The 113339-nt window shown below is 54.9% G+C and carries 117 protein-coding genes, 1 tRNA gene, 1 pseudogene and 1 riboswitch (2 of these 120 running past the window's edge); of the genes and pseudogenes, 71 read left to right on the forward strand and 48 right to left on the reverse strand.

What is annotated here, in order from left to right:
• The 6 genes from DUD43_RS08500 to DUD43_RS08525 form a co-directional block, all read left to right on the forward strand.
• Window positions 1-1024, forward strand: the 3' portion of a protein-coding gene (locus tag DUD43_RS08500) for a CoA transferase (RefSeq protein WP_228125942.1). The gene continues 788 nt to the left of window position 1, outside the view; the window shows 1024 of its 1812 coding nt (coding positions 789-1812); its start codon lies beyond the left edge, outside the window; the stop codon is at window positions 1022-1024.
• Window positions 1021-2682 carry an AMP-binding protein gene (locus DUD43_RS08505; protein WP_153229936.1) on the forward strand — a complete coding sequence of 554 codons (1662 nt, stop codon included), beginning with the start codon at window positions 1021-1023 and terminating at the stop codon, window positions 2680-2682. The genes DUD43_RS08500 and DUD43_RS08505 overlap by 4 nt, the downstream gene beginning before the upstream one ends.
• On the forward strand, window positions 2679-3872 hold the full coding sequence (locus tag DUD43_RS08510) for an acyl-CoA dehydrogenase family protein (RefSeq protein ID WP_153229937.1): 1194 nt from the start codon (window positions 2679-2681) through the stop codon (window positions 3870-3872). The genes DUD43_RS08505 and DUD43_RS08510 overlap by 4 nt, the downstream gene beginning before the upstream one ends.
• A complete protein-coding gene (locus tag DUD43_RS08515) occupies window positions 3869-5059 on the forward strand; it encodes a CynX/NimT family MFS transporter (RefSeq protein ID WP_228125943.1) in 1191 nt (396 codons plus the stop codon). Before DUD43_RS08510 ends, DUD43_RS08515 begins: the two co-directional genes overlap by 4 nt.
• Before the next feature lie 4 nt (window positions 5060-5063).
• On the forward strand, window positions 5064-6104 hold the full coding sequence (locus DUD43_RS08520; protein WP_153229938.1) for a glucuronyl hydrolase: 1041 nt from the start codon (window positions 5064-5066) through the stop codon (window positions 6102-6104).
• Window positions 6105-6269: 165 nt separating this feature from the next.
• Window positions 6270-6704, forward strand: a complete 435-nt coding sequence (locus tag DUD43_RS08525; RefSeq protein ID WP_153229939.1) for a GNAT family N-acetyltransferase — start codon at window positions 6270-6272, stop codon at window positions 6702-6704.
• Between the two features lie 107 nt (window positions 6705-6811).
• Here DUD43_RS08525 and DUD43_RS08530 read toward each other — a convergent pair whose 3' ends face one another.
• Together DUD43_RS08530 and DUD43_RS08535 are read right to left on the reverse strand one after the other, a co-directional pair.
• Window positions 6812-7186: a DsrE family protein gene (locus DUD43_RS08530; RefSeq protein ID WP_042480014.1), complete on the reverse strand. Its 375-nt coding sequence runs from the start codon at window positions 7184-7186 to the stop codon at window positions 6812-6814.
• A gap of 22 nt (window positions 7187-7208) precedes the next feature.
• Window positions 7209-7553: a carboxymuconolactone decarboxylase family protein gene (locus tag DUD43_RS08535; protein WP_153229940.1), complete on the reverse strand. Its 345-nt coding sequence runs from the start codon at window positions 7551-7553 to the stop codon at window positions 7209-7211.
• A 120-nt stretch (window positions 7554-7673) separates the two neighbouring features.
• Here DUD43_RS08535 and DUD43_RS08540 point away from each other — a divergent pair, with 120 nt between their 5' ends.
• From DUD43_RS08540 to DUD43_RS08555, 4 genes are all read left to right on the forward strand, one after another.
• On the forward strand, window positions 7674-7985 hold the full coding sequence (locus DUD43_RS08540) for an ArsR/SmtB family transcription factor (RefSeq protein WP_153229941.1): 312 nt from the start codon (window positions 7674-7676) through the stop codon (window positions 7983-7985).
• Window positions 7986-8073: 88 nt separating this feature from the next.
• Complete coding sequence (locus DUD43_RS08545; RefSeq protein WP_153229942.1) at window positions 8074-8271, forward strand: DUF2892 domain-containing protein; 198 nt, start codon at window positions 8074-8076, stop codon at window positions 8269-8271.
• A 197-nt stretch (window positions 8272-8468) separates the two neighbouring features.
• Window positions 8469-9017, forward strand: a complete 549-nt coding sequence (locus tag DUD43_RS08550; RefSeq protein WP_009454582.1) for a zeta toxin family protein — start codon at window positions 8469-8471, stop codon at window positions 9015-9017.
• Window positions 9010-9198, forward strand: coding sequence for a hypothetical protein (locus tag DUD43_RS08555; protein ID WP_153229943.1), 189 nt, complete (start codon window positions 9010-9012; stop codon window positions 9196-9198). Before DUD43_RS08550 ends, DUD43_RS08555 begins: the two co-directional genes overlap by 8 nt.
• Window positions 9199-9418: 220 nt before the next feature.
• On the opposite strand, the gene DUD43_RS08560 is transcribed toward DUD43_RS08555, so the two are convergent.
• Window positions 9419-10255 carry an AraC family transcriptional regulator gene (locus tag DUD43_RS08560; RefSeq protein ID WP_153229944.1) on the reverse strand — a complete coding sequence of 279 codons (837 nt, stop codon included), beginning with the start codon at window positions 10253-10255 and terminating at the stop codon, window positions 9419-9421.
• A gap of 285 nt (window positions 10256-10540) precedes the next feature.
• Between DUD43_RS08560 and DUD43_RS08565 the strand changes: the two genes are divergently transcribed.
• A complete protein-coding gene (locus DUD43_RS08565; protein ID WP_153229945.1) occupies window positions 10541-12211 on the forward strand; it encodes a 2-isopropylmalate synthase in 1671 nt (556 codons plus the stop codon).
• A 194-nt stretch (window positions 12212-12405) separates the two neighbouring features.
• Here DUD43_RS08565 and DUD43_RS08570 read toward each other — a convergent pair whose 3' ends face one another.
• The 3 genes from DUD43_RS08570 to DUD43_RS08580 all read right to left on the reverse strand — a co-directional run bounded on the left by DUD43_RS08570 (window position 12406) and on the right by DUD43_RS08580 (window position 14766).
• Window positions 12406-12876 (reverse strand): MarR family winged helix-turn-helix transcriptional regulator, encoded by a 471-nt coding sequence (locus DUD43_RS08570; protein WP_153229946.1) that lies wholly within the window; start codon window positions 12874-12876, stop codon window positions 12406-12408.
• Window positions 12877-12909: 33 nt separating this feature from the next.
• Window positions 12910-13785: an alpha/beta fold hydrolase gene (locus DUD43_RS08575; protein WP_153229947.1), complete on the reverse strand. Its 876-nt coding sequence runs from the start codon at window positions 13783-13785 to the stop codon at window positions 12910-12912.
• A 108-nt stretch (window positions 13786-13893) separates the two neighbouring features.
• Window positions 13894-14766, reverse strand: a complete 873-nt coding sequence (locus tag DUD43_RS08580) for a LysR family transcriptional regulator (RefSeq protein ID WP_153229948.1) — start codon at window positions 14764-14766, stop codon at window positions 13894-13896.
• Between the two features lie 143 nt (window positions 14767-14909).
• On the opposite strand from DUD43_RS08580, the gene DUD43_RS08585 reads away from it, so the two are divergent.
• The 12 genes from DUD43_RS08585 (at window position 14910) to DUD43_RS08640 (ending at window position 27304) form a co-directional block, all read left to right on the forward strand.
• Complete coding sequence (locus DUD43_RS08585; RefSeq protein WP_194273507.1) at window positions 14910-16085, forward strand: muconate/chloromuconate family cycloisomerase; 1176 nt, start codon at window positions 14910-14912, stop codon at window positions 16083-16085.
• A 68-nt stretch (window positions 16086-16153) separates the two neighbouring features.
• The gene (catA, locus tag DUD43_RS08590; RefSeq protein WP_009454566.1) at window positions 16154-17089 is read left to right on the forward strand and encodes a catechol 1,2-dioxygenase; all 936 of its coding nucleotides are present in this window, start codon (window positions 16154-16156) and stop codon (window positions 17087-17089) included.
• 125 nt (window positions 17090-17214) lie between these two features.
• On the forward strand, window positions 17215-17910 hold the full coding sequence (locus tag DUD43_RS08595) for a 3-oxoacid CoA-transferase subunit A (RefSeq protein WP_009454565.1): 696 nt from the start codon (window positions 17215-17217) through the stop codon (window positions 17908-17910).
• A gap of 26 nt (window positions 17911-17936) precedes the next feature.
• Window positions 17937-18605 carry a 3-oxoacid CoA-transferase subunit B gene (locus DUD43_RS08600; RefSeq protein ID WP_026482745.1) on the forward strand — a complete coding sequence of 223 codons (669 nt, stop codon included), beginning with the start codon at window positions 17937-17939 and terminating at the stop codon, window positions 18603-18605.
• Window positions 18602-19405: a 3-oxoadipate enol-lactonase gene (gene pcaD / locus DUD43_RS08605; protein ID WP_153229950.1), complete on the forward strand. Its 804-nt coding sequence runs from the start codon at window positions 18602-18604 to the stop codon at window positions 19403-19405. Before DUD43_RS08600 ends, pcaD begins: the two co-directional genes overlap by 4 nt.
• Window positions 19406-19438: 33 nt before the next feature.
• Window positions 19439-19714: a muconolactone Delta-isomerase gene (gene catC, locus DUD43_RS08610; RefSeq protein ID WP_153229951.1), complete on the forward strand. Its 276-nt coding sequence runs from the start codon at window positions 19439-19441 to the stop codon at window positions 19712-19714.
• A 190-nt stretch (window positions 19715-19904) separates the two neighbouring features.
• Window positions 19905-21068 carry a benzoate/H(+) symporter BenE family transporter gene (locus DUD43_RS08615; protein ID WP_153229952.1) on the forward strand — a complete coding sequence of 388 codons (1164 nt, stop codon included), beginning with the start codon at window positions 19905-19907 and terminating at the stop codon, window positions 21066-21068.
• A gap of 16 nt (window positions 21069-21084) precedes the next feature.
• A complete protein-coding gene (locus DUD43_RS08620; protein WP_153229953.1) occupies window positions 21085-22347 on the forward strand; it encodes a GTPase in 1263 nt (420 codons plus the stop codon).
• The gene (locus DUD43_RS08625) at window positions 22347-23888 is read left to right on the forward strand and encodes a GTPase (RefSeq protein WP_153229954.1); all 1542 of its coding nucleotides are present in this window, start codon (window positions 22347-22349) and stop codon (window positions 23886-23888) included. The genes DUD43_RS08620 and DUD43_RS08625 overlap by 1 nt, the downstream gene beginning before the upstream one ends.
• A 366-nt stretch (window positions 23889-24254) precedes the next feature.
• Window positions 24255-25097, forward strand: coding sequence for a ZIP family metal transporter (locus DUD43_RS08630; RefSeq protein WP_416202948.1), 843 nt, complete (start codon window positions 24255-24257; stop codon window positions 25095-25097).
• Between the two features lie 289 nt (window positions 25098-25386).
• On the forward strand, window positions 25387-26001 hold the full coding sequence (locus DUD43_RS08635; RefSeq protein ID WP_153229956.1) for an ABC transporter ATP-binding protein: 615 nt from the start codon (window positions 25387-25389) through the stop codon (window positions 25999-26001).
• 193 nt (window positions 26002-26194) lie between these two features.
• Complete coding sequence (locus DUD43_RS08640; protein ID WP_153229957.1) at window positions 26195-27304, forward strand: class II histone deacetylase; 1110 nt, start codon at window positions 26195-26197, stop codon at window positions 27302-27304.
• A gap of 46 nt (window positions 27305-27350) precedes the next feature.
• Here DUD43_RS08640 and DUD43_RS08645 read toward each other — a convergent pair whose 3' ends face one another.
• The 7 genes from DUD43_RS08645 to DUD43_RS08675 form a co-directional block, all read right to left on the reverse strand.
• Complete coding sequence (locus tag DUD43_RS08645; protein WP_153229958.1) at window positions 27351-28286, reverse strand: helix-turn-helix domain-containing protein; 936 nt, start codon at window positions 28284-28286, stop codon at window positions 27351-27353.
• A gap of 249 nt (window positions 28287-28535) precedes the next feature.
• Complete coding sequence (locus DUD43_RS08650; RefSeq protein WP_153229959.1) at window positions 28536-29147, reverse strand: superoxide dismutase; 612 nt, start codon at window positions 29145-29147, stop codon at window positions 28536-28538.
• 54 nt (window positions 29148-29201) lie between these two features.
• Entirely contained in the window at window positions 29202-29681 is a 480-nt protein-coding gene (locus DUD43_RS08655; RefSeq protein WP_042480069.1) for a hypothetical protein, read from the reverse strand.
• Window positions 29682-29984: 303 nt separating this feature from the next.
• Window positions 29985-31418, reverse strand: a complete 1434-nt coding sequence (locus DUD43_RS08660) for a hypothetical protein (protein ID WP_153229960.1) — start codon at window positions 31416-31418, stop codon at window positions 29985-29987.
• Window positions 31419-31663: 245 nt separating this feature from the next.
• Window positions 31664-33586 (reverse strand): PIG-L family deacetylase, encoded by a 1923-nt coding sequence (locus DUD43_RS08665; RefSeq protein WP_153229961.1) that lies wholly within the window; start codon window positions 33584-33586, stop codon window positions 31664-31666.
• 167 nt (window positions 33587-33753) lie between these two features.
• Window positions 33754-34917, reverse strand: coding sequence for an NnrS family protein (locus DUD43_RS08670; RefSeq protein ID WP_153229962.1), 1164 nt, complete (start codon window positions 34915-34917; stop codon window positions 33754-33756).
• Between the two features lie 79 nt (window positions 34918-34996).
• Window positions 34997-35476: a MarR family winged helix-turn-helix transcriptional regulator gene (locus DUD43_RS08675; protein ID WP_153229963.1), complete on the reverse strand. Its 480-nt coding sequence runs from the start codon at window positions 35474-35476 to the stop codon at window positions 34997-34999.
• A 413-nt stretch (window positions 35477-35889) separates the two neighbouring features.
• On the opposite strand from DUD43_RS08675, the gene DUD43_RS08680 reads away from it, so the two are divergent.
• Complete coding sequence (locus DUD43_RS08680; protein ID WP_153229964.1) at window positions 35890-37029, forward strand: FAD-dependent monooxygenase; 1140 nt, start codon at window positions 35890-35892, stop codon at window positions 37027-37029.
• 267 nt (window positions 37030-37296) lie between these two features.
• Window positions 37297-38613 carry an MFS transporter gene (locus DUD43_RS08685; RefSeq protein WP_153229965.1) on the forward strand — a complete coding sequence of 439 codons (1317 nt, stop codon included), beginning with the start codon at window positions 37297-37299 and terminating at the stop codon, window positions 38611-38613.
• A 143-nt stretch (window positions 38614-38756) separates the two neighbouring features.
• On the opposite strand, the gene DUD43_RS08690 is transcribed toward DUD43_RS08685, so the two are convergent.
• Complete coding sequence (locus tag DUD43_RS08690; protein ID WP_153229966.1) at window positions 38757-39026, reverse strand: hypothetical protein; 270 nt, start codon at window positions 39024-39026, stop codon at window positions 38757-38759.
• The gene (locus DUD43_RS08695) at window positions 39023-39826 is read right to left on the reverse strand and encodes a YggS family pyridoxal phosphate-dependent enzyme (protein WP_153229967.1); all 804 of its coding nucleotides are present in this window, start codon (window positions 39824-39826) and stop codon (window positions 39023-39025) included. The genes DUD43_RS08690 and DUD43_RS08695 overlap by 4 nt, the downstream gene beginning before the upstream one ends.
• A 77-nt stretch (window positions 39827-39903) precedes the next feature.
• On the opposite strand from DUD43_RS08695, the gene DUD43_RS08700 reads away from it, so the two are divergent.
• The gene (locus DUD43_RS08700; RefSeq protein ID WP_153229968.1) at window positions 39904-41211 is read left to right on the forward strand and encodes an aminotransferase class I/II-fold pyridoxal phosphate-dependent enzyme; all 1308 of its coding nucleotides are present in this window, start codon (window positions 39904-39906) and stop codon (window positions 41209-41211) included.
• A 101-nt stretch (window positions 41212-41312) separates the two neighbouring features.
• Here the strand turns inward: DUD43_RS08700 and DUD43_RS08705 are convergent, their stop codons facing one another.
• Window positions 41313-42182 (reverse strand): DMT family transporter, encoded by an 870-nt coding sequence (locus DUD43_RS08705; RefSeq protein WP_153229969.1) that lies wholly within the window; start codon window positions 42180-42182, stop codon window positions 41313-41315.
• Window positions 42183-42267: 85 nt separating this feature from the next.
• Between DUD43_RS08705 and DUD43_RS08710 the strand changes: the two genes are divergently transcribed.
• From DUD43_RS08710 to DUD43_RS19220, 3 genes and pseudogenes are all read left to right on the forward strand, one after another.
• Window positions 42268-42777, forward strand: coding sequence for a MarR family winged helix-turn-helix transcriptional regulator (locus DUD43_RS08710; RefSeq protein ID WP_153229970.1), 510 nt, complete (start codon window positions 42268-42270; stop codon window positions 42775-42777).
• Window positions 42778-42816: 39 nt separating this feature from the next.
• On the forward strand, window positions 42817-44484 hold the full coding sequence (locus DUD43_RS08715; RefSeq protein WP_153229971.1) for a VRR-NUC domain-containing protein: 1668 nt from the start codon (window positions 42817-42819) through the stop codon (window positions 44482-44484).
• Between the two features lie 797 nt (window positions 44485-45281).
• A pseudogene (locus tag DUD43_RS19220) lies at window positions 45282-46658 on the forward strand (ATP-dependent DNA helicase); the annotation flags it as partial.
• Here DUD43_RS19220 and DUD43_RS08725 read toward each other — a convergent pair.
• The 11 genes from DUD43_RS08725 to DUD43_RS08775 all read right to left on the reverse strand — a co-directional run bounded on the left by DUD43_RS08725 (window position 46603) and on the right by DUD43_RS08775 (window position 62284).
• Window positions 46603-47964 carry a D-amino acid dehydrogenase gene (locus DUD43_RS08725; protein ID WP_153229972.1) on the reverse strand — a complete coding sequence of 454 codons (1362 nt, stop codon included), beginning with the start codon at window positions 47962-47964 and terminating at the stop codon, window positions 46603-46605. The pseudogene DUD43_RS19220 and the gene DUD43_RS08725 sit on opposite strands and share 56 nt — an antisense overlap.
• Before the next feature lie 133 nt (window positions 47965-48097).
• Window positions 48098-48185: riboswitch (glycine riboswitch) on the reverse strand.
• A 92-nt stretch (window positions 48186-48277) separates the two neighbouring features.
• On the reverse strand, window positions 48278-49348 hold the full coding sequence (locus DUD43_RS08730) for an ABC transporter ATP-binding protein (RefSeq protein WP_153229973.1): 1071 nt from the start codon (window positions 49346-49348) through the stop codon (window positions 48278-48280).
• Window positions 49345-51111 carry an ABC transporter permease gene (locus tag DUD43_RS08735; protein ID WP_035267900.1) on the reverse strand — a complete coding sequence of 589 codons (1767 nt, stop codon included), beginning with the start codon at window positions 51109-51111 and terminating at the stop codon, window positions 49345-49347. Before DUD43_RS08735 ends, DUD43_RS08730 begins: the two co-directional genes overlap by 4 nt.
• A gap of 71 nt (window positions 51112-51182) precedes the next feature.
• Window positions 51183-52268, reverse strand: a complete 1086-nt coding sequence (locus DUD43_RS08740) for an ABC transporter substrate-binding protein (protein ID WP_080747931.1) — start codon at window positions 52266-52268, stop codon at window positions 51183-51185.
• A 94-nt stretch (window positions 52269-52362) separates the two neighbouring features.
• A complete protein-coding gene (locus DUD43_RS08745) occupies window positions 52363-54900 on the reverse strand; it encodes an extracellular solute-binding protein (protein ID WP_153229974.1) in 2538 nt (845 codons plus the stop codon).
• Window positions 54900-55574: a response regulator transcription factor gene (locus DUD43_RS08750; RefSeq protein WP_035267896.1), complete on the reverse strand. Its 675-nt coding sequence runs from the start codon at window positions 55572-55574 to the stop codon at window positions 54900-54902. The genes DUD43_RS08745 and DUD43_RS08750 overlap by 1 nt, the downstream gene beginning before the upstream one ends.
• Before the next feature lie 83 nt (window positions 55575-55657).
• Window positions 55658-57367, reverse strand: coding sequence for an L-aspartate oxidase (gene nadB / locus DUD43_RS08755; protein ID WP_153229975.1), 1710 nt, complete (start codon window positions 57365-57367; stop codon window positions 55658-55660).
• Window positions 57367-58500 (reverse strand): quinolinate synthase NadA, encoded by a 1134-nt coding sequence (gene nadA / locus DUD43_RS08760; protein WP_153229976.1) that lies wholly within the window; start codon window positions 58498-58500, stop codon window positions 57367-57369. Before nadA ends, nadB begins: the two co-directional genes overlap by 1 nt.
• Window positions 58501-58709: 209 nt before the next feature.
• A complete protein-coding gene (locus DUD43_RS08765) occupies window positions 58710-59756 on the reverse strand; it encodes an NADP(H)-dependent aldo-keto reductase (RefSeq protein ID WP_153229977.1) in 1047 nt (348 codons plus the stop codon).
• A gap of 82 nt (window positions 59757-59838) precedes the next feature.
• Entirely contained in the window at window positions 59839-61464 is a 1626-nt protein-coding gene (locus tag DUD43_RS08770; RefSeq protein WP_228125944.1) for an amidohydrolase, read from the reverse strand.
• 403 nt (window positions 61465-61867) lie between these two features.
• Complete coding sequence (locus DUD43_RS08775) at window positions 61868-62284, reverse strand: YkgJ family cysteine cluster protein (RefSeq protein WP_035267876.1); 417 nt, start codon at window positions 62282-62284, stop codon at window positions 61868-61870.
• Window positions 62285-62743: 459 nt separating this feature from the next.
• Here DUD43_RS08775 and DUD43_RS08780 point away from each other — a divergent pair.
• Window positions 62744-62820: transfer RNA gene (locus DUD43_RS08780), tRNA-Val, on the forward strand.
• A gap of 160 nt (window positions 62821-62980) precedes the next feature.
• Here the strand turns inward: DUD43_RS08780 and DUD43_RS08785 are convergent.
• The 3 genes from DUD43_RS08785 to DUD43_RS08795 are packed head-to-tail and all read right to left on the reverse strand — an operon-like array spanning window position 62981 to window position 64912.
• A complete protein-coding gene (locus DUD43_RS08785; RefSeq protein ID WP_153229978.1) occupies window positions 62981-64201 on the reverse strand; it encodes a tyrosine-type recombinase/integrase in 1221 nt (406 codons plus the stop codon).
• Between the two features lie 16 nt (window positions 64202-64217).
• Window positions 64218-64442, reverse strand: a complete 225-nt coding sequence (locus DUD43_RS08790) for a helix-turn-helix transcriptional regulator (protein WP_153229979.1) — start codon at window positions 64440-64442, stop codon at window positions 64218-64220.
• On the reverse strand, window positions 64439-64912 hold the full coding sequence (locus tag DUD43_RS08795; protein WP_153229980.1) for a class I SAM-dependent methyltransferase: 474 nt from the start codon (window positions 64910-64912) through the stop codon (window positions 64439-64441). Before DUD43_RS08795 ends, DUD43_RS08790 begins: the two co-directional genes overlap by 4 nt.
• Window positions 64913-64929: 17 nt before the next feature.
• On the opposite strand from DUD43_RS08795, the gene DUD43_RS08800 reads away from it, so the two are divergent.
• The gene (locus DUD43_RS08800) at window positions 64930-66402 is read left to right on the forward strand and encodes an HNH endonuclease (RefSeq protein ID WP_153229981.1); all 1473 of its coding nucleotides are present in this window, start codon (window positions 64930-64932) and stop codon (window positions 66400-66402) included.
• A 230-nt stretch (window positions 66403-66632) separates the two neighbouring features.
• On the forward strand, window positions 66633-67385 hold the full coding sequence (locus tag DUD43_RS08805; RefSeq protein ID WP_153229982.1) for a hypothetical protein: 753 nt from the start codon (window positions 66633-66635) through the stop codon (window positions 67383-67385).
• Here DUD43_RS08805 and DUD43_RS08810 read toward each other — a convergent pair.
• The gene (locus DUD43_RS08810; protein WP_153229983.1) at window positions 67375-68277 is read right to left on the reverse strand and encodes a recombination-associated protein RdgC; all 903 of its coding nucleotides are present in this window, start codon (window positions 68275-68277) and stop codon (window positions 67375-67377) included. The two genes, DUD43_RS08805 and DUD43_RS08810, sit on opposite strands and share 11 nt — an antisense overlap.
• 78 nt (window positions 68278-68355) lie before the next feature.
• Here DUD43_RS08810 and DUD43_RS08815 point away from each other — a divergent pair, with 78 nt between their 5' ends.
• Window positions 68356-68682 (forward strand): hypothetical protein, encoded by a 327-nt coding sequence (locus tag DUD43_RS08815; protein ID WP_153229984.1) that lies wholly within the window; start codon window positions 68356-68358, stop codon window positions 68680-68682.
• Between the two features lie 90 nt (window positions 68683-68772).
• Here DUD43_RS08815 and ssb read toward each other — a convergent pair whose 3' ends face one another.
• The 7 genes from ssb to DUD43_RS08850 all read right to left on the reverse strand — a co-directional run bounded on the left by ssb (window position 68773) and on the right by DUD43_RS08850 (window position 73426).
• The gene (gene ssb, locus DUD43_RS08820; protein WP_153229985.1) at window positions 68773-69249 is read right to left on the reverse strand and encodes a single-stranded DNA-binding protein; all 477 of its coding nucleotides are present in this window, start codon (window positions 69247-69249) and stop codon (window positions 68773-68775) included.
• On the reverse strand, window positions 69250-69885 hold the full coding sequence (locus DUD43_RS08825) for a lambda exonuclease family protein (RefSeq protein ID WP_153229986.1): 636 nt from the start codon (window positions 69883-69885) through the stop codon (window positions 69250-69252). It lies immediately after the preceding gene.
• Window positions 69885-70622 (reverse strand): ERF family protein, encoded by a 738-nt coding sequence (locus DUD43_RS08830; protein WP_153229987.1) that lies wholly within the window; start codon window positions 70620-70622, stop codon window positions 69885-69887. Before DUD43_RS08830 ends, DUD43_RS08825 begins: the two co-directional genes overlap by 1 nt.
• A 7-nt stretch (window positions 70623-70629) precedes the next feature.
• Entirely contained in the window at window positions 70630-71697 is a 1068-nt protein-coding gene (locus DUD43_RS08835; RefSeq protein WP_153229988.1) for a hypothetical protein, read from the reverse strand.
• Window positions 71698-71975: 278 nt separating this feature from the next.
• Window positions 71976-72335, reverse strand: coding sequence for a hypothetical protein (locus tag DUD43_RS08840; protein WP_153229989.1), 360 nt, complete (start codon window positions 72333-72335; stop codon window positions 71976-71978).
• Window positions 72336-72571: 236 nt separating this feature from the next.
• Window positions 72572-72886, reverse strand: coding sequence for a hypothetical protein (locus tag DUD43_RS08845; protein ID WP_153229990.1), 315 nt, complete (start codon window positions 72884-72886; stop codon window positions 72572-72574).
• A 381-nt stretch (window positions 72887-73267) separates the two neighbouring features.
• Window positions 73268-73426, reverse strand: a complete 159-nt coding sequence (locus tag DUD43_RS08850; RefSeq protein WP_153229991.1) for a hypothetical protein — start codon at window positions 73424-73426, stop codon at window positions 73268-73270.
• A 349-nt stretch (window positions 73427-73775) separates the two neighbouring features.
• On the opposite strand from DUD43_RS08850, the gene DUD43_RS08855 reads away from it, so the two are divergent.
• Window positions 73776-74873: a hypothetical protein gene (locus DUD43_RS08855; protein WP_153229992.1), complete on the forward strand. Its 1098-nt coding sequence runs from the start codon at window positions 73776-73778 to the stop codon at window positions 74871-74873.
• 153 nt (window positions 74874-75026) lie between these two features.
• Window positions 75027-75425, forward strand: coding sequence for a hypothetical protein (locus DUD43_RS08860; protein WP_153229993.1), 399 nt, complete (start codon window positions 75027-75029; stop codon window positions 75423-75425).
• Between the two features lie 78 nt (window positions 75426-75503).
• On the opposite strand, the gene DUD43_RS08865 is transcribed toward DUD43_RS08860, so the two are convergent.
• From DUD43_RS08865 to DUD43_RS19110, 5 genes are all read right to left on the reverse strand, one after another.
• Window positions 75504-76541 (reverse strand): hypothetical protein, encoded by a 1038-nt coding sequence (locus DUD43_RS08865; protein WP_153229994.1) that lies wholly within the window; start codon window positions 76539-76541, stop codon window positions 75504-75506.
• 78 nt (window positions 76542-76619) lie between these two features.
• Entirely contained in the window at window positions 76620-77780 is a 1161-nt protein-coding gene (locus DUD43_RS08870) for a type I restriction endonuclease (RefSeq protein ID WP_153229995.1), read from the reverse strand.
• A 145-nt stretch (window positions 77781-77925) separates the two neighbouring features.
• Complete coding sequence (locus DUD43_RS08875) at window positions 77926-78420, reverse strand: hypothetical protein (protein WP_153229996.1); 495 nt, start codon at window positions 78418-78420, stop codon at window positions 77926-77928.
• A gap of 324 nt (window positions 78421-78744) precedes the next feature.
• Window positions 78745-79251, reverse strand: coding sequence for a hypothetical protein (locus tag DUD43_RS08880; RefSeq protein ID WP_153229997.1), 507 nt, complete (start codon window positions 79249-79251; stop codon window positions 78745-78747).
• A gap of 65 nt (window positions 79252-79316) precedes the next feature.
• The gene (locus DUD43_RS19110; protein ID WP_194273529.1) at window positions 79317-79460 is read right to left on the reverse strand and encodes a hypothetical protein; all 144 of its coding nucleotides are present in this window, start codon (window positions 79458-79460) and stop codon (window positions 79317-79319) included.
• A 54-nt stretch (window positions 79461-79514) separates the two neighbouring features.
• Here DUD43_RS19110 and DUD43_RS08885 point away from each other — a divergent pair, with 54 nt between their 5' ends.
• From DUD43_RS08885 to DUD43_RS08920, 8 genes are all read left to right on the forward strand, one after another.
• Complete coding sequence (locus DUD43_RS08885; RefSeq protein WP_153229998.1) at window positions 79515-79826, forward strand: CII family transcriptional regulator; 312 nt, start codon at window positions 79515-79517, stop codon at window positions 79824-79826.
• Between the two features lies 1 nt (window position 79827).
• Window positions 79828-80259: a hypothetical protein gene (locus tag DUD43_RS08890; protein WP_153229999.1), complete on the forward strand. Its 432-nt coding sequence runs from the start codon at window positions 79828-79830 to the stop codon at window positions 80257-80259.
• 124 nt (window positions 80260-80383) lie between these two features.
• Window positions 80384-80839: a Ref family recombination enhancement nuclease gene (locus tag DUD43_RS08895; protein ID WP_228125945.1), complete on the forward strand. Its 456-nt coding sequence runs from the start codon at window positions 80384-80386 to the stop codon at window positions 80837-80839.
• Between the two features lie 53 nt (window positions 80840-80892).
• Window positions 80893-81621 carry a hypothetical protein gene (locus tag DUD43_RS08900; RefSeq protein WP_153230000.1) on the forward strand — a complete coding sequence of 243 codons (729 nt, stop codon included), beginning with the start codon at window positions 80893-80895 and terminating at the stop codon, window positions 81619-81621.
• The gene (locus DUD43_RS08905; RefSeq protein ID WP_153230001.1) at window positions 81605-82315 is read left to right on the forward strand and encodes a replication protein P; all 711 of its coding nucleotides are present in this window, start codon (window positions 81605-81607) and stop codon (window positions 82313-82315) included. Before DUD43_RS08900 ends, DUD43_RS08905 begins: the two co-directional genes overlap by 17 nt.
• Window positions 82312-82647, forward strand: a complete 336-nt coding sequence (locus DUD43_RS08910; protein WP_153230002.1) for a DUF1064 domain-containing protein — start codon at window positions 82312-82314, stop codon at window positions 82645-82647. Before DUD43_RS08905 ends, DUD43_RS08910 begins: the two co-directional genes overlap by 4 nt.
• Before the next feature lie 236 nt (window positions 82648-82883).
• Window positions 82884-83156 (forward strand): hypothetical protein, encoded by a 273-nt coding sequence (locus DUD43_RS08915; RefSeq protein ID WP_228125946.1) that lies wholly within the window; start codon window positions 82884-82886, stop codon window positions 83154-83156.
• Window positions 83153-83461, forward strand: a complete 309-nt coding sequence (locus tag DUD43_RS08920; protein WP_109089687.1) for a hypothetical protein — start codon at window positions 83153-83155, stop codon at window positions 83459-83461. The genes DUD43_RS08915 and DUD43_RS08920 overlap by 4 nt, the downstream gene beginning before the upstream one ends.
• A gap of 736 nt (window positions 83462-84197) precedes the next feature.
• On the opposite strand, the gene DUD43_RS08925 is transcribed toward DUD43_RS08920, so the two are convergent.
• Window positions 84198-85004 carry an HNH endonuclease gene (locus DUD43_RS08925; RefSeq protein WP_125304140.1) on the reverse strand — a complete coding sequence of 269 codons (807 nt, stop codon included), beginning with the start codon at window positions 85002-85004 and terminating at the stop codon, window positions 84198-84200.
• A gap of 98 nt (window positions 85005-85102) precedes the next feature.
• Between DUD43_RS08925 and DUD43_RS08930 the strand changes: the two genes are divergently transcribed.
• The 26 genes from DUD43_RS08930 (at window position 85103) to DUD43_RS09055 (ending at window position 109361) form a co-directional block, all read left to right on the forward strand.
• Complete coding sequence (locus tag DUD43_RS08930) at window positions 85103-85711, forward strand: terminase small subunit (RefSeq protein ID WP_153230004.1); 609 nt, start codon at window positions 85103-85105, stop codon at window positions 85709-85711.
• The gene (locus tag DUD43_RS08935) at window positions 85698-87173 is read left to right on the forward strand and encodes a DNA-packaging protein (protein WP_153230005.1); all 1476 of its coding nucleotides are present in this window, start codon (window positions 85698-85700) and stop codon (window positions 87171-87173) included. Before DUD43_RS08930 ends, DUD43_RS08935 begins: the two co-directional genes overlap by 14 nt.
• A gap of 4 nt (window positions 87174-87177) precedes the next feature.
• A complete protein-coding gene (locus tag DUD43_RS08940) occupies window positions 87178-88602 on the forward strand; it encodes a DUF4055 domain-containing protein (RefSeq protein ID WP_153230006.1) in 1425 nt (474 codons plus the stop codon).
• A gap of 12 nt (window positions 88603-88614) precedes the next feature.
• Window positions 88615-89361, forward strand: coding sequence for a hypothetical protein (locus DUD43_RS08945; RefSeq protein ID WP_153230007.1), 747 nt, complete (start codon window positions 88615-88617; stop codon window positions 89359-89361).
• A gap of 96 nt (window positions 89362-89457) precedes the next feature.
• Window positions 89458-90432 (forward strand): major capsid protein, encoded by a 975-nt coding sequence (locus tag DUD43_RS08950; RefSeq protein ID WP_153230008.1) that lies wholly within the window; start codon window positions 89458-89460, stop codon window positions 90430-90432.
• A 44-nt stretch (window positions 90433-90476) separates the two neighbouring features.
• Window positions 90477-90830, forward strand: coding sequence for a hypothetical protein (locus DUD43_RS08955; protein ID WP_153230009.1), 354 nt, complete (start codon window positions 90477-90479; stop codon window positions 90828-90830).
• A 9-nt stretch (window positions 90831-90839) separates the two neighbouring features.
• Window positions 90840-91352 carry a DnaT-like ssDNA-binding protein gene (locus tag DUD43_RS08960; RefSeq protein WP_153230010.1) on the forward strand — a complete coding sequence of 171 codons (513 nt, stop codon included), beginning with the start codon at window positions 90840-90842 and terminating at the stop codon, window positions 91350-91352.
• 1 nt (window position 91353) lies between these two features.
• Window positions 91354-91746: a hypothetical protein gene (locus tag DUD43_RS08965; protein WP_153230011.1), complete on the forward strand. Its 393-nt coding sequence runs from the start codon at window positions 91354-91356 to the stop codon at window positions 91744-91746.
• Between the two features lies 1 nt (window position 91747).
• Complete coding sequence (locus DUD43_RS08970; RefSeq protein ID WP_153230012.1) at window positions 91748-92803, forward strand: hypothetical protein; 1056 nt, start codon at window positions 91748-91750, stop codon at window positions 92801-92803.
• Window positions 92803-93246 carry a hypothetical protein gene (locus DUD43_RS08975; protein ID WP_153230013.1) on the forward strand — a complete coding sequence of 148 codons (444 nt, stop codon included), beginning with the start codon at window positions 92803-92805 and terminating at the stop codon, window positions 93244-93246. Before DUD43_RS08970 ends, DUD43_RS08975 begins: the two co-directional genes overlap by 1 nt.
• Window positions 93243-93668 (forward strand): DUF4128 domain-containing protein, encoded by a 426-nt coding sequence (locus DUD43_RS08980; protein ID WP_194273468.1) that lies wholly within the window; start codon window positions 93243-93245, stop codon window positions 93666-93668. Before DUD43_RS08975 ends, DUD43_RS08980 begins: the two co-directional genes overlap by 4 nt.
• Window positions 93669-94200: 532 nt before the next feature.
• Complete coding sequence (locus DUD43_RS08985) at window positions 94201-95274, forward strand: nucleoid-associated protein (RefSeq protein WP_153230015.1); 1074 nt, start codon at window positions 94201-94203, stop codon at window positions 95272-95274.
• Entirely contained in the window at window positions 95274-96254 is a 981-nt protein-coding gene (locus DUD43_RS08990; RefSeq protein ID WP_153230016.1) for a GTP pyrophosphokinase, read from the forward strand. The genes DUD43_RS08985 and DUD43_RS08990 overlap by 1 nt, the downstream gene beginning before the upstream one ends.
• 2 nt (window positions 96255-96256) lie before the next feature.
• Window positions 96257-96676: a hypothetical protein gene (locus DUD43_RS08995; protein WP_153230017.1), complete on the forward strand. Its 420-nt coding sequence runs from the start codon at window positions 96257-96259 to the stop codon at window positions 96674-96676.
• A gap of 145 nt (window positions 96677-96821) precedes the next feature.
• A complete protein-coding gene (locus tag DUD43_RS09000) occupies window positions 96822-97544 on the forward strand; it encodes a hypothetical protein (RefSeq protein WP_153230018.1) in 723 nt (240 codons plus the stop codon).
• A gap of 83 nt (window positions 97545-97627) precedes the next feature.
• On the forward strand, window positions 97628-98044 hold the full coding sequence (locus DUD43_RS09005; RefSeq protein WP_153230019.1) for a hypothetical protein: 417 nt from the start codon (window positions 97628-97630) through the stop codon (window positions 98042-98044).
• Window positions 98045-98431: 387 nt separating this feature from the next.
• Window positions 98432-99271: a helix-hairpin-helix domain-containing protein gene (locus DUD43_RS09010; RefSeq protein ID WP_153230020.1), complete on the forward strand. Its 840-nt coding sequence runs from the start codon at window positions 98432-98434 to the stop codon at window positions 99269-99271.
• Window positions 99272-99282: 11 nt separating this feature from the next.
• Window positions 99283-99639, forward strand: a complete 357-nt coding sequence (locus DUD43_RS09015; RefSeq protein ID WP_194273469.1) for a hypothetical protein — start codon at window positions 99283-99285, stop codon at window positions 99637-99639.
• Window positions 99640-99701: 62 nt separating this feature from the next.
• Window positions 99702-101354, forward strand: a complete 1653-nt coding sequence (locus tag DUD43_RS09020) for a tape measure protein (RefSeq protein WP_153230022.1) — start codon at window positions 99702-99704, stop codon at window positions 101352-101354.
• 49 nt (window positions 101355-101403) lie between these two features.
• Complete coding sequence (locus tag DUD43_RS09025) at window positions 101404-102654, forward strand: phage tail tape measure C-terminal domain-containing protein (protein WP_194273470.1); 1251 nt, start codon at window positions 101404-101406, stop codon at window positions 102652-102654.
• A complete protein-coding gene (locus tag DUD43_RS09030) occupies window positions 102651-103118 on the forward strand; it encodes a hypothetical protein (RefSeq protein ID WP_153230024.1) in 468 nt (155 codons plus the stop codon). The genes DUD43_RS09025 and DUD43_RS09030 overlap by 4 nt, the downstream gene beginning before the upstream one ends.
• Window positions 103115-103597 carry a DUF1833 family protein gene (locus tag DUD43_RS09035; RefSeq protein WP_153230025.1) on the forward strand — a complete coding sequence of 161 codons (483 nt, stop codon included), beginning with the start codon at window positions 103115-103117 and terminating at the stop codon, window positions 103595-103597. The genes DUD43_RS09030 and DUD43_RS09035 overlap by 4 nt, the downstream gene beginning before the upstream one ends.
• A complete protein-coding gene (locus DUD43_RS09040; protein WP_153230026.1) occupies window positions 103594-103995 on the forward strand; it encodes a hypothetical protein in 402 nt (133 codons plus the stop codon). Before DUD43_RS09035 ends, DUD43_RS09040 begins: the two co-directional genes overlap by 4 nt.
• A 24-nt stretch (window positions 103996-104019) precedes the next feature.
• Complete coding sequence (locus DUD43_RS09045; RefSeq protein WP_153230027.1) at window positions 104020-104616, forward strand: hypothetical protein; 597 nt, start codon at window positions 104020-104022, stop codon at window positions 104614-104616.
• A gap of 21 nt (window positions 104617-104637) precedes the next feature.
• Window positions 104638-107361, forward strand: a complete 2724-nt coding sequence (locus DUD43_RS09050) for a host specificity factor TipJ family phage tail protein (protein WP_153230028.1) — start codon at window positions 104638-104640, stop codon at window positions 107359-107361.
• A gap of 56 nt (window positions 107362-107417) precedes the next feature.
• Complete coding sequence (locus DUD43_RS09055; RefSeq protein ID WP_153230029.1) at window positions 107418-109361, forward strand: SGNH/GDSL hydrolase family protein; 1944 nt, start codon at window positions 107418-107420, stop codon at window positions 109359-109361.
• Window positions 109362-109406: 45 nt separating this feature from the next.
• Here DUD43_RS09055 and DUD43_RS09060 read toward each other — a convergent pair whose 3' ends face one another.
• Window positions 109407-109613: a hypothetical protein gene (locus DUD43_RS09060; protein ID WP_137431017.1), complete on the reverse strand. Its 207-nt coding sequence runs from the start codon at window positions 109611-109613 to the stop codon at window positions 109407-109409.
• A 238-nt stretch (window positions 109614-109851) separates the two neighbouring features.
• On the opposite strand from DUD43_RS09060, the gene DUD43_RS09065 reads away from it, so the two are divergent.
• Together DUD43_RS09065 and DUD43_RS09070 are read left to right on the forward strand one after the other, a co-directional pair.
• A complete protein-coding gene (locus DUD43_RS09065; protein ID WP_031232186.1) occupies window positions 109852-110247 on the forward strand; it encodes a hypothetical protein in 396 nt (131 codons plus the stop codon).
• Window positions 110244-110819 carry a lysozyme gene (locus tag DUD43_RS09070; RefSeq protein WP_153230030.1) on the forward strand — a complete coding sequence of 192 codons (576 nt, stop codon included), beginning with the start codon at window positions 110244-110246 and terminating at the stop codon, window positions 110817-110819. The genes DUD43_RS09065 and DUD43_RS09070 overlap by 4 nt, the downstream gene beginning before the upstream one ends.
• Before the next feature lie 498 nt (window positions 110820-111317).
• On the opposite strand, the gene DUD43_RS09075 is transcribed toward DUD43_RS09070, so the two are convergent.
• From DUD43_RS09075 to DUD43_RS09090, 3 genes are all read right to left on the reverse strand, one after another.
• Entirely contained in the window at window positions 111318-111833 is a 516-nt protein-coding gene (locus DUD43_RS09075; protein ID WP_153230031.1) for a hypothetical protein, read from the reverse strand.
• 96 nt (window positions 111834-111929) lie between these two features.
• On the reverse strand, window positions 111930-112436 hold the full coding sequence (locus DUD43_RS09080) for a hypothetical protein (RefSeq protein WP_153230032.1): 507 nt from the start codon (window positions 112434-112436) through the stop codon (window positions 111930-111932).
• 636 nt (window positions 112437-113072) lie between these two features.
• On the reverse strand, window positions 113073-113339 hold the 3' portion of the coding sequence (locus DUD43_RS09090; protein WP_153230034.1) for a hypothetical protein. Its footprint extends 330 nt past the window's final position; 267 of the gene's 597 nt are visible here — the last part of the coding sequence; its start codon lies beyond the right edge, outside the window; its stop codon occupies window positions 113073-113075.

Genomic DNA, 113339 nt, shown 5'->3' on the forward strand with positions numbered 1-113339 from the left:
CGATAGTGATTACGCAGCCTTGGCCGGTCTGTGGCAGCACCAGACTCATGCTGCGCCCGGTTCATTGCGTGCTTTGCCGTCCAACGCCGATTTGCCCCTGCGCGGTTTGCGGGTGGTGGAATCCTGCCGCCGGATTCAAGGGCCTATTGCCGGTCATTTGCTGGCGCTGCTGGGGGCGGAGGTGATTCGTCTGGAACCGCCAGGTGGTGATCCCTTGCGTGCCATGCCGCCGTGCGTGGATGGCTGCTCGGTGCGCTTTGATGCGCTCAATCAATTCAAGACGGTGCAGGAAGTGGACATCAAATCGGCTCAAGGCCGCCAGGCCATTTACGAGCTGGTGAGCGAGTCCGATGTGTTCCTGCATAACTGGGCACCGGGCAAGGCGGCCGAGCTGCAACTGGATGCCCAGGATCTGCACGCGGTGCGCCCGGATCTGGTCTACGCCTATGCGGGCGGTTGGGGCCAGGAGCAAGTGGATGCACCGGGGACGGACTTCACGGTGCAAGCCTGGTCGGGCATTGCTCACACCATTTCTCAAACCTCGGATGCACGAGGTGGGTCTTTGTTTACGGTGCTGGATGTGCTGGGCGGGGTGATGGCCGCGCTGGGTATCAGTGCCGCCTTGCTGCGCCGGGGCCTGAGCGGGTCGGGCTTGCGGGTAGACAGCTCCTTGCTGGCCACGGCCGATCATCTGGCCCAGGCCGTTTCTCCCATCAGTAAAACCGGCGTGTCGGCGGTGTTCCAGACGGGCGAGGGCTTCATGGTCATCGACTGTCTGGATCAAACGCATCTGCATGCCCTGGCCGGGTGGCTGAATGTGTCGCCCGATGCCGTCTGGACGGTCTTGCCGGATCGTCTTCTGTCCCAGTCTGCCCTGAGCCTGGAAGCGCAACTGGATGTGCTGGGCATACCGGCCCGCCGTGTCCACAGCAATCTGGCGCAACTGCGTGCTGATCCACGCCTGGCGTCCCATTTCCATGACAAGGGCTATTCGTCTGTTAATTCTCCCTGGAGGTTTTTATGAATCACGCTGGCATCATCGATCTGGTCCCTGCGTCATTGCGCCAACGCTGGATAGAGGACGGTACCTACCCGAACAAGCCGGTCTTTACGCTGTTCGCGGAAAAAGCCCAGGCTCATCCGGACAAGCTGGCGGTGCTCTCGCCCGAAGGCAATATCAGCTATAGCGCCTTGATGGACGCGGCTCTGCGTCTGGCAGGCAGCTTGCGTCGTGCAGGGATTATGGCGGGCGACGTGGTGGCGTATCAGCTCAGCAACCATTGGGTGTGCTGCGCCATTGATCTGGCCGCCGCTGCTTTGGGGGCGATTGTCGCGCCTTTCCCACCCGGACGGGGCAAGCTGGATATTCAGTCGCTGGTGCGTCGTTGCGATGCACGGGCGGTGATTGTGCCGCATGAATATGCAGGCATTGATTTGTGCGAAGTGATCGAGTCCTTGCGGCCTACGCTGTTGTCCTTGCGTGTCCTGATTGTGCAAGGCCCATCGCGTCCGGGCTGGATGACCTTGGATTCCCTGTTCGAGGGCGAGCCTTTGGCCTTGTCAGAATTGCCGGTGGTGTCCCCCAATTCGCCCGTGCGTTTGCTGGTGTCCTCGGGCACCGAGTCCGAGCCCAAGCTGGTGGCTTATTCGCATAATGCGTTGGTGGGTGGGCGTGGCCGATTCCTGCAACGCATTTCTCCCAATGATGTGGAGTTCCGGGGCATGTATCTGGTGCCGCTGGGCTCTTCGTTTGGCTCTACAGCTACCTTTGGCGTGCTGTGCTGGTTGGGTGGTTCTTTGGTGGTCTTGCCCAAGTTTGATGTGCCTAGTGCGATTGCCGCCATCAATGCCTTTAAACCCAGCTTCATTCTGGGCGTGCCCACCATGTTCCAGCGTATTGCGGCAGCACCTGAACTGGAGAAGGCCGATAAAGCCAGCTTGCGCGGCTTGATTGTGGGCGGTTCAGTCATTGACGAAGCCACGGTACGCCGTTGCGTGGAAGCGTTTGATTGCGGCTTCATCAGTCTGTACGGCTCGGCCGATGGGGTGAACTGCCACAACACGCTGGATGATCCTATCGAAGTGGTCTTGAGCAGTGTGGGGACTCCCAATCCGCAAGTGTGCGAGATTCGCCTGATTGACGATGAGGGTGCCGAAGTGCCACAAGGTGAAGTGGGTGAAATCACCGCACGTGGTCCCTTGAGCCCCATGCAATATGTGAACGCCCCGGAACTGGATGCCCAGTATCGGGACGAGCAGGGTTGGGTGAAAACGGGCGATCTGGGTTACATCAATGCCCAAGGGCAATTGGTGCTGGCGGGTCGCAAGAAAGACATCATTATTCGTGGTGGTGCGAACATCAGCCCGGTGCAAATTGAAGGCCTGGTCATGGCTCACCCGGATGTGGTTACCGTGGCGTGCGTGCCGGTCCCCGATGCGGATCTGGGTCAGCGTATTTGCTTGTGCGTGACGGTGCGTGAAGGCGTGCCGCGTTTCTCCCTGAAAGAGATCACCGACTTCTTGCGTGAGCAGGGTCTGGAAGTGAACAAGTTGCCCGAGTATCTGCGCTTTTACCGCAGCTTGCCGCTGACACCTGCGGGCAAGATCGACAAGCGCGCCTTGACTGCCGATGCGGCTGCATTGGGTTCCGGGGCCAAGACCGCAGCGGGGATAGCAGCATGAGCCACCTTGCCATTTCCAGCGCGGCCTTGAGCCGCAAGCTGCGGCAGTTTGTGGATACCGAGATCATCCCCAACGAGGGCATTCTGGCCCAGGGAGATAATCTGGCCCGCGAGCTGACTCTGGATCTGACACGTCGGGCTCAACAGGCGGGTTTGTTCGGCAGTTTCTACCCCATGCATCGCGGCGGTCGGATCGCCAGTTTGGTCGAATACTTGCCTGTGGCTGAACAAGAAGGGCGCTCCGAATATGGCCCCGGCATTTTCGGGGCAGATGCCACGCTGGATGCGTATATGTTGAGCCATCACGGCTCGGCCAGCGTCAAACAGCGCTTTCTGACGCCCTTGCTCAAGGGCGATGCGGTGTCCAGCTACGCCATGTCCGAGCCGGACAGCATTGGTTCGATTCCGGCCACCATGCAATGTCAGGCTCGTCTGAAAGACGGGCAATGGCATGTGAATGGCCGCAAGTGGTTTATTTGCCGGGCGCAACTGGCCAGCTTCGCGACTGTGGTGGCGCGCAGCGCGGACGGTCCCGTGAATGAGTCCTTGTCCATGGTGATCGTGCCCACGGATGCGGCGGGCTTTAAAGTCGTGCGTCCCTTGCCTTTGCTGGGACGTTATCAGGGGCAGAACGAGCTGCTGTTCAACAATGTGACCGTGCCGGAGGACTATGTACTGGGCAGCGCCGGGCAGGGCATTGCCTTGATGCAAAAGCGCCTGGCCCTGGGCCGTATTCTGCGATCCGTGCAATGGCTGGGCTTGGCGCAACGCAGCTTTGAAATCATGTGCGAGCGCATTCATTCAGAGCGCGGAGAACTGGCCCGTCTGGCAGACAAGCAACTGGTTCGGGCGCGGGTCTATCAGGTGTATCGCGCCATTACCTCGGCTCGGTGCTTGCTGCGTGAAGCCGCCGTCAAGTTCGATGCGGGCTTGCCCAATTCCGTGGAGGTGAATGTGGCCAAGCTGGCGGCGTCGGATGCGGTCAGCGAGGCGGCAGATTCCGCTATCCAGATCATGGGGGCGGAAGGGCTGGCGGATTGGAGTCCCTTGTCTGGCATCTACCGGGCAGCACGTACCACGCATATTCTGGATGGGGCGGACGATGCCTTGATCAGCACGGTCGGCAAGCACTTGCTGCAAGCCCACTACGCCATTCAGGATACGGCAGACATGAACAAGGCAGTCGCATGATGCTATCGACACGGGCAAGTCGTTCCCCCTGGGTGCTGGCCAGTTTGATGACTCTGGCGATGGGCATGCCCATGATGGTGTTTTATGCCATCGGCGTCCTGGGCCCGCAAATCATTCAGGATCTGGGTATCTCGCGCGAGCAACTGGGGTGGTTGACCACCAGCACCTTTGGTCTGGCTGCCTTGCTCTCGCCGTGGGCGGGGGCCTTGGTGCAGCGCATGGGCAATCGGCAAGGCTTGTTTTTGCTGTTCTTGCTGGTAGCCATGTCCTTTAGTTTGATCGCGGTGTTGCCGGGTTTCTGGGGTGTGCTGACGGCTCTGCTCTTGTGCGGCTTGGCGCAGTCCTTGGCGAACCCGGTGACCAATCAGGCCATTGCCCAGTTGGTACCGGCAGAGCGTAAGGCCGGGTTGGTCGGTATCAAGCAGTCCGGCGTGCAGGCTTCGGCCTTGCTGGCCGGTCTGGTCCTGCCCACCCTGGCCTACAAGCTGGGGTGGCGGGGAGCGTTTGTGGTATGGGTGCCCGCCATGCTGTGCCTGTCCTACTTTGCCTTGCAGCTTTTGCCGGCCAGAGCCAGCACCGCAGCTGGCAGCATGTCCTGGCGCTTGCCCTGGCCCAGCCAACAGCTTTGGCTGTTGATGGCCATTCAGCTATGCGCGGGTCTGGTGCTGTCGTCCTTCATCACTTTTCTGGGCGTTTTTGCGCAGCAACTGGGCGTGTCGCCGTACTGGGTAGGGATGCTGATCAGTGGCTTTGGGGTGATGGGGATTGTGTCCCGAGTGCTCTTGACGCCTATCGCTGCCCGCTTTGGTGATGAAACCTTGTTGCTGGGCATCCTGTTTGTCATCCCGATTGTGGCCTTGTTGTTGATGATGATGGCCGCGCCGGACAGGCTCTGGCCCTTGGGAGCCGGGGTGCTGGCCATCGGCCTGACCCTGGTTGCGACCAATGCAATTGCCATGAGCATGTTGCTGCGAGATGCCCGCTTTGGCGCACCGGCTCGTACGGCAGGGCTGTTGTCCGTAGGGTTCTTTGGCGGCTTTGCCTTTGGCCCGCCACTGTTTGGTGTGCTGCTGCGTTCGCCCGAAGGCTTTGCCGCTGCCTGGCCTTTCCTGATGGGCATTCTGGTGTGCGCCAGCTTGTTGTGCCTGATTCTGTACCAGGTTCGTCGTATGGTGAAAGGGGAATGATGGGATGTCTGTAGATGTATTGGGATCAGCCAGCATAGAGTCCATTTTTGCGAATATGGACCAGGTTGCCGAGCAATGTGGGGAGCAGTTTCCCTTGTTCAGACAGTCCTCGTCCGAGCAATGGACCTTGTCGCGACGTGGCTCCTGGTTGGGAGGGTTCTGGGCTGGGTTGTGGTGGCGACGCGCTTTGATCAGCGGTCAGGAGCAGGATAAGGAGCAGGCGCTGAACTGGAGCCAGAAGCTGCAAGTCTGGCTGGAAGAGCCCAGCATCAATCGCAGCTTTGTGTTCTGGTATGGCTCCGGTCTGGGCAGCATCTGGCATGGGGATAGGGAGGCTGAAGCCAATGTCGATCAGGCGGCACAAGCTCTGCTGAACAGCTTTGATGCCTCCAGCGGCTTCTGGCCCTTGGGTTCCGGAATGGGGGGCGGGGAAGCGGGCAATCACATTTTGAATGTGGATGCTCTGGCTCCCACGCTCTTGGTGCTGGATGCGCAGGGCGGGCCGGTGGCGCGTCAGTTTGGGCAATGGCATGTGGATGCCTGCCTGCGTTACTTGCAAAAGCGTAGCGGAGCCTGGCGGGATACGGTCTTGCTACGCGGGAACGATGTACTGGCCGAGCAGGGCGCTGAAACCTGGCAACGAGGGCAGGCCTGGGCCATGTTGGGCATGGCAACCGCAACGCGCTTGTATGACAGAAAGTCTTATGCTCAAGCAGCCCTGAATGCCTGCCGATATTGGCACGAGCGTTGGGGGAAGTTTGCGCATGGTTTTTTGACGCAGGATTCCCCACTGAGCCCGGTAGACCGTTCCGCCTGGGCGATTGCTTCTTTGGCCATGTATGAGCTGTGGCAAATTCTGCCGGAACAGCAATGGCTGCACGAGCAATCGCGCTTGTATCTGGATGCTTTGCTGACTCCCGAGTTAAGTGAAACAGGGCGTTTTGTGGGACATCTTTATAAAGTTGCGCCGGGGCAGTCTGAATTGGTGGAATCGGCCTGCGCCAGTTTTTTTTTGCTGGAGGCCTTGCTGGCGCATTCGGCTTGAAGAGCGACCATAAACAGCTTGCCTGCTCCCTCGTGAGTGCTCAAGGGGGCGGCACTGTCGGTATGATGTGCGCTTGAGTGTTCTTGATAGCCTTTCCTTACAGGAAAGCATCAAGCACAAGGAGCGGGTTTTCATCCTATGGCAGCCGTAAAAGAACAAACTCCCATGCAGATCCGATCCGCCGTTCAGGCAGATTATGAAGGCTTGCTGGCCCTGGATACGGTAGCGTCGCAGGATCCTGAACGCGCCTTGCAGATTCAGGATTGGATTCAGCAATCGCAGTGCTATGTGGCTGAACGGGAAGGCGTCTTGCTGGGCTATGGCGTCTTGAATTACCACTTCTTTGGCCACGGCTTTGTCGAGATGTTGATGGTGGGCGAATCCGGTCGAGGGCAGGGCATTGGTTCGGCTTTGCTGCGATATTTCCGGCAGATTAGCCGGACAGAAAAGCTGTTTTCTTCTACCAACCAATCCAATCAGGCCATGCATGGCTTGTTTCAGAAACTGGGCTTTCAGCGTAGCGGTGTGATTGAAAATCTGGATGAAGGTGACCCGGAGATTGTGTACGTTTCTTTGGCTAACACCGGGCCAGAAGCGTAGGGGCCAAGGCAAACTTGCTGCATTGAATGCCAGTATCTTGTTTTGAAAAAAGCAGGCCAAAACACAGAAATGGTTTTGGCCTGCTTTGCATTTGACAATGCAGCGTATCAGGAAATCTGCAAAGACCCGGTCGCACCCATCAACAGGTCGATCACATCCGGTGCGGTAATGATCTCAAAGCGCGGGTCCATTTGCTCGGCGCTCAGGCCGTTGTGCAGCATGCAGGACTTGCAGACGGCCACGCGTCCACCTTGCTCCAGATACTTCTTCAACAGATCTGCGGCCGGTTCAAAGGGTGCGCCAATACTGATAGGCTCGGCGGCACCGGGTACACCCAGCGCGACTCCTTCAGCCATCAGAATCAGGCAGGCGCTATGTCCTTTCTGAACTGCATTGACCGCCATGGTCAGGGCCACGGTTACCTTGTCGGGATTGCCCTGTGCATGAAACAGCGTGGATACGAAAGCAGCGGGTTTAGGCATCACAGTTCTCCTTGGTTCCGGTTCAAGACTTGAATTCGTTGAATGCTGCAACGGCATTGGCGGCGTACATCACGGACGGGCCACCGCCCATATAAATTGCCACGCCCAAGGCTTCGTGCACTTCTTCCAGGCTGGCTCCCATCTGCGCCAGGGCCTTGCTATGAAAGCCTATGCAGCCCTCGCAATGGGTGGCTACACCAATCGCCAAAGCCATCAGTTCTTTGGTTTTGGCATCAATGGCACCGCCAGTCATGGCGGCCTTGCCCAGATCTCCAAATCCTTTCATCACATCAGGTTGGGTCTGACGTAGCTGCGCCAGATTGCTGGAAATGCCTTGGGTCAGTTGCTTGTAGCTGGTTTCACTCATGCGTAACTCCTGTCGTATTTAACAAAAGCAAAGGAATGCTGAAATTGTTGACTGCATTAATTAAGTATATGCTAAATTAAGATTTATCTAAATTAATAAACAAGAAAAGCTGGATAAACCATGATCCAAAGCAAATCCGACATCGAGCTCTTGCAAGAGAGCGCTGATCAGGCCGCAGCCTTGTTGCAAGCGGTGGGTAACCCCAAGCGCCTGGTGATCTTGTGCCTCTTGATTGAGCAGGGCGAAATGAGTGTAGGAGCGCTGAACGAAATGGTGGCGCTAAGCCCCTCGGCCCTGTCGCAGCATTTGGCGCGTATGCGCCAGGAAGGCCTGGTCAGCTACCGGCGCGAAGCGCAGACCTTGTATTACCGCATTGAAGACCCGAACGTTGCCAAGTTGATTGGCACCTTGAAAGATATTTTCTGTCCCTGAGCCTGAAGGCCGCAGGGAGCAGGGCGCATCGCCTTCCAGCCATCGCCCGACCCGTTTTTCCCTTGCTTCTTTGTTGAAAGGATTGGCCATGAAAAGCAATGTAGGTGGTTTGGATCGTATTGCTCGTATCGTTGTGGGTGTGGTGCTGATTGCGTTGGCAGCCACGCAGGTCATAGGCTGGTGGGGCTGGCTGGGCCTGATTCCCCTGATCACGGGCCTGGTCGGTTTCTGCCCGCTTTACCCCATGCTGGGTCTGAGCTCTTGCCCGTTGAAAAAACGTCAGTAAAGCAGTCTTGATAGCCCAATAGCGGGACATTCCCGCCCGCTCCTTGAGAAAGTTCATCCTGCTCAAGGAGCCTTTTTATTGCCTGAAAATCTGCTTTGCCCAGCGGATGCGTGGCGGCCAAAGCAAGGCGCTTGGCTGGCCTTTTCGCCAATGTATGATACAAATCTGTTCAATGTGGACATTGTTTAGGTGTATTTATGTCTGGCAACAACGCTGACACGGGCAAGAGCAAAAAGATTCTGATCATTGCTGGCCCGAACGGGGCAGGCAAGACGACATTTGCGCGCTCTTTTCTGCCGGCCGAGGCGGAAGTGCTGCGTTTTATCAATGCAGATCTGATTGCAGCGGGCCTGTCGCCTTTTGCGCCAGAAAGCGCGGCTATCAAAGCCGGTCGTTTGATGCTGGATGAGTTGAAAGAAGCGGTTCGCCTGGGCGAGAGCTTCGCGCTGGAAACGACCTTGTCTGGCCAGGGCTATGTGCGCCATATCGAAAAATGGCAGGCGCAGGGTTATCGAGTCAGCTTGTATTTTTTAAGTTTGCCCGACGCGGATATGGCGATCGCGCGGGTGGCAGAACGGGTACGTCAGGGTGGTCATAACATCCCCGAACCCGTCATTCGTCGCCGCTTTGCGGCTGGCATGAAGAACTTCCTGCATCATTATCGGGATACCGTGGATGATTGGGTTTTGTACGATAACGCAGGCAGTGTGCCAGTCCTGTTGGAGTGGGGAGAGAAAGATGAATAAAGAAGATATTTCCAAAGCAAAGAACCCGGACTTGCGGGCCTCCCTGGTTGCCCTGGAGCGCGCCGCGCAGTCAGCACGTTTTGTGGCCATGCAAACCAATACCTCGGTGGTGTTGGTGGAGAACGGCAAGATGATCAAGATCTCGGCAGAGCAATTGCGGCAGGAAGTCTGCAAGAGCTGATGATGCTTGGCTGCTACGCTGTTCTGGCCTGCTCATACGGTACTTTTATTTCCGCTGAGCGGCTGATGTCTTGAAGTGCTCAAGGGGGCGATGGGTCTTGTAGAGCGGCCTTGGGTGGTCGCATGAATATCCATATAGAGTATTCAATCAAGCAGGAAGCAGGCTGGCGGACTGAGTTGCTACTACAGTCTGCCAGGCCCTCTGGCCATAGCGATCGGCTTCAAACCATGCCCGCATCCTGCCCTGTATCAGGATACTGGCTCAAGGTCGCCAAAAACTCCGAAGGCGGATAGGCAAAGGTCTTCTTAAAGGCCACTGAATATGCGCTCAGGCTTTCATAGCCGCTTTCCAGCGCCGCCTGCGTGATGGATTTGCCTTGCAGCAGAAACTGGATCGAGGCCATCAGCCGCATCTGCTGCCGCCATTTCCCCAGATTCATCCCCGTGCTTTTCAGAAAACGCCGATGCAGGGTTTTCGGCGTCAAGGCGTATTGCTGCGCCACCTCATCCATCGTTTTTTGCTGTGCGGGCGAGCGCACCAGATCTTCGCAAATCCGCCGCATCAATTCATCTTCTGGCCAAGGCAAATGAAAAGGCAGGGGATGGAGCACGCGCAGCTCTTCGATCAATAGCTGGCCCAGCAGTGCGTCTCGTAAAGGTGGGTTTTCTTGCGGAATCACCTGCACCAGCGCGGCAATCAGTTCACGTACCAGTGGCGTGACATGGATCACGCAATCATGGTCAGGCAACTGCGCGGCCAGAATTTCATCAATAAACAAACCATGCACATTCACTGCGGTGGTGGCATTGAGCTGATGCGGCACACCGGGCCGCAGCCAGACGGCCGTAGTAGGTGGCACCAGCCACTGACCGGTATCGGCCTGCACCAGCAGCACTCCTTCAGTGGCATACAAAAGATGCCCACGGTGGTGGCTATGGCGGGGCACTTCATGCCCGGCGGGGTAATGCTCGATCACCCCGCTGACCAGCAAGGGCGAGGTATCGGAGTGCGACAAGTCTAGCGCTCGCCCACCGCGCTCAGGGGATGCGTAGCCCATGTTCAGGAATGTCCAAAAAGATAAAACAAATGACTATTTTTTGATAGAAGGCCAAGTGCCTTGCAGTCTAAAGTGCTTTTATCGTCTTCATCAAGCATTTTGGGATTGAACCTGCTGTGACTCATTTGCACGTGCTATCGCTAGGCCTACTAGCCCTGACATCCGGTCGGGGTCCGTACGCCTGTGTGTGCGAATGGTCCTATCCTGGTTTCCCCAGACCCCGACTGTAGCCAGCTCCTTGGAGTAGGGAAGCCAGGTATGTCATTCCCTATATTCGAGGTTCTCATGCTGACTGATCCTTCCCACAAATACCGTCCCTTTCCTGTCGTCAACTTGCCTGATCGCCAGTGGCCACAACGTACCCTGAACAAGGCGCCCGTGTGGTTGTCTACCGATTTGCGAGACGGCAACCAGGCCCTGTTCGAGCCCATGAATCGCGACCGCAAATTGCGCCTGTTTCAGGAGCTGGTCCGCATTGGTTTCAAGGAAATCGAGGTGGGTTTTCCGTCTGCCTCGCAAACAGATTTTGATATCGTCCGCCAGCTGATTGACGAGGGCATGATCCCGAACGACGTCACGCCCATGGTCATCACCCAGCTGCGAGAGGATCTGATTGAAACCACGGTACGCAGCGTAGCGGGGGCGCGTCGTGTGATTGTGCATTTCTACAATGCCATCGCACCTGCATTTCGTGAAATTGTCTTTGGTATGGAAGTGCCGCAAATCATTGAAATGGTGCGGCACCATGTGGAACTGTTCAAGCGCCTGACCGCCCAGCACCCGGAAACGGAGTGGGTGTTGCAGTACTCGCCTGAAACCTTTTGCATGGCGGAACTGGATGTGTCGCTGGCTGTCTGCAATGCGGCCATTGATGCCTGGGATGCAGGTTCAGCTCGGCCCATGATCATCAATCTGCCCACCACGGTGGAAGTGACGACCGCGAACGTCTTTGCCGATCAGATTGAATGGATGGATCGCCATCTGGATAGACGCGAACATATCGTCCTGTCGGTACACCCGCATAACGACCGTGGCACAGGCGTTGCTTGCGCCGAACAAGCCATGCTGGCTGGAGCACAACGTGTCGAGGGCTGCTTATTCGGCAATGGCGAGCGCAGTGGCAATCTGGATGTGGTGACCTTGGCTCTGAATCTGTATACCCAGGGTATTTCTCCGAACCTGGATTTCTCCGACATTTCAGCAGTAGCCCGTATCGCGGAAGAGGCGACTTCCTTGCCGATCCACCCGCGTCATCCCTATGTGGGCGATCTGGTCTTTACCGCTTTTTCCGGTTCCCATCAGGACGCGATTGCCAAGGGCTTCGCGGTGCAGAAAGAAGACGCCCCGTGGCGTGTGCCGTATCTGCCGGTTGATCCCAAGGATTTGGGCCGTACTTACGACAGTATCGTGCGTGTTAACAGCCAGTCCGGCAAAGGCGGCATCGCTTTTCTGCTGCAACGCGATTACGGCATTGTGATGCCTCGACGTATGCAAGTGGAGTTCAGTGCCATTGTTCAGCAGATAGCCGATTCCAGCGAAACGGAGTTGAACAGTCAGCAGATCTGGGAGCTGTTTGAAACCACCTATCTGCAAGCCAATCAGCGCCAAGGCAACACAAGCTACCGTACGCATCGTCTGTTCGATGAGGTGCAAGGGCAGCAGGGCATAGAGCTGCAATGCGTCAATGCCAATGGCCAGACTGAAATCTATACCGGAACAGGCAATGGCCCGATTGCGGCGACGGTGGCAGCCTTGAATCTGCCTTTGCGTATCGACAGCTACGAGGAACGTAGCCTGGGTTCTGGTGCAGACGCCTGCGCAATGGCGATTGTGGAAGCGGTCATGCCGGGTGTGCCTGGATCGAAATTTGGCGTGGGCAAGCACGCGAATATCATTACGGCCAGTGTGATGGCGGTGATGAATGCGGCGGCGCGTTTCGAGGAGGTGGAGGCATAAGCAACTATCAAGCTGCGGTGGGCCGCGCTAGCTTCTGTGTGTAATACAACGGCGCGGACCACCTTTGACGGGTAAGTGGCTCTGAGTCAGGGGCGACTCTGCTTGAAGAATGCTTCACATAGCGAGCGGATAAAACCGCATTCACGTCCCTGGCTTACGAAAAACGGACACGCTTTACATTCAAGTAAATGCGATCAAGCAGGCAGTTCGTCTTTTTGATCAACATTCTTGTCTGTGGGCAGGTCTAGATTCACCACCTGGCTTAACCAGCGTGCCACCACCTTCAGTTCATTCTCCGTAAAGCCGTCGGATAGTTGCTGATTCAAGTCCTGCAACGTTGATTTGGCCTTGATGCTGGCTTCCTCACCAGCCGGAGTCAGCGTCAGGCAAATCTTGCGCGTATCCACATCATCCGTCAGGCGTTGAATCAGGCCTGCTGCCTGCATGCGCTTGGATAGCCCGGTAATCGCAGCCGGAGCCACTTGCAAGGCACTGGCCGCTTCCCCCACCGTGACAGAGCCTTGAGAGCGAATCAAGAACAACATGCCAACCTGAGCCGCGCTGATATCTGTCCAGGCCGAAGGCTGCTTCTGAATCCAGCGCTGCAAAGCCTTGTGGGCGTGGTTCAACAAAAAGACAAAACGTGGCTGTGATTTCTGGCTCATTTTGGCGACGGCTGGAGGGGTTTGGGTTAGGCCTTACGGGTTTGATGCGGGGCCGGATTCGCTTTGTGCGATCAGCCAGTCAATCACTATAGGCCAAAGTGCCTCGGCATTGCGTTTACGAAAGAAGCCCATGTGCCCAATATGCGCCAAACCCAGTTTTTTATGCTCCAGTTGCAGCCTTTCTATAGGGGCCTTGCTCAGTGGTTCCAGCAGCCGGGAAATAGCCCGCGGATTGGCCCAGGGATCATCATCAAAACCCAGAACCAGCAAGGGAATACCGACCTGGCCAGCGCGTTTTTTTGCATCCAGCTGCGGGTCGTCATAAAAGTAATGGGGCTTTTTTGTCCAGCGGCTCCATTGCTGCATGACGCCACGCGGAAGGTCCTCGCCAAAGCCCAAACGCCGAGTCGGCATATAACCGCAAAGACCGCAAAGCACGGGAGTAAACACTCGCATGATCAAGCCCACCCGAAAGCGCTCCATGGGCTTTTCGATCAAAGCGGTGATCCCCGCATGAGATGCAATCATGACGGCCGCTTTCACGGAACGCGTCGCGGGAGAGATAGCAATCGCATGCCCACCAACGCTATGGCCAATGGCCAAAATGGGCAGACCTTCAAAATGATGGGTAAGCCAATCCGTGACGTAAACCGCATCTTCCAGCATCCAGTCGGACATGGAGACATCGCATTGCCGAATGTCCTTCTGACGAGATTGGCCTATGCCCCGGTAGTCGTAGCTCAGAACAATGAAACCCAGGCTGTTCAGGTGCTCTGCAAAAGGACGATAGAAGTCCTGCGGAACGGCTGTGGCGGGGTGGATGATGATGCTCGCTTTGGCATCAGCAGCAGGCCATAAGGTTGCACTGATCGGGTCCTTGCCAGCCTGCTGAATCGTCACCTGTTGCATGCTTGTCTCTGATTTTAGTTAATGTGTTAACGATATTAGAGTGGCTTCAGAAGTGAGTCAATCCTGTCTCAAAGAGGGAAGGGGATGGCCAGTGGCGGCACCCAGGACTTACATCTCTGCGACCAAGCCCTTGATCGCCTCTATATACCAGGCCTGATCATTAATCCTGTGCGTCAAAATAATCGGTGAAGTCGCCTGTGGCTCTTCTATCAAGCGATAGTGCAGATCGTTGCGCAGGCGCGCCGAGGTAGGGATCAGGCACAATCCGGAATCGGCCGCCACCAGGCCCAAGGCCGCTTGAATTTCCCCGGCCTCATAGACTTCTGCCGGGCGCACGCTGTGATCGTGCAGCAGATGCAGAACGTGGTCTGCAAAGCTGGGTCGGGGCTCTTTGGGATACACAATCAGTTTTTGCCCCTGTACCTTTTTCAAGCTTATAGGTTCATCCGAATCTGCTAAATCCGAGCTGGGTGGAAGTGCCAAAGCCAGCTGTTCTTCCCGCAGCACTGTTCTTTGCACCGACGCATCATTCAGCCGTATCCGCCCAAAGCCCACATCAATCCGTCCCGACTTCAAGGCCTCCAACTGCTGCATGGAGGTCAGTTCCACCGTTTGCATATCCACTTCCGGATACTGATGTCTTAGCTTGCGCATCAAGGCGGGCAGGCCGCCATACAGAGTAGAAGCCACAAAGCCTATCGACAGGGTTTGTCGTTGATGTAGCCCGATCTGCCGTGTCGTATGCACCAGCTGATCCACCCGGCTCAATATCTGCAAGGCCTGCTCATAAAACACCCGTCCGGCTTCCGTCAGCCTCAAGGGGCGGTTATTGCGTAGCAGCAGTGTGACGCCCAGCTCCTCTTCCAGCAATTGGATCTGTCGGCTAAGCGGGGGCTGGGCCATATGCAGGCGTTCGGATGCCCGCGTGAAGTTGCGGGTTTCGGCAACGGCCACAAAATATTTGAGCTGACGTAGATCCATAAGGGAAAACCATACCTAGTCTGAATTGATGGTGTTTAGTTTCTTGATTTTTAATATTTATATCAGAAACTATACTCTTAAGGTATAGAACTAGACCTATTTAGTCTTGGAAATAACAGGCCTGATTCGTGTTCAATCAAGCCATGGAACACACGCGATCTTCTCAACTTTTAGCAGCTCCGGCCCTGATCGAACGGGTGGAGACTTTGCTGCTGGATCTGCCTACGATCCGTCCTCATCAATTGGCGATGACGACCATGCAAGGCCAGACTCTGATGCTGGTGCGCTTGTACTGTTCGGACGGTACGGTGGGTGTCGGCGAGGGCACGACCATTGGTGGTCTGGCCTACGGCGCCGAGTCGCCCGAAGGCATGAAGCTGGCCATCGACACCTATTTCACTCCCTTGCTGCTGGGCGCCAATGCCAATGCTGTGCCTGCCATCATGGCCCGCTTGAACACGGCGATTCAGGATAACCGTTTTGCCAAGAGTGCGGTGGAAACGGCGCTGTTTGATGCCTTGGGCAAGCGCACGGGTCTGCCGGTTTCGCACCTGCTGGGTGGTCGCATGCGCGACAGCCTGCCGGTGGCCTGGACACTGGCCTCGGGTGACACCGCCAAGGATATTGATGAAGCCGAGCGCATGCTGGCGCAGGCTCGTCACCGTATTTTCAAACTGAAGATTGGTCGCCGCCCGGTAAAGGACGATGTGGCACACGTGGCGGCCATCAAGAAGGCCTTGGGCGACCGCGCCGAAGTGCGTGTGGACGTGAACATGGCCTGGAGCCCCTTGCAGGCTCAGCATGGTCTGGCGGGTCTGGTGGATGCAGGTTGCTCCCTGGTAGAGCAGCCGGTACGACGCGCCGATGCGCTGGCTGACCTGAAAGGTCGCTTCCCGATTGCCCTGATGGCTGATGAATCCCTGACAGGTCCGGCCTCTGCCTTTGCGCTGGCCCGTGACTGTGCTGCCGATGTGTTCGCCATCAAGATTGAACAGTCCGGTGGTTTGCGTGCGGGCTTGCAAGTGGCCGCCGTGGCCGAAGCGGCCGGAATTGAGTTGTATGGCGGCACCATGCTGGAAGGCGCGATCGGTACGATTGCCGCTGCCCATGTGTTTGCCACGGTGAACCAGTTGCAGTGGGGCACCGAACTGTTCGGGCCCTTGCTCTTGACCGAGGAAATCCTGGCAGAGCCGTTGAATTACAGCAATTTTGAATTACAGATACCTCAAGGGCCGGGTTTGGGTATCGTACTGGACGAGGATCGTGTCCAGTATTTCCGCCGCGACAGGACACAAATCAGTGTTGGCTCGGCTGCCTAGGCGCAATAAGAAGCCAGTCGTAGCGGCTTTGCTTGGAACACTTTTTTCAGGATATTAGGAGACACAGAATGAGCGTTAAGATTTTTGATACCCCCGATGTACAAGACTTCCTGCGTTTGGCTTCCGGCCTGGATCAGCCTGGTGGCAATCCACGCGTCAAGCAGATCATGTACCGCATCATCAGCGATCTGTTCAAGACCATTGAAGATCTGGAAATCACCAACGATGAGTACTGGGCAGCCGTGGCTTACCTGAACCGTCTGGGTACGGCCAGCGAAGCCGGTTTGCTTTCTCCCGGTCTGGGCTTTGACCGTTTCCTGGACATGCGCATGGACGCCATGGACAAGGAACTGGGTCTGGACAACGGGACTCCACGTACCATTGAAGGTCCTTTGTACGTATCGGGCGCTCCTGTTGCGCAAGGTTTTGTTCGCCTGGATGATGGTTCCGATACCGCTGGCGAAACCCTGATCATGCACGGTGTCGTGGCTGGTGCGGACGGCAAGCCTATCGCGGGTGCTCAGGTTGAAGTCTGGCACGCCAATACCAAAGGCTTTTATTCGCACTTTGACCCCACCGGCGAGCAACAGCCCTTCAATATGCGCCGCACCATCATTACCGATGAGAACGGTCGCTACAAGTTCCAGAGCATTGTGCCCAAGGGCTACGGCTGTCCTCCGGATGGTCCTACCCAAGGCCTGCTGAACGAGCTGGGTCGCCACGGTAACCGTCCTGCGCACATTCACTTCTTTGTGACGGCTCCCGGCCACCGCAAACTGACCACGCAGATCAATATCGACGGCGATCCGCTGGTGTACGACGACTTCGCCTACGCCACTCGCGACGGTCTGGTGCCACCACTGACCGAGCATACCGATCCTGCCCGTATCGCTGCTGAAAACCTGGATGGTCCTTTTGCAGAGATCGTGTTTGATATTTCCTTGACCCCCTTGGTCGATGGCAAGGACAACCAGATCGTGAATCGTCCACGTCTGGCTGCCTAAGTCCTGATTCAGTCCAGCGCCTGTGTTTGCCTAGTCAAACCAGGCCCTGGGCTGACTTGTTTTTGCTGTGCCTGACGTAAGGGCCAAGCCCATCCGTAGCGTCAGTGCTTTATACGGAGAACGGAGTGATCGATAAACAGGTAAGCAGTGTTGCACAGGCTTTGCATGATGTGCAGGACGGCGCCACGATTCTGGTCGGTGGTTTTGGAACGGCTGGCATACCCACGGAGTTGATCGACGGTCTGATCGAGCAAGGCGCTCGTGACCTGACCATCGTCAACAACAACGCGGGTAATGGCGATGTGGGGCTGGCGGCTTTGCTTAAAACGGGCCGGGTACGCAAGATTATTTGCAGCTTCCCCCGTCAGGCTGATTCCTGGGTATTTGATGACTTGTATCGCAGCGGCAAGATCGAGCTGGAGTTGGTGCCACAAGGCAATCTGGCCGAACGATTGCGCGCCGCCGGTGCGGGTATCGGTGGCTTTTTCTGCCCCACAGGCTATGGCACAGAACTGGCCAAGGGCAAGGAAACACGTTTGATCAATGGTCGCTGGCATGTCTATGAAGAGCCCATTCATGGAGATGTCGCCCTGATCAAGGCCGAGCGGGGGGACCGTTGGGGGAATTTGACCTACCGCATGGCGGCGCGCAACTTTGGTCCGGTCATGGCGACCGCGGCTCGCACCACCATTGCCAGTGTGTTTGAACTGGCGGAACTGGGTCAACTGGACCCTGAAACCATTGTGACGCCCGGCATTCACGTGCGCCGCGTCGTGGTGGTGCCACGCAGTCGCACAGAAGCAGGTGGGTTCAAGGCATGAACGGACAGAGCATGAAGGGGGACAGCATGACGCTCAATTATCAGCGCCGCAGTAAAGACGAATTGGCGCAGCGCGTCGCCCAGGATATCCATGACGGCGCCTATGTGAATCTGGGTATTGGCATGCCAACCCTGGTGGCCAACCATTTGCCCGCCGGTGTGGAAGTGGTGCTGCACAGCGAGAACGGTATTCTGGGCATGGGCCCGGCACCGGCAGCTGGGCAGGAAGATTACGATTTGATCAATGCAGGCAAGCAGGCGGTGACGCTGCTGCCCGGTGGTGCGTTTTTCCATCATGCCGACAGCTTTGGCATGATGCGTGGCGGCCATCTGGATATTTGTGTGCTGGGCGCTTTTCAGGTGTCGGCTACCGGGGATCTGGCCAACTGGAGCACGGGTGAGCCCGGCGCGATTCCGGCGGTAGGCGGTGCCATGGATCTGGCCATTGGCGCGAAACAGACCTGGGTCATGATGGATGTGCTGACCAAGCAAGGCGTCAGCAAGCTGGTTGAACAATGCAGCTACCCCTTGACCGGCCTGGCTTGCGTCAAGCGTGTGTATACCGATTTGGCGACCCTGGCTTGCACACCAGACGGTTTGCAGCTGATTGATCTGGTGCCCGGTTTGACCCATGAGGCACTGGAAGAAATGATTGGTTTGCCCATTGCCGCTGCCAAGCAGGGAGAGGGCCAATGACGGTCAGCCCCAGCGCCTTGAATACCGAACGGGGCATGTTCCGCGTCAGCGTGGAAGGTGATCCGCTGGCCCCGGCCCTGATTCTGAGCAACTCCCTGGGCACCACACAAGAGATGTGGGACCCGCAGGTGGAAGGCTTCGCCCAGTCCTATCGTCTGATTCGTTATGACACCCGTGGTCATGGCGGCAGCCCGGTCACTCCCGGCCCATACCGCTTCAAGGATTTGGGGCGTGATGTGCTGGCGATTCTGGATGCGCTGGATATTGAACGCGCTGCGTTTTGTGGCCTGTCCATGGGCGGCCACACTGGCTTGTGGTTGGGGGTGAATGCACCGGAGCGTTTGAACGCGCTGATCGTGTGCAATAGCGCGGCCAAGATTGGTACTGCCCAAGCCTGGCAGGAACGGGCCGACGCTTTGCGTCAAGGCGGTGCCGCCCAGATGCGTACCCTGGCGGACTCGGCGCCTTCGCGCTGGTTTGGTGAAGCCTTTATCCAGCAATCGCCCGAACTGGTCAAAGCCATGCAGGATAGTCTGGCCAAGCTGGACCCACTGGGTTACGCCGCCTGCTGCGATGCCTTGGCCGAGTCGGATTTGCGTGATCAGATCAGCCGTATTGCGGCACCAACCCTGCTGGTCGCTGGCGAGTGGGACCCGGTTACGACAGTTGCCGATGCTCAGGCCATGCAAGCCAGTATTCCTGGCTCCAAAGTGGCCGTCGTACCAGCCTCGCACCTGTCCAATCTGGAAGCGCCCGAAGCCTTCGAGCGCGCCGTACTGAATTTTTTAGCCCAGGCCTGAGTGCCCGAGCGCTTGTTTTTAGAAAGGAACACCATGCTTTATCTGGTTCACATGATTGTTGATATCCCTGATTCCCTGCCAGCCGAAGAGGCTGCCCGTATCAAGGCCGAAGAAAAAGCCTACTCGCAGGACCTGCAGCGTTCGGGCAAGTGGCCGCATATCTGGCGCGTGGTGGGTCAGTACGCCAACTACAGCGTGTTCGATGTAGAGAGCAATGAAGAGCTGCACAATATGCTCAGCGCCTTGCCCTTGTTCCCTTACATGCAGATTTCCGTGACTCCCTTGGCGACGCACCCTTCGGCCATTTAAGTTACACAGCAATAAGAAGGGCCCCCACGCCGCGCCTTCGGCTTGCTGCCCCCCGAGGGGGCGCTTTTTACCGGGGGTGCCGAGCCTTGGGACGGCCCGGCAGTAAAAAAAACTCAGGCTGCGATCCCAGCGCAGTCTGAGCACCGAGTAAAGTTGAGAATTCAAACAACAAGACTGGGGAGACAAAACGATGGGATTGAAAAGTGGATCGGCGTCGGTCTGGGTGGCCGGATTTTTGTCGGTGTTGATTGCCTATGCCGGGCCTTTGCTGATCTTTATTCAGGCTGCACAAGTAGGCCGAATTGCCGATGCGGAGCTGATCTCCTGGATCTGGGCGATTTCCATAGGCGCGGGTTTGAGCGGTTTGCTCCTGAGTGCGTATCTGAAACTGCCCATTATTACGGCCTGGTCCGCGCCAGGCACGGCCTTGCTGCTGACCCTGTTTCCAGGCATCACCATGCCTGAAGTGGTGGGGGCGTATCTTAGCGCCGCCTTGATTATCGTCGTCATTGGTCTGACAGGCGGTTTTGAAAAGATTCTTTCCTTCATCCCCAAAGGCATTGCCGGGGGCATGATGGCCGGTATTTTGCTCCAGTTCGGTATGGCGGCGTTCAAGTCCAGCAGCGACATGCCTGCCATCGTACTGGTGATGTTGGCGGTGTATTTGCTGGGCAAGCGTTTCTTGCCGCGTTATGCGATTGTGCTGGTGGCCTTGTCCGGATTTGTGATGGCCATGGCTAGCGGCCAAGTGCATATGGAAGCGTTCCAGCTGGAGCTGGCCCGCCCGGTGTGGGTGACTCCGGAATTCAATATCGCCACCTTGTTGAGCCTGACTTTACCCTTGGTGCTGGTCAGTTTGACGGGGCAGTATCTGCCCGGCATGGCGGTCTTGCAGTTGGCGGGTTACCCCACGCCGTCGCGCCCCGTGCTGGCTGGCACCGGCCTGGCCTCGATGCTGGTGGCCTGTTTTGGTGGCATCACCATTGTGCTGTCTTCCATTACTGCCGCCTTGTGCACGGGCAAGGATGCTCATCCTGACCCGGACAAGCGTTATGTGGCCGGTATTGCCAATGGCGTGTTTTATCTTTTGGGCGGCACTTTTGCTGGCTCGATTGTGTATTTGTTCACCGCTTTGCCCGCCTCCTTGATTGCAGCCCTGGCGGGTCTGGCTTTGATAGGGGCCATTGTGGCCAATGTGCGGGTGATGGTCAGTGAAAGCGGCTATATCGAGCCGTCTGTCATCACATTTCTAACTACCGCATCAGGTATGAGCCTGTTTGGACTGGGCGCCGCATTTTGGGGCGTGGTGTTTGGCTTGGTGGCTTATCGCCTGCTTGGGTCCAAACATAAGTGAAAAAAAGGAAGAGACTATGAATCAGTTGGCACTATCTCTTGATCAAGTATTGGAGCCTGTGTTGGCCGTGTTGCCACAGCGCCGCTGGGATCTGGATCGTTTGCGCGTTCTCTTGCAATTGAACGTGCCGCCAACGGTGACCGTAGTCGGTAAATACAATCACGGTAAAAGTCGTCTGCTCAATGAGTTGATGGGCAGTGATGTGTTCAATGTGGCTGACCGCCGTGAAACCGTCGCGCTGGCCGAGCACGTGCATGAAGGTGTGCGCTGGCTGGATGCGCCGGGCCTGTATGCAGACGTGGCCTTGCAGGATGATGCCCTGGCACGTGAAGCCATGGGTTTGCAGGCGGATATTCGCCTGTTCGTCCACGCTGCCAAAGAAGGTGAGCTGGACGCCTTGGAAAGCAATTTGCTGCAAGAGCTGGCCGCAGATCATCAGCGCTCGCAGCGTCAGAATCTGATGGTCATCAGCCAGATCGACCAGTTGACCGATGACGAGCAGCAAGAGAAAGTGCTGGGCGCCATTCAGCAGCAGTGTGCCGGTGTGACACTGCACCCGGTGTCCAGCACCCGCTATCGCCAGGGCCGTGAAGGTGGCAAGCAGCTCATGCTGGAGAAAAGCGGAATTCCAGCTTTGCAGGCTTCTTTGGAGGCCGCCTTGAAGCGTGTGCCGCAAGCCCGCGAGTTCGAACGTGAAGCCTTGCTGACCGAGCTGACGCAAGAACTGAATGCCTTGCAACAAACGCAAGAGCAAAGTCTGCACAGCCTGCAGCAGACGCAAAAGCAGCAGCACATTGATTTTGTGGAAGGTCTGCGCAAGATTCTGGAAGGTATCGAGAAGGATCTGGAGCCGGTGGTCAATGCCCCTGGTGTGGATCATTCCCTGGTGCCGGATACCTTCGAGTTTGGTTTCAAGATGACAGCAGGCAAGCAAGAGCGGGCCCGTTTGCAGATTGCCTATTCGCGTGCGTGTATTGCGATCAATGGTCACTTGGTGGAGTACGGTGCCGTAGGTTTGCCAGCGGCTCAACGTACTTCGGTGCGCAGCATGGATACCGTCATGATTGCGGTGATGGGTGTGTCGGTGAAGTACCGTGCCGATCTGCGCCGCATCTTCTGCGAACAGGCCGGACGCGACAAGCTGGTTCAGGACTTCACCCATTATTTTGAAGTCTCGGATGGCCGTGTGGCTTTGGAAAAGCAGATCGAAACGACTGAAAACCAGCTTGAACAAACGCGCCAGGCGTTGGAAGGTCTGTCCACATTGGAGCATGCGTAATGTCGGTGGAAAGCACGTTTATCAAGGCAGTTGCGGAGCTTAATCCTGCCAGTCAGGATATGCAGCCCGCTATTGCCAGGATGGAGCAGTGGCTGGCGGATTTGGGCCAGACGACGGTGGCGCAAGCCTTGTCCGGCACGGCTTTGGTCGAGCAGGGGGCGTTGGCGCAAACTGCTCAACAAGTGAATCAGCAGTTGCAGGCACAAAGAGAAGCCTGGGCGGCTTCCTGGTCTGCATTGGCACCGGCACAGGAATTGGCGGATCGTTTCCGCGATCGCATCATGCTGCTGGTATTTGGCTCCTTTAATGCCGGTAAAAGCTCCTTGTGCAATTTCCTGGCGGACCGTTTTCGTCGTCAGGGCCATAGCGTGGATTTCTTCCGTCTTGCCGATGGGCAGATGCAGCCCATGCCTGAGGGTTTTCAGGAGGGCGCAACGGAAACCACCGTTGCCTTGCAAGGCGTGTGTCTGGGCGAGAAGCTGGTCTTGCTGGATACCCCCGGTTTGCACTCGGCCAATGCTCATAATGCTGCATTGACGCAGCAGTTTCTGGAAAGCACGGATGCGCTCTTGTGGCTGAGCAGTTCCAGCGCACCGGGGCAGGTTCAGGAGCTGGGCGATTTGCTGGTGGAATTGCGCCGCAACAAGCCCTTGCTGCCGGTGATTACCCGCAGCGATCGTATCGAGGAAGATGAGATCGACGACGAGATCGTCAAAGTGCTTTGCAACAAGACGGCCGATAACCGCCAGTTGCAGGAAGAGGACCTGATGACGCGGGCAGCGCAGGCGCTGAACCATTGGGGGCTGAGCAGTGATTTGCTCAAACCGGCCTTGTCCCTGTCCGTGCATATGGCGCGCAGTCAACAGGATGAAGAGCAGGGCTTGGAGCAAGCGGGTTTCGAGCGCTTGTATCTGGCGGTGCAAAACTTGCTGAAGCCTGCCTTGGCGTACAAGCAGCGCAAACCTGCCGAGCTGCAATTGCACCATATTGAAGAGGCAATCCTGAGTCCTTTGACGCAAACGCTGGAGCAGGCCGCTGCTCAATTGCGTCAGCGTATTGAAGAACAAACAGTAGTCTTGCAAGGAGCCGTCCAGGCTCTGACCGAAGGCACCTGGCGGCGAGTCGTGCCCCAATTGCCCGAGGTGCTGGAAAAACATGCTGCCCAGCAAGATGTTGCCGCTGTGCGTACCGAGCTTGGCCAGAACATAGGCAAGGTATTTGCAGAGCTCAACCAGACGGTTCTGGCGAATTTTCAGCTGACTCAGCCAGACTTGCCGACACTGAATCTGCCTGCTCATATTGGCTATGAAGTGTTCCAGGAGCAGGGGGAAGGGCAAGCGCCGCTGATTGACTACAACCGCCTGTACATGAGCTTGAATGATGTGGTGATGAATAGCGCCCAGGAGCTGGCGGAACAGGTGGTGGAGCAGGCTGAACAAAGCCTGGAACAGCTCAAGCAGGAGCTGGTTGAATTGGAAAATGCCGTGGCTGATCAGGCCCAGGCTTTGGAGGCGATCAAGCACCAATTGCACGCTGCGTGAGGCAGTATTAATTCGGTTTTGCATTGCCATGCAAAACACAGAAAACTGGCTGGAGAGCGATCAAACCCCACGCTGATTTCATGGATTGTGGCTTATTTGTTGAAATGCTAATGAGAATTGTTAGCATTTCGATATTTATGTTTTAAATCGAAGATGAAGTCGCTATGATGGTTTGTACAGCATCCATGCCTTTGCAAAGAGCCGTTTTACGGCTCTTTGCGTCTGTACTAGGCAAACCTGGATTGCGTAATTTTCTGGGGGCGCATGGCTATGAAACCGAAAACAAGCCACTACTTTTTACCCAATAAGGGAACCTCGCCTAACTGGTGCCAACACCTGCGCCTGTGGGTTGGACTCATCATCTCCATGGGCGGCGTCTGGGCGCTCTGTCATCAGTTCTGGCTGTATGCACAAGATCACCCGGTGGTCCTGCAGGCCCTGGTAGGCGGCTCCATCGCTGCACTGGCCACGGCACTGGGGACTGTGCCTGTCATGTTTTCTCAAACCATGTCGCAGCGTACGCAAGATACGCTGTATGGCTTTGGGGCAGGGGTGATGCTGGCTGCTTGTGCTTTCTCGCTGGTGCTGCCGGGTCTGGAAGCGGCACAGAGCCAGCAAGTGTTTGGCGGTGGTGCCTGGGGTGCGGGTTCCGCTGTGGGCCTGTCCATCTTGTTGGGTGCCGCAGCCTTGATGCTGCTTGATCGCATCCTGCCACACGAGCACTTCATCAAGGGGCGCGAAGGTCCCGGTAGCGCCTCGTCTACCAAGCTGCGCCGCACCTGGCTGTTTGTGATCGCCATTACGCTGCACAACTTCCCGGAAGGCTTGGCCATTGGCGTGGGCTATGTGGGTAATGAAGGTGTGCGCGCCAATGCGCTGGCCACGGGTATTGCCATTCAGGACGTGCCTGAAGGTTTGGTGGTGGCGCTGGCCTTGCTGGCCGCGGGTTATAGCCGTACTTTCTCGGTGGTTTTGGGTATGGCCAGTGGCCTGGTGGAGCCGGTTGGGGCCGTGCTGGGTGCGGTGGCTGTCAGCAGCTCGCTGGTGCTTCTGCCTTTTGGTCTGGGCTTTGCAGCGGGTGCCATGTTGTTTGTGATCAGCCACGAGATCATTCCCGAATCGCACCGGCAAGGACATGAAACCTTTGCGACTGGCGGTTTGATGATCGGCTTTGTCCTGATGATGCTGCTGGATACAGCCTTAGGATAAGCAGGTCCGCACAAAAAATAGCCTGAACAAGCTTGTCTTGTTTCAGGCTATTTTTTTGGCTGTGGCTGTAGATCTGCACATGAGTGCCTGGCAAGATTGTTCCCGACAAGGTTTTTGCTTTATTTCTGCTGAACCCTGTATGGTCACGACGCAGCAAGCAGCCCAAACGTCAGCCCATAAAGACCTATACTAAGGCCCCTGTTCGGGGCAGTCCCGTACTTGTTTTTCATCCCGCCTCGTCAGAGCATCTTGTGTCTGTCCGGGCGCCTCTTTGGCAGTGATTTCCAGCATGCTACGCATAGATAATCTCAGTAAAAACTATGGCGATTACCCCGTTTTCAAGGGGCTGACTCATACATTTCAGCCTGGCTGCGTGGCTCTCTGTGAAGAAGACAGTACCGGCAAATCCACCTTGCTGAATATCATTGCTGGCTTGCTCGAACCGGATACCGGAGAAGTGTGGATAGACGGGCATTCGCTGATGAAAGCCGCCCGACAAGCCCGCGCCCGTATGGCTTATGTGCCGGACAACTGCATGCTGTTTCCGTCCCAGACAGGCCGAGAACTGCTGGAGCAAATCGCCGCAGAAAAGAACACCCATGTGGATGACAATGCGCTGGATCTGGCCTACCGATTAGGGCTGGAACCACATTTGGATAAACGCTTTGAGCAGATGTCCACAGGCACGCGCCGCAAGGTATTTCTGACGGCGGCGGCCTTGGGAGACCCGGCTGTAGTCATTGCCGATGGCCCTAGCAACGGTCTGGATGCGCAGGCTCGTGCTGCTTTGGCTGAACAGTTCGAGATCTGGTCACAAGACCGTGTCGTGCTGTTCGCCAGCTACGATGCCGAGCTGGTTGAGGCTTGTGGAGCCACAGTAATCAAGGTAGCCGAGCTGGTTTAGACCTTGCCCGCCATTTACAAGTAAATCGGCCCGAATAAAGAGGTAGAGAGCGCTTTGGCAAACAAGCGTCCTCTGCCTCTTTTGCCGTGGGTGTTTCCTGACCCGTCTATAAATTCGGCAATCCTACGGATTCTTTCCGCCGTTCAGATCCCTACTATGGTTCTGCCAAACAAACCAAAAGAAAGGAGACGACATGGCAACAGGATATATTTGGAACACACTTTACGGCTGGGTAGATACAGGGACAGGCAGTCTTGCCTCTGCGAATCTGGGCGCGCGTTTGCAGCCGATTGGTCATCACTTGGCCCACCCGGATACCAAGCGCCGCTTTCACGAGCTGGTCTGCGCGTCCGGGCAAATTGATCATCTGACCAGCATCCAGGCCAAGCCTGCGCGCGACAAGGATATTTTGCGCGTTCATACTGCAGAGCATCTGGAAAACATGAAGCGTGTCAGTGCCTTGCCAACCGGTGGCGATACGGGCGATGGCATTACCACCATGGGTAATGGCGGGCTTGAAATTGCCATGCTGTCCGCGGGTGGTGCCATTGAGATGGTCAAGAAAGTAGTCAGCCGTGAAGTCAGCAATGGCTATGCGCTGGTGAATCCACCCGGCCACCATGCACCCCGTGCCGGTGCGATGGGCTTTTGCATTTTCAATAACACCTCAGTAGCTGCGGCATATGCCCGCGAGGAACTGGGTCTGGACCGTGTCGCCATTGTGGATTGGGACGTGCACCACGGTAATGGCACGCAAGATATCTGGTGGAATGATCCTTCGGTTCTGACCATTTCCCTGCACCAGCATCTGTGCTTTCCCGCCAATAGCGGCTTCACGACGGAGCGCGGCGAGGGCGAAGGCCTGGGCTACAACCTGAACGTCCCCTTGCCTCCTGGTGGCGGGAATGCAGCCTACCTTTATGCCATGGAAAAAGTGGTGTTGCCTGCTCTGCGCGCCTACAAACCGCAGCTGATTATTGTGGGCTCGGGTTTTGATGCCAGCATGATGGACCCACTGGCGCGCATGATGGTGACAGCGTCCGGCTTCCGTCAGATGGCCCGTCAAATCATCGACTGCGCCGAGGAAGTTTGCGAAGGCCGTATCGCTTTTGTGCAGGAAGGAGGATACAGCCCGCATTACTTGCCATTCTGCGGTCAGGCCGTTATTGAGGAGCTGACTGGCGTACGCACGCTGGCTGATCCTTACGCGGAATTCCTGGGTGGGATGGGCGGCGATACGCTGCTGGATGCGGAACGTGCTTGCGTGGATGAAGCGGCAAACTTGCTAAGCGGTCTGCGTTAACTCGCCTTTATCCGCATGGCTTGAACGGCACCCCGGACTTTGTCGTTTAGTGGCAGAGTCCGGGCACCGCCGCCAGAATAGCGCCATGCATATCCGGCACATACCAATGATTCAGAGCCGCTTTGACAGCGGCTTCTGTTCGTCTGGTAATGCCCAGTTTGCGCAGCAAGGAGGTGACATGAGAATGCACGGTGCGCTCGCTTAAAAACAGGCTGGCTGCAATTTCCCGGTCGGTATAGCCCGTCACCAACCAGCCCAGCACCTGCATTTCCTTGGCGCTGAGCGCAGCAGGCAAGGGGGCGGGCACCAGTCGCACCAAGACATCCCCCTTGGGAAAGCGCTGCGCTTGCAGTCGATAGCTTCGTTTGCCTTCCAACCAGAACGCTTGCAAGGTTGAAGTTTCCTGGCCCATGAAGGACAGAGCTTTAGCTAAAGCAGGGCTGAACTGGGAAGCGTCAGAGAGCATGTCCTCACGCATGATCAGCCCGCCTGCCTGTGGCACCAGATGCAAGACAAGGCCGTTTTGCGAAACCATGTTCTGCATGGCATCTTCCAGCAAGATTTTTGCGCCCAGCGCCAGCGTACGGACATGGCGATTGAAGCTTCCTGGCTGTTGGGACGAGAAGTGAATCATCCCCAAATATGAATCCCCGCGTTGTAGTTCTACCGTCATTCCATCCTGAAACCCGCCACGCAGCAGGGCATCGGTATAGATGGCGGTACTGCGAAAAGGAGGGTCCATGGTGTCCGAACATTCGGAAATGGAGGGTGGCAGCAAATCGTGGGGAGAGGCCTGGGCCGTAAAGCCTGGTGCGTAGATCTGTGGAAAGCCCGTTCCCAAGGCAGAGGCACAGTTCAGGTTATAGCCTTCGCAATGCAATTCCAGATGCGTACGGCTTTGCGGTGCACAACCCAGAAGCTGCACTGCATCGAAGTGAAACAGGGAACGTAGGGATTGAATACGATCGCAGAGACTCAACATGATGGGGCCTAAGGACGAGTGTGGTAAGGGCGCTAACAATCAACATAGCGTTTGGTGATTGTTAACGCAATTGGGCCAAACCCAGGCTTGGAAGCGGGACTGAGTATGGATGTCTCCCCAAAGCAAAAACCCTCCAGAAGTGGAGGGTTGCTTGGAAAGGGCGACAAGCCAAAGCGTTTGACGCCACCTATTTCCGGGCAGGGAGATAGGGTTACGGCAGGTTGTAAAACGACAGGCTGTAAAAGCGCCTTATTTAACGGCTTCCAGATATCTTCTCAGCACTTCAGGCCAATTGATCACATTGAAGAAAGCTGCAATATATTCAGGCCGACGGTTCTGATACTTCAGGTAGTAGGCGTGTTCCCACACGTCCAGGCCCAGAATGGGCGTGTTGCCGTGCATCAGCGGGCTGTCCTGATTGCCGCTGCTCTCCACCACCAGTTTCTTTTCCGGGGTGACACTCAGCCAGGCCCAGCCACTGCCAAAACGCGAGATCGCCGCTTTGGTAAAGGCATCCTTGAATTTCTCGAAGCCGCTCAGATCCCGGTCTATGGCATGGGCCAGATCTTTGGGAATGGTGGTATCGGCATCGGGCGTCATGACGGTCCAGAACAAGCTGTGGTTGGCATGACCGCCGCCATTGTTGCGCACGACATTACGCAGGGATTCAGGCAAGGTATCCAGCCCGGCTACCAGCTCATCAATAGGCGGGTAGGGCAAGTTGGCCGCTTCCAGTGCCGCATTCAGATTATTGATATAGGTCTGATGATGTTTGCTGTAGTGAATCTCCATGGTCTGGGTGTCGATATGGGGCTCCAGAGCATGGTAGGCATAAGGCAGGGCAGGTAAGGTGTAAGACAAAACGCACTCCTCGATAAACCCCAGGCCGGTTGCGCCTGGGGGACAGAATGAAACTTAATGAGAAAAAGAGCGTTCCTGCGGGCTGACCGCCCCTAAGAACAGGGCAGAGCAGGTAGGGACATGATGGGGGTAGCGACGCGCATAGCGGGCCAGCTCGGCATAAGTGCGTCGGCTGTGCTGCCAGGCGGCCATGCGCCAGTCGTCGGCCAGGTGCGTATTGGCTGCCGCGCAGCACAGGGTTTCATGCGCCGTACACAGGTGCAGACCCTGTTCGTCGCTTTGACCCAGCTGCTCGCAGGCATCGGCCAGATTCAAATGAGCAATAACCCAGGCGGCAATGGTGGCGTCGGCCCCTTCACAAGAGCCAAACAGCAGCGGTTTTACATAAGCGCGGGCCTGTTGGTAGTGCGCGATGGCATCGGTGTAATTGTGGGATTGAAAGGCCTGGTTTCCCTGTGTGATCAAACTGCGCCAGGAGGCCAGTTCGTCGCGTTGGGTGAGAGCGTGTTGGGGCTGTTGTGCGAGTGTCTGCATGCATTGCTCCTGATAAAAGGTAGCGCATCAATAATGAAATTAATGATAATGATTTGCATTTATATTATCAAGGTAATCCAAAAAGCAAATCGTAAGCAGATCAAACGCCAGGCAAAAAAGGAGAGAGGGTACTTTTCAAAGCCAGTGTCGATGCGGCTTTGCGGGCAGGGAGAGCGTACTTAGGTGTATACCCTGAAGGGTGAAAACTCTTGCTCCAGATCAAGGCCAGGCTGGCCTTCGGGCAAGAAAAAAGGCTGAAAGCCCGGGAGCTTTCAGCCTTGATATCAGCTTGCCTGAATTGTCTTAGCGACGTTTCACCGACAGCTCATATTCCATGTCGCGGTCATAGCTGCCCAGGGACATGGCTTGTATTTCGTACTCGCCCACTTCCAGCTGAACTTCCAGACGAGCATTCAGATCGCCACCGCTATCGTCGTCTTCAGCCACTGTCTGGCCATTTTTACGCAAGGTCAGGTAGGTGTCGAAGGTAGGGGAGGTCATATCGATGACATAGCTGCCTGCCTGACGCACGGACAATTGGTAGCTGTCGCTGGTAATGCCTTGCAGCATCAAAGCCTGACGAGGCTCGCCCACGCGGATCACGCCACCGCCGGCATTTTCAGGAACGCCATCTTCGGAGGCCGACAGCACAAACAGGCCAGCCTGGTTGGAGCCGGAGATCTTGACCTTGTGTTCGCCAGCAGCCAGGACACCGCGTACGCGTTGTTGGCCGGCTTCATCGCCATACTGATTGGCGCTGGTGGAGTCCACTTCCAGTGTGGCCTGGAAGCCTTGGGCGTCCATTTGTACCGTCACCAGTTTGGGCTCAGCCAAGGTGAAGCTGTAGGTTTGGGTTTCGCCGGTAAACAAGCCGGTTTTGCCATCGCCGTCCAGTGTCAGGGTATCGCCATTCTTCAGTTCGATTTCGCCGGACATTTCTTCAGGCTTGATCTCCAGCGAGAAGCCGCCCTGGAAGTTTTGTGCGCCCATGGCCGAGCTAGCCTGAACAATGTATTCACCGGCTTTCAGGTACACCTGCAAGCGTGCATCGGTGCCGCCACCGCTGTCATCGTCCGAGGCCAGTTCCATGCCGCGACGATCCATCAGCTTCAGATAGGCGTCCATACTGTTTTGCTCGGCCTTCATGGCCAGGCTGTACAAGCCGTCCTTGTCGATATTCAAGCGGTAGCGCTTCTGGCCGCCCAGTGCCCAGTCATGAATGGTCTGGTCTTGAGTCAAAGGCTCGCCGGTGTAGGCTTTCAGAGTGTCGACGACAACCTGGAACGGACCGTAGGCGCTGGTGTTGAAACCGCTGACAACCACTTGGTAGGTGTCGTTGAAATCAGCCTTGAAGCCCAGTGTGGTGGCCTGGCCTTTGGTCTCGCTCTCGGGGCAGTCCTCGCAGCGCTGAGTACGTGTTACCAGCTCGCCGTTGCGCAGCACGCTGATTTGCGGGCGCAGGGGGCCGCTCACGCTGATCTTGATGATCTGGCCGGCTTCAGCCTTTACATCAAACAGGCTGCTGCGTACGCCATCGCTCAGGTTCAAAAAGCTCTTGCTGGTCAATTCGCCAGAGACGGATTGGCCCAATACCAGGGTTTGAGCAGCACCGATGCTGCTGGGGGCGCTGCTGATCGGGCTGCTTGCCGGTACGGGTACGTTTTTGGCGTAATAAATCGCGCCACCGGCGCCGATGACGACGCCCAACAGGGCTGCAAATAAGGTAGTTGGCTTCATGATCTCTGAAGAGTAGCTAAAAGAGTAAGGCACCGATAAGCCGGCGGCCGTTAGCGGGCGATTGTACTGGAGCTGAGAGAGCCAGCGCACGCTGTTGCAACAAGATACTACGGTATGGGTCTTGATTCCGGGTTTAGGGCCGGGGCGTGGATCAATAACTGGATTCGCTTCTTGGCCCGGCTTTGCTCTGGAAGCCCGGCTCGTGCTTGCGTACTTTGTTACGTTTTAAAGGGCTAATTCGGGCCTCAAGGCTGCACATAGGGTTGGGTGATGAAGGCGGGGGCTTCGCTAAAGGACTGTCCTCCTCCAGGGGGCGGGGCCTGCGTCAAGGCTACCTGCACCCACTTGCCATGACGGCGCTCCAGCAGTCGATAGCGCTGCAGGGGGCCGACGGGACGGCTGGCCAGATACAGCGTGCCGTTCAGTCTGTACAGAACGGGTTGCGAGGCGGATTGCTTGTCCACTTCCAGTTCCTGCCCCTGATCTAGCAGCACAATCGCGCCACCCGGACTCTTTTGAATCGCGACGACGACTTGCTCTTTTTCGCCCAGGCTCAGTGCGGGAGTGCCTACGTAGTTCAAACCCAGGTCTTGCGGGCGGGACCAGCTTTGCGCGTTGCCCTGGGTCAGGCGTTGCAAGTGCTGGCTTTGCCGATCGCGCATATACAGCTCTATATGGCCTTGGGCATTCAGGATGGACGCCAGTCCGCCGCTGATGGGGGGTACAGGAATCGTTTTCCAGGCCTGCCATTTCGAGTCGCTTTGCTGATAGGTCTGGAATAGCTGGCCTTGTAGATTGCTGGCGAAGACATGGGCGCGTCCCTGCGTATCCAGGCTAAGGGTCGCGGGGTAGGTGGCTTGCTCCAGTACTGGCAGAGCTTTCCAGGCACTCCAGCCGTAATCAGGCTGGCGGGCGGCGCTCCAGTAAAAACGACCATCGGTGCCCATGGCCAGAGCCTGGCTGTCGCGGCGGCTGACCACGGGGGTGTGCAGCACGCGCGGGCCGGGTATTTTTTGCCAGGCCAGCCAGTCGTCCTCATCCGGGGAGCGGCTGAACCAGACTTGTCCGGTTGCATCGCGTGCAAACAGGCCGGGGCTGCCGTCTGCGTACTGGAAGGCGCTCAAGGTATCCGCCGTGCGTCCGCCCAGAGTGGTCCAGCGCTGCGCCTGTACATCCCATTGATTGATGGCGTCGTTCTGTTCGCCCGAGGCGAAAAAGCTGAGCCTGCCTTCGCTGTCACTCAAGAGGCTGGCGGGATAGTCTGCGCGGCTGGTGTAGTAACTGCGTTGTACCCAGGCGGCGGCAGGGCCGGCCGGTTCCTGACACACTGCGGGGCCTTTGCAGGCATGTTGATCGTGCCAGGCATAGCGCCGGAAAATCTCGGTTTTGCTGTGGATTTCATTCAAGGTCAGATTGCGGGCCTGCTCTTGAATGGGGTAGTCCACATAGCCAATTTGCGCGTAATTGCCGGGGGCGGCCAGCATGGCTTCCCGAACCAGGCGGGCGCTGGCGATATGGTCCGGGTGCCCGTGTCCGGTGCAACGCCAGCACAGCTGGGTATAAGGCACGGGATTGGTGTCGTCCAGATAGCGAACGCTGGTGGGCCGATACAGGCGTATCAGGGCGGCCAGTGTTTGAACCAGTTGCTCGCGGTTCAGCGTCTGTTGTGGGCTATCCAGTGTTTGTACGGTTTGGCCCGGCACGGATTCTGCACGGCTCAAGGGCGTCAGGCTTCCCCAGCCGGGGCCCAGCCACGGGTCTTGCAGACGCAAATGACTAAGCTGAATGCCGGGTCTGGCTCGCAAGGTAAATTGCGTGATCGAGGCACTGCCCACCATCAAGCGGGTTTGCTGCCATTCATTGACCAGCCCCGCCATATAAGCATAGGCGGCGCGCACCCCTTGTTCGCGGCTGTACATATATTCCAGCCCGCCTTTGCGTTCGCTGGCGGTTAGATACAGAACCTGCATGCAGGCACCGGCCTGGATATTGCTGGACAGGTCCGGGTTCATGAACAGCAGGTCGTCATCCATATGGCCTACAACGACCAGATCCCGGCTGCCATGGCAGGCATCAGCGGCCTGGGCAGAAAGCGGCAAGAGTACAGCACACAGTCCGCCAAGCAGAATGCGTTTCAGGAAGGGGCCAGCCGACAAGGCAAGAGACATGGGGATGAGAGCGCGGAATAAACAAGGATCAGAACGATCCGTCCTGCGTTGCTTGCAGAGGGTGCAAGCAACGTGCCTGCTTAGTATAAGCAGGCACTGTCAGGCAGAAAATAAAGATAAACGGCGCCAGGGACTTTGTTTTTTAAAGTGTGGCGCCGACGCTGCGATCAGTTCAGTCGGGGGCGAATCAACATGGGGGCAAACTGATGCAGGTAATTGAGCATGGCCAGAATCCAGCACAGGCCCGCGGCATGCAGCAAAGGCAGGCTCCAGCTGCTGGGGACCAGGGCCAGCAAACGCAAGACACAGGCGGCAATCAGGAAACCGTAACCCAGCACCACTTTGGGTGTGGCACGCAAGGGGCGGCCCAAATGACCCAGAGCGGTACGGGTCAGCATGCCGATAATCATTACGCTAAAACCGGCCAGACCCACAATATGCACCGGCCAGGCAGCGCGCAGAATCCAGCCTGCCTCATAGGCCGCCGCGCTGAGCAGACCCAGTGCCAGACCGGCATAGCCCAGGTACAGAATCCATAGCAGCGGCGTATTGCGGCTGGCCCAGGGCTTCCAGCGCAGCCACTGGAAGCAGGCGATCAAGCCCAAAGCGGCCAGAACAATGGCCAAAGGCAAACGCCAGGGGCTAAGCGACAAGGCAATGGCAATGGCACTTAAACCCATTTGCCAATGGCCGCTGCGAGTTTGCGCAGGCAGGCTCAGGCCCGGCAAGGCACGCATGGCAAAGAAGGGGATGATGCGACGGGCAATCAGCAAGGTGATCAAGCCCATGGTCCAGAAGCCGCTGTAGAAGTAGGGCATGGGATCTTGCCCTTGCATCAGGCTGTACATGAACAGGGCATGGCTAAGGCCCAGGGCCAGCATCGCAAGGGGAATGCCGTAATTGCGCTTGTTGCGGGCGATCAGAATGACACGGGCCAGTTCAGCCGCGGCAATGGCAAAGAAGAGGGCATCGAGCAGCAATGCCGCCATCAGGCCATTGGGAAGCAGCAGGCTGAAGCGCGCCAGAATCCAGATCAGACACAAGGCGCCCAACGAGGGGCCGCGCAGAGTGGGCTGTCCCGTCCAGGTAGCGCTGGCGGTCAGCAAAAAGCCCACGGCAATCGTGCCGATAAAGGCCCAGAGCATTTCATGGGCATGCCAATACAGGGAAGGGATGGCCGCATTGGCCAGCCAGCCGGGCGTATAGAGCCAGAGCGCAATGCTGGCAGCGCCCCAAAGCGTGGCTAAAAGATAAAGGGGACGAAATCCCAGTTCCAGGAATGCGCGCCATTCTGGGCGGGTAGAGGCGGGGGAGGCAGTCAAAGGAGTCATGGCAGATCAGTTATAAGATGTATTTTAAATATATCTTAAAGGCCGAATAAAACATAGTCTCTTCAAGTGATGTTCGGCCTTATTCTTTGTCGTTCATATCCAGGGTGCTGTCTATCATTTTGCGTAGCAGATAGACGATGGCCACGCGTTCTGCGGGGTTCAGATTGCCCATGGTCAGTTCGCTGATGGTATGGGCACGGGGAATGACGCGATCGAGCAGGTCCAGTCCTTCCTGGGTCAGCTCCACAATGACCTTGCGTCTGTCGTCCTTGTCCGGTGCCAGTTCAATCAGATCGCGCGATTTCAGGCGCTGAATAATGCCCCGTATGGTGGCCTGGTCGACCGCCGTGGCCTCGACCAGCTCGGTTTGCGAGCTGGGGCCGTGGTCGCGCAGCGCACAGAGAGTCACGAACTGAATAGCGGTTAGCTGGGTGTCGCCCACGTAATGCTGAAAGATGGCCGTATGTCGTTGGCCCGCCTTGCGCAGCAGGTGGCCGATTTGTTCGGTGACATCGTAGGACAAGGTTTGAGGCTCAGAAACGGGGGAGGTAGGCTGCATAGTCTTTCTGTCTTGTTGTGGAATGGGCAGGCCAGTTGCGTAACAACTGGGCAAGTATACCTGTCCAGGGGCCTGTCCACGCCTGATCCAGATCAGTTCTTTCGTATTTAAAGCATCTGCTGTTTCAGGGTGTGCACCGCAATAAATGAGTCTACACACTGTTAAATCTGAAAATTAAATAAATTTGATGCCTGGATATTCAAGGCTTGGTTTTGTTTTGATTTTTTCTTTTAACTTATTGATATTGCTGTTTTAAAACCTTGTTAAAAGCTGCTTTTCTAGTCATTTAAATTAGCTTTAGGTAGGTATAAACCCTAGCTCAATCACCTGTTTTCATGCTTAAACTTAGTGTGTACACTACTAAAAAACATGTGGTGAGCACTTTTAATGAGTGCCGTGATTTGGAGCTAACGATGGAAAAAACAGTCAAGATTGCGATTGTAGGGGCCGGTCTTGGCGGAGCCGCTGCGGCGACTCTGTTGCAGCAAGCTGGCTTTGAGGTAGAAGTATTTGAACAGGCGCCAGAATTCTCGCGTTTGGGTGCCGGTATCCACGTGGGCCCCAACGTGATGAAGATTTTCCGCCGCATGGGTCTGGAAAAAGCACTGGACGATATGGGTTCGCACCCTGATTTCTGGTTCAGCCGTGATGGCGAAACGGGCGACTACCTGTCCCGTATCCCTCTGGGTGAATTTGCCAAGAAAGAATACGGTGCGTCGTACATCACTGTGCACCGTGGCGATATGCACGCCTTGCAAATCGACAGCATCAAGCCGGGTACCGTGCACTTTGGCAAGCGTTTGCAAAACCTGGTGGAACGCGAAGAGGGCGTGCTGCTGGAATTTGCGGATGGCACCAGCGTGACCGCTGACATTGTGATTGGTGCCGATGGCATTCACTCCAAAATCCGCGAAACCCTGCTGGGCGTAGAAGACCCGATTTACAGCGGCTGGGTGGCACACCGTGCCCTGATCCGTGGCGAAAATCTGGCCCGCTTTGCCGACGAGTTCGAGGACTGTGTGAAATGGTGGACAGACGACCGTCACATGATGGTGTACTACACCACCGGCAAGCGCGATGAATACTACTTTGTGACTGGTGTGCCACATCCCGCCTGGGATTTCCAGGGTGCGTACGTAGACAGCTCGCAAGAAGAGATGCTGGCCGCATTTGAAGGCTATCATTCCACGGTTCAGAACCTGATCAAATCCACCGAAAGCATTACCAAGTGGCCCTTGCGCAACCGTAATCCACTGCCTTTGTGGAGTCGTGGTCGTCTGGTCATGTTGGGCGATGCATGTCACCCCATGAAGCCACACATGGCTCAAGGTGCTTGCATGGCCATTGAAGATGCCGCCATGTTGACTCGCTGCTTGCAAGAGACTGGCTTGTCGGATTTCCGTACCGCCTTCGACCTGTACGAAAGCAACCGCAAAGAGCGCGCGACTCGTGTTCAGTCCGTGTCCAACGCCAATACCTTCTTGCGCACGCAAGAAGATCCGGCCTGGGTTTACGGCTACGACCTGTACGGTCAGGACCTGAAGTCCAGCTAAGCAGTGCACTGCGCTGAACCCGGGAGCGATCCGGGCTCGGCGCATCACTCTGATCGGGTCCCGCTGTGCCTGACCTCTCTATAGATAGAGCAGGGCATGTGCAGTCGGGAGTCACCGCTGATACATCATTCTTCATCTGTAAACGGTCTGCAGCCCAATGGGGGGAATGCGGACGCGTTCAGGGCCCTGCTGTGTTCTGTCAGGCGCTGTTATCAGGCAGTTTTCTGGTTCACCAGGCATACCAATAATTATCTGGAGATATACAAGGTGCATTCATCCATCCAAAGTCCCACGGCTGTGCCTGCAGGTCGGGACGGAAACGGAGATCTCTACAAGAAGATCGTCTGGCGTCTGATCCCATTTCTGTGCTTTTGTTATTTGGCTGCTTATCTGGACCGCATCAACGTAGGTTTCGCCAAGCTGCAAATGCTCGATCATTTGCAGTGGAGTGAAACGGCGTACGGCCTGGGTGCGGGCCTGTTCTTTCTGGGCTACATCCTGTTTGAAGTACCCAGCAACCTGATTCTGGAACGTGTGGGCGCCAAGCTGTGGATTGCCCGCATCATGATTACCTGGGGTTTGCTCTCCGGCCTGACCATGTTCGTCACCACACCGACGCAGTTCTACATTCTGCGTTTTGTCCTGGGTGCAGCAGAAGCCGGTTTCCTGCCAGGTGTGTTGTACTACCTGACCCTGTGGTTCCCCACTTACCGACGCGGCAAGATCATCGCCTTGTTCATGATTGGTTTGCCTTTGTCCAGCGTGATTGGTGGTCCTTTGTCCGGCTGGATTATCGGTCACTTTGATCACATGAACGGCTGGCGCGGTTGGCAGTGGCTGTTCTTCCTGGAGGCGGTTCCTAGTGTCTTGCTCGGTATCCTGACCTTCTGGGCCTTGCCAAACAACTATCAGTCCGCGAAGTGGCTGAGCAATGAAGAAAAGTCCCTTCTGGCCGCTGACCTGGCTGCCGACGATGCCGAAGGCAAGGGCGTCAAGCACAGCTTTAAAGATGGCTTCTTCAATCTGAAAGTATGGATGCTGGGCGGGATCGACTTCTCCATTCTGTTGGGTACGTACTCTATCAGCTTCTGGATGCCGTCCTTTATCCGTGCGGCGGGTGTGCAGGATCCTTTCCAGATTGGTTTGATGACGGCTATTCCATCGCTGGCCGGTGTGGTGGGCATGTTGATGATTGGTGCCAGCTCGGACCGTTGCCGTGAACGTCGTTGGCACCTGATCGTGCCGCTGACCATCGGTGCAATTGCCCTGGTTGCCAGTACCTTTGTGGCGCATCACGCCTGGTTGACTGTTCTGGCCTTTACCGTGGCTTCGGCCGTGATTATGGGTGCGGTACCTGTGTTCTTCAGCTTGCCAGCAACCTTCCTGAAAGGTACGGCTGCAGCAACCGGTTTTGCTCTGGCTTGCTCGCTGGCCAATATTGCCGGTCTGGTCAGCAACTCCCTGATTGGTTGGGTGACCGACCTGACAGGTTCGGGCAGCGCCGCTCTGTGGCTGTTTGCTGGTAGTCTGATGGTGAGCTGCTTGTTGGCTTTCGCCTTGCCAGCCAAACAGGTGAACCGCTAAGTTGCCGTTTGCTCCTGTCGTCTGAAACACAAAAAACATACCCGGTTAACAGCCGGGTATGTTTTTTTTATGGTTGCGGCGTCTTGGGTACGCCGCTTTGCCGAACCACGGTGTTAGGCTTGTGACCTGAACACCAATCAGGTTCAGGCAGTAACTTTGCTGCCCTGTTGCAACCAGGCTTGCAAATCCACGGTTTCGTACAGAACCTGTGCGCTGAGCACGCGCAAACCGTGCGGGCCGCTATCCAGAATGCGGTGTTCGCCTTTGGCTTGTTGCAGTTCCAGTTCGCTGTCAGGCAGCGTCATCAGGTGGCGGGCTACGGTAATCAGCTGCTCGGGTGGACAGCAGGGGCTGGACTCAAAGTGTCCGACTTCTTTACCGTTTTGGCGGATGATCAGGCGTAGTGGATTCATGATGTTGTTGCCGTATCGGAGACGGGCCAGTAAAAGTTGTTGGGCGTGGCGCGTGCACCAAAAATGGCTTGTCCAACGCGCACAATCGTGGAGCCTTCGGAAATAGCGACTTCATAGTCACCCGACATACCCATGGACAACTCACGGATGTTTTCAGCGTGGGGAATGTCGTTGCGCAACTGATCACGCAAATTGCGCAGCAGGGCAAAACAAGGCCGTACCCGTTCCGGGTCAGCGTCCATCAAGGCCAGGGTCATCAGACCTTTGACTTTCAAGGCAGAGAACTGTGGTAATTCGCGCACAAAAGCGTGCACTTCTTCAGGTGGCAAACCGAACTTGCTGTCCTCGCTGGAGGTGTTCACCTGCACGAAAACGTCCAGACTGCGGCCTTCAATTTGCAGGCGGCGGTCCAGTGCTTCAGCGGTCTTGAGCTTGTCCAGCGCATGAAATTCAGAGGCAAAGCGTGCAACGGACTTGGCTTTATTGCTTTGCAGGTGTCCAATAACAGCCCATTCCAAATCCGGCAGTTCTTCGCGCAGGGCTTCGTACTTGCCTTCGGCCTCTTGCACCTTGTTCTCGCCCAGCAAGCGGCAACCGGCCTGGTAAGCCAGGCGGATGCGGTCAATCCCGAAGGTTTTGCTGACGGTGAGCAAACGTACATCACCAGCGGCACGCCCGTAGCGCACGCAGGCAGCATCAATTCTTTGTTGTACCAGGGCAATGCGTTCCCGAAATGCCTCTACACTGGTGGAGGTGGGATAATGCTCGGTGTGAAGTAGATCAGGGGCGGATTCGGACATGGCGCACCAGTAAGGAAGAAAAAAAAGATAAACTCGACCCTGCGGGTCGCGCATAAACTATTATGTCATAGGTCAAAATGAATATCCAGGGAAGCAATGCGAAGGAACTTTTCGATGATATCCGACAGCAAGTGGCACTGGGGCGAATTGCTCCGGGCCAGATTTTGCCGCCGGTACGCGAATTGGCTCAAACACTGGGCTTGAACCGGAATACGGTTGCCCTGGCATACAAGCGCCTGGTCTCCGCCGGGGTGGCCGATGCACAAGGCCGTCGCGGGACACGGATTCGTGAAGCAATCCGGGAGCTGGCGCGGGAAGGGCATGGTGCCAGCTCGGCCTTGCAGGATCTGGCCAGCGGTAATCCGGCGCTGGGCTATTTGCCGGCTCCTACTCAATTGACAGCCGGGGTGCGTGGCCAAACCCAGGCTTTGTATGGTGCCGACCCCTTGGTGCCTGAATTGCGTGCCGTATGTCAGCAGGTGTTCCATAAAGACACGCCCTCAGAAACCGATTACCACGTCAGCTACGGTGCGGTCGATGCGATCGAGCGTTTGCTGCAAGCCTTTTTGCTGGCGGGCGATAAGGTCGGGATTGAAGACCCAGGTTACCTGAATAGCATTAATTCCGTGCACACGCTGGGCTACAAGCCAGTAGGCATTGCGGTTGATAGCGAAGGGATTGTGCCGGCCTCGCTGGAAGCGGCTTTGGAAGATGGTCTGCGCGCCCTGATTCTGACTCCACGTGCGCATAACCCTACGGGATGTTCCCTAAGCCGTGCCCGCGCCAAGCAGATCGAGCAAATCCTGAAGCAGTATCCCGAATTGCTGTTGATGATTGACGATCACTTCTGGATGCTGGCCAGCAGTCCTTACCGAAACGTGATTCCTGCCGATCATTTGCGTTGGGCCTTGATCCGTTCGGTGTCCAAAGGCTTGGGCCCGGATTTGCGTGTTGCCCTGGTGGCTTCAGACCTGCAAACCAGCGAACGCTTGTCGCAGCGTCTGGCTTCGGGAGCTCAATGGGTCAGCCATCTGTTGCAGCAAATGGTGGTGCACGGGCTGACGGATGCCGACATCAAGGCGCAGACTCGTGTTGCACAAGCTGCTTATGTACAGGCTCGTGCCGATCTGATGCAAGCCCTGAAAAAGCAGAGCATTCCTTTTTGGGATAGCGAGGAAGGCTTCAATCTGTGGATTCCGCTGGATCGGGAAGCCGAGCCGGTATTGGCAGGATTGGCTGCACGTGGCTGGCTGGTTCGATCCGGACAAGTCTTTGGGGTGAGCAATCCCGCTCAAGGCTTGCGTGTCAGCTTTGCGAATCTGGATGCCAAAGACGCCCAGCGCTTTGCAACCGATTTGGCTCAAGTTCTGCAAGAACGCTATTAGTCACTATCTTGCTGCTTCTAGCGGAGTAGCAAGATAGTGAACTCTCTTATGCGCCCATCCAGATTGTTAAAAGGGGCGCTATTTTTATGGGCGCAAGGTTCTTATTTGGCGGGGCGATTGCTGATCCACTGCACTGCCAGCACACTACCCATCACCAAAATGATGCCCAGCAGGCTGGAGCCTGTCATGGCTTGCCCCAAAATCAGCCAACCCAGAATCACGGCGGTCAAAGGGCTAAGCAGACCCAGCGAGGACACGGCCACAGACGGCAGAACAGCAATCCCGCGGAACCACAGGGTATAGGCCAGCAGTGCACCGACCAGACACAGGTAAAGATAGCCGCCGATTTGCACGCCGCTCAAGGAACTGTCCAACGGCGGGTCCAGCCACAAGGCCAGAGGGGCCAGCATCAGGCCACCCAGCATCAATTGCCAGGCCGTAAAGGCCAGAATCGGCATGCCGCTACGCCAGCGATGTGACAAGTACGTGCCCATAGCCATGCACAACGCCCCGACAATCGCCGCGACCATGCCCCAGGTATCCCATTGGCTCTCTGGTGATAACAGCAAAATGCCCATGCCGACAATGCCGATCATGCAAGCGACTAAAGCCATGGTGACCGGGCGTTTGCCTTCCAAAGCCCAGGCCAGGGCAATCACCACCAAGGGTTGAGCTGCACCTACAACAGCCGCCAAGCCACCTGGCAGGCGGTAGGCGGCCACGAATAGCAGCGCCTGAAAGGCACCGATATTCAAGGCTGCCAGAATTAGGGTACGACCCCAGTCGCCTCGGGCAGGCATGCGTCGGCTCCACAAGAGCAGCATCACCCCAGCGGGAAAACAGCGCAAAAAGGCCGCGATAAAAGGGCGGTCGGGCGGCAGGATTTCTGTGGTCACAATGTAGGTGGAACCCCAGATGGCGGGGCCCAGGGCGGTCAAGGCCGTCACCAGCCAAAGAGAAAGTCGGTTCATGATGAAAGTATCTTGATATCGAGATAAATGCCAGTGTAGGGTTGAATTATCTTAATATCAAGATAAATATCGAAATCGAGAAATCATGAGCGAAAAACACGACGCGGTAGACCTGATCATCAATCAGTGGCGCGAACAACGGCCAGACTTGCAGAACCTGGACGCCATGGCCTTGCTGGGCCGCATGACGCGCTGCTTCCAGCTGGTCCAAAAGCAAATGAGCGAGAACTTCAGGCGTCATGGCCTGCAGTTGGGCGAGTTTGATGTGCTGGCCAGCCTGCGCCGTTCCGGCCCGCCGTACACCTTGGCACCCACCGCTTTGTTTTCCACCTTGATGGTCAGCTCCGGCACCATGACGCATCGTTTACAGGGTCTGGAAAAGCAGGGCTTGATCGAGCGCATTGCCGACCCGGAAGATGCCCGCCGTATTCTGGTGCGCTTGAGTCCTGCAGGTTTGGCCTGTGTGGATGCGGTTGTGGTGGACCATTTGGCCAATGAAGAAAATTTGCTGGAAGGTCTGGATGCCACGCAGCGGCAAAGTCTGGATACCTTGTTGCGCGACTGGATGCGCTTGTTGGAGTCGCGCCCGGCTTGAAGGAATGCTAAAGTAGCTGGATATATACACAGCCTACTTATGACTCCGCCAGAGCTTCCTCCTTTTTACTATCTGCATAATTTCCATCAGGTTTTGCAGTGGGTACAGCACGCCAGTTCCGACCTGCTGGAGCCTGAACACGTCCAGTGCGGCCATCGTTTTGTGCATGCGTCCCAGCCTGCGCAAGCCCTGTTGGTGCGTTTGCTGATGCGTAAAGGCCCGGTGTTCCGTATCGACAAGCTGCGTTATGCCGAGATCGACAACCTGGATGCGGCAGTGCAAGAACTGGCGGCTTGTGAACTGATAGAAACGGATCCCGAGCTGGATCTGGAAACCTTGTTTGCCGTCCATACAGTACCCGAGCTGCGCCGCTTGTTCAGTGATCTGCCAGCCACCGGGCGCAAGTCGGACTATCTGGAATGGATTGGGCAGGCTCATGGCGAACAGGCTCGGCCTTTTACGCAGTGGTGTGCCGATCCACTCCTGCAAGCCCCCACACTGCGTCTTTCACCGCAGGTCATGCATTGGGCGCAGCGTTTGCAATTGCTGTTTTTTGGCAATCATTACCAGGACTGGTCCGAGTTCGTACTGAGCGATCTGGGCTTGTATCGCTACGAAACCGTGGTTCTGGATCAGGCCAGCCGGGCGTTTCGCCACAATGAGGACGTGCGCCTGTATGAAACCTTGTCCGAACTACGTGACGCACAGGACGAAGCTGATCCAGAGCTGTGGGCCCAGCGCTTTGCCGCCGTTCAGGCGGTTGAGACGGACAGCGACTGGCTGCAACGACGCAAGGCAAAGACCCTGTTTCAACTAGGCCAGCAAGCCGAACGCCAACACTGGTGGCCCTTGGCCGAGCAAGCTTACTTGCAGACAAGCTGGCCCGGAGCCCGTTACCGTCAATTGCGTGTGCTGGAGCGTCAGGACAAGCATCAAGGAGCCTGGCCCCTGTTCTGTCAGGCCTGGGACCAGCCCGAAAATGAAAGCGAAACCCAGAAGTTGCTGCGTATGCTGCCCCGCATGCGTCGCAAGCTGGCGGTAGAGGCACCGCCCAGTTCGCCGTCCAATAAACCGGCAAGCCGCACACAACGTAGTGATCTGGTTTTGTTTGATGATGGCAATCGGGTCGAGTCGCAGGTATTGGCTCATTGGGACAGCCCCTTGGCTCCGGTGTTTTACGTAGAAAACGCCTTGTTCCCGGCCTTATTGGGCTTGTTGAGCTGGGATGCTATTTTCGCTCCCTTGCCCGGCGCATTTTTCCACCCTTATCAAGCCTGTCCGGCTGACTGGGGGAACCCGGACTTTGTCTCACGCAGGCAGAGCTTGTTTGATCAGTCTTTAAGCGTGCTGGACGGCGCAGACTATAAAACCGTGATCTGGCAGCGCTGGCAGGAAAAGCGTGGCATACAGTGCCCCTTGCTGATCTGGCCTGCCTTGGATGAATCCTTGATCGAGCAGGCCTTGCATTGCATCCCCGCCCAGCACTTACAACTGGTGTTCAAGCGTATCTTGCAGGATTGGCGGGACAACCGTTCGGGATTGCCGGATTTGGTGCGCTTCATGCCTGCCCAGCAAAGCTATGAATTGATTGAAGTAAAAGGCCCCGGAGACCGCTTGCAGGACAATCAGCGGCGTTGGTTAAGTTATTTCGAGCAGCACGCCATCCCTGCGCGTGTCTGCTATGTAACCCGGCCTGAATCCCCATGAAAGCCTGGACGGTAGGCGTACGCGCTTTATGTGAATTTACCGCCCGCAGCGGGGATCTGGACCTGCGTTTTACGCCTGCGGCTACGGCGCAGGAAGGTATCCTGGGCCACCAGCAGTTAAAGCTGCGTCGCCCCGAACACTATGAAGCCGAAGTACCACTGTCGCATGAGATGGAAGGGCTATTGGTGCGTGGCCGGGCCGATGGATTTGATCCCGTCGGCAATTGCCTGGAAGAGCTGAAAACCTATCGGGGTGCTTTTGATGCCATCCCCGAGCACCATAGACGCCTGCATCAGGCGCAAGCCAAAGTCTACGCTGCCATCTTGTGCCAGGAGCGCGATTTGCCGGGGATGACAGTCAGCGTGGTGTATTACCACGTGGACAAGCACAAAGAGACCAGCATCTCCGAGTATCTGGAGCGCGCGGATCTATGGGCCTTTTTTGAGCAGCAATGCCGCGCTTATGTAGCGTGGGGGCGGCAGGAGCAAAAGCACAGGCTGGCACGCGATCAGGCTTGTACAGCCCTGCAGTTTCCCTATGAGCAGTTTCGTGCGGGTCAGCGGCAACTGGCCGTAGCCGCGTTCCGGGCACAGCGTGATGCACAGTGTCTGTTAGCCCAGGCGCCCACGGGTATAGGCAAAACCTTGGCAGTCGTATTCCCCGGCCTGAAAGCCATGCCCGAGGCTGGTCTGGACAAGCTGTTTTATCTGACGGCTAAAAACTCGGGTCGGCAAATGGCGCTGGACGCCTTGCAGCGCTTAAGCCCGGAAGGTGAGGGCGCGTGGCGGGTGCTGGAAATGGTGGCGCGCGACAAGCAGTGCCCCAATCCGGATAAAGCCTGCCATGGTCAATCCTGTCCGCTGGCCGAAGGTTTTTACGATCGTCTTCCCGCTGCCCGTCAGCAGGCTCTGGAGCAGCCCATGCTGACTAGCCAGCGCTTGCAACAAGTGGCCAGCGAACACCAGGTCTGCCCCTATTACTTGAGCCAGGAAATGCTGCGCTGGGCAGACGCCATTGTGGGCGATTACAACTACTTTTTCGACACGCATGCGGTGCTGTATAGCCAGACCCTGGTCCAGCAATGGCGCAGCGCTGTTCTGGTGGACGAGGCTCACAATCTGGTAGAACGCGCCCGTTCCATGTATTCCGCTTCCTTCTCGCAAGTGCAGCTACGCATGGCGCGTAAAGCCGCGCCTTCAGCTTTGAAGCGTCATTTCGCTCCCTTGACTCGCTTGATGGATGACTTGATACCCGAAGAAGGTGGCGATCAATGGGGGCTGGAAAAAATCCCGGAGGACTTGCTGGAGCAGTGCGAATACCTGGCCGCGCGTTTAGGGGCTTATGTGGCTGAGAACCCCATGCCGCAAGACAGTCCCTTGCTGCAGTTTTATTTTGAGTTGCTGTACTTTGTGGACCTAGCCGGACAGTTCGGCTCGCATTCCTTGTTTGATATTTTGGCGCAGCGTGATGGCGTACTGCTGAACTTGCGCAATATCGTGCCTGCTCCATTTCTGGCCGAACGCTATGGCGATGCGCACGGTGTGGTGCTGTTCTCCGGCACCATGAACCCCTCACAGTTTTATCGTGATGTCTTGGGTTTGCCGCCAGGCACGGCTGAGTTGAATGTGGCATCTCCTTATCGGGCCGAGCAGTTGCGGGTACGCCAATATGCCGGTTTGTCCACGCGCTATGCCGACCGGGCCCAGAGCCTGAGCGGGGTCTGCGATATTGTCGGGCAGGCCTATCAGGAGCAGCCGGGCAACTATCTCTTGTTCTTGAGCAGCTTTGATTATCTTGAGCAGGTCAGCCAGGCTTTGCAGGAGCGCTGGCCGGATATGCCGCTTTGGCATCAGCAACCGGGCATGAGCGATCTGCAAAGAACGCAGTTTCTGGACCGCTTTACGCTGGACGGGAAGGGAGTGGGTTTGGCAGTACTGGGTGGGGCGTTTTCAGAAGGGGTGGATTTACCCGGTAAACGCTTGATCGGTGCTTTTATTGCCACCTTGGGTTTGCCGCAATTCAACCCGGCCAATGAGTCTGTGCGGCAAGTCATGGCCCGGCTCTTTGGGGAGCGGCGGGCCTATGACTATACCTATCTGTATCCGGGGCTACGCAAGATTACACAGGCCGCGGGTCGTGTGATTCGCGATGAACAGGATCAAGGTTTTGTGTATCTGCTGGACGAGCGCTATGGGCAGCGGCGGGTGCAGCAGCTGCTGCCGGACTGGTGGCAAATTGAGCAGGTGCGGACTGACGCTCGTTCTGAGCAATTACCTCGGTAATGATTTGCGCGGTGGCGGCTGACAGTGTCCAGCCCAGATGACCGTGGCCGGTGTTGTAGTAGACGCCAGGGCGGCTGCCTGCTTTTACGCGCGGCATCATGTCCGGCATCATGGGACGCAAACCTGCCCACGGTACGACACGGTCAGTAGCCGCATCGTGGAAGTTGCGACGGGTCCAGTTGGTCAGCGGGGCGATACGGTCGGCGCGAATGTCCTTGTTGGCGCCGTTGTATTCTGCTGTGCCGGCCACACGCAGGCGGTCTTTGCCCAGGCGGCTGGTCACAATCTTGGCTTCTTCATCCAGCAGGCTGACCCAGGGGGCGGCATGTTGGGCTTCGGGCGTATCCAGATACACCGAGATCGAATAGCCTTTGACGGGGTAGATATTGATGTAGTCACCCAGCATATGAGCCAAGTGACGGCTGCCCACGCCAGCGCACACCACCAAGGAATCGACAGACAGCGTATGAGTGTGGGCCTCAGCGCCTTCACCGGTACGCAGCTGGATACGGTGTGGAGGGCCGCAATCAATACCCAGAACTTCCGTATCTTGCAGGAACTTCACGCCGCGTTTGGCGCATGCATCGGCCAGACCGCGTGTGTATTTGTGAATATCGCCCGTGGCGTCCGAAGGTGTAAAGAAACCGCCGTAGTAAGTGCCTTGCAAGGCAGGTTCGATCTGGTGGATTTCTTCGTTGGTAACGGTACGGCGCTCCAGACCACCTTTTTGCAGCAGCTGGCTGACTTTCTTGCCAGACTCAAAGCCGCCGGGGGTGTGGTAGATGTGCAGAATGCCGCGCTGCTCCAGGTCGAAATCAATGTTTTCGTCCTTGGCCCATTGGTACAGATTCTCGCGGGCGGTAATGGCCAGCTTGACGGTGTCTATGGTGTTGCGCTCGTAACCGGAAATCGCGCCCACAAATTGCGCCATCCAGCTGTATTTGTGCCAGCTTGGCTTGGGGTTGAACAGCAGTGGGGCGTCCTTGCGCATCATCCACTTCAAGCCCTTCAAAATGGTGCTGCGGCTGTTCCAGACTTCGGCATTGCACGCGGACAACTGCCCGCCGTTGGCGAAGGAGGTTTCCATCGCGGGGTAGCGCAGGCGGTCGATAACGGTAACTTGATAGCCTTTCAGGCTGAGGGCGTAGGCGGTGGTGATTCCGGAAATACCGGCGCCAATGACGGCAATATGCGACATAACAGGCTCCTGACAGGTGAATTACCACCGAATAGTGGCAATACCCCATCTGTCCTGTGACCTGAGAGTTTATCCAACCGATGTTTCAGGCTGGGCTCCTTCGGTGGGCGTCATGCGCCGCTCTCCAGAGTGTCGGGCTGGTACGATCCTTTTGCCTGAGAGATTCCGGGGTGGTTGCTCCGTCGGCGCCTGACTGAACAGGTCTCTTTCATACCGCCTGTAGTGACGCGACTACATTAGCTGTGCTTACAAAAGTATGCAATCAGGGTAAACCGGGAGCTGCTGGGGGCAACTCCCGGTTTGAGGCTGTGGATCAGGAGGGGTAAATCCACAGCTTGGAGGGTGGCAATTGCAGGTGATGCACGCCACTGGGCAGGGGCTCGGGGCCGAAAGCACGCAAGGTGCCGGCAGACGGGTCTGCCATGCGGAATACGTGTTCCCACTTGTCGCCCAGGTACATGCTGGTGGACAGCTGCAACTGCAGCGTATCGGGGCCGGGCTGCGCATTCAGTTGCACTTGCTCGACTCGAATCACGGCGGTGGCTTGCTGCCCGGCGTTCAGGGGAGCGGCGGCATGGCCCCACAAGTCCCAGCCGGGCCCGCTCAGGCGAATTTGCTGATCACGCTGTTCCGTCACCTTGCCTTGCAGACGGTTGTTTGAACCCATGAACTCTGCGGTGTACAGGGTCTTGGGATTGCTGTAGACCTCTTGCGGAGTGCCTTGCTGCTCGATTTCGCCACCGTTCAGCAACAGGATCCGGTCTGAAATCGCCATGGCTTCCGCCTGGTCATGGGTCACCATCAAAGCGGACAGGCCCATCTCCACAATCAGCTCGCGCAGGAACACGCGGGCTTCTTCACGCAGCTTGGCATCCAGGTTGGAGAGCGGCTCGTCCAGCAAAATCACAGGCGGGTTATAGACCAGGGCACGTGCAATGGCGACACGTTGCTGTTGCCCGCCAGAAAGCTGGCTGGGGTAGCGCTCGCCCAGACCCTTCAAGCCCAGTTGGTTCAGAATGGCATCCACTTTCTGGCGGCTTTCCGCTTTGGGTGTTTTGCGCAGCGTCAGTGGGTAAGCCACGTTGTCCTGCACCGTCATGTGCGGCCACAAGGCGTAGGACTGGAACACCAGACCCAGATTGCGGGCTTCGGCGGGCAGGTCGATACGCTTTTGCGAGTCGTACAGCACGTCATCATTGATGGCGATACGGCCCTGGGACGGCTGCTCCAGCCCGGCAACAGCGCGCAGCAAGGTGGTTTTACCACTGCCCGAGGCACCCAGCAGGGACACCACTTCGCCTTTGTTCAGGCTCATGGAGACGCCTTTCAGGACGGGGTTGCGGTCGTAGGCCAGGTGGATATTTTCTACAGTCAGCTCGGTCATCGTAGTTTCACTCCGAAGCGCAATGCGATGGTCAGGCCAATGACCACCAACACGATATTGATAAAGGACAGGGCAGCCACAATGTCGATCGCACCCGTGGCCCACAGGGACACCAGCATGGAACCAATGGTTTCCGTACCGGGTGTCAGCAAGTACACGCCGGTGGAGTATTCCCGCTCGAAAATCAGGAACATCAGCAACCAGGAGCCAATCAGGCCGAATTTCGCCAAGGGCAGGGTGATCTGGCGTGTGACCTGACCGGGACGGGCACCCGTACTGCGGGCCGCTTCCTCCAGTTCAGGACCTACTTGCAGCAAGGTGGAAGAGATCAGGCGCAAGCCATACGCCATCCAGACCACGCTGTAGGCCAGCCACACACTGAAGATGGTGCTACGCAGGGCACGCATGGGACCGACGACCGAACCTCGCAGCCATTCCGCCATGGGCAGTACTGACAGCCAGCCGTTTTCCAGGGACTGGTCCAGCCACATGGGCACGAACAGGAACATCCACAAGAACGCCAGACCAGCCAGCAGACCGGGCACCGCGCGCGGAACCAGCACGCTGTAGTCCAGGAAGCGGGTGATGCCGTCTGGCTTGCGGTGCATGGCCAGACCGATAAAGGTGTAGCAGATCACCGCCAGGGCACCACCAAATACACCAATTGCGATCGAGTTCAAAATGGCGCGCAGCAGGTTGGCTTGGCCAAAGACTTGTCGGAACGCATCCAGAGACAGCACGTCCATCAGCGACACGCCAATGCCCCAGTTGGACACAAACGCACGCAGCACCACGCCAACAACCGGCACGATCACGGTAAAGAACAGCCACAGCGCAACCAGTGTGGCAGCCGCCCAGCGCCAGCGGCCCAGTGGCAGCGAGCGAGCTTGGGAAGCCTTGCCCTTGACGGTCACAAAGCGGTTGGCGGTACGCATCAGACGGCGTTGCAGCATCACCAGAGGAATGGTCATGGCGATCAGAATCACGGCAACCGCAGCCATCAGGTGATAGGAGGGGATGCCCAGCTTGTTGGTCAGTTTGTACAGGTAGGTGGCCAGGACCAGATGGCCTTCGGGGTCACCCAGCACCAGCACCAGACCAAACACTTCCAGACCCAGGAAAAACAGCAGCACGCAGGCATACAGAATGGCCGGGCGAACCATGGGCAGGCTGACCGAGCGCATTACTTGCCAGGGGCTGGCACCGGCGCTACGGGCGGCTTCTTCCACATCCGAACCCATGCTGCGCAGAGCGGAGGAAATGTACAGGTAAGCGTGTGGAACGTGTGTCAGACCGGCAATGATGACAATGCTGGTGAAGGAATAAATGTTCCAGGGCACAAAACCGATCAGGTCCAGCGTCCAGGTGGAGAAGAACCCGACAGGCCCGGCGGCAACAATGTAGCCAAAGCCCAGCACCATGGGGGAGACAAAAATGGGGACCAGAATCAGCGGTTCAATCCAGGTACGGCCAGGCAAATCGGTACGCACCATCAGGAAGGCAAGAATGCCACCCAGGGGAATCGAGATACCGGCCAGTCCAAAGGCCATGATGAAACCGCTACCCAGGGCTTTGTAAAAGTCCGGGTCGTCGAAAATAAAACGGAAGGCATCCAGCCCCAGAGACTTGTCAGCCGCGAAAAAAGGGGCGGATAGCAGGCTTTGGATGATGATCAGGCTAAGCGGCACATAAATGGCCAGTGCCGTTATCAGAACAACGACATGGCGCGGCCAGGCCTGCCACCGAAGGCGTAAGGCTTGCATGATAAGGATTCCAGGCGGAAAAGAGGCGGGGTGGTGGCAGGGGCCACCACCCGATTCAAAGACGAGGCGTCTTACTTATTGGCGGCAGCGCGCCATTGCTTGATGAAGTCCAGACGTTCCTTTTGTTTCAGGAAGTCCAGCAGGGACGAATCTACTGGGATGGGGGTCAGTTCCACACCGGCCAGTTTCTTGGTCAGACCGTCCACGTCGTTATCGCCTTCCACGTCAGAGCGGATCGAGGCCAGTTCGGACTTGTTGGCCAGAATGTCCTGACCGTCTTTGGACAGCATGTAGTCCAGGAAGACACGGGCAGCGTTGGGGTTTTGTGCCTTGTTGCTGATGAACGCTACACGCGACAGGACCAGGGTGTAGTCAGAGGGGTACACAATCCCGATGGCCTTGTCCTTGGCAGCGCGGGTTTCTGCATACGAACCCAGCAGGTTGTAGCCGATCAGGTTTTCACCCGAGCTGACGCGCTCCATCATGGTGCCGGTGGACGATTGCAGAACCAGATTGGCCGAGCCTACGCCCTTGATGAAATCCCAGTAGCTGTCGCCTTTCTTGCTGTCCTGAGCGGCCAGCATGTAGCCCACAGCGGATTTCTCGATGTCGTAGGTGGTGACCTTGTTGCGGAAACGATCCTTGTCGCTTTCGACCAGCTTGGCCAGTTCAGCGTGAGTCTTGGGCACTTCCTCGGGTTTGATCAGACGGTTGTTGTAGATGAACACCGTAGGCTCGTAGGTGGTGCCGAACGCCTTGTTTTCCCAAACAGCCCAGCTGGGCAGGGAGGGGATTTCCGGGGAGGCGTAGCTGGCGGCGTAGTCCGTAGCCAGGCGCATGGCCGAATCCATGGACGAACTCCAGACCACGTCACCACTATTGCTGCCCGAAGCCTGTTCGCTGATGTAGCGGTTGTACAGCTCGGTGCTGTTCATGTCGTGGTATTCGACTTTGATCTTGGGGTTGGCCGCTTCAAAGGCGGAAATCAGCGGAGCGGCTGCCTTGGTATCGGTCGTGGAGTAGACGATGACCTTGCCTTCTTTTTCGGCGGCTTGCGCTTGATCGCCTTGAGCCCAGGCCGCTTGACCGGCAAGCATGCTGGCACTGAGTGACAGGGCTAGCAGGCTAAGGCGGCTAGGGATGGTGAATGCTGACATTCGAGTCTCCTTGGTTTCAGAGCCCCGTCATGATGCGGGGCTTTTTTGGGATCAATGTCATTCCATTGTGTTGACTCTAGCTGTCAGCATCCTGTCACTGCTGATAGGGAACATCCCCTAGTCCGGTGGGCGTGTCCGTGACCAGACGCCGCCAGTTTTGCAGAAAACGCTGGCGTCGGGTGGGGTCCAGACCGACCAGCAGGGAAGGGTTCAGGATAAGGGGTTGAACGATTCCAATTGCTTGATTTGACACGGGTTTTGTGAACCAGCTGCCGGTTTCGATGGCATTGAGCGGGCCCAATCCGGCCGGGCCGGCAATGGTTTGCTGACCGCGGGGCGAGAGCAAATAATCGATAAACGTGGCAGCCAAATCGGGTCGACGAGCCTGTTTGTGAATCAAGGCGCTGCGGGTAAACACCGAGACGTAATCACTGGGAACGACGATGGCAATGTCTGAACCGGCTTTCTGACGGGCCAGGGCATAAGAGCCCAGCACGTTGTAGGCCACATCCAGAGTGCCGTTGTCCAGATCGTCCAGAATGGCGGCGGTATTGGCATACAAACGGGTGCCGACCCGGCCCAGGGCATTGGCCATCCCCCAGAAAGTGGAGGAGGTGCGTTCGTCATAGAGCGCAAACAGATAGCCCACGCCACTGATCTGGATGTCGTAGGTGCCGACACGGCCCATCAAACTGCCGCTATTGCGCTCCAGGAGCCGGAGCAGGGCCTCGCGAGAGGCGGGCAAATCGGGCGGCAAACGGGAAGGGGCATAGGCAATGACAGCCGGTTCCAGCGTGAAGCCGAACACCTCATTGCGCCAGCGCGCCCAGTTGGGCATGGCATTGGTCAGGCTGGACGAGTAGGGACGGGCGTAGCCATCGTTGGCCAGCTTTACCTGCAAGTCCGAGGCCGAGCTGATCAGCAAATCCGTGTCGGGCAGACTGCCTTGAGTGGTGTGCCGATACAGGGCGGTGGAATCCATCTCGTGGTAGCGAATGCTCACCTGAGGCTGGATTTTCTGGAAGTCGTGCACCAGTACTTCAAACAGTTCCGTATCGGTAGGGCCAGCGATCACCAGCAAAGGCTGATCATCCGGATTTTGCTTGGGAGAAATCGCTGGGTATTCATGGCTGCGTATGCCCATATCGGGGCGCGCGGTCTTGTCCTGAGCATGAACAGTGTCGGGATGTACGAGCAGGCCTGTCAACGCCAAGGCCAGAACGGCCAACGTCTGTGGCAGGGTGTTTGCAGGTTTGTGGCCTTGAATCAGCGCCGGGATTTCGATACGGACCGTCAGCCCTTGCGGGGAATGGTCACGCAAGAGCAAAGTTCCCTGATGGGCTTGCACTACCGTGCGCACAATTGACAGGCCCAAGCCCGATCCCGGTCTGCCGTGACTGCTGGGGCCACGTTGAAAGCGCTCCAGCAAGCGGGTTTTGTCCTCGTCACTGATGCCGGGGCCCAGGTCAGACACATCAAACACTACCAAACCGCTGGGCCGGGTATAGATGCGTACCGAGATATGCTCGTCGCTGTAAAGCATGGCGTTGTCGATCACATTGCGCAGCATTTCCCGTAGCGAAACGTGATCGCCCAACACCTGGGCGCGCCGCGCCGAAGGGGTGATGTGGACTTGCAGCCTATGCGCGCGATCCGGGTCCACACGCCCCTGGATTTCCTGAATCAGCGGGGTTACGTCCAGCGGGCGCATGGCGCTGCGATCCAGACGATGGCTGACCGTGGCATCCATCAGCAACTGGTTCAGCAAATGGGTGGCATGGGTGGTGTTGTTCAAAATCCGTTGCAGGCGCGGGCGTACGGCTTCCGAGCCGGGCTGGTCCATGGCAAGCTGGGTTTGCAAATGCACTGCCGCCAAAGGAGTGCGAATCTGGTGAGCCGCATCGGCTACCAGATTGTTCAAGGTGCCTACAGCAGTTTGTAGACGCTGCATGAAGGCATTCAGGGTCTCGACCAGACGGCGAATCTCCTTGGGCACTGGCGTGTCGATGGGCTGCAAGTTGTCGTGAGAACGTTCCCTGAGCGCGGTCTCCAATTCCGCCAAGGGGGCGAAGGCGCGCCGAATCCCCAGACTGGTAATCATCAGGGCCAGCAAAATCAGGCCCGTCAGCGACAAGGTGCTGCGGCCCAGCAGCTCGTCCGCCAGCGCTTGCCGCGTTCCCAGGGTTTCGGCCACGCGTATGGTGATCCAGCCTCGGCCCAGTGAGTGTTCGCCCGTTAGCAAGCGCCCAATCGTGGCGACCCGCACGGGCGTGTCGTGATAGCTGATCGTGTCATATCGTGGTTCGGAACTGGTGGCGGGCGGGAGGGCGTCCCCCAAGTCCGGGTAGCCGGAAATCAGCCCGCTGGTCGAGCGCACACTGTAAAAAATGTGCTCCTGCTCGGGCAGCATGGCCATGGCCGAGTAAGGCAGTTCCAGAGAGAGTTCGCCTTCATCAATCTGAATGGCGTTGGCAATGGTCAGGGCGGCGGCTTTCAGGAGCCGGTCATAGGCGGAATCGGCAGCGCGTTGGGCGTATTGGCGTGACGCCAGGCCCAGAGCCAAAAGGGCGGCGGCCAACAGACAGACCGCCAGCGCCAGCACACGTTGCTGGATGGACAGGGAGCGACGCATCAGCTGACATCGCCCAGGCTGGCCATATAGCCGGTGCCCCGCACCGTGTCGATGCGAATGGCAATATCGCTAAGCTTGCGCCGCAGGCGGGAGACATGCAGCTCCACCGCATTGGGGCTGGAGTCTTCATCAAAGTTGAACAGCTGCATCATCAGCCGTTCCTTGGTGACAACTTGCCCGGCACGGCTCAGAAGCAATTCCAGCAAGCAGAATTCGCGCTGACCAAACTCCACGGTCTGATCCCGGCTATTGATGCGCCGGGCGGCGATATCAATGCTGACGTGTCCCAACTGCCAGATTTCCGCTTGCGTGGTGGCGGGGCGACGCATCAGGGCGCGTAGCCGTGCTTCCAGTTCGCGCAGATCAAAAGGTTTGACCAGGTAATCGTCCGCCCCCAGATCCAGCATGGAAACACGGTCCTCGATTTCTGAGCGGGCTGTCATCACCAGCACGGGTAGGCTGGGTGTTTGCCGACGCAGATGCCGCAAAATACTGAAACCGTCCTGATCGGGCAGCATGATATCCAACAGCAGGACATCCCAGTTATCCATCTCCAGATAGCGCAGGGCCTGCTCGCCATTCATGACCCACTCCACACTATGACCGCCCGCACTGAGCCGGCTGGCGATGGCTTCTCCCAAATCCTCATTGTCCTCGACCATGAGTAATCGCATATTGCCTCCATCGAATGGGCTCCTGCATGTTGAGGTGCCTCTTAATCTGATTTTTTTATTCTATCCCATGGAGGCGGCGGGTCTTAGTCACTCCTGAAATGCGCACCCAGACTGTGCGGGCGAGCCAAGGCTGCTTGAGTTAGCAGCCAGGCCGTGTCCAGCTGCAGGCTGAGAGTACGTTGTTCCAGGCTGTCAGGGAGTTGGCTTGTTTGTTCGCGCCAATCGTCAATAGTGTGCAGGGCGTAGACCAGGCCCTGGCGATTGCGCAACAGGCCGACATGCTCTTGCATCAAGTTGCGCAAGGAGAGAAGGGAGGGGGGATTGGTGGTTATGTTTTCCACTGCATTGGTTGCCGCCGCAGTCATAAGGGAAGGTCTTGGACTTGGCTTCGAACTCGAACTAGAGTTCAAACCCAAACCCCAATTGGGGCCGACACTAGCCTGTGAACTGGAACTGGAACTGGAACTGGAACTGGAACTGGAACTGGAACTGGAACTGGAACTGGAGTTTAGTTTTGAGTTTGTGTATGAACATGAAGTTGAAATCGAACTTGTATTTGCAATATCTGTCTCAGGGACCAACGCTGAACGCTGGGTCCTCTTGCTTCTAGTAATCGCCTCGGCAGCCGCCCGCCCCATGACGACGCACTCCAGCAAGGAGTTGCTGGCCAAGCGATTCGCCCCATGCAAACCTGTGCAGGCTACTTCACCCACGGCGTACAAACCAGCTACCGTTGTACGGCCTGACAAGTCTGTTTCAATCCCTCCACAGCTGTAGTGCGCGGCAGGCGCTACTGGCACCCAGTCCTGACGTAAATCCAAACCCCGACGCAAGCCTTCTTCCAACGCTTTCGGGAAATGCTGCTGCAAAGTCTCCGCACCAAGATGGCGCACATCAAGCCAGACATGGTTGCTACCTTCATGCCGCATCTGCGCTGCGATAGCACGCGACACAATATCGCGTGGAGCCAGCTCCGCTCTAGCGTCGTAGCCTGATATGAAGCGGCGGCCTTGCTTGTCCAGCAGATGCCCACCCTCACCACGCAAGGCTTCGGTCAGCAGAAAGGTCGGCCCCTCTGCATGCAGGCAGGTCGGATGAAACTGCACAAACTCCAGATCGCGTATCGCGGCACCCGCACGCCAGGCCAAGGCAATCCCTTCTCCCAAAGCGCTGTCGGGATTGGTGCTGTGCGCATACAGGCTGCCTAGCCCACCTGTTGCCAGCACGATCTGGTCCGCCAAAATGGTTTCGTAGCGACGTGTGTGCTTGTCGTAGATGTCCACGCCAGCCACCGCGCCTTGTTCGTTGCGTCGTAAAGCCAATGCCTGGCAGTCTGTCCGCTGTTGAACATGAGAGGCTTGAGCCAATTCCGGAAACAGAGCCTGCATGATGGCGTAGCCGCTGGCATCGGCCGCGTGCACAATGCGTCGCTGGCTATGCCCACCCTCGCGAGTCAGATGCAATTGGCCATCTTCGGTTCGGTCCAGAGGAACCTGCCTTTCCAATAGCCAATGCACTGCATCTGGCGCGGCTTGCAAAATCCCGCGTACCGCTTCCTTATCCGAGTGCCGAGCACCGGCCTCCAGCGTGTCTTCAATGTGTTGTTCCAGACTGTCCTGGGCGCTGAGTACGGCGGCCAGACCGCCCAAGGCCATAGGGCTGGCCCCACAAGGAGCGGGGGCGCTGCTCAGCAAAGTCACATTCATCGAGGAGGGCAAGGACAGGGCCAGACTGGTGCCAGCCAGCCCCGCACCGATGATTAACACATCCGTCTGTGTTGAGCCTGATTGCATCAAGCGGCTCCTACATGCTGGAACTGCTGACTGTGCTCGGCCAAGTCAGCACTCACGCGCAAATTGCTTTGCTGAGCAGCAGCAAAATCCATCATGCGTTGCAAGGAACGTCGTGCGCCTTCACGAAGGTCCGGGTCCACTTGAATACCAAGACCTGACTGACTCAAGCGTTGATGCAGAGCCTCCAGACTGTTCAAGGCCATCCAGGGGCAATAGGCGCAGCTTTTGCAGGTGGCGCTTTCGCCTGCCGTGGGTGCAGCCAGAAAGGTTTTACCCGGAGCCTGCTGACGCATGGCATGCAAAATCCCTTGATCGGTGGCGACGATAAAGGTGTCGGCAGGATGATTGATGGCAGCGCGCAGTAGCTGCGTTGTCGAGCCAACTACATCGGCTAGCGCAACCACTGAAGCGGGTGACTCGGGATGCACCAGTACCTGAGCATCGGGGTGCTCGCTCATCAAAGACTTCAAGCCATCGGCCTTGAACTCGTCATGGACCAGACAGGAACCTTGCCAGAGCAGCATGTCTGCGCCGGTTTGTTTCTGGATATAGGAGCCCAAATGACGATCCGGTGCCCACAGAATCTTTTTCCCTTGGGCATGCAAATGCCGCACGATGTCCAAGGCGATTGAGGACGTCACAACCCAATCCGCCTGTGCTTTGACGGCTGCGCTGGTATTGGCATACACCACCACTTCCCGGTCTGGATGCGCGGCACAAAACTGTTTGAAGTCTTCGGGGGCGCAACCCAGATCCAGAGAGCAAGTCGCTTCGTCATGCACAGCCAGTACACGTTTTTCAGGGCTCAGGATTTTGGCGGACTCAGCCATAAATCCGACACCGGCCACCAACACCGTGCTGGCCCCATGCTCCTGCCCAAAGCGTGCCATCTCCAACGAGTCACCTACGCAACCCCCGGTTTCTAAAGCCAGATCCTGAATATCGGGGTCCGTGTAGTAGTGGGCGACCAGTACAGCGTCTTGCTCCTTCAACTGCTTGGCCAGGGCCTGTTTCAAGGTGGCCTTATCGCTTTGCAGACTGAGTTTGGAAGGCACTTCATGCCAGGTGATCTGGCGGCTCAAAGCGTCCTTGGTGTCAGGTTGGCAGACATCAACGGGGAAATGCTGAATCATGTTTGTCCTTGATGCTCATTTTGAGCATAAATGGATAAAAAAAATGGGAAATATGAATTTCTGAGCGGAAAGAAAGGCGTCTCTTTTGTTATGCTTTTTTTGAGCATAAATAAAAAATCAGCGCTCTGCAAGCACAAGAACAGGAGAGGGAATAACAAAGAGGGGTGCCCCGCTTTGGATACTTGGGCTCAAAGCGGGGTGAAAGCCAATTAAGGCGCGGGGTTCGGGGTGTGGTGATGAATAGCGTTGATCTTGGCGATCAGCTCATCACTCAATTGAACATCCGCACTGGCGATGTTCTCGCGCAGTTGCTCCAGCGTGGTCGCACCGATCAGATTGCTGCTGGTAAAGGCTTGCTGGTTCACCCATGCCAGGGCCAGTTGGGTAGGCGTCAAACCGTTTTCGCGAGCCAGTTCGTTGTAGGCCAGCGCCGCTTCACGGGCACGAGGGGCATCGTAGCGGGTGAAACGGTTGTATAGCGTCAAACGTCCTTTTTCAGGGCGAGCGCCGTTGTCATACTTGCCCGTCAACACTCCCATCGCCAAAGGCGAATAGGCCAGCAGCCCCAGGCCTTCATAACGGCAGAATTCGGACAGGCCTTCTTCAAACACGCGGTTCAGCAGGTTGTAGGGGTTCTGGATCGTGGCAATTAACGGCAGAGAGCGGGAACGCGACAACTCCAGAAAGCGCGAAACCCCCCAAGGCGTTTCATTGGACACACCGATGTGACGTATCTTGCCTTGACGCACAAAGTCGTCCAATACCGACAAGGTCTCTTCGATAGGGATAGTGTCTTCTTCTTTCCACGGGTAGCTACGCTGCCCAAACGTCACCGTGCTGCGATCTGGCCAGTGCAACTGATACAGGTCCAGATAGTCTGTTTGCAGTCGACGCAGGCTGTCATGCAGGGCTTGTTCCAGATTCTTGCGATCCAGGCTGGTGCCGCCATTGCGGATATGACCAGGGCGCTTGGGGTCACGTTGGGGACCGGCAATTTTGCTGGCCAGAACAATGTCCTTGCGGCGGCCGGTTTTAGCCAGCCAGGTGCCGATATATTGTTCGGTCAAACCTTGCGTGGCCGCTATAGGGGGAACAGGGTACATCTCGGCGGTATCCACCAGATTCACACCCAGTTCCAAGGCAAGGTCCAGCTGAGCGTGCGCATCGGCCTCGCTGTTCTGTTCCCCGTAAGTCATGGTGCCCAAACCAATCAGGCTGACGTCCAGGTCTGTATTGCCCAGCTTGCGGTATTTCATTTGCTTCGACTCCCGAAAGCGCAGGGCCGGGCGGCCCTACAAACCGTGCATGGTAGCGTATTTAGCCGGCCTGCCGGGCAGCTTATTTTGCTGCTGTGTACACCAGACGGCCTTGGAAAATAGTCATCAGTACCGTGGTGTCGCTGATTTCATTGGGCTCAATCTTGAATAGATCCCGATCCAGCACAATCAGATCAGCAGATTTTCCTGCTTCCAAAGAGCCGGTTTCTGTTTCTCGACCCAATGCTTTGGCCCCATTCTGCGTGAAAATCTGCAGTGCTTCGGTCAGATTCAAGGCTTGCTCAGCGCCCATTTGTTCACCTGGACGTTGTCCGAAGGGATTGGCACGAGTCATCAGTGCTTCAATCGCAGGCCAGGGATTGTTGTCCTTCACGCCAGAAGGCCAGTCCGAACCCGCAATAATGGTGACGTCCTGGTCGAGCAGGGCACGTGCCTGGAACATGCTTTTGCTGCGCTCACCAACTACCGAGCTGATGGCGTCAATCAAACCCGATGGGTACCAGATATAGGGAGAAAAGTCGGCCGCTACATTCAGGGCTTTGAAGCGTGGCTTATCCTGATCATCTACAAACTCCGAGTGCGCCAGTTCGTGCATCAAACCTTGAGATCCATTGGCTTTACGCGCTTTTTCAATGGCATTCAAGGCCACACGAATAGCCCGATCACCCGCGGTATGCATCTTCAAGCCATAGCCGGCTGCATCCAAATGAGTGACGACGCGGTCCAGTTCGTTTTCTGGAACGACCAAGGCTCCCAAGGACAAAGGATCGTCGTGATGAGTATCCGCGTAGGGCTCCAACATGGCTGCCGTATGCGCCGAGGTAGGTACCCCGTCGGTATAGATCTTGACGTAGTTGGTCTTCAGGCCGGGGCGAGCATACAGCTTGCTGATGCGGTCAATTTCTGCAAAGTCAAAAACATGCTTGCTGTCCTTGCCAGAGATCCGGATAGCAGTGGCAACATGGGCATTTAAACCTTCTTGTTTGTCCAGGTTGTAGTACGACCGCACAACAGCTTCGCTGGCGTCGGCATCTTTCAAACCTGTAATCCCGAATTGGTTGGACTCCTGGATGGCATACCGCGCTGCTTTCAGATATTGATCATCCGTCCAGTCCGGCACAAAAGAACGGATGTAGCTATTGGCCTCGACTAAAACCCCATTGGGTTCGCGGCTGTCTGCCTCGTGCTTGACGGTCATGCCATCAGGAGGCGTAAAGTTGGCGTCAATTTGCAGGAGGCTCAAAGCCTTGGAGTTCACCCAGGCGTTGTGACCCGTATCGTCGGTTAGAACAATAGCCTTGTCGCCAGAGACGGCATCCAGCCATTTTCGTGGCGAGTCAATTTTGTGAGTCTTGAAGAAATCACTATCCCATTGGCCGCCCTGAATCCAGAGCGTTTCGCTACGAGCCACGCAGGCTTTTAGCGTGTCTGCCAATACATCCGGCGTTACTGTGAAGGGGAAGTTGCACTGGAACAGATGCTTCAACCCACCCCACACAGGATGGGAGTGCGCTTCATTAATACCGGGCATGGCCATCTTGCCGCCCAGATCAAGCAACTGAGTATTGGCTCCACGTCGGGATTGCAGTTGCTCTGTGCTTCCCAGAGCTTCAATTTTCCCATCACGTATCGCAATGGCCTCTACCCAGGCCTGCTCCGGGTTTTGCGTATAAATACGTCCATTCACAATTAACAGGTCGGCGGCAGGTGAGGCCGCCGATGTTATGGGGCTGATGGAACTAAACCCAGCCAGGCACACCAATGATGCAACTGCTAAACGTGAACGACTAAAACGCATATCTCTTTGCTCCAGTATTGTTATGACTATGTTTGCGTGTTGAATAAAGCTTGTTCGTGTCTTTGAAAGTCCAAAACAAGCTACATCCAACACCTGTAGGCTACAGGTCTGGAGCAGGGGTTTCTATAGGTAGAAACACAATGAGAAATCTACGGATAGCTTCGAATTCATTCAAACAATAGAATATCTCTGTGCTTGAAAAAGAAGCTTCATGTGTCAATTGATGTGCAACAAAAAAGCCTTCACGCATCAGCAGTGAAGGCTTTTCAAGAGAGGCTTGGCGGTACAGGTATCAGGCCGCCTCATCATGCTCCGGCAAGGCGGGCGGAGCCGGCAACGGACGATTCGGCAGCAAAGGCAAACCGTGCTTGCTGCGCAAACGCTGGCAATCCACATTTGGGCTGCCATCCAGTTCCCAGATTTGGTAGTCACGACAGGGGGTAGGGCGATCCGGATAGATAGCACAATGAATCCCGGGCTGGCCCAAAGTGCCGCGCAAGGCAATACAGCGGCCTTCACCTTGCTCGGTTCCTTTCATACAGGCGCGCAGCGGACCAACCTTGGTGGTCAACTCGACCGGCACCGTACCGCCAGTCTCGCCGCTTAACTCACCACTATAGAAAGACACCCGAAAGTGCGAACAGCACACGCCACAGCTTAAACAGGGGTTCTCGTCAAAAATCTCGTCATTGGGTGGCGTATAAAGCACCGCTTCCAGCGTGGTTTCCTGAACGCCAGGCAAATCCAGCAGTTGAGTTGGGGTAGGCGGGAGAGAAGAGCAAGTCATGTGCGTAGGTGTCCCGTAGCGGCCGCAGATCCGTTTCAGACGAGATCGATGATCTGTAGGCGTAAAGCAATTATTTTATTTTTGCCCGAAGAACTTGAATAGAAAAATCGTGTGGCAGTGGGGTGGCTTGATGCTGGCTGGAGACAGATTGTGTGTATCTATATGTTTCATTGATCTGTCTGCCCAGGAAAGGCGAAAATTTCTGAGAATCTGCCAATTTTTTGTTTAACTCTTATAAAACAATGGATTGCGATATTTCACAGGCCCAAAGAGCTATTTCTGGAGATGAGTCAGAAAAAAAAGATCATCTTTTTTATAGAAAAACGCAAAATAGTGTTGACAGGCCCATAGGGAAGATCTATTATTTCATTTCTTCACCGCAGGCGGTTAGCTCAGTTGGTTAGAGCGCTACGTTGACATCGTAGAGGTCGCTGGTTCGAATCCAGTACTGCCTACCAGAATACATGCACACAGCTCCAAGCTGTGCCAAGAAAAGCCCCAAGGATCAATGCTTTGGGGCTTTTTTGTTGCTCAGCGTTCCAAGCTGAGCCAAGCCAGTCCCAGAGCGTTTGGGGGTATGGATGGGGGTATGGTGTAACAGGAATGGGGGTATGGAAATTACGCGGCTTTTTCAAGCTGTTCGTCCAGATAATCCGACCACCATTGCATCAGTTTTTTGCGCTCCTCCAGGTACATGGCGTGGTTGTATGCACGTCGAACCTTGTTTCTATCGCGATGGGCCAGTTGCCGTTCAATGGCGTCAGGGCGAAAGCCGCTGTGCTCATTCATGATGGTCGATGCCAACCCTCGGAAGCCGTGTCCTGTTTGCAGCTTCTCATAGCCCATGATTTTTAGGGCACGGTTCATGGTGTCGCTGCTCATCACAGCACCGCGGCGATTATGAACATTGGGAAACAGGTACTGAAAGTGCCCCGAGTGCTGGCGTAGGCTTTCCAAGATCGCAAGAGCTTGGGTTGAAAGCGGCACGATATGGTCGGGCGCGCTCTGCTTTTGTGCCAGGCGTCCTTTCATGCGCTCGCCCGGTATCAGCCACAAGGCATTCTTCCAATCGATCTCGCTCCATTGCGCCCAGCGCAGCTCGTTGGTCCGCGGAAAAGTGCGCATCATCAGCTTGATGGCCAGACGCGTCTCAGGTCTGCCGTGATAACGCTCAACGCTGGCGAGTAGGGCGGGGAGGTCCGTTTCTGCTACGTGTGGGAAATGCTCTACCGGTGGGCGCTCCTGCAAAAACTGCCGTAGCCCTTGGGTGACGTCGTTTTGAATTAATCCAGTACCGCAGCCGTATCGGAAGACCATGCTAACTGCTTCGAGCACCCGAGCAGCCATCTCTAACGCGCCGCGCTGCTCTACTTGCTGCACCAGTTCCAGGACTGCTTTTCCTGTCACGCTGGAAATGGAGCGCTGGCCGATATGAGGATGCACGTTCGCGCTGAGCGCATTCGAGATCCGCGTAAAGTAGCCTTCGCTCCACACCGGCCGGCGGGTCTCCAGCCATTCGTCTGCGACCGTCTTGAATGTAATTCCTGTTGCCGACGGCGGGGGCCCCTCGCCAGGGTCAAGGCCTTCCGATAGCCGGGCCTTGGCCTTTTCGCGCTGCTCTCGGGCGACAGCAAGACCTATCTCCGGGTAAGAACCAAAGGTCAGTATGTTTTCTTTACCGGTCATGGGGTGCCGGTACTTCAATCTCCAGCGCTTGGAACCGGATGGGAGCAGCTCAAGGTACAAACCACCGCCGTCAAAAAGGCGGCACTTGCCGCCCGTGCCGAATTTTGCTGCTTTGCACTTTGAGTCCGTCAGCGGTGGGATCTTCTTTGCCATGTCTTTCTACTTCCTCTTATTTATAGGAGTCGGGGTTGTTGCGCCAAGCAAGGATGTCCTCACCCTTCCAGGCTGTGCAGGCTCTGCTTACCAGCTTGGCGGCCGGCGCTTGTCCAGCAAGTACTCTTTTGCGCCAGGTTTCTCGACTAAACGGGATGCGGTCGGCGAACTCGTCCCACCGATATAGGCCTTCGGGATGGATGGTGGGGGCGCTTTTTTGAGAGGATTGGGTGCTATTCATGACTGTCCTTTCATGAAGGTGATCCAGTGGGTATCGGCGCGTTTGCCGCTGGGATGGCCGAACAAGGGCTTGTTTGGGGTCAGCTCAAGGATTTGGCGAGTGGGGATCTGGATCTCATTCCACTTGAAGATCAGCACACCCTCGGGCTTGAGGACGCGGAAGCATTCCGCAAAGCCACGGCGCAGATCGTCCTGCCAGTCGTCACTAAGGATTCCGTACTTGGCACGTAGCCAGGACTCCCGGCCAGCGTGACGCAGGTGAGGGGGATCGAAGCAGACAAGGCGAAAGCTCTCGTCAGGAAACGGCATTGCCCGGAAGTCCATATTCAGATCGGGCGTGATGTTGAATGCCCGCCCATCGCAAAGCGTGTGGTTCTCGCTGCGGATGTCCCCGAATAGGGCGCGTTGGTCCTGGCGGTTGAACCACATCATGCGGCCACCACAGCAGGGATCTAGAACAAGCTGTGTCATGTAAATAGCTCCTATATATGGACGCAAAAAAAAACTCACTAAGCGTTACACTTGGTGAGCTAAGTTCAATTATTAAAAGGGGTTTGGGCGTGACTGAATTTAATGCTTGGGTTTTTCAGGGGAACCCTAATTTTTATGACTTAGAGAAGTACATACAGTCCTCTAGACAGATTTACTGGAATACTCCCAATCGCAATAGAGCAAAGATAGCTATTGGAGATCCTGTCATTATTTGGCGTTCAACAATTGATCGAGGCGCTATCGCGGTCGGTTATGTGAATGAGCTTCCTACAAAAGCTGCTGAGGTTTTACATCCAGAGGTTCTAGGGAGGGAGTTTTGGGTGGAGCATGAGGTTGTTAAGGAAGAAGAGTGGAAAACAGGGATTCAATTAGCAGGTGACATCCGCGTGAGCTCTGCCCAGGGCATGGTCACGCATGAACAGTTTATGCAGCATCCGCTGTTGCAAAAATCGCAAATCATACAAAATCCTAGGGGAACTATATTTAGGTTGTCCCAAACCGAGTTTCAGGCGTTTGAAAAGCTGTGGAGAAGCTCGTCATTCCTTAGGGATGCGTGTTCATTTTGGTGGGTCAATCACAAGCAAACCCGTCGTCAGGAAGTGGAAGGTGGATATATCTGGAGCCCCACCTCTAAGAAGAATGGCGCTTTTAATCAGACCTATGAAAATCTCAGGCTTGTGCAACCTGGAGATATAGTTTTTTCCTATGCTGATGGCCAAATTAAGGCGATCGGTAGAGCGCAGGCGGGTTATGAGAACGCCCCTAAGCCGAGTGAGTTTGGTTCAGTAGGCGATGTATGGGACCAATCCGGATGGCGGGTCCCAATTGTCTGGGAAGAGCTGGAGAACCCAGTACGGCCAAAGTCACACTTAACGGCTATTGCCCCGTTACTACCAACGAAACATTCACCTATTCGTGCCGCGAATGGTGATGGGATTCAAAGCTGCTATTTGGCAGGTATTTCAGAGAGCCTGGGAAATCTTCTTCTTGAGTTAGCGGGTAGAGACTCTCTGTCTACTGGAGAGTCTGAAATTGAGTCGGAAGAAGATAGGCAAGTGCAGTTGGTTTTGGCATCGAACATTTCACAAACAGAAAAAGAGCAAATCGTTAAAGCGCGGCGAGGTCAGGGCTTGTTTAGACGAAGAGTGGCTCAGGTTGAGTCAGTCTGCAGGCTCACCGGTGTGTCGGATCCGAGATTCTTAGTGGCCAGTCATATCAAGCCTTGGCGTGTGTCAAATAATGAAGAGCGTCTGGCTGGACATAACGGCTTGCTGTTATCTCCGCATGTAGACCTATTGTTCGACAAGGGATACATCTCTTTTAAGGATGATGGGGCCATGCTGGTTAGCCAACGAGCCGCGGCGGTTCTACGAGCTTGGCAATTGCCCTTAACGGAGAGCGCTCGGCCGTTCACTCCTGAACAGAAAGTGTTTCTTGAGTATCACCGTGGGCATATTTTCAAAGAGTAAGCTCTTGTGTTTGTGGATTTATTATCTCCGTATCGATGGGCAATAAAAACTGTCTGGTGGTCATGGGTTGATCCTAGAAAAGAAAAACCCCGGTTGAGTAAATCAAGCGGGGTTATGGGGTGTTGCTGTAGTCGTGATGCGTCATAAGGGAGGCATCCTATGTTTTAGCCACAGAGGTTCAGCTATGATCCTTGCGGATATAGGCAATAGAAACCTTTTGGAGGTCATGGGTGAGCGAAAAAAAATGTAGCTGTGAAGGACAAATGATCGCTGCCCTGATTGCAGGGGCGGTCTTAATGCTCACGGTGGGGTTTGTGCTTGGGTGGGCGTGGGATAAGCGGCAGGGCGTGCTAAGTGACGTGAGCATTCTCGAGGTAATGACCGCTTTCGGCACAGTGGGAGCGGCAGTGGGGGCTGCCTGGTCTGTTTTTTACACTGTTAATGAGAAGAGAAAGTCTCAGCGACATAAAGATAAAGTTTTAAAGATACAGTTAGATTCCAATTTTTTTGATTGGGATTTATTGGTAGAGACTGTTCATTGCTCTATAGAAGACTTACTTACTGACGGCTATGATAATCACCCTGAAAGCTTGAGATATAAAATTGCTGTTCTTGAAAGGGCTGTTGTCAGGATTCGTGAGTTGGAAGTTGTTTCGGTATCAGACGCCAGGCTCAGTACAGCGTCAGAGAAACTGTATTTAAATATCGTTAACTTGATCGAAGAGCAAACACGATTAAAAAACTTTTGCGACAGAGATGGCTTATTTGCGTCGCACCCCGTTTACAATAAATGCATTAGTGGAAGAAGAATAGCTGTTATTTTGCAGGCTTTAGATGCTATTAATTCACTTTTGCAATTGGTGAGAACTTCAAGGCCGGCCTCGTTGCAAAGAAAGGATAGGTTCGATGAACGTATCTTGGGTTTGCTTAGGAGCATCGAAAAGGATGGTGAACTGCCCTTAATTAGAGGACTTACTCTCTGAAGCGGTCTCCGCCCAACACTTCGACCAGGTCGCTGATCATCTTGGCTAGCTCGGAGGTCATCAAGGTCATGTCGGCATCAAAGATTTCGTCATCGTTGACGGCGGTCACGTCCTGTTTTTCCGTCAGGATGTCCAGCGGGGCCACGCGTTTGACGTCCAGCGCATCGGTCAGCACAAAGCTGATGCGATCCGCCCAGGTCATGGCCAAACGAGTGCATTGCTTGCCGGCTTCAACGTGCTTGCGCACTTCGTCAATGTCGGCGTTTTGCTTTACGTAGCGCACGGCAGCACCGCTGTCGCCCGTGGATCGCAGCTCAGTATCTTGGTCGATGGTGAAATTGGCGGGGGCGTCATCATCGACCAGCCAGCTCGTCATAGCGCCAGCGGGTGACCACTCGGTATACAGCGGCTGCACAGGGAAGGGGTCTACGCTCTTGGCCAGCAGGCCCAGCACTTCATCACTCTTAGCCACGGCAGCGGTATCAATCACAAACCAGTGGTTTCGTGTGTCGATCCACACTAGAGTGTCGCGCTGTACGGCATGGGAGCGGGGCATCAAATCAATGATGATCTGCTCTTTGATTTCCTTCATCTGCTTGCGGCCGGGCTTGTAGCCTTGCTGCTCTTCGATTTCGCGCGCCTTCTCGCGGGCCGCTTGGTTAACCACAGCGCTGGGCAGCAGCTTCTTTTCAGCACGCATGCAGATCAGATACTGCCCGTTCACTTCATGCACCAGCTCACCACCTTCACGCGGCGGGACCCAGCCCAGGCTGAGAGGCTCTTGGCTGCCGCCAGGGGCAAACTGATGCTTGGACAACATGTCGGCCAGTTGTTGAGCGGACAGGGCAAATGCCGTATCCAAGCGAGAGATACGAAGGTTTTTAAACCACATCAGAGAATCTCCAGTGAGTGATATGCGATGGGGATAGGTATGATTTGAGACTGCTGAAAGCTCAAATGTGAGGGTGAAATGTCTATTAGTAAAAAAAGTGATCTTCTGCCTAAAGACCCGAAGCTAAGAAAACTACGAGTTCGTCTAGAACACTCAACATCTATGCGGGCCACCGTTAATGACAATGGTGGCGTTGAGGCGACAGTTAAGGCGGGAGAGGTACTTGGAGATGAGTCTATTAAGTACGAGATCAAAATCTCCGAAGTGGAGATTAGATCGTTAATACGTGACCTCTCCGCAATTGCTGATAGGGCTGAATTGCAGTCCGCCCTTAAGGACGTTGCACGTGAGTTGAGCAGGCTATCGGCTGCCGCTTGCGGTATTGCAGTGAAAAGCGACCGCTAAAACGGCTTTATTTTTCACTTATTGCCTGTAAAACCAATCTATTAAACAAACCTGATTATGAATTACTTAACAATAATTACTTTATGTCATTCAAAACGGAATATCGTCATCCATATCGGCTAAGTTGTCCGTCATGGGTGGACGTTGTTGCGGCTGCCCGCGCCCGGTGGCTTCCGCGTAGTTGTTGCGCTGCTGGCCTTGGGGTGGCGAGTTGGGTTGCTGCGCTTCCCCATCACGGCCACCCAGCATTTGCATTTGCTCGGCAATGATCTCGGTCGTGAAACGCTCCTGACCGTCCTGGCCTGTCCATTTACGGGTGCGCAGACGACCTTCTACATAAACGGGGCGGCCTTTGCGCAGGTACTCACCCGCGATTTCAGCCAGACGGTTGTAGAACACCACACGGTGCCATTCGGTTTCCTCGCGGCGCTCGCCGGAGGTACGGTCTTTCCACTGCGAAGTCGTGGCAATGGAAATATTGCAGATGGCCGAACCTTCCGCGCTGTAGCGTACTTCTGGGTCACGGCCAAGATTGCCCACCAGAATGACTTTGTTGACTGAGGCCATTTATGCGGCCTCCAGCAGGGCGTCCCGCAGTTCGTGTTGATACTTGGTAACTGTCCGCTCGAACTCCATCAGATCGGATTCCAGCGAATCGATCTGGTTGTCGTCGCGCTCGATGCGGATGATCTTCATGCAGCCCAGGTCGTGAACCCACAAGACCAGATCCACCCACTTGCGGCCGAGCAACCACATTGCGCCATTGCACTGGTCTACATAGGCTGAAATATCGCCGTTCACAAACGCGGTGAACAGCGTATCGCTGCTGACCATCGTCTTAATTTCAATGATCCCGTCCTGGCCAACCAAGCCGTCCACGCTGACCCCAAACAGGCGGTCAGGCGTCGTGATGAAACCAGCCTCGTCAACGATATGGCCGGTTTTGCGCTCATAAACGGCGCGGGCGTATGGCTCTTGTTCGGTTCCCAGGCGCATGGCACCGTTCACAAAGACTTGCATGGGTTCACCGCCTTCGCGCTCTCGGGCTACGTCCATGGCGTAGTCCAAACATCTCTTGGATGGAGCGCCGCTTTTCAGGCAGTCGCGGCAGTCTTTGAAACGGCTGCCGGTGATGACGCCCTTACGGGCCTGGAGCCATTCTGGGGTGCCCTGTTCGGCTGTGTGAATGATTAAGCCTTCCATTATTGAGCCTCCGTAAGCATTTTTTTCTTGTCCGATACGGCCTTTTTGAAGGCGTTGTAGTCGGCAAGGTTGTTGGTTGCGTAGATGATGTTGCCGCCTTCCTGCCAGATGGTTTCTAGCTGTTCCAGTGTTTCGGCTTTGGCTACTTCGCTGACCCATGAATCTTTCAGAGCAGGATCTGCTGGGGCGCGGCCATCGGTGTCATCGTCCTGCTCGGACAAGCCGGTAATGGCCTTCAAGGTGTATCGCTCCAAGTAGGTCTTGGTGCTGGCGCGTGACTGAATAGCGTTGCGTCCTGGTCCGGTATCTGGTGGCCCGCCCATGCTCACACTTTCTTGGTGGCCGCCAACGTGCCGCAGGTAGCAAGTGACCTCCATCCAGTCCTTGTCATCCTTGGTCAGCTTCCAACTGGAAGAAAGCCCGTGCTTGGATAGGGCAGGGGTGACTGCATTCACAACGTCATGCAGCTCGGCGTACTTCTGATTCTTAAGTGGGCCATCGGAACGAGCCTTGCCCTTGATGATCGTGACTGACTCGGCTTTGAATGCAGCGAACGCCTCGTCGTAGGCTTTTTTGGCCTGGGTGGCGTTATAGCGATCCTGCAGGTCCATCATTTGCCCGATCTGCTCAGGGCTCATGCCAGACTGCAGGGCTGCAATTGCCATGGCCATTGGCGAACCTGCCGGGGCCGGTGCTGCGACAGCAGCCTGTGGAGCTTCAATGATTTCTGTGCTCATAGTGTCCTCAATATTGGATTCGGATAGCCGGAATCAGCCCCTTGGCGATCAGAATGACGGCTTGCTTGGCGCACTCGTCAGGCATACCGTTTTCGATGAATGCAGCTAGGGCGGCGTTGTTGATGCTGGCCTTGTGTGTGATATCGGCCTCGCGTTTCTGCTGCGCTGCCTCTGCTGCTGCCTTTTCGTCAGCTTGGCGCTTTATTTCTGCCTGGCGGGCGGCTTCGGCTGCATCCTTGGCGCGTTGCTCTGCGGCCAGCTTTTCAGCTTCGGCACGGGCCTCGGCCTGCTTCTGGCGTTCGATGGCTTCGGTCCGTTCCCGCTCAGCCTGTTCTGCGGCGGCTTTTGCATCGGCTTCACGCTTGGCGGCGGCATCGCGTTCAGCCTGGGCCTTGGTTTCGGCGTCGGCTCGGGCTTTGTCCGCGGCTTGGCGGGCGATCTCGGCCTCGCGGTCTTTCTGTTCCTGCTCGGCCTGCTTGCGGCGCAGCTCAGCCAGTTCTGCCTGCTCAGCTTCGTACCTCTGGCGCTCAGACAGGGCTGCGCTCAGGATTTCCAGCGCTTTGGCTTTGACCCGGTGAGCCTCGGCCTCAAACTCTTCCCAAGACTCGCCAATTACCTCGGCCTCTACCGATTTGATGCGCAGGCGAAGTGCGTCCGAATTAAGAGCTCCAACCTCTCGCGCTTGAGACGCCATGCTCTCCAAGCCGTTCCTGTGCATTGCTATCCGGTTGGCCTCTGCTTCCTCCCATTCCGTCAACGGCTTGCGGACCTCGTCGCGTAGCGAGTCCATCTTGGCGTTCCAGTCCCTGCGCTGTGCGTCGATCTGTTTCGGCACTTCTTTGTATTTCGCCGACAGCGCGGCACCCATCTTTTCAACAGCCGTCTTTGTACGCGTTACCTTGTAGGCGTCAGCGGCGCAGGCTTCACGGTCCTTGCGGATCTTCATGTCGTACACCGTGCCGCTGACCTTCTCGCGCACCTGTTCGACATAGTGATCCAAGCCGCCAGGTGTGGTGAATGTTGCCAGTGCCGTGTCTTCCGATGGCAGCTCAATCAGTTCTGTGGATTCGGTCATGTCATGCTCCAATCGCTCGGACCGCCAGAGTCGGGCCGAAAAAAAGCAGTCCGCAGACTGCTATGGCAATGATTAGGGTTAGGGACCAGCCCCAGGGCGGGGTGCTGCTATTGGGTGCGTAGCATCCCCGTCCGTCGAATTGATTGCGGCGGCGAGTGCGGGGGAAGCCGGGGTTTGGGTCTGTCACGGCTGCCTCCAGATACTAAGAACGCCCTCAATTCCGAGCGCAATAAAGAAAGCGGCGCAGCAAAAGAACACCGCGAAGATGAAAAACTCGATCAGCACGGCAGCGCCTCCAGTTCTTGCCGGGTCATGCAGTTATGCGTGGTGTCTGCCCAGTCGCCGATGATTCGTTCGCGTTCGGTGCGCAGGGTAGGGCGCAGGCTTTCATCATCTAGCGCAGCAAGCAGCTTGGAGCAATAGTCGAAACCTGCCGAGCTGGACGCCAGAAGCGAGTTCTCCATTTCTTCGATCAGCCCTATGCGGCTTACCTTTTGAGGAATCGATTGCAGGGTCCAGGCGATGTTTACGTACAGCGTTTTGCCATACAGGCAGTTGCGGATCTGCTCCGCGATATAGGCGCGGCGGCGCTCCGCCAGCTCGTAAGTGCGTACTTCGCGCTCTGCGATAGCGTTCATGGTTAGCTCCGGGGGGATTGCGCCGCGTCCGGCGCTTGAGAATAGGAAGAGGGTTAGCCTGCGTCTGCCGCCGTCACTGCATTTGCGCAAATGCAGGTATTGGCGGGTTCCGGGGTTCTATGCCCTCTAGTCGCAGCACTCCCGACCGCCCATGGCGTGGGCGGGTTTGATATCGAATTGGTTAAGGGAGTGGGAATGCTGCGGCTGGAGGGTGCCCCTCATAAGAAGGGCTGGGATCACCACCATGCAGAAGCTTGCTTTTTTGCACGGATCAGATCGTCTTCGGTAAGGTGAGTGAACCCTCCATGCTTTTTGTCTAAGTCGCTACCTACCGCCCAAGCTTTAAGCATGTGGCTTTTGCTGCACCCTCTGTAATCAATGGCTGGGTTTAAGCAACTGAAAACCTGCGCTGTTCTGTGTGCAGTGATTCCCTTAAGGTGACGATTGAAAATTTCTGTTCGCTCCTTAATCCCGGCCCCTGCTTTCTCTTGCTTGTCATGCTTGCCAGGAAAGTCGCTGGGCCAGCACATTGGTTTGTCCTGCTGTTGCATGTCTATCTCCTATTTATCCGTCAGCACCCTGAGTCAAGATGCTGGTGGATAACCGCTGCGCTCCTGGCTACTCCCAGCCAAGCTGGCTCCAGGTAGCGCAACGTCCTAAATCCCCACGTCACGGGTTGTCCGTCTCACTCTTTATCAGGGGGTGTGGGGATGCGCCCTGGGCCTAGCCGTGCGCGTTCGCACCATTGGCCTGTTTATCGCTTTGCTCGTTGTTAAAGATCATCCCGCTTCACCTCCGTTACTAGGCTGCCCTGAGGGCTAGGCTGTTCTGTGTTGGCGAAACATAATTAACTCACATATGAGTTGATAAGCGAATAATAAACCCATATTTGGGCTGTTGTCAACCCTGATATGGGTTATTGGTTGGTTTTATTATCCGGCGAGGCGGATCTGATCTAGGAGGTCGATAGCAAATTCTGATGAGGCTAGCAGCGCAAGCAGGGCGTCACGCTGCTCGGAGCGGGAGAGCTCCATAAAGCCGGAAAAATTTGCTGCGGTGATGAGGCGGATCTGGGCATGCACTTGGCGCATGGAATCACCTAAGGCCGCAACATCCTGTGAGGACGGTTGAGGCGGTGGCTGCGGAGGATCTTGGCTGGTATTACTCGTCATATCGCAATGCTCTTCTCTTACAAGTGGGCGTTTTAGATACGCGCTCTGATTCGTGGGAGCTACGTGGAGCGCGTCAATATGGCGGGGCAGGGGGATATTAATACTGTATATCTGCACAGTATTTTTGGTCAAGGTAATGTGGCTGACTATGGGGTCTGGGCGTGATTTGATGCGCTGACTGGGTACGGCCTAGATGGCTCAATCTGGTAGCATCCAGATTTTGATTGTTACTTAGAGGAAGTATGGGATGAGCAGGTATGCCACTTGCATGTTTCTATGGCTTTTTATGTTGAGCGGGGATGTTGCGGCGACCTCCCGGGCCGCAATGGCCTTCAGCACATTTAACCCTTGTGTAGGAAATGCGTCGTTTTGCGGTACTCGTATTTTAGCGAGTGGAGTAATAGAAGCCGATAGCTATAGAAAGTTGGCAAACTTTATTGCAACATCGAAGGACGTGCCACCTGTGCCAACCATTGTTTTCGACAGCCCTGGAGGTAGTGTTTCGGGGGCCTTGGCTATGGGGCGATTGATCCGTAGTAGGGGTTATGACACTGCGTTAGAGAAGGATTATCAAGAAGAGCTATTGTTTAACGAAGGTATGCGGGACATCGCTTTAAATACTGTGTGTGTATCTGCTTGTTCTCTAGCTTTTCTTGGTGGGAAAAACCGTTTAGTAGGTCGTGATGCTCGTTATGGCGTACATCAATTTTATTCCAAGGATAGTGGTGCTGGGGAGGCTGCAGCGCAAGTGACGATGACTGCTTTGGCGCTCTATTTAGAAGAAATGGGGGTTAGTCGACGTCTACTTGATTTGTCATCTTTGGTGGCACCAGAGGGGGTGCTTTGGCTGACGAGTGACGAAATGCGAGTATTGAGAGTAGATAACTCAGAACCTGAGTTGAGTACGTGGCGTATTGATGTAGATGAGGCTGGTGAGCCTGTGTTAAATGTTACGCAAAAGGTGGATGCAGACCGCGAACTTTTTTTGTCGTTAAGTAATACAAAAGGCGGAGTGCTGCTTGTAGTTGTAGTGAACATTACTCTTGGTGAGTCTGCTGAAGACCGAACACCTATGTTCCCTGTAGGGGAGCGTCTGGATGTTTCTTTTAGCAATAAGGAGTGGCGGACGATTGCAAAGCCCACCTCTTTGGTGAGTTGGAGGAGGGCAGGCACTCCAATGGACAAGACGAAATCGTTCGTTGGCGCAGCTTTAATGACACACGACAATTTATTGAGGGTCTCTGCTAATCCTCTCGTAAGATTTGATGTTGGTTTTCCGAATGTTATACGGGACTTGAGTGCCACTACTATGCTATCGACGGAAGGGTTACGGAATGGCGTGGGTTTGTTGGCACGGATGCGTTAAAAAGCAAGAGTAGCTCCTAACATCAAAATCACGGGAGGGGCTTTAGTGTGTGGGGGGCATTACAAAAAAAGCCTAAGTAACAGGCCCCATGAAAAGGCCTTGTTCTCTTAATCTGGTACGATTTTGTCTTTATTCGTTACTTGGGAGAGGGGTGTGTATAAACAGACATCCGGCGCAATGGGAATGATGGCCCTGCTTTTCGCATTATTTACCGTTATCGCTGCTACTGTTGCTATCTACACTTACGGGAAAATTGCCATCGTAGAGCCAGGCCTATATGGGCTTTCCTCGTCTGTTAAGACAGTGACTAATTGGCCTCTGATTATTTCTTGCGTTTCTGCGGGGTTTTATTCAATAGCGTTTGCCGCTTTGTTTATGTATGTAGAAACAACTAGAAATGCAGTTGCCAAGATAGCTAATCATCTTGGAATCAAGGAAGAAGAGCCAGGTAACGCCCAATCAACAAGCCAGGCTGCTGATGAGCAAGAACAACCAAGTGTCAGCGTGACCCCATCGAAGGGGAACATTAGGCGGGGACAGCGATCTGTATGACGCAACGCCTATAGCAGACAACAAAAAAGCCCCGGGAGGGGCTTTGATTCCTAGGATCCGTAAAAATTCCTTAGCGGTCTAAAACAATTTTTTTTGCTGCACATGGTCTGCAATTGTTGAAGGAGGATCGTAGGTCGTGTTCGCTATAAACGGCTTGATTGCCTGTGCGGGCTGGGTAGAATCTCCCATGCTTTTTATCACGATATTTGCGGGAATCATCCTTGACTCATCGTGAGGGTCTGCTTTGTACAGAATGCTGATGTTTGCATAAGTAGCTCCCTTTAAGCTGGAGGTATTTATATGCGGATATAGGGTTACAGCTAAGCGTTTGTCGAATCCAGCCGCGAGAGCTGACCATCCCTTACTTCGATAGTCTAAGTCCGTAGCCCTTATATCAAGGAGCACATTTTGATAGTCGATTTCTTGACGGGTATCCAGCGGAGGGGGAGATAAAGGAACTTCAGCGATCGCAGCAGCCGGGATCACTATTGGAGCCGCTCCATCTCCAAAGGTAATTGATGTCGATGAATCTGGCCTGGCTGGGGCTAATAAATCAAGGCTTGATTTGTACAGTCCTGGATTCTCTTTGATTGTATTTTCAATGATTTCTTTGACATCCACTTCGCTCAGGCCCGAGATATCTCGTCCAGCAGTGATGATGACACTATTCGCAGCCTCTATCTTTGTAGTGGGCTGATCTGTGCCTACCGCCATTTTATAAGCCGTAACAGCGACAAAGGCTGCGAGCGCAAAATCGATTAGTTTCACAAGTTTTGGATGTTTTTGGCCAAATTGGTAGATGAAAGCATCTCTTTCTTCATCATTCCGAAATCTGAGTCTGGTCCAGAAGCGTATAAGTTCGCTGCCGGTTTCAACTGCTTCGAGTCGGAATTGAATGCCGTCTAAATTCAGATTTAGAAGCTGGTTGATGGCGGGCGGGAGAGCCTTTAAAGCGCCCTCTAGACCTTTGAGTGATCGTATTACATCTTTGAGAGCTACTGGGTCAGCACAGTCATAGTAAATGATATTGGGCTGCTCAAGATTATAGGTAATGCTCATAGGAAAGATACGCTCTGCATCTGTTAGTTGCTTCGTAGTTAAAAAATAAGGAGCCAAATGGCTCCTTGTCTCTTCCTGCTCAGTCCTTCTTACGTACAGCCTCCCTGGGCTGGGTAACGATTATGGAGCCCATGCTCACTCTTCCTCTGACTCGACCCTACGAGAGGAGCGACGGAAGTTCTCGTCATTTTGGCAGTACATCAAGGCGTCTCGTAAGATGCCAGCGAGTCGGTACAGGTCTTCCGGCTTGTTCAAGATGATCCGACCATTTTTGCCAATCTCTAACCCGGCTCGTTGAGCTTCCATATTGTGGATTTCGGTCATTGGCTCAATGAACTGAATCGCGGGGCGTCGCTTGTCACCCCAGAAGCGGAAGAGCCATCTATTCGATTTCCCACCAGAAATCACAGAGAAGTATGTCTCAGTGTCTCGCATGGACAAATCTTCGCCTGGAAGAATTTCTTGGCAGATCTGGTAGAGCTTCTGTTCTTCTGGTGTCGTGATTATCTTTTCGTTATCAGGGTCAATGATTGGTGCATCTTCGTCGGATAGTACGACCACTGGCGGCGCTTCCTCGGTTTTCTGCGGCCGTGAAAGGCTGGTGGCGACCATTGAGCTTACTGATTGAGCTACTGCTTGAACCACCAAGGGCTGAATGCTTTCTAGGAATCGCGCATTAAGCTGTCGTTGGATGGATGCTCGTGTCGCAACATAGCGCACAAAATCCACATCGCATTCGCGCAGGGAGGATGTGATGGCCTCTCGGAATGATGACAGGTAGATATTCTCTTCCGCCATAGCGCGTAGAGCGCCTGCCTCCAGCTTATCGTGATGGAAACGGAACAACTGCTCCGCAGCATCTTCCTGTGGAGCCTCAAAGTCGACAGTTAAGAATGGATCTTTGTCCATTATGTTTCTGTTGACTAGGTCGGTGAAAAACCGCCATTCCCTGCCGTTTGTTATTGCAGCAACCGCCACCTCTGGCGTCGCGTTGTAGTACCTGGATAGTTGAGGGCAGTGGTTCGTCAGGTCTTGGGCGTATGCCTTGGCTTCAATAAAAAGCACAGGCGTCCCATTACTGAATAGCGCGTAATCAACACGCTCAGTGGCTTTCACTCCGGGGAAGTCAGAACCGTACTCTGCTTGAACTTTAGTTGGATCGTAGGGACTGAAGCCAAGAATATCCAGCATTGGGAGGATCAAGGCTTGCTTGGTCGTCTCCTCCGAAATGCAGTGGGCACCAACTTTGTTCACATGCTCGATGTGTGAACTAACTCGCTGTATAAACCGTTCCATTGCCTCACTCACAAAACAATAATATTTAAAATTTCTGGTTACTTTACAGATAAAAAATATGGGGCCGTATAGACCCCATATCCCTCTATTCGGTTAGAACCCAACAATCAACTCAGTAACTTGGCCAGCGTGGCGTTTCATCGTTTCAACCTTCGTCCTTCTTTACATCCAGGCCGAGCTGGGCGGCAGTAAGCAGGATTGCGCCCTCAATCTTTGAAAGTTGATCCTTGCTTAGGTGGCCGAGCTTACTGATATCCACATCCTCAAAATTCAAGGTTGGATGTTCATTGCTTTCGTTTGCCAGTCTGGGCGGTTTTCGCACATCTAGATTTTGTGTGAAGAGCTGCCAGACCTCGACGCCGAATGTCTTGGCGACACCATCCAACTTATCTATTCCCACCGATACTGAACCGGCTTTATCGACGTTTCTCAGGCGATCGAAGGTTGATCTGCTCACGCGGCCTTGGGAGGCTTTCTGCGCGGCCTCGTTAGACGAGTGAACGCCGCCACGCCCGATTAGGCGATTCATATTGGCGGCAAGGGTCACAAGGGCGTCATCACTCATATCTGAGTATTTTCTCAGCATAGTTAACCCTTGTGTGGGTTGATAACAACCCAGATATGAGTCATAATTGGACATGGACTCTATTAATTTCCTCTCAGATGTGCGTCTCAAGCTACGGGCTGAGGCCTATCGGAACCTGCCTCACGTTGCGCGTGAGTCAGGCGTTCCGGAAAGCACTATCAAAAAGATTCGCTCCGGTGAGGTTCAGGACCCGCGAGTTAGCACCATTCAGGCGCTGTATGAGTATTTCTGCCGCCCCAAAAAGGAGCGCGCAAATGTGTGAGCAAACTGTGCGGTTGAGCTCGTTGGTTTTCCATAAGAATGCAACCGTTGTTGAGGCTGAGACAAGTTTTGATGAGTTCTGGGTTGCTCTGGGGCCTGGTCTCGGGTTTCTGCATTTCACCCGACAGTACCTAAACCAAGAGCGGTTCCTATTGCGGCAAGTGCAGTCGGAGAGTTTGCCAATCCCAGGTCCACTAGTTTCAGTACAAGGTGTTTTGTGGTCTCGGCGGGCAGCTCTCGAAGCGAATCAAGCCATCTCTTCTTATCTGGCTGGGATAGATCAGATCGAAGAATCTTCCCCTCAATTAACGACTTCAAGGTGTCGTCATGAATCTTGATGGTCATGACTCCGAGGATGGCGGAAAGACCACCGTCTTCGGCAAGGAAATCAATGCCGCGGTTAGTGATTACAGCCCCTTCTTCATCAGTGTCGTACTCAGCTGCGCGAAACGAAATGAGGCCGTGCTCACGAAGATAAACAAGGTTTGCATAGAAGTCATAGTCGCCATCCTCCTGATGTTTTGCATCAATGAGTCCCTTCAGGTGAGGGTGCTCCATGTCACCTGGGTAGCTCTCACGGAGTAGTTCGAGGATAGAACGCTGAACGTTTCTATTGAATTTCACGGCCAATTCCTTTCAGAAAGTTTGGTTACTCGCATTTCTAAGCATAGCTGATCGGAGTTGGCCACTTAATGCAGTTCATGAGTAGGGCAGGCAGGTTCATCTAGTTCCCGCGTGTCCTGCTCATCACACAGACGCGCAAACAGTTGCATGACGGTTTGCTGCGTTGGTTCTTCAAAGGTGCGCCGTGCGATGTCTTCGGCGGCAGTCAAGATTTTCTCAGTTTTGGTCATTTGATTGGCCCTTGTTTTATTTGGATGTATTCGATGAACACAGAAACAGTATCGGGCGAGCGGCGCGAAAGCACACGCAAGAACGGTGCACGGATTCAAGCACTGATCATGAGCCGACTTGCAGAGGTAACGCAGGCCCGTGCATCGGCTTGCATCGGCGTGGACCCAAGCACGGTAAGCCGCTGGGTGAAGGATGACCTGGAGTCAATCTGTCTTCTGTTGGCTTCGTTGGGTTTTCAGGTTTCTCGAACCACATCGATGGTGGTTGATCGCGACGAGCTCAAGTTTATGAAGCGCGTTGTGGCCAAGTACTTCATTGCTGAGCTTGAGCGAGAAGAGGACTGATATGCAGATCGTAAATAGTGATGAGTCCTTGCAGCGCTTTTTTGGCGATGTGCGTAGCCAATACCAAGCGCATCGCTACCTCCGCATTTCCATAAAGACCGGCAAGGCCCGTACACAACCCCAGAACGACATTACGCATGTTTGGTACGGGCAGATAGCGCGCGAGCTGCCCGAAGATGATGCGCTGGGTTGGCGCTGCTACTGCAAGCTGCATCACGGCGTGCCGATCCTGCGGGCCGAAGACGCCGAGTTCCAAGGCATGTACGACTCGATCATCAAAGGCCGGAGCTACGAAGAAAAGCTGCTGGTAATGAAGTATCTGCCGGTCACGTCACTGATGAGCCGCAAGCAGTTGAGCACGTACGCCGAGGCCGTGCAGGCTGATTTTCGAGAGCGCGGCGTATTTCTTGTGTTCCCGGGGAGCGAGGCATGAAGCTCTGGCAAATGTGGCTAATCATTTTTTATGTGTGTATCGCACGACTTGCCAGTGACGATGGGCTGGTAGTCATGGCCATAGGCGCGTTTCTGGCGGTTATCGGTTTTGGAGTAGCACGACGATGAGAGCCTGGAACAGCACATTCAAAGCCCCGGCAAAGCCTATGCAGCGCAGCGCATGGAAGCCAGCCAAGCCCAAGGCGATTAAGTCACGAGGCATGAAGGGGGCGGCAACCACGGCAGAGCAGAAGCGATTTCATAGCCTGATGGCCTCGCTCGGTTGCATCGCCTGCCACCTGGATAAGCGCTATCAGCCAGTCGTGAGCATTCACCACATTGACGGTCGCACCAAGCCCGATGCTCATTGGCAGGTGTTACCGCTGTGTGCTGGTCATCACCAGGACGGAACGGGCGCGCCTGGACTGGTTGCCGTCCACCCCTGGGGAAACAAGTTTGAGTCGATTTACAGCCCACAGCGCAATCTGCTGCGCTTGTGCATACAAACATTGCTGGACCGTGGCGCCGTTGTACCAGATGGCGCGCTGAGGGCGGCAAATATGATTTTGGAGGTGGCATGAGCACTTCAATGCCCTGGTTCCGTATGTACACGGACTTTCTGAACGATCCCAAGATGATTGCCCTGGCCTTTGAGGATCAGCGTCACTTTATTGGTGTTCTGGCTCTGAAAAGTGACGGCGCGCTGGATCAGGGCTGCTGCCCGGATCTGTTGGATCGCATTGTGGCCCAGCGCCTGTGGATCGACCACGCCATCATCCGTGATGTGAAAAAGCGCTTGATGGCTGCTGGTTTGATTGACGACGCTTGGCAGCCGATTGCATGGGAAAAGCGTCAGTCTCGATCAGATAGCAGCGCTGAGCGCACCCGTAAGTATCGGGAAAGACAGAAGAAACAGGAAGGTGACGGCGATATGACGTCACCGAAACGTCACAGTGACGCCCTAGATATAGATAAAGAAGAAGATAAAGAAACAGATAAAGAAGAAAAGATAAAACCGCGCGCACGCGCTGCCGCGCCTGCTATCGATTTTTCGAGCTGGCCTGCTGTACCAAGCCCCGAAGTGGTCGCCGACTACCTGCGACACCGAAAAGAAATCAAAGCCCCGCTGACGCAGACCGCTGCAAACCGGCTGGGGACAGAAGCACAGCGGGCCATGGCCATGGGCTACAGCGTTGACGACTTTCTTGCTGAATGCATGCTGCGCGGCTGGCGGGGAGGGAAAGCCAGTTGGCTGGAAGACCGGGATAGCCGCAAGCCTGCTGGTCAGGAGAAATTCGACCCGCTTGCCTACGTGAACCAGGGCCGTATTCGCCAGGAGGAAGCGCATGTTATCGACGTGTGAATCGAAAAGCAAATGGCTGATAACTCACGCCAAGCTGGATGGTATCAGCTTGATGGACCACTTGTTCAACCGCTTGAACGGCACCTATCCGAACAAATTCCGAGCGAATTTCAAGGACAAGCAATCGATTCAGGACTGGAAAGACGCCTGGGCAGAAGCGTTTGACGAAGAAGGTATTGTTCCGCAGGACGTAGCCTTGGGCATCAAAAACTGCCGCCGCATGTTCGACTGGCCGCCAAGCCTGCCCGAGTTCCTGCGCGCATGCCGGCCGCATCTGGAGGCTGATGTGGCGTTCTTTGAAGCGGTACGTGGTATGCAGGCCCGAGCAAAGGGCGAAGTAGGCGCCTGGTCACACCCAGCCATCTTTCACGCTGCCATTGCGGTCGGGCAATACGACATGATGAACCAGGCTTACCAGCAACTGGAGAACCGCTGGAACAAAGCGTTGGCCAGTCAGCTTGCCTTGGGCGCTTGGGCTGATATTCCAGATCCGACGCTGGCCTTGCCGTCGCCTGTGGACTCCAAAGAAGTGCGCGCAGAGGGACAGAAGAAAGTGCGAGATCTGACGCAGCAGGCTGTCAGCCAGACGGGGAAAGACCAAAATGCTTGGGCTGGGAAGATCCTGCGAGCCCCCAAGGGCCGCACTTTGACAGTGTTGAATATGGCCCGTGCAGCTCAGGGAGAGGCCGCATGAAGCGCAAGTACGGAAACCGCAAGACGGTGATCGACGGCCATACCTTCGACTCAAAGCGGGAAGCGTCCCGGTATGGCGCCCTCAAGCTGCTGGAGCGGGCAGGGCAGATCACCGACCTGGAACTGCAGCCCCGTTTCGAGCTGATCCCCAAGCAGCGCCGCGATGACGGTAAGCCGGAGCGCGCCTGTGAGTACGTGGCCGACTTTCGCTATACGGACACCGCCACCGGTCAGCAGGTAATCGAGGACGCCAAAGGCATGCGTACGCGGGACTACATCATGAAACGCAAGCTCATGCTCCAGGTTCACGGCATTTCGGTGCGGGAGGTTTGATATGTCATACCCAAGCTGGATGTACCAGGACCCGTCCAAGCATGTTGATTTTGTGCGCCGGAAGCGGCAAGAGCATCAGGAGCGGCAGCCCGAGGCGAAACAGGCACGGGCTCGGGAAGGACTCAAAGCGTTATTCGGGGAGGGCAGCCATGCAAAAACTGACCGGCGATGATTTGCTTTGGAATTGGGCTCGCTGGTGCTGGTCCGGAGAGACGGTTGGGAACATGGAGCGGTACGTGCCATGGGAGGACGATTATCGGCCGATCAATCAGGACCACGCCCAGGCTGTGAATGTTCTGTACCTGCGTCTGCCGCTTTATCAGGCCATGGTGGTGCAGGCGGAGTACACCCGCAAGAACTCGCACTTCCGGGATTTGTCGGCATCTGAGCGCTTGGTTGTGGCTCGTCGGTGGATTCGTCAGATTACCGGAGCCATCTTGCGAGACGAGGATTACAAACGGCACCTGGAAGGATTCAGGGCCAAGGTGGAAAAGGAGGTGTTGCCGTGAAGTATGCGTCGGAGGTGATTGACTTGCTGGCGGCGTATCCGAATCGGGCCTTCAAGATGATTCAGATTGTGCGTCACGTGGCTGACGGTCATCCAGAAAGCCCCAAGGAATGGGAGCGTGTCCGCAAAGGTGTGCGCCGTGTCCTGGACAGCCTGGAAGAGAGTGGGCAGGTCAGTTCAAACCGGATTGGGGCAGCGAATGGTGGCTCCGCTCTGTATCAGTGGAAACCGGGACATGAACTTCTGGCAAACCGGGACAGAAACCGGGACAATATCAGCAAGCACAACTGTGCCTATAGGTTTTGAACAGGGCCGCCAGTCGAAAGATTGGGCGGCCTTTGTCTTTATACGTAGGGCTATCCGGTTCTTTTAGGCGGCCGAGTTAGAGTGCCGATAATATAGAGAAATACACTGCCGAAAAGCCAGCGCTTAGCACCGTAATCGCGATGCTTAGTGCTCGATCAACTCCGCGAGTTCGCCAGGCCAGCACAAGTGAAAGCAACGTAATGATCGGAAGAAGAACAATGATTGGCATGGGGTCGCTTTTCCAATGGGTAAGGCATGTGATGTTAGCACTCAGCACAGGCAAAGTACGCCCGCCCATCGAAAGATCGGCAGGTTTTCTATAGGCTATGGGATGGTGTTAGTCTGTTAATCAGTGATATGCTGGTGTCCTTAAATGGTTGGATAAGTTATGGGAACAGAAGCTGAAATTAAAGCCGAGCGTATTAAGCGCGATCAATCTATCGAGGAAAGGGATAGGATAATCAACGGCAGGACAAACTCTGAGTTAACATCTCACGATAGAGCGGTGCTAGCGGTCATGGAAAAGAAGATAGCGTCGGAAAACGACGCATATAAAAAGGCGCTAGAAGGGCCCTCTGATTAATTTAGTGCAGTTGTCGATCATGTAAACCGCCTTCGGGCGGTTTTTTATGGATGAAAGAAATGGCGCTGATAGCAAAGCAGCGCCTTTTCGTTGACGCGCGTACGATCGGGCTTAGCAGGCCATTATCTCGTAGCTACTCTACGTATTGCTGTCTTAAAATTTCCCAAACTTCGCTCTGTGTAATGCTAAGTATTTTTGTTGATCAGCATTCAGTGGAGGTAAGTAGCGTTTTATTATTCCCAGAGCGCTTACTTGGTTTTCAATTTGTTCGGTTAGCAGGAGTTCACCAGTATCAGAGAAGCTGATTAGGTGCCGATCGAACAAAGCGTCAACGCTGGCGGCAAGTAATAGCCCATTGTTTGAGCTGAGTCTATCGTAATTGGTTGCTCGTTTGTCTGCCCATGCCAAGATATGAGATGCCCGAAGTGCTTCAGGAATAGTGCATCCTGTTATCGGGCACTCACTGTTCCATTGTTCTAAAAGTGTCGTACGGAAAGCTCCCTGGCCGATACGAGCCTCTATCAATGTTTTCCGTGTTGTTGCTGAGGGTTCTGCCTCTACCGCCCTCTGTGCTTGGTGCACATCTATAGTTTCATCATCGAAAGCAAGGCTATCCGGATCAAACTGAGTCCAGTTGAGCTTCGCTAGATCAAGTCCAAGCTCGTGTGTTGGGACATATGAGTAGGGTAGCCGATTTATAGGGCCGTATCTGGGGACGTCAAGGTACGCATACTTGCTGATGTTGACGCATATACGCCCATACTCATTTTGAGTGACGCCACTCACCTTTCCAATAAGAAATGCTTTTCTGTGTATGTCGGGGGCATTCTGTTGATTGTGAGTGCAGACAACGTAGTCACAGTTTTGTACTCTTTTCGCGGCTGCTGTCCACCATGCAATACCGTCTTCGTATCGAAAGTCAGACATACCCTTACGAGTTAGAACGATTAGTGATTCCATGATCTTTGGCCTACTTCCTTCATAGATACATTGTGTTTGAATGCCTATTGTCACATTAAGTGGGTCACTTTATTTTGGCGAACAATGAGGATAGATATATGGCCGCTAGAGATAAGGCAGCCGCTAGGTCTTTCGGTGTTCGGGCCCTGACAACAAAGCAACGATGCTTTGTTGAGGAATACTTAATTGACCTGAACGCCACGCAGGCTGCTATTCGCGCTGGGTATAGTCCCAAGACAGCAGGTCAGATCGGTGAGCAGAACTTGAAGAAACTTGAAATTGCTAATGCGATTCAAGAGGCTCAGGCAAAACGGTCTGAGCGTGTCCAGGTAGACGCAGATTATGTGCTGGCCCGTCTGGTCGAGATAGACCGAATGGACGTACTGGACATCATGACAGACGCAATGAGTCTGAAGCCGCTCAGTGAGTGGCCCAGGGTATGGCGGCAATACTTGACCGGGTTCGACCTAGCTGAGTTGTTTGGGGGGGCGGGCGATGATCGTGCGGCCATCGGCGTCCTCAAGAAAATCAAATGGCCTGACAAGGTGAAGAACCTGGAACTGTTGGGCAAGCATGTCAGCGTCCAGGCGTTCCGCGAGCAGGTTGGGCATGGCAGCCCTACTGGCGGGCCGATTGAGCTGGCCACCCTGACGAAAGAAGAATACAAACAGGCCCGGCAGGAGATGCTGGCTGATGACGACTGCTGACCAACGAACATACGCCCGCAAGATTGAGTGTGAAGAAGACGGCCTATATTTTGGCCGTTTTTTTTTCAAACAACGCATGGGCGCCAAGATGATAGTGGCCCCGCACCACAAGGTGATCCAGCAAACGCTCGATCGCGTGGTGTCTGGAGAGATTACCCGCCTGATCATTAATGTCCCGCCTGGTTATACAAAGACCGAGCTAGCCACGATCAACATGATTGGGCGCGGCCTGGCGCTGAATAACCGGGCCCGGTTCATGCATCTGTCGTACTCGCATAACCTGGCGCTGCTGAACTCCAGCACAGCGCGCGGTGTCGTCAAATCTCAGGCCTACCAGGCCATGTGGCCCATGGTGCTGCGCGACGATGCCGACAGTAAGGCCATGTGGTGGACCGAGCATGGTGGAGGTGTGTATGCGTCCTCCGCTGCCGGTCAGGTCACTGGCTTTCGGGCCGGGCATATGGAGCCAGGCTGGCAAGGGGCGCTGATTATTGATGACCCGGTCAAGCCTGATGACGCATACAGCGACACGGTGCGGGGCGGCATTAACGACCGATTCAACGAAACGATCAAATCACGGCTGGCAATTGAAACCACGCCAATGATTGTGATCATGCAGCGGATTCACTACCAGGACCTGAGCGGCTATTTGCTGCGTGGCGGGTCCGGGGAAAAATGGCACCATTTGAATCTGCCGGTGATCATCGACAACAGCTTGCCGTACCCGGAAGAGAATACACACGGTATACCGATTGATCATGGCCTGCCTGATGGCTGGCTCTGGCCTTTCAAGCACAACGAAACACACCGGGCCGCTCTGTTTTCTCACCGACGAACGGCAGAGGCGCAGTACATGCAGCGTCCACGGCGATTCAACGCTGAGGGAGCGCTGTGGACTGAGGCACTGATTACAGCAGCCCATGCCCTGCAGATAGGGCATGAGCTGGTACGCACGGTGGTGGCGGTTGACCCGGCCACGACTGCGAGCGACGAAAGCGACGAGACCGGCATTGTGGTGGCCAGCTCCTACGGGGCAGGCGACAACCGTCAGTACTCGGTAGATGGTGACTACAGCGGCAAGTACAGTCCGAATAGCTGGGCGCTGAAGGCCATTGGTGCATACGAGCAGCACAATGCCGACGCTATCGTCATTGAGACGAACCAGGGCGGCGATATGGCTGAGTCCACGCTGCGTAATGCTGGATTTAAGGGCCGCATCGTCCGTGTCCATGCCAGCAAGGGCAAGTTCGCCCGAGCTGAGCCTATCTCAGCACTCTATGAACAGGGCCGGGTGGCGCATAAAGGCGCACTGTATCTGCTCGAAAACCAACTTATGGAATATGTGCCAGCAACGGCTAAGAAATCGCCCGACCGGCTTGATGCCGCAGTTTGGGCATTGACCGAGTTGGCACCAAATATCGGCTTGAAGTCGGCCGGAGTTGTCACAACCGCTTTTGGATAATCACATGCAAGACCCAAGTATCAAGCACCCGGAGTACATCAGCTTTACTCCTTCATGGGAGTTGATGCGTGATGCGGTAGCGGGTGAGGACGATGTTAAGGAAAAAGGCGAGAAATACTTGCCGATGAAGACCGGCACAACAGCCATTGAGGATCTGGTCGCCAAGGCCCGCGTTTACGACCTATATAAGACGCGGGCAGAGTTTCCCGAGGTTACGGCGCCAACAATTCGGGGGGCGGTCGGCATTATGCTGGCCAAGCCTGCGAAGGTTGAGCTTCCGGAGTCTATGGAGCATCTGCGCGAGCGAGCCACGCTTGACGGCTTGACACTGGACGCCCTGCACCGGCGCATGGGCATGGAAATCATGACCACCGGCCGGTATGGGCTGTTGCCTGGTCTTACCGGGGACGGGATTCCTTATCTGTCCGGCTACGTGGCTGAGTCCATCATTAACTGGGACTCTACTGGTGGCGTGCCGGACTATGTTGTTTTGGACGAATCTGGCCCTATCCGTGATCGTGAAACTGGCGAGTGGAAGCAGGTGACACGCCTGCGTGAGTGTTTAGCGTATGACGGCGTGTACCGCGCCCGAGTCTGGGAAAAGGTTAATGGCGTTTGGTCTGCAGGTGAAGAGGTCGCCGCCTCCACGCCACGAGGAGTGGCGCTGGACTTTCTGCCGTTCGTGTTTGCTGGCTCGTTGGACTTAACGCCTGAGCCAGACGATGTGCCGCTTTATGGGTTAGCAAAGCTGGCCGTGCGCATTTACCGCCTGGATGCTGATTTCTCCTTCTCGTTGCACATGACCAGCGAGCCGACTCCGGTTGCTATCGGATTTGACGATCCTGTAAGTGCAATTCAGCAAGGACTTGCGCCCAAGACGCTGGGTTCTTCAGTGTTGTGGATTTTGCCGCAAGGTGGCGACGCCAAGTATTTGGAGTTTACTGGCCCAGGTCTGGAGAAGCAGGCTAATGCCATTCAAGAAGCCCTTGCACGAGCGGCTCAGTTTGGCGCCCAGGTACTCCAGTCAGGCCAATCGGCTGAAAGCGGAGAGGCTCTAAAGCTACGCGCTGCCAGCCAGACTGCCACACTTACAAGCATTGCCCAGACCTCTGCCGCTGGTCTGGAGCGGGCACTGCGCAATATTGCTAAGTGGATTGGCGAAGATCCTGAAAAGGTCGTTGTGACGCCGAACTTGGAGTTCTTCGATCGTTCTATCACAGCTCAGGACATTCAGGCACTGGTCGCCGCGTGGCAGAGCGGTGCTATGTCGCACCGGGCGCTGTTCGACAAGCTGCAGCAAGGCGGCGTGATTCACGAAGATAAATCTTACGAAGAAGAGGAGAGAGATATTGGCGACGACGACGCTGATAGCGATCCTCTGGCGGGCGTAGGCTCGCTATTTCCCAGCGCCGAGGGCGCTACCAACTAAGGAGGCCATGACGTGGCTTTGAAATCTTTCTATACCGAAGCAGGCGAGGTTCCAGAAAACCTCAAAGACCTATACACAGAAGCGGCCGATGGCCGCTTTGTTTTGGACGTCGAGGATATCGACGCGCACCCGAAGGTTTCCGGCGTGATTCGCGCCAACAAGGAAAACGCTGCCAAGGCCAAAGAGCGCTTGACCAAGATCGAGGAACTGGAAGGCCGCATTGGTGCGTTGCCCGAGGACTTCGACGCTGACGAATGGGAGCGCCTTAAATCAGGGGCCAAGCCGGATGAACAGCTAGCTCAGCTTAAGGATCAGCATGCCCGGGCGGTCGAGGGCCTGAAAGCCAAGCACAAGACGGACCTAGACGCCATGACGGCGCAGGTGGCCGAGCGTGACGGCTATATCGACGGGCAGACTCGGCGTGATGCGCTGAATGCGGCCCTTGATGAAGCAGGTTTTGACCCTGCCCATAAGCCAATGCTTTCCAAGTTCCTTGCCGATCAGATCAAGGTGCGTCGCGAAGACGATGGCCAGCGAGTCGCTTTTGCAGATACCGATCTGGGTGAAGTCTCACCGGTTGAGTTTGTGAAAGATTTTGCTGCCAAGCAAGGCAAGGCGTATCTGGCCAAGGCGTCCGGTCCCGGCGCGCCTGGAAGCCACGGTGCAGGGCAGCGCGGTCAGGCTGCTGGGAATTTTGGTGGTTCCAAAGAGGAACGCCAACAAGCAATCGCTGCCAAGTATCCAGAGCTTGGCCGATAGATAGCTGCCCCGATGGGTGCAGCAACGCGCGAGGCGCGACAACACAAGCTTAGCCGCCTCGCGCGGCATCCATCTTTACAGCTATAGGAGCTACAGATGTCTCTCTCTCAAATGGAAGTATTCAATAAGTACTTCATGCCAGCGACGATTGAAACGCTGGCGCAAATGGTCGATAAATTCAATGCCGCCTCCAACGGTGCCATTGTTCTGACTACTGAAGGTTTTGAAGGCGATTTCGTGATGACTTCGTTCTTCAAAAACCTGTCCAATGCGCGTCGCCGCGTTGACCGCTATGGCACCAACAATGCCGTGACACCGATTGATCTGTCTCAGGATAAGTTCGTCGCGGTGAAGATTGCTGGTGGCTTTGGCCCTGTGCGCTATGAGCCGTCTCAGATGACGTGGCTGAATAAGCCTACGGCTGAAGGTGTCGAGGTTGCCTCTCGCGCCTTTGCGGAGTTGCTGCTGCAAGACCAGCTCAATACCGTCATTGCCGCGCTGGTGGCCGCCATTGGCAATCAGGGGGCGGCCGCTACCGTGGATGTGTCTGCATCCAAGAAAGTTGATTATTTGACGGTGAACGAGTCGCACGCTTTGTTTGGCGATCATTCCAGCCAGATCGTTGCTCAGGTGATGGATGGCATTCAGTACCACAACTTCATCGCTCTGAATCTGGCCAATGCTCAAACGCTATTCCAGGCCGGCAACGTGCGCGTCGTCGATATTTTGGGCCGCCCATCGATTGTGACTGATGCGCCAGCTCTGTTTACTGCAGCCGCAGCGGAAGACCCCGCGAAGCGTCGTGTTTTGTCTTTGACTACCGGCGCGGCCTTGGTGCGCGATCCTCGCAACCTGGTCTCCAACGTGGAAACGAGCAACGGCAAGGAACGAATTGAAACCACGCTGCAGATTGACTACGACTTTACCGTTGGCCTGAAAGGCTATGCCTGGGACATGGCGAATGGCGGCAAATCTCCTACTGACTCCGAGATCGCTACCGGGTCAAACTGGGATCTGGTTGTGTCCAGCATCAAGCACAGTGCAGGTGTGATGGCCGAAGGCCAGGGTTGATCGGTAGGAGCGGCTTCGGCCGCTCTCCTTAATTGGAGATTTGAATGAAAGTTATCTATCAAAAGCACCCGGTTACTCCAGAGCAGAAAGTGGAGCTGCGGTCTCAGGGCTACAAGATCATTGATGCGGCTTTTGCTCCGGCTGGTTACGAGCACCCGTTTACACGGCGTGAGCAGACTGAGGAGCAAGCTAAAGCTGAGCTCGAAGCGAAGTCCACAGAGCGCATTGAGGCTGAAAAGCTGGCGTCTGATGCAGCTAATGCCAATACAACGCTTGGGGATGGGCTGGACGAGCTAAACGCAGAACAACTGCATGCTTTGGCTAAGGAACGCGGGGTTTCCGTTCATCACAAGGCGGGTGCTGACAAAGTACGCGAGGCGTTGCGTCAAACGGCGTAAGGAGCCGGTATGAAATATTACGGCTCTCTGGATGGGGCACTGGAGTATCACTCGATGTCGGCCGGTGGTGCCGCGTGGTCTGCTGATGGTGTGGCTAATGCCCAGCGCACAGCCGCGCTTGTGCGAGCTAGCCGGTCGTTGGATGGGCAGTATGGGGAACGTTACCCGGGCAAGCCCACGCAAGGCCGCGCACAGTCCCTGGCATGGCCAAGATCAGGCGCTGTCGATCATTGTGCAAATGAGGCGTTGCCCGACCATTCCGTACCGCTCGAGATCGAGCATGCCGCCTATGCACTCGCGCTGGTGGAGCTTTTGACACCAGGCGTGTCCAGCCCGAGTTTTACTCCGGGTGCTGTGAACAAGCGTGAGCGCGTGGATGTGATCGAGCGTGAACGATTCGGGCCGGCTGATGGCGTTGCGCTGACTCTTGATATGCAGCGCGCCCAACTGGCCGAAGTTGAGGATTTGCTGCGCTGCCTACTGGTCAACCGTGGCGCAACACAGTGCATTTTGAGAGTGTGATATGGCCGACTTCTATTCAGACATGGCTAAGATGGCCGGTGACTTACTGACCCCGACGAGCCAAGGTGGACTAGGGCAGGGCGAGATAAAGCTGACCCGCAAGATTCCCGGCACCCTGGACCCGAGTAAGCCATGGGAACCGGTTGAGCCTACGACTCAGACGGAGCCCTTGCGTGGTGCAGTACGCGGCGTGAGCAAACAGCTTATTGGTACTGAGATGGACGGGACCGTAATTCTGGCTTCTGATCGTCAGGCTATATGTACCGTCCCAGCGATGCAGTACACAGCGGGTGATGTCCTTTCTGTGGATGGCGCACCGGTTCACATTATTGCGGTTGAAAAGATCCCGGCTGCAGGGGTTGTGAGCGCGGTGAAATTCATTATTCGGGGCTGATATGGCTACACGTAAACCCAATCGGTCGCAGGCACGCCTATTCGCACAATTGATCGCTGATCTTGAGCCGGAGATTCACCGGGCTTTCATGGCTTCGGTCACTGACCTGCAAGCCCAGGTTGATTGGCGGGCTTTGCTTGATGCGTTGACCAGAACGGACATCGAGGGTGCGATTGCTGCGCTCAATATCAATGAAGCGGCCTGGGCTGAGTACTCGTCCAAGATGACGCAAGAGTATGCACTGGCCGGCGCATCTACGGCGGCGCAGATCCAGGCGCAGGGACTGGGCGGCATCGGTACGCGATTCCGCATGACTAACCCCGGCGCTCAAGAGTGGATTCGGCAGAACGTCGCCAATCGCGTTGCGGGCTTTGCCGAGGAACAGACTCAAGTGGCCCGCATGGTCATTGAGGCTGGGTTTGGCAGAGGCCAAGGTCCACGTAATATCGCAGTCGATCTGGCAGGCAGAGTGCAGGGCGGGCTACGCGCTGGCGGCGTGCTGGGGCTGGATGCCCCCCGTGCAGCACGCTTGCAGGCTGTCACGCAGGGCATGCGCACTGCAGATGGGGTGCGGGATTTGGTGATTGCTCGTCAGGACGGCAAACTGGCGCTCCGGTACAAGGTGAACGCCGCGACCGAGCAGCGGATTATCCGGGCCTACAAAGCAGGAACAGCGGTGCCAGAAGCTGATCGTTTGATCAGTGAGCGGCAGTTCAGCAATGCCCTGTTGAAATCCAGGGCTGATACGGTGGCCTCCACAGAGACAGCCAACGCCGTTATGTCGGCGCGGGATGAGCAGTGGCAGCAGTTGGTGGAAGCTCAAGGGGTTGATGCCAGTGCGGTTAAAAAGACTTGGCGTCATCGGCGCGGCAGCAAGGATGGCAGGCCCGAACATATTGCCATGAGCGGAGTATCTGTCATGGGATTAAATACCCCCTTCGTACTGCCTGATGGAACAACTATGCAGCACCCCCATGATCCAGCGGGTGGAGCCAAGCACAATATACATTGCGGGTGCGATTGCACGTACCAACTGACATTTAAGGGGCTTGAATAATGGCTACGTCTTTTGCGGCACAGGTTGGCGCTTGGGCTGCCAAGTCAGAGGCACGGCTCCAGGCCACTAGAAATCGGGCCATTGTCTTGCTGGGCGAGGAAATGGCCCGGACGAAAGAAGAGGGTGGCAGAGTTCCGTTTGAGAAAGGAAATCTTGCAAGGTCATTGGTAGCTTCTGAACAGGGAATGCCAAAGACAGCAGAAGGGCCGTTCTCTGGAGGCAATGTAGGGGCAGTGGCTGTACTGCTGCCGCTGACCAAGGCCATATGGCTCGGATATCAAGCGGTTTACGCCCGGCGCATGAATTATGGGTTTGTGGGCGCTGATTCTTTGGGTCGAGTCTATAACCAGGCTGGAAATCATTTCGTTGAGGGCGCTATCGCACAATGGCCTCAGTTGGTCGCTCAGGCCGCCAAGGAAGTGCAGAGCGAGGCCACGGGATGAGCGCAAAAACTGAAACGGCAATTTGGCTGGCCATAAAGGGCCGGGTTGAATCGTTGCCACTGTCCTATACCAAGGCTTGGCCAGGCCAGACCTTTGAGGTGCCGCATGCAGGCGGGCTGCCGCAGCCTTACTTGCGAGTAGGGCGAGTCACCGTGGCGCCAGTTCGGCAAATGATCGCGCCAGGTAAGCCGCATCGGCGCACGGGGGCCTTGATCATCACTCTGGTTTATCCACTTGGCCAGGACGTTTCAGCCTACGACCAGATCGCGGGAACGGTTGCAGATCATTTTCGTGACGGCACGCAAATGACCTACGGCGGGGTGTGTGTGTCAGTGACTGACTATCCCCACGCCCAAGAGGGTTATGAAGAAAACGGGTTCTGGACTGTTCCGGTCCGCATCCCATGGCAGTGTTTTGCATAGGAGATAATGATGTGCACAGATTGTGAGGCCCGGCGAAAGCTGGCGCGTGATGCTTGGGTGAAGGGGAAAATTGGTGAGGCTGCCGGCCATATGGCTAAAGGCGCAGCCGAGATGGTGGGCCTGAAATCGAAAGCGGGCGGCCAGGAGTTAGCCAGAAAACCGGAGCGGACGAAAACATCCGCGAATAAAGAATAGCCGCCATCCAGGCGGTTTTTTTATGCCCGTTCATACGGGCAAACGCTTCCAAGCAACCTTAAATCGGTAGATGCCGAGCAGCAGTCTTTGAGCACGGACAATAGACCGGCGTGAACGAGACGTATCGGAAGTAACTATCTAGGAGGGTTCTGGATAGCGGCTGTGTCTGCGATTGATCTGTTAGGGCGGGAGTGGCCATATGTTAGAAATTCGATTGAAGTTGGCCGCCTTGTAGGCAAGAGTCAATGCCTGTATGCTGTGTTTATGAACAGTATTGAGTCTTGCTTGAGTAGTTGCTATGTTGTTGCAATTTCACACATATCGAAAAGGCATAGCAATGTTGGAATTGAATGGCTTAGAGATTAGAAAGGCGATAGTTCATCATATCCCCAAAGCGGTTGATCGAGTAACAGCTACAGCAGCATGTTCCGATGAGTTGGTTGATTTGCCTCCTGCTGGTTTCGATATGTTTTCGCGACGTATCGCGAAAGCCTTAGGAAGTAAGTCGAAAGGTATTAAAGTAGATATTGAACGAGATCAGCAAGGTAGTTTCTTTCAGTCTGCGGCTCAAGCTATGGAGGCAGGAGTTTCAGAGGAAAATTTTATTCAAACTTCTAAAGAAATAGCGCAAAATTTGTGTAATGCTCAAGGAATTAAAGGGCTGGTTGAGAGTAAATTGCTTGTAATGTCAGGAGTTACAGGGGAGTTTCAAAGGCCTTTCTTGGTGGTTGTGAAGGCAGATATGCAAGACGCTTTAGCTGAAGTACCTAAAGAGAGTGGGTCGGTATCTATTGATTATTTGGATAATATATTTTTAACTGATTCTCAGCGTTTATATAAAATTGGTTTTTTGCAGCAGATCGTCGCTACGCCTAGGGTAATCGATGGATTGAGAAATATAGATCAATATACAATGCATTTGTTTGATCATCTTTTAACTGCAGTAGAGACTCGTAATGCTGCCCATTATTTCTATTCTGATTTTTTGGGTGCTGATATAGCTGCTTCTGATAAACGTCTAACCCAGGACTTTTATGAGAAAACAATGAGGTTTCTTCAGTCTAGAGGCTACGATGCTGATACTCTAATTGATAAAAGTGAATCTCTGAGGAGTGAGCTCAGAAGTAACGATTCGACTATCTCAACAGCAGATTTTGCCGTGAGGCATCTTGATTCTAATGAGGCGGATGACTATGAGGAGTACATGCGATCACAGTCATTTCCGGAGCATGCGATAACCAAAGATGTTGGGTATATTAAGAGCAAAATACAGAGGAGGCGGAAATTTGTTTTTAGCTCTCAAGTGATGATTACAACTCCGTCAGATGGTGGGAATCTTATTAGTATAGAGCCATCACAAGATGGAAGTACGACTGTCATAGTAACGGGAACTCTCTCAAAGAGTGAATAATGACTACTGAGTTTTTTGACTGGTTTGATGCGACAAAGCCAGCCCTTGAAAAATGGGGAGAGCATGTCGTCCAGACAGTTAAGAGACGAGTAAAAGATGAGGTTGGGGAAGAACGATTTGTATCTTTCTTTAAGATTGAAACATCGCTAAGAGTTAAATCTAAGAAGTCAATTGAGGATAAGATATTAAAAAAATTGTACTCATCTCCAAGAGATCAAGTTACTGATTTGATTGGTGCTAGATTTGTAGTTCTTTTAAAATCAGATCTTGATATTTTGGATAGAGCGATAATCAATAGGAACTCTTGGGCTGTCAGCAAAGATAGGGACTTCTTTAATGAAAGCCTTAAGGAGCCATCCGTATTTGACTATCAGTCGAATCATTATGTGGTAACGAGTGTGGTTGATCAGGAAATTGAGGGGGTATTTGTACCTAGCGGATTGCGATGTGAGGTTCAATCAAGATCGTTGCTGCAACATGCGTACGCAGAATTGGTACACGCTGATGTATATAAAGCGAATAATTTTGTTCCTGAGTCAACTAAAAGATTAGTTGCTCGTAGCATGGCTCTAATGGAATCAACGGATGAGGTGTTTTTAAGTATATCGAGAGAGCTGGAAGGAATACGGAAGGCCCAGAGTTGTCTGTATTCGGCCTCAAGGTTAATTTATTTAGATATGGGGGTTGAGGCCTCAGAATCTCCAACTAGTTTATATTTGGAGGTGGCTGATACTTATCGTGATCTACTGGAAAAGGTTTCTCTTGATTCTCTCAGTGCTGTGGTTGTAGATGTTGGTTTGCGTAAAAAAATAAAAGAAAGATCGCTTCGTCATGGCTTATTTTCTGATCCGACAGCTTTGCTTGCGTACTGGTTAATGAAAAATAACTATAGAAGATTTTTCAGAGACTGGCCAAGGCATGATTTGCGCTCTGACTTAGAGCAGATCGCAGCTGATAATGGACTGTCTTTTCCGGATTGATTATGAATGAATCTGATTTGATCGCGTTACGATTAGGTTATTTGAATATTACTCAAGAGGTGATCTCGAGACTCGCAAATAGTGTTGCCGTTACAAAGGGGGCGAGTATTACTGTTTTGGGCGCTATGCTCGCGTTTGCTGCTAGTGATAAAGCGAATGAATTTTCTTGGTGGTTTTTCTTGCCGCCTGGAATGATTTTTATGTTTTTCGATTCCTATTTTTTGCAACGAGAGCGGGTTTTTAGAAAGCTGTATAACAGAGCAGCTTCCAAGCCTCTCGAGGAAGTGGTTAGTTTGGTTATTGATACTAAGGTGGTGCAAGAGGTGAAAGAGGATTTTTTCTCAGTTTTGATTAGGAAATCGATCTTTAGATTTCATGTTCCACTTAACTTTGCGGTTGTGCTCGCGTATTGCCTTTCTTAGTTTTGTCTGCTTTTCAGGGCCCTCAGCATAAGGGTTTTTTATTGCCTTTCACCTACACGCACCTAACACTCAACTGACCCGGCCAAGCGCCGGGTTTCTTTTTGCCGCCCCGCTAATCAGCGGGGATTTTTTATTGGAGAAACCCATGAGCGGTGGACTTTACCCGGTATCCGGGTCAAAGCTGTATATCGGCGGACGTGTAACCGCCAAGGGAACTGTTACTGCGGCTGACTTTGCAGACGCAACCTGGACGGAGGTCGGCGGCTGGGCCAATGCGGGCGCAATCGGCGATACGCAAGAGGTCGGTGAACAGGCATTGATCAATGAGAAGCGTGTGCGCAAGTTCAAGACCACTTTGAATGGCGGCACGATGGAAAACTCTTTCGTCCCTATGGCCTTGGACCCTGGCCAGATTAAGTTCAAAGCGGCCATTGCAGACTGCGTTCCGTACCAATTCAAAATTGAATGGGGCGCGGATTGCATGCCGTCCTCTGATGTGACGATCAGCGTTGCAGCTCCGGCTGTAGTCACATGGCCAAGCCATGGCTTAGAGGCTGGTCAGCCTGTTGTATTCAGCAATGAGGGCGGGGCTCTGCCCGCTGGCCTGGAGGCCGGGAAGATCTACTACGTCATTGCAGCTGGTCTTGCGGCTAACGCTTTCTCTGTTGCCACCATTCCCGATGCAGCAACCGGCATTGAAACGACTGCAGCCGGCACTGGAACGCACACTGCGTCTGCACCACCTGCAGGTATGACCGATATGTTCTATGGCCTAGCTCTGCCTGGTGCCCGCCAAGGCGGCGATGCGACTGCCGCGCACTTGCGCGCATGGTCGATTGCCGTCGATAGCAACATCATCGAAATCTAAGAACCCGCCATAGCGGTTAGGGGCGGGCGGAACTGGTCTCGCCGCTTGCCCCGTCTTGAGACCTGAGACCATAAGGATTGGAAATGGAAATCAAAGATCTGGTTTTGTCTGACGAAGCCTTGAACGTAATCGATAAAGGCACTTGGGTGGGTGATCTGGATGGCGCTCCCGGTGTTGAGCTGCTGGTGTGCGGCATTAGCTCCAAAGATGCCCAGAAGGCCCTGAGCCAAAAGCAAGCGGCACTGCGCCTAAAGAACCGCGGCAAACCCTTGAATGAAGAGCAACTGGCGAAGGCCATGCGTGAAACCTTGGCAGAAGTGGTTCTCAAGGGCTGGCGTGGCCTTAAGGATAGCGGCAAAGATCTGGTATATAGCCCAGAGCTGGCCGTGAGATTCATCACTTCCCGCAACGGCGAACGATTCGCGGGCTTGGTTCTGCAGGCAGCTCAGCGTGTAGATGTGGACGCAAGTCTGTTTGTGGAGGAAGCCACAAAAAACTGATTGCCCGCCTGCGCTGGAGCCTTGATAACCCGAACGCAAAGAAAACCATTGAGGACTATGAGCGATTCGGAGAAGAAATCCCGGAAAGCCTGATACCGCCTGATCTCCATGATGTCGAATGGAGTTACTGGCAGGCTTTCTGGGAGCTTTCTACAGACAGGCAGGTGGGTATGGCTTCAGGTCCTGTGCCTTGGACCGCGATTCATGCATATGCGAAATCAGCGAGCATCACCGATGCGTCGTCCTTCGCGGGAATCATTCGGGCCATGGATGATGCTTATCTCTCGCACCAGGGTGGGGAAAGCAAGACGTTCACACGCGACATGCTAAAGCGGTAATTGATTCGCTGCTATGATTCTCCGTATTCATTTGTTACGGAGAGGCGAGATGGAGTGGATTCTAGTCTTGGCTGTCTTGGCGTTTTTGGTATACAGGCATACGCAGAAGAAAGCCGTTAAACGAAAAAATGCATTGAATGTTCGGGCTATGGATGTCGATGAGTCGCCGGATATTCGAGTCTATGCAACATTGAGTGGCATGCCAGAAAGGAAGGTAGTTGAGACTATCAATAAAGATGGCATTCCAGAGTTTAAATTCCGCTTTCATGCAAACCTAGGCTTTGAAACCGCTGCAGAGGCTTTGTGCAGACACCGGACAGAAAACTTTATTCCTAGGCCTAACGGGAATAAGGAGCCAATCATAGAGCCTGGTGGTATTTGGTTCGCAGTTTCAGAATGGGACGATCCTGATCGAACATGGAACCACGAGAATGATCAGTTCAAGTATATCGGTGGTATTCAGGTGTATATCGGGTTGCTGTTGAAGGTCCGAGGAATCTATGAGGATGCGACACTGACGCCAGCCCAGAAGAAAATCGAAATTGAAAAAATTTGCTTGGGAAACAAGGACGTTTATACCGTTAAGCATGTGTTCTCGCCTCCTTGGGAGTCATTGCTTGTTCCTGTGCTATCGACTGGTGACGGAATCGGCCCACATCGAGTTGGGATATTAGAGGCGGCTGGCATAAAAACAATTGATGACATTCGCTCCAGGACTGATGGCCAGCTACTAGAGATTAAAGGAATAGGAAAGGCAGCGGTCTCCGCCTTACGAAATCTGGCAGCTCAGTGGACTTATGACACATCAACAGAGGTGATAGAGAAGGATAGTGAGTATCGACAAGCTCTCTCTATTGGAAGTAGTCACACAGAGCCTACGCCGGCTTGAGGATTGTGGAGATGGGGGTGAAAGTAGTTTTTCTAGTTGGTTTATTTTCAATGGCGCTGGCTGGATGCGGAAATGATGACACTGAGCCAGTGGCCACAGCAGGCAAAGTTTGGAACGAAAGCGAAGTTGTCGAGGCTGTGGGGATTAAGGTGCGCGAGAATGGCATTGGTAAGTATTTTGTCACGGCAGAAGGGGTAGAGTGCGATGCCCCCACAATCATGAAAACAGCTCAAGCAGTGCAGATGTATAAAAAATCAGGCGATACCGTGGCCACCAATCTCGCGGGAACGGCTGGGGTGAAGATTGTTGCTCACGAGCAGAGAGCCTGCTTAGAAGATGCAAATAGGCTGTTAGAGAAACTGCGGTGAATTGAACCGCGCTTGAATTACACAAGGTCGCTTTAGCGGCCTTTTTTTATGGGTGAAACCCTATGGAAATCGCTGCCCTTGGTCTGCGTGTAGATGGCGCTGAAGGAATAGACAAGTCTGCTGGTGCGTTAGATCGGCTGGTGCGTTCTGCTGTGTCTATGGAAAAGGCGGCTGATGGCTTAGCAAAGGGCGGCAAAAAAGCTGCCAAAGATATTAGCGAGATTGATAAAGAGGCAGCAAAAGCGGGCAAGAGTCTCACAGCCTTGTACTCAGATGCTATGCGAACGGCAAAAGGGCTTGTTGGGTTATTTGCCTTGCGTCAATTGCAGCAATTTGTTGATGGCTGGTCGGACATGCAGTCTGTAGTTGGCGCATCCATTGGAGATATGTCCCGCGCGGCAGGAATGATGACTAGGCTTGTAGATATCGCGAATGCGAGCTACAGCCCGCTTCAACAGACCGTTGATGTCTACTCACGGAATGTATCGGTTCTGCGTGACCTGGGGAAATCGTCTGATGAGGCTGCTGCTTTCACTGAAAGTCTGAACCATATGCTGGTTCTCACCGCTACTCGCGGCGAACGTGCTACGTCTGTTCAAAATGCGTTAGCAAAAGCTATGGCCGTAGGGAAGTTGGATGCGCAGGGATTGGAGACCGTGCTCGCGAACGGCGGGGAGGTTGCTCAGGCCTTGGCTAAAGAGCTTGGCACAACTGTAAACGGCCTACGAGCGATGGCTACGCAAGGGAAAATCACCGGCAAAGTGATTGCTGAAGGTGTTATTAAACCGCTAGATGACGTCCGCGAAAGAGCGTCAGATATGCCCGCGACCATTGGCGATGCTTTCACTCGCATTCAGACGAATGTGACTGAGTTTGTGGGGAAATTTGACAAAGCGAGTGGAGTGTCTGCTGAGCTCGCAAGCGTCATTATCAAGATCGCAGATGGTATTAGGGTCGCCGGTGGCTATATGGCCTCTTTTGGCCAGCTTGTTGCCCCATTGTTTTCTGGATTAGGGGCTGTTCTAGGGACTGTTGCGGATCATGCCGGAATAGCTGTAGCGGCTTTGGCTGGCTTCTATGCGCCTGCGCTGATTGGAGGTATTTCCACGCTAACAGTGGCGTTGAATGTCGGCCTTGTTGGCGCAATCAAGGCCGTTACTGCAGCAATGATGGCCAACCCCATTGGGTTCATAGTTGGTGCATTGGCTGCAGCTTTGTATGCTGCATGGCAGTTTAGTGAGGGCTTCAGACGGTTCGTCGTGGACGACGTCGGTAAGTATGTAAAAATCACCACCAATTTAATCATTGGGTCTTTCACTGCGGCCTCCACAGACATCAAATTTGTCTTCATGAATTTAAGCAATATCATCGGAGCGGCGATGATTGGCGTGGTTAACGTAGTCTTTGACTCACTTAACCTCATGATTAAAGGCGCGGTGTCGGGCATTGATGGGTTAATTGACCTTATAAACAAAATACCCAACGTCAATGTTGATAGGATTGGCGAAGCGTGGGCAATTCCCAATTTAAAAAATCCTTACTCAGACAAGTTGGCTGTAGCCGCGAAGGAAAGAAACGAGCAGATTAAGAGGGACATGAGCCGAGACTACGTTGGCGAATGGTTCTCCGGATCAGCAGATGGGAGCCCCCCACCTGATGCGGGAGGAGGGCAGGGGGGGCGTATCACCCAAGACGACCAAAGGCAGCGCTTCTGAGTTAGCCAATCTGGTTAAGCAGTTGCAATTGCAGCACGCCACTCTAGGCATGACCACCGAGCAGGCTGCCCGGTACGAGATTGAGATGGCCAAGGGCTCGGAGACAGACCGTAAACGAGCCTTGACACTGTACGACCAGATCCAAGCCTGGAATGAAACTGAGAAGGCTATGCAGGCGGCGATTGATTCCAGCCGCCAGTATCTGGCTTTTCAGCAGGAAATGGATGTATTCCAGCAGAAGTTGAATCTGGAGTCGGCTGGTGTCGGGATGGGCGATCGCCAGCGTGAGATGGCCCAGGCTGATCTCGCTATCCGTCAGGAGTATGCCCAGAAACGTCTTGATCTGGAGATGGCCCAGCAGGTCAAAGAAACCGCGCTTACTCAGGAACAGTACCAGTACCGTCTTGATTTATTCCGGCAGTTCGAGGAGCAGAAGCTGGCCGGCCTGCAGCAGTCAGCCGAAGCGCGAGCCATAGCCGAGGCTGACTGGACGAATGGAATGTCCAGGGCATGGGACAACTTTGCCACCAAAGCCCAGGATATCGCAGCTCAGACCGAACAGATCTTTACCGGGATGCTGAACAGCTTTTCTGTCGGATTCGGTAATGCCTTCGAGAAAATGGTTTTCGATTCCGAGAACCTTGGCGATGCTATGCGTAACGTGGCCCAAGGCATGGCGAGGGCGGTTGTCAATGCCTTGGCTCAAATGGCCGCCCAATGGCTTGTGTATCAAGCTGTTCAGTTGATCGTTGGTAAAACCACCCAGGCATCTGGTGCTGCGGCGATTGCGGCTAATGCGCAAGCTACGGCGCTGCAAGCGGGCTTGGCGGCTTTTGCAAGTACCGCCGCCATCCCTGTGGTCGGCCCTGCGGCTGCGCCTGCTGCGATGGCCGCTGCATTGACGATTGCCACTCCTTTGGCGACTGCAGTGGGCTTAACAGCAATGGCTGGTATGGCCCACGACGGTATTGATTCTGTCCCACAGACCGGGACATGGCTGCTGGAGAAGGGCGAGCGGGTTACCACAGCCAAGACTAGCGCCCGGCTTGACTCGGTTCTGGAGCGTATTGATGCACGTCAGCGCGGCGCTCGATCGTCTGGGCAGCCGGAAGATTCGCGCCCCTCCCGTGGGATGGTGGTTAACGTCATTGAGAATCCAGACCGCGCTGGGCAAACGGAGGTTCGTCAAAATGAGTATGGGGACGAGGAAGCCGATGTGTTTGTTGCGGATATCTTCGGTGGAGGAAAGCGCGCTCAGAGTATGGAGCGAGCTTATGGATTACGGCGGGTAGGGACATGATTCATACAGATATTAACTATCCAGAGGGTCTGCCCTGGCCCGTCCGTGATGGCTACGGAATAAAACACACTCAGCCTTTCCAACGAACGCAGATGGAAGGTGGTCGGGCTCGCCAACGCAGGAGATTCAGCTCGGTCCCTACAACCGTCAATGTGAACTGGATCTTTAATGGCGATAACGAGGCCGCACTGTTTGAGGCTTGGTTTCGGGACGCTATTAAAGATGGGGCTGAGTGGTTTAACTCGCCGCTTAAAACCCCGGTTGGTGAACAGCACTATGTGTGCCGCTTCGTCTCCATGTATACCGGCCCCGATCCGGTGGGGATGTGCTCCTGGCGTGTGGGCGCCACCTTGGAGATATGGGAGCGACCACTTATGCCGCCAGGGTGGGGCGAGTTCCCCGAGTTCGTCCTTGGGTCGAGCATCATCGATATTGCACTTAATCGGGAGTGGCCAGAAGTATGAGTGCTTTAGAGATTGTTTATGCCAGCGCTCCGACCGATTCGATGCTGCTTTATACGCTGGAGGTGTCCGCACCTGGTGTGACGCCGGTTCGGATCGTTCAGGGGTATGTGGATCGCATGCTTGGAGTGGACGGCCAGTTGGTGCTGTTTGAAGCGGCAGCCGTCGAGTTGTCGCTGCCTTCGCGTAACGCCTCTGGTCAGCAGACTTTGCGGTTTGGTATTGCCGGGGCCAATGACCGCATTCGGCCTATTGTCGATGCGATGCTTGAATCCGGACAGATGGTGACGCTGACAAGCCGGACGTACTTGGCCAGCGACATTACGGCACCGGCAGAGCGGCCGTATGTCATGACCGTGCTGAGTGGACAGTTTGAGAACGGCACGTTTGTGGCTGAGGCCAGTTACTACGACCTGCTCAATACTGCCTGGCCGCGAGAGCGTTATACGGCAGAGACGGCACCGGGGATTCAATGGCTATGACGATCGATGACTTTCTGCGTACGCGGTACAAGCCGTTTGGCCGCATTGTTCCGGAATTGGACTGCTGGGGCTTGGTCCGGTTGGCCAGAGCCTCGCTGTTCGGCAGGCCCATGCTGCCCAGTTATTCGGAAACCGACCCGGACGATAAAGCGGGTCTGACCATGGCGGCTAGCGAAGTACGGGAGCAGGGCGGGTTCAAGGAAGTACCGCCCAGTCCCGGCGCTATCGCCACGGGCTGGCGCGCACGGCTGTGCGTCCATGTCGGGATTGTCATAAAGGCTGATGGCAGACTCTGGGTACTGGAAACAGATGCCGGAACAGGCCCGACGCTCACCAAGCTCAACGCTTTTGAGGCCCGCTATACGCGAGTGATTTATTATGATGGCGTTGCCAGTTGAGTGTTTACAAAAAGAGGTGGTGATTTGAGTACCGAGTTTTTCCTAATTGTGCAGGCCGTCATTGTGGCGCTTAACGGTATAGCTATTTTCTTTATTAAGAAAAATATAGAACACGGTTTCAGCGCTAGGCTTGCTGATTTAGAGGCGAAGAATCGCATGCAAGCACTTGAGCATCAGGTACGGTTTACACGTTTTGATGAAAAGGTGACATCAGCAATTGAAGGCGCATACTCTCTTGTTTGTGAGTATTCAGATACGATTGGCAGAATTATTGAGCAGTCGTATCTAGACAAAGAAAAAGCCGGAGAAGAGTATAAGAGGCTGGTTGAATTGGCCGATAGATTCCGTATGTATATGCAACGTGAGTCCATCTATCTACCAACAGACATAGCAGATAAGTTAATACTGACTAAATCATTGTTAGGAAATGAATTTAGACAATCCATCGAAGCATATATGGAGCGCACTAGAAAAAAAAATGAGGAAGGCGTACCAAGCATTTCGATTCTGACAAGCATTGGCGAGAAAGAAGCATTGCAAAGGAAGTGTGATTCCTTGATGTTTGACCTTCAGAAGATGGTTAGAACTTATCTTAGTAAGTTTATATTGCGTGACGTGTAGACTTGGGGCTAGAAAGCAAATATGACGATTAAAGTCTACCCCTCTCGTATGGAGGGGGTACCAATTGAAACGCATGAATGGACCGGCACTTTAGCCGGTTTTTTTGCGTCCAAAGGTTTGGTGTACACGCTGGCCGAGCAGCCTAGGTCGCACGTCTCAGTAAATGGCCAGCCGCTGCCGATGCTGGAGTGGGCAGATCGTCACCTTGCTGCTGGGGATGACGTGGAAATGCGTCTGATACAGCATGGAGGCGTGTTCTCGGGCTTGGGCAAGTTGTTGGGCAGCATCTTCAACTTTGCCTTCGGCTGGTTGATGCCAAAGAGTGGTAGTCAGAGCTACGGCTCCCCGGAGCAGGGCCAGCGGCTTGAGACGACTTCAGCCAAAGCCAACCAGGCAAAGCTGGGTGATGTGGTGCCCGAGCTGGCCGGCCGGTTCCGTCGCTACCCTGATTACCTGACGCCGCCACGCCGACGTTTCGTGAACTGGCGTGAACAGTGGCTGGAGTTCCATGCGTGTATCGGCCCAGGCCAGTACCAAATCAATGACGCGGACGTGAAAGTAGGGGACACACCGTTCTCTGCTTTGGGCGCTGATGGTTCATATGCCATCTACGGTCCAGGTGCAGATCTGTCTGGAACATCCACACATGAGCATTGGCATACGGTCCCGGCAGTTGGTGGTACATCGTCGGGCACGGCAGGTCTGGAAATGTCCACGGAAATGGCAAACCGGGAGAACACTCAGCCTGCAAGCTACTCGTTCGATGGAAGTTATATCTGGCGCTCTTCTGAGAGCGAGTACCCTCCAGGCTGGGGAGCTGGAACATTGGTCAATATTCGTTTCCCGCAGCAATTTGACGTTTCACGTCCAGCATTGCCATTCCCAAATGCTCAGCGCAATCGGTTCACCGGCGCTTTCAAGCATCTTATGCCGATTGGTGGGCTGGGTTCTGTTTCGCTGAGCATGGAGTTCTCTGGTCAGCTATACAGCGTTGTGGTCGGCTCGATGGATTTGGATGAAAACGGAGATGGCTGGATTGAATTGGTATTTCCGCGTCAAGACCCGGAAGACCCGGTGAACTGGGTCAATTTCGTTCCGCTTGGCCAGCAGACGATAATTTTCCAACTGTCTCCTGTGCCACGCTACGCCATTCAACAATACTCTTCTGACAATATCGTTGTTTGGCGTTTGTTGCCCAACGGCCAGAACGATCCTAATTGGAAGGGCTTTCCACAAGTGACAACCGGTGACGCCACCATCACATTCAACGGCGGTACGGTGTATGGAGAGTGGAGCAGCGAGTTTGTGGCCACACCGGGCAAGGAAACGACGACTGGTATAGAAATCGACTTTTTCTTTCCGAATGGGCTGGGGTACATACGAGACAATGGTGATGTGACCACTCAAGGGCTGGGCATCGAAATTCAGTACCGCAATGCAGATGGCGGCCCACGCACGACGATCAGCAAGTGGTATGAGAACTGGACGCTGGATCAGATCGGAATTACCGAGTCGATCAGTGTTCCGCAAATGCGGCCGTCTGTCCGTGTTCGGCGGGTGGGAGCAAGCGCCACTTCCACGCAGGTCAAAGACACCATCCAGTGGTATGGGCTGAAAAGCCGTCTGCGGACGCGAACAAACTACCCGCGCTGGACCACGATGGCGGCCAAGCTGCGAGTCGGTGGACGGCTGGGAGCACAATCGGAAAACCAGATTAACGTGGTTGCGACGCGGATCCTGCCAGTTCTGAAAAGTGACGGCACTTGGTCTGCGCCACAGCCGACGCGGGACATTTCTGCGTTTGCGCGCTACATCACGGGCTCAATCGGGTACTCAGACTTGAATCTTGATGCCGACGAGCTGCGACGATTGGATGGAATTTGGAAGGCCCGAGGTGAAACGCTCGACCATGTGTATGACCTCACGACAGCGCAAGATGCGCTGAAACTTGCTCTTCGGGCCGGATTCTCTGAGTTGACGGTATCGCATGGCCTGATTCGCCCGGTCCGCGATGATGTGCGTACGCAGTTCGAGCAAAGCTACTCACCGCTGAACATGACCAAGCCGTTGCGTGAAAGCGTGAGTCCTCGTAAGCCCATGGATCCGGACGGAGTAGAGGTCGAGTACATCGACGAGGAGACCTGGACGTCAATGACGGTGAAGTGCTTATTGCCAGGGGATCAGGGGTTTAAGCTGGAGAAATTGAAACTCGACGGCGTGACTGACCGAGTCCGGGCGTGGCGAATCGGTATGCGCCGACGCCGTGAGCAGGCCTATCGAAACCGTGAGTACAGTTTCGGCACAGAAATGGACGCGTTCAACAGTGATTACCTGTCTTATGTGCCGCTGTTCGATGATGAGCCAGGCAATGCACAGATGGGCCTGCTGACTGATATTGGTCCTGCCTCTGGTGGAGCATTGCTGCGCATCAGTGAGCCTTTGCGCTGGGTTGCCGGTGAGCCGCATTCTGTGGGCTACCGGACGCCAGAGGGCAAGTTTGTCGGCCCGTTCGTTGCATCTCCAGGGCCTGATGACTTCTCGCTCATTGCCAATATTCCGCAGCCCTGGCCAGAAGTCAGCTTGAAACAGGAGCTTCCACACATCTATTTTGGCCTGACTGCTGACTGGATAAAGCCAGCTCTGATCACGAACATCCTGGCCCGAGGCACAGACGCTACGGATGTGACCGCAGCAAATTACGACGTGCGTGTGTACGCCGATGACAACAACAATCCGCCGGATTAACCCCGGCGCCAGCATTAATCAACCCGCTTCGGCGGGTTTTTTTATGGGCGTTTGAAATGACGACATACAAAACCGGCAACCCGATCGGGAGCGCAAACCCCAAGGATCTGTACGACAATTCCCAGAATTTAGATAAAGCAGTAAATAGCCAGGAGAGCACTTGGGAAGACAGGCTCGGAGTTGTCAGACCAACATTAAAATCCGCCGTGGATCCCACGGGGCTGGTGCAGGAGGCTTTGGGGGCAGCGGAGCGGGCTGAAGAGACGGCAGATATTGCCGAGCATATCGCTGCCATGGGGACTTACCTCACAAAAACGGAAGCAGATGCGGCCTTGCCTAAGCCTAAAGGCACGGTAATCCGAGTAACTAACGACCCCGATCCAGCCAACAACGGCTACTGGGTGTCTGACGGTTCGCAATGGATTTGGTCTGGAATCCAACCTGCTGACTACAAGTACCTAGTCGTTGCGAATAACGTAGCACTTTCAACATTGCTGAAAATGGGGGTGTATGGGAGTGTGGCGGGGAATGATCACCCAGACTTGCCCAGCAGCTTCCCGGTCGGTGTTGGCAAAGTAATTCGGGTAGAACGACAATTGGATGCTGGCGTGAGCTCGTATGTCACTCAGTACCTGTACCAGACAGATCGGCCTCAGTTTCAGTGGACCCGGCGTGTATTGTCTAGTGGAGCGACCACTAGCTGGGTGATGCCTTTTGATCAATCCATTACGGGTGTCGTTAACGCAAATGCCAAACAGCTTCTGCGCCCAGGAACTTATGTTCTGACAGGAACGCCCTCTGAGCTTCCCAGCGACTGGCCCTCTGGTGCCACACCACTGGCCAAAGTTGAGCAGCATGGTGGATTTCGGGTCACTACGCTGTTTACGACTTCGAATGAGGCGTTGCGCTGGCAGTCGATTGGCGGCGGCAACTGGTCAATCATCAAAGGGTTTGGCTTAACCGCCACTTCCAATTTCACCCGTAACTACGCATACCGTGGATTGACCGCGCAGGGCAATGCTGATGACCTGCATGACGAAGGGCATTACATGCTCACGCAGCCGGCAACAGGGCTGCCCGCAGACGCACCGAATGAAACAGCGCTTGTTGACGTTGAGGTGTACGGCTCATTTGCTGTTCAGACCGTGCGTTATCGGAATCAGATGAAAAGTGTATGGCAGCGGTCGGGCACCATTACAAGTGCAGGCGTTGCTACTTGGCAGGTTCATCAGAAGATTGGTGGTGGTGACAACCCGCTGGCTGGAGCCGTCATTGCAGTGATTGGCGACAGCATCGTTGAAAGCGGGAACTGGCCAGAGCAATTGGCCTCAGCGACTGGAGCCATCGTGCACAAGTTTGGCTTTGGCGGTTGCCGGATGTCTGCTTATCCGACAAGCATGGGACGCTACGACGGAATGTGTGGGTACGCGATCGCTACATGCATTGGCAGCGGTGACTACACATACCTGCTGGATTGTGCTGAAGCAGTGGCCCAGCCACCAACAAGCGATGACAACCGGCCTCAAGCGGCGGCATTGGCCGCATTGGACTGGTCAACGGTCGATATCCTGGTGATCGCATTTGGCACGAATGATTGGACTCGTCCAGACTTGGACTTGGGGACTGGTTATGGTGCTGATCCTACGGGCATGACACTGCGAGGCTCAGTGGCGCACATCATTCAATCGATCCAGGTGGCCTACCCGAATATTCGCATTGTGTTTCAACTTCCGTCCTATAGGACGTTTGGGGGAGGGCCGAATGCTGATGAAGATGCCTGGATTGCCCGTGCTAACAATATCGCTCTGACTGATGTAAATGACGCCATTGCAGATGTGGCTCAACGGGCTGGTTGCCCGAGTATAGATATGCTTAGAGACGGCACAGTCAATGCGTACACAGCAGATCATTATCTTCGGGATGGGATTCACCCACGGCCCGGACTTGGATTTGCGCTATGGGCAAAGAGAATTGCCGGCTGGTTGCGCTCCATAGCATGACGCGGGTTGTGGCTTATCCCCGCTAGTGCGGGGATGTCCGGCTTATCAGGAGTCGGCTTTGGCCAGACGGCTCAAGACAGATTGATACAGCGCGACAGCGTAGCTGGCGTCGTTCTGTGCACGGTTGAGGATACCGTTGGTGTCTTTCAGGCGCTGCAGTGCGCCGCTTTGCACAGCCGCTTTGGTGAGCTCAAGTGCAATTTCTTCATTCTTGCTGAGTTGTGGGGTTTGGTTGTTGTTACGACTTGCCATCTGGCCTCTCCAAGTATTGAAGCCGAGAGGATAAGCCAGCGAAGTAGGGTAAACCTGTAGTCAAACGAAATGGTTTGTAAGTGCTTTTCTCTATAGGAAAGCAGCCATTCGATTTCCAGTGAATGAGCCCGATTGGATTGAGTGAGTGCCGCCTTCGAGCGGTTTTTTTTACGTTTGCTGCTTTTGCAGCATTTCACGGGAGACAGCCATGCCGACCGTATCAATTAAGGGGAAGGACTTGGAACCGACAAGCACGGGGACATCGGCGGCTGGCCTGGCCGTCTGGAAAGCAATGGGAGGGATAGCAGGGATGGGTGCCATTGGTGCCGGCTTGGCGACGCTGGTGGTGATGTGCATCTTGCGGCCGCGCACGCAGTCTGAATGGATCGTGGGCGTGATCAGTACGGTGGTGGCCTCGATCTCGGGCGGTGCCGCTGTGATTCAGCAGTATGAGCTGCATCACTGGGCAAACAACCCGGTGGGCTTGGTGGCCATGCTTGGCCTGGCGTTCGCGTGTGGACTGCCAGGCTGGGCCGTGGTGCGCTGGGCTTTTAACTTTTTCGACAAGCGGCGTAAAGCCGATATCGCTGAGGTAATTGGCGAAATTCAAGATCTGGCAAGGGGAAGTAAGTGAACAAGCTGATCGAATTTATCACGGGCCTGTTGGCTCTTTTTTTTCGGCCGCAGAAAGAGGAGCAGGCCACATTAGAGCCAGAGAAGGCTTCGCCTACGGGCATGTCCCCTGACGGCTTGGTCATCCTGCAGTATTTCGAGAGTTGCCGGCTGAAAGCTTATTGGGATGCTGACGGCAAAGTCTGGACCATCGGCTGGGGTGACACTGGTCCAGACGTGGTGGAAGGCCTGCGCATCACCCAGGCCGAGGCTGACGAGCGGCTGCAGCGCCGGCTGACGCGTGAGTTCGTGCCAGGTGTCCTGGCCGCTCTGACTCGCCCGGCGACCCAGGCCCAGCTCGATGCCATGGTGGACCTTGCATACAACATCGGAGTATCGGCGTTTCAAGGTTCGACGCTTGTACGCCTGTTCAATGCAGGAGATGCGGCCGGCGCTGCTGAGCAGTTTTCGCGCTGGAACAAGTCAGGCGGCAAGGTGCTGCTGGGGTTGCGCCGGCGTCGCGCTGCAGATCGTGCTCGTTTCTTGGGCGCATCCGGGGCGGAGGCAATCAAGATAGGGGCGGTTATCCAATGATCGAACTCATTATTGGCAAGGCCTGGCCCTACGTGCTGGGCTTGCTCGCGCTCGCTGCCGGTTGGTTCACAGCCAAGAGGGTGGGGCGTCAGGAGGGGCGCAGTGAAGCGGTGCAGAAACAGTATCAAGCGGATATAGCCGCAGTGGAGGTAGGACGTGATGCAGCTGAAACGATTGAGCGCTTGGACGATGATGCTGTGCGTGCTCGTGCTCGTCAGCGGATGCGGAACACTGAGAGGCGGTAGCTACTGCGCTGCTGCGCAGCGCCCGTTCCAGTGGCGTTCTGATGCTGAGATCGACGCTACACCGATCCGCGTGCTGCGGTATGTTGAAACGGAGGCAGAGACCTGGGCGCGGCTGTGCCAGAGGTAAACGAGACGATGCCTGGTGCCGACGCGCCGTTCCCTGGGTGTTCGCTATCGACCCATTACAGACATTCGCTAACGTTGGAGTTCAGGACATAAGTCGAAGGCCGTTTTCTACAGTGATGGTTAGGTTTTACTCTGCGCATAGCACCGGCCAGCCATGCTTTGCTCGCCACATTTGCTCACCGAGGCGCAAAATAATTGAGGGGCACTGGCAATCAGTCATAAACCTCTTGAGAGTGACAAAGTGGAAGACCCATTCGTACTCGTGGAGTGCAGGGTACTTTGATAAAGAGAGGGCCGCAGTTCCTGGATCTGCAAAGGTGTGCTCCCTAGCGCGATCGCGAAGTCTGTTTGCTAAGCCGGAGTAGACCGCATTAGCGTTGAAGTATTGGGACAGACTGTCCGAATAACGATTGGCTCTTTCCTTTATATTGTAGTTTTTGACCTTTGCGATCGTCTGATCTTTTGCTCTTGCATATTCGAGCGCCCAAAGAGATTGCTCTTGGAGCAAACCGACTGGTGCGTTTGTGCTGATGTAGTACCACCCCGGTTCATTGGGAATTCCGGGGCGATACCACTGATTGTCATGCAGATCGATATGTACGCTTGAATGCGTGCTGTCGAGGTATTCGGATAAATCGTTCATGTGAAATCTAACGCTCAAGGTAACCGGCGCTGCGCCGCTCAATGGCACCGCATCCGGTTGACCGAAGGGTTGGTGTCTTCCCCAAGAGAACCGAAGTCATTCATCGACCTTGATGCGCGGGCGCTGGACCCCAGGAGCATATCGCCCCCCTGTAACACGCGAGATCCACGAAATCACGTGCATTTTGATTGCGTCATATCGAGCAACCTTCTGCGGAAGGACATAGAAGCGGCCAGTGTCGAGCTGAACACAGAGGCCCACGGCTTTGCCGAAATTGGGAATCGTCCGATCTGTATTTAGATAGACCTCAAAAGTTGATCGTGCATTTACGGGAAGTGGAAATTTTACATTTTTGTTTATGACGTAATCACCGACAGTGCCCGTAAGCCATGTGATTTTTGGGAAATGATGGAAATAGCCAATTGACCGAACTGACGTATCAATTCCACTGTCGTTATTAATGCCGAGAACTACGCCGCCATATTTTGCTGGAGACAGTTCAAGGCGGATACGATGAGCTTCTTTACGATATGTGATAGCAAGTGCGATCCCAGAAAAGACCAACGCTACGAGAGAGACAAAAAATGCGGCGATTGCGATCATAAAAAGTAGAGTGGTACGTTAAGACCTGCTCAGACGAGAAACCCACTAGGTTTAGAAATATGGACCAGACTGGTCCGGTCCGCCAAATAGACTATGACCTTGTATTTCTGTAGAAAGACTAACTGTAGTTGTATTTATACAGCCTAAATGCTGTGGTCTCTGTCTGTGGAGCATACAGACGCCAATTAACCGAATGGCTGCTTCTGGCCGATTGTAGTCATAAGGCAGGCGGGATGTCTTGCTCGGTTGCTGGCAGGCAGCCGACACCGCCCTCAGAATGTTTGCCGAGATGCTTAGCCAAACTGACGGTTTGGTGGGCATCTATGCGGCAGAGGCTGATAGACGCCGAGTAGCCGGGCTGGCGTGCGAGGCAGCCTACGCAGACGCCCAGGGGGGGGTAGCCACTATGCCGCTGCGCAGCGGCCATTCCAGTGGTGTCCAGACTCGGAAATTTACGCTATTCCGATAGGTTGCTGCGCTATCTAGAAACGAAGGCCATCAAATGGGATCGGTTATGCCTAGAGCAAGAGAGACTAAATCATACATAAATGCACTACTTCCTGGGCGTCAAGTTTCGACTCGGTATTGCCGCTCGCGCTTCGTTGTAAAAAGAGAGATAGTGGATGCTATCTTTCCTTAACGCATCATTAGCTTTCGGAGTTCATCAATATCATCAAGATACATCTTGTCTCGTGTTTTGATCCATGCGTCGAATCTGTCGAGGGTCAAGAGTATTACCGGGCCAAGTTGCTGCTTAATTATTTCCGAATTGATTCGTTCATATTTAATTGACAATCGAATGAAGTCGAAATAATTGAGCATCAATGATATTGAGCTTCGAAGGTCGAGATCATCCTCCACCTTATCAATCAGCTCTTGGGGGCTGAGCTTACTCCTCTCTCT

The organism is Alcaligenes faecalis (assembly GCF_009497775.1).
GTDB classification, from domain to species: domain Bacteria; phylum Pseudomonadota; class Gammaproteobacteria; order Burkholderiales; family Burkholderiaceae_B; genus Alcaligenes; species Alcaligenes faecalis_D.

Coding starts and splice junctions, on each gene's coding strand:
- ssb (WP_153229985.1), bottom strand. CDS start 69,249: ATGGCCTCAGTCAACAAAGTCATTCTGGTGGGCAATCTTGGCCGTGAC.
- DUD43_RS08580 (WP_153229948.1), bottom strand. CDS start 14,766: ATGGATCTACGTCAGCTCAAATATTTTGTGGCCGTTGCCGAAACCCGC.
- DUD43_RS08890 (WP_153229999.1), top strand. CDS start 79,828: ATGCAGATCGTAAATAGTGATGAGTCCTTGCAGCGCTTTTTTGGCGAT.
- DUD43_RS08635 (WP_153229956.1), top strand. CDS start 25,387: ATGCTACGCATAGATAATCTCAGTAAAAACTATGGCGATTACCCCGTT.
- DUD43_RS08530 (WP_042480014.1), bottom strand. CDS start 7,186: ATGCCTAAACCCGCTGCTTTCGTATCCACGCTGTTTCATGCACAGGGC.
- DUD43_RS09005 (WP_153230019.1), top strand. CDS start 97,628: ATGGAAATCAAAGATCTGGTTTTGTCTGACGAAGCCTTGAACGTAATC.
- DUD43_RS08795 (WP_153229980.1), bottom strand. CDS start 64,912: ATGACACAGCTTGTTCTAGATCCCTGCTGTGGTGGCCGCATGATGTGG.
- DUD43_RS08625 (WP_153229954.1), top strand. CDS start 22,347: ATGTCGGTGGAAAGCACGTTTATCAAGGCAGTTGCGGAGCTTAATCCT.
- DUD43_RS08535 (WP_153229940.1), bottom strand. CDS start 7,553: ATGAGTGAAACCAGCTACAAGCAACTGACCCAAGGCATTTCCAGCAAT.
- DUD43_RS09055 (WP_153230029.1), top strand. CDS start 107,418: ATGACGACATACAAAACCGGCAACCCGATCGGGAGCGCAAACCCCAAG.
- DUD43_RS08980 (WP_194273468.1), top strand. CDS start 93,243: ATGAGCGCAAAAACTGAAACGGCAATTTGGCTGGCCATAAAGGGCCGG.
- pcaD (WP_153229950.1), top strand. CDS start 18,602: ATGACGGTCAGCCCCAGCGCCTTGAATACCGAACGGGGCATGTTCCGC.
- nadB (WP_153229975.1), bottom strand. CDS start 57,367: ATGCAATCAGGCTCAACACAGACGGATGTGTTAATCATCGGTGCGGGG.
- DUD43_RS08975 (WP_153230013.1), top strand. CDS start 92,803: ATGGCTACGTCTTTTGCGGCACAGGTTGGCGCTTGGGCTGCCAAGTCA.
- DUD43_RS08525 (WP_153229939.1), top strand. CDS start 6,270: ATGCAGATCCGATCCGCCGTTCAGGCAGATTATGAAGGCTTGCTGGCC.
- DUD43_RS08850 (WP_153229991.1), bottom strand. CDS start 73,426: ATGCGCCAAGTGCATGCCCAGATCCGCCTCATCACCGCAGCAAATTTT.
- DUD43_RS08640 (WP_153229957.1), top strand. CDS start 26,195: ATGGCAACAGGATATATTTGGAACACACTTTACGGCTGGGTAGATACA.
- DUD43_RS08645 (WP_153229958.1), bottom strand. CDS start 28,286: ATGTTGAGTCTCTGCGATCGTATTCAATCCCTACGTTCCCTGTTTCAC.
- DUD43_RS09060 (WP_137431017.1), bottom strand. CDS start 109,613: ATGGCAAGTCGTAACAACAACCAAACCCCACAACTCAGCAAGAATGAA.
- DUD43_RS08730 (WP_153229973.1), bottom strand. CDS start 49,348: ATGACCGAGCTGACTGTAGAAAATATCCACCTGGCCTACGACCGCAAC.
- DUD43_RS08675 (WP_153229963.1), bottom strand. CDS start 35,476: ATGCAGCCTACCTCCCCCGTTTCTGAGCCTCAAACCTTGTCCTACGAT.
- DUD43_RS08620 (WP_153229953.1), top strand. CDS start 21,085: ATGAATCAGTTGGCACTATCTCTTGATCAAGTATTGGAGCCTGTGTTG.
- DUD43_RS09075 (WP_153230031.1), bottom strand. CDS start 111,833: ATGAACGATTTATCCGAATACCTCGACAGCACGCATTCAAGCGTACAT.
- DUD43_RS09030 (WP_153230024.1), top strand. CDS start 102,651: ATGATTCATACAGATATTAACTATCCAGAGGGTCTGCCCTGGCCCGTC.
- DUD43_RS08840 (WP_153229989.1), bottom strand. CDS start 72,335: ATGAACGCTATCGCAGAGCGCGAAGTACGCACTTACGAGCTGGCGGAG.
- DUD43_RS08520 (WP_153229938.1), top strand. CDS start 5,064: ATGTCTGTAGATGTATTGGGATCAGCCAGCATAGAGTCCATTTTTGCG.
- DUD43_RS08680 (WP_153229964.1), top strand. CDS start 35,890: ATGGAAAAAACAGTCAAGATTGCGATTGTAGGGGCCGGTCTTGGCGGA.
- DUD43_RS08660 (WP_153229960.1), bottom strand. CDS start 31,418: ATGAAGCCAACTACCTTATTTGCAGCCCTGTTGGGCGTCGTCATCGGC.
- DUD43_RS08505 (WP_153229936.1), top strand. CDS start 1,021: ATGAATCACGCTGGCATCATCGATCTGGTCCCTGCGTCATTGCGCCAA.
- DUD43_RS08740 (WP_080747931.1), bottom strand. CDS start 52,268: ATGTCAGCATTCACCATCCCTAGCCGCCTTAGCCTGCTAGCCCTGTCA.
- DUD43_RS08600 (WP_026482745.1), top strand. CDS start 17,937: ATGACGCTCAATTATCAGCGCCGCAGTAAAGACGAATTGGCGCAGCGC.
- DUD43_RS08885 (WP_153229998.1), top strand. CDS start 79,515: ATGAACACAGAAACAGTATCGGGCGAGCGGCGCGAAAGCACACGCAAG.
- DUD43_RS08965 (WP_153230011.1), top strand. CDS start 91,354: ATGGCCGACTTCTATTCAGACATGGCTAAGATGGCCGGTGACTTACTG.
- DUD43_RS08800 (WP_153229981.1), top strand. CDS start 64,930: ATGGACGCAAAAAAAAACTCACTAAGCGTTACACTTGGTGAGCTAAGT.
- DUD43_RS08905 (WP_153230001.1), top strand. CDS start 81,605: ATGTTATCGACGTGTGAATCGAAAAGCAAATGGCTGATAACTCACGCC.
- DUD43_RS09080 (WP_153230032.1), bottom strand. CDS start 112,436: ATGATCGCAATCGCCGCATTTTTTGTCTCTCTCGTAGCGTTGGTCTTT.
- DUD43_RS09050 (WP_153230028.1), top strand. CDS start 104,638: ATGACGATTAAAGTCTACCCCTCTCGTATGGAGGGGGTACCAATTGAA.
- DUD43_RS08810 (WP_153229983.1), bottom strand. CDS start 68,277: ATGTGGTTTAAAAACCTTCGTATCTCTCGCTTGGATACGGCATTTGCC.
- DUD43_RS08950 (WP_153230008.1), top strand. CDS start 89,458: ATGTCTCTCTCTCAAATGGAAGTATTCAATAAGTACTTCATGCCAGCG.
- DUD43_RS08715 (WP_153229971.1), top strand. CDS start 42,817: ATGACTCCGCCAGAGCTTCCTCCTTTTTACTATCTGCATAATTTCCAT.
- catA (WP_009454566.1), top strand. CDS start 16,154: ATGAGCGTTAAGATTTTTGATACCCCCGATGTACAAGACTTCCTGCGT.
- DUD43_RS08655 (WP_042480069.1), bottom strand. CDS start 29,681: ATGCAGACACTCGCACAACAGCCCCAACACGCTCTCACCCAACGCGAC.
- DUD43_RS08540 (WP_153229941.1), top strand. CDS start 7,674: ATGATCCAAAGCAAATCCGACATCGAGCTCTTGCAAGAGAGCGCTGAT.
- DUD43_RS08930 (WP_153230004.1), top strand. CDS start 85,103: ATGGCCGCTAGAGATAAGGCAGCCGCTAGGTCTTTCGGTGTTCGGGCC.
- DUD43_RS08665 (WP_153229961.1), bottom strand. CDS start 33,586: ATGTCTCTTGCCTTGTCGGCTGGCCCCTTCCTGAAACGCATTCTGCTT.
- DUD43_RS08900 (WP_153230000.1), top strand. CDS start 80,893: ATGATTGCCCTGGCCTTTGAGGATCAGCGTCACTTTATTGGTGTTCTG.
- DUD43_RS08695 (WP_153229967.1), bottom strand. CDS start 39,826: ATGTCCGAATCCGCCCCTGATCTACTTCACACCGAGCATTATCCCACC.
- DUD43_RS08735 (WP_035267900.1), bottom strand. CDS start 51,111: ATGCAAGCCTTACGCCTTCGGTGGCAGGCCTGGCCGCGCCATGTCGTT.
- DUD43_RS08560 (WP_153229944.1), bottom strand. CDS start 10,255: ATGGGCTACGCATCCCCTGAGCGCGGTGGGCGAGCGCTAGACTTGTCG.
- DUD43_RS09020 (WP_153230022.1), top strand. CDS start 99,702: ATGGAAATCGCTGCCCTTGGTCTGCGTGTAGATGGCGCTGAAGGAATA.
- DUD43_RS08815 (WP_153229984.1), top strand. CDS start 68,356: ATGTCTATTAGTAAAAAAAGTGATCTTCTGCCTAAAGACCCGAAGCTA.
- DUD43_RS08895 (WP_228125945.1), top strand. CDS start 80,384: ATGAGAGCCTGGAACAGCACATTCAAAGCCCCGGCAAAGCCTATGCAG.
- DUD43_RS08690 (WP_153229966.1), bottom strand. CDS start 39,026: ATGAATCCACTACGCCTGATCATCCGCCAAAACGGTAAAGAAGTCGGA.
- DUD43_RS08555 (WP_153229943.1), top strand. CDS start 9,010: ATGAATAAAGAAGATATTTCCAAAGCAAAGAACCCGGACTTGCGGGCC.
- DUD43_RS09035 (WP_153230025.1), top strand. CDS start 103,115: ATGAGTGCTTTAGAGATTGTTTATGCCAGCGCTCCGACCGATTCGATG.
- DUD43_RS08670 (WP_153229962.1), bottom strand. CDS start 34,917: ATGACTCCTTTGACTGCCTCCCCCGCCTCTACCCGCCCAGAATGGCGC.
- DUD43_RS08615 (WP_153229952.1), top strand. CDS start 19,905: ATGGGATTGAAAAGTGGATCGGCGTCGGTCTGGGTGGCCGGATTTTTG.
- DUD43_RS08515 (WP_228125943.1), top strand. CDS start 3,869: ATGATGCTATCGACACGGGCAAGTCGTTCCCCCTGGGTGCTGGCCAGT.
- DUD43_RS08960 (WP_153230010.1), top strand. CDS start 90,840: ATGAAATATTACGGCTCTCTGGATGGGGCACTGGAGTATCACTCGATG.
- DUD43_RS08710 (WP_153229970.1), top strand. CDS start 42,268: ATGAGCGAAAAACACGACGCGGTAGACCTGATCATCAATCAGTGGCGC.
- DUD43_RS08545 (WP_153229942.1), top strand. CDS start 8,074: ATGAAAAGCAATGTAGGTGGTTTGGATCGTATTGCTCGTATCGTTGTG.
- DUD43_RS08825 (WP_153229986.1), bottom strand. CDS start 69,885: ATGGAAGGCTTAATCATTCACACAGCCGAACAGGGCACCCCAGAATGG.
- DUD43_RS08550 (WP_009454582.1), top strand. CDS start 8,469: ATGTCTGGCAACAACGCTGACACGGGCAAGAGCAAAAAGATTCTGATC.
- DUD43_RS08835 (WP_153229988.1), bottom strand. CDS start 71,697: ATGACCGAATCCACAGAACTGATTGAGCTGCCATCGGAAGACACGGCA.
- DUD43_RS08630 (WP_416202948.1), top strand. CDS start 24,255: ATGGGCGGCGTCTGGGCGCTCTGTCATCAGTTCTGGCTGTATGCACAA.
- DUD43_RS08955 (WP_153230009.1), top strand. CDS start 90,477: ATGAAAGTTATCTATCAAAAGCACCCGGTTACTCCAGAGCAGAAAGTG.
- DUD43_RS09000 (WP_153230018.1), top strand. CDS start 96,822: ATGAGCGGTGGACTTTACCCGGTATCCGGGTCAAAGCTGTATATCGGC.
- DUD43_RS08875 (WP_153229996.1), bottom strand. CDS start 78,420: ATGTCCAATTATGACTCATATCTGGGTTGTTATCAACCCACACAAGGG.
- DUD43_RS08585 (WP_194273507.1), top strand. CDS start 14,910: ATGGAACACACGCGATCTTCTCAACTTTTAGCAGCTCCGGCCCTGATC.
- DUD43_RS09025 (WP_194273470.1), top strand. CDS start 101,404: ATGACCACCGAGCAGGCTGCCCGGTACGAGATTGAGATGGCCAAGGGC.
- DUD43_RS08510 (WP_153229937.1), top strand. CDS start 2,679: ATGAGCCACCTTGCCATTTCCAGCGCGGCCTTGAGCCGCAAGCTGCGG.
- DUD43_RS08790 (WP_153229979.1), bottom strand. CDS start 64,442: ATGAATAGCACCCAATCCTCTCAAAAAAGCGCCCCCACCATCCATCCC.
- DUD43_RS08700 (WP_153229968.1), top strand. CDS start 39,904: ATGAATATCCAGGGAAGCAATGCGAAGGAACTTTTCGATGATATCCGA.
- DUD43_RS08855 (WP_153229992.1), top strand. CDS start 73,776: ATGTTTCTATGGCTTTTTATGTTGAGCGGGGATGTTGCGGCGACCTCC.
- DUD43_RS08575 (WP_153229947.1), bottom strand. CDS start 13,785: ATGCAACAGGTGACGATTCAGCAGGCTGGCAAGGACCCGATCAGTGCA.
- DUD43_RS08935 (WP_153230005.1), top strand. CDS start 85,698: ATGACGACTGCTGACCAACGAACATACGCCCGCAAGATTGAGTGTGAA.
- DUD43_RS08995 (WP_153230017.1), top strand. CDS start 96,257: ATGAATGAATCTGATTTGATCGCGTTACGATTAGGTTATTTGAATATT.
- DUD43_RS08830 (WP_153229987.1), bottom strand. CDS start 70,622: ATGAGCACAGAAATCATTGAAGCTCCACAGGCTGCTGTCGCAGCACCG.
- DUD43_RS08705 (WP_153229969.1), bottom strand. CDS start 42,182: ATGAACCGACTTTCTCTTTGGCTGGTGACGGCCTTGACCGCCCTGGGC.
- nadA (WP_153229976.1), bottom strand. CDS start 58,500: ATGATTCAGCATTTCCCCGTTGATGTCTGCCAACCTGACACCAAGGAC.
- DUD43_RS08985 (WP_153230015.1), top strand. CDS start 94,201: ATGTTGGAATTGAATGGCTTAGAGATTAGAAAGGCGATAGTTCATCAT.
- DUD43_RS08870 (WP_153229995.1), bottom strand. CDS start 77,780: ATGGAACGGTTTATACAGCGAGTTAGTTCACACATCGAGCATGTGAAC.
- DUD43_RS08910 (WP_153230002.1), top strand. CDS start 82,312: ATGAAGCGCAAGTACGGAAACCGCAAGACGGTGATCGACGGCCATACC.
- DUD43_RS08970 (WP_153230012.1), top strand. CDS start 91,748: ATGGCTACACGTAAACCCAATCGGTCGCAGGCACGCCTATTCGCACAA.
- catC (WP_153229951.1), top strand. CDS start 19,439: ATGCTTTATCTGGTTCACATGATTGTTGATATCCCTGATTCCCTGCCA.
- DUD43_RS09010 (WP_153230020.1), top strand. CDS start 98,432: ATGGAGTGGATTCTAGTCTTGGCTGTCTTGGCGTTTTTGGTATACAGG.
- DUD43_RS08570 (WP_153229946.1), bottom strand. CDS start 12,876: ATGAGCCAGAAATCACAGCCACGTTTTGTCTTTTTGTTGAACCACGCC.
- DUD43_RS08925 (WP_125304140.1), bottom strand. CDS start 85,004: ATGGAATCACTAATCGTTCTAACTCGTAAGGGTATGTCTGACTTTCGA.
- DUD43_RS09040 (WP_153230026.1), top strand. CDS start 103,594: ATGACGATCGATGACTTTCTGCGTACGCGGTACAAGCCGTTTGGCCGC.
- DUD43_RS08750 (WP_035267896.1), bottom strand. CDS start 55,574: ATGCGATTACTCATGGTCGAGGACAATGAGGATTTGGGAGAAGCCATC.
- DUD43_RS08785 (WP_153229978.1), bottom strand. CDS start 64,201: ATGGCAAAGAAGATCCCACCGCTGACGGACTCAAAGTGCAAAGCAGCA.
- DUD43_RS09015 (WP_194273469.1), top strand. CDS start 99,283: ATGGGGGTGAAAGTAGTTTTTCTAGTTGGTTTATTTTCAATGGCGCTG.
- DUD43_RS08565 (WP_153229945.1), top strand. CDS start 10,541: ATGCTGACTGATCCTTCCCACAAATACCGTCCCTTTCCTGTCGTCAAC.
- DUD43_RS08725 (WP_153229972.1), bottom strand. CDS start 47,964: ATGTCGCATATTGCCGTCATTGGCGCCGGTATTTCCGGAATCACCACC.
- DUD43_RS08745 (WP_153229974.1), bottom strand. CDS start 54,900: ATGCGTCGCTCCCTGTCCATCCAGCAACGTGTGCTGGCGCTGGCGGTC.
- DUD43_RS08940 (WP_153230006.1), top strand. CDS start 87,178: ATGCAAGACCCAAGTATCAAGCACCCGGAGTACATCAGCTTTACTCCT.
- DUD43_RS08990 (WP_153230016.1), top strand. CDS start 95,274: ATGACTACTGAGTTTTTTGACTGGTTTGATGCGACAAAGCCAGCCCTT.
- DUD43_RS08765 (WP_153229977.1), bottom strand. CDS start 59,756: ATGAAATACCGCAAGCTGGGCAATACAGACCTGGACGTCAGCCTGATT.
- DUD43_RS08845 (WP_153229990.1), bottom strand. CDS start 72,886: ATGCAACAGCAGGACAAACCAATGTGCTGGCCCAGCGACTTTCCTGGC.